This is a genomic window from Alcaligenes sp. RM2 (assembly GCF_052931795.1).
In genome coordinates this window covers 1-115006 of sequence record NZ_JBRFIO010000001.1, presented here as the reverse complement: position 1 = coordinate 115006, position 115006 = coordinate 1, and the positions used below count along the sequence as shown (strand labels likewise).

General features: G+C 56.5%; 103 protein-coding genes and 1 rRNA gene (1 of these 104 cut by a window edge). 44 read left to right on the top strand and 60 right to left on the bottom strand.

Annotation, left to right across the window (positions count from 1 at the left end):
• Positions 1–360: the 3' portion of a hypothetical protein gene (locus ACU6HM_RS00520; protein WP_446763230.1), read on the top strand. It extends 3 nt beyond the left edge of the window; 360 of the gene's 363 nt are visible here — the last part of the coding sequence; its start codon lies off the left edge, out of view; it ends in the stop codon at positions 358–360.
• A complete protein-coding gene (locus ACU6HM_RS00515) occupies positions 357–1616 on the top strand; it encodes an FKBP-type peptidyl-prolyl cis-trans isomerase N-terminal domain-containing protein (protein WP_446763229.1) in 1260 nt (419 codons plus the stop codon). Before ACU6HM_RS00520 ends, ACU6HM_RS00515 begins: the two co-directional genes overlap by 4 nt.
• 163 nt (positions 1617–1779) lie before the next feature.
• Here the strand turns inward: ACU6HM_RS00515 and ACU6HM_RS00510 are convergent, their stop codons facing one another.
• The 11 genes from ACU6HM_RS00510 to ACU6HM_RS00460 all read right to left on the bottom strand — a co-directional run bounded on the left by ACU6HM_RS00510 (position 1780) and on the right by ACU6HM_RS00460 (position 17053).
• Positions 1780–2532, bottom strand: coding sequence for an SDR family NAD(P)-dependent oxidoreductase (locus tag ACU6HM_RS00510; RefSeq protein WP_250755983.1), 753 nt, complete (start codon positions 2530–2532; stop codon positions 1780–1782).
• A 109-nt stretch (positions 2533–2641) separates the two neighbouring features.
• Positions 2642–3394 carry an SDR family NAD(P)-dependent oxidoreductase gene (locus ACU6HM_RS00505; protein ID WP_009459298.1) on the bottom strand — a complete coding sequence of 251 codons (753 nt, stop codon included), beginning with the start codon at positions 3392–3394 and terminating at the stop codon, positions 2642–2644.
• A 37-nt stretch (positions 3395–3431) separates the two neighbouring features.
• A complete protein-coding gene (locus tag ACU6HM_RS00500; RefSeq protein ID WP_446763228.1) occupies positions 3432–6182 on the bottom strand; it encodes a DUF3141 domain-containing protein in 2751 nt (916 codons plus the stop codon).
• 28 nt (positions 6183–6210) lie between these two features.
• Positions 6211–7395, bottom strand: coding sequence for an acetyl-CoA C-acetyltransferase (locus tag ACU6HM_RS00495; protein ID WP_324575428.1), 1185 nt, complete (start codon positions 7393–7395; stop codon positions 6211–6213).
• 70 nt (positions 7396–7465) lie between these two features.
• Positions 7466–8212 carry an acetoacetyl-CoA reductase gene (phbB, locus tag ACU6HM_RS00490; RefSeq protein ID WP_009459304.1) on the bottom strand — a complete coding sequence of 249 codons (747 nt, stop codon included), beginning with the start codon at positions 8210–8212 and terminating at the stop codon, positions 7466–7468.
• Between the two features lie 5 nt (positions 8213–8217).
• Complete coding sequence (locus ACU6HM_RS00485) at positions 8218–8658, bottom strand: phasin family protein (protein ID WP_235484280.1); 441 nt, start codon at positions 8656–8658, stop codon at positions 8218–8220.
• 54 nt (positions 8659–8712) lie between these two features.
• Complete coding sequence (locus tag ACU6HM_RS00480; RefSeq protein WP_021446932.1) at positions 8713–9837, bottom strand: ABC transporter permease; 1125 nt, start codon at positions 9835–9837, stop codon at positions 8713–8715.
• Position 9838: 1 nt separating this feature from the next.
• Positions 9839–12577 (bottom strand): ribosome-associated ATPase/putative transporter RbbA, encoded by a 2739-nt coding sequence (rbbA, locus tag ACU6HM_RS00475; RefSeq protein WP_021446933.1) that lies wholly within the window; start codon positions 12575–12577, stop codon positions 9839–9841.
• Positions 12578–12580: 3 nt separating this feature from the next.
• The gene (locus tag ACU6HM_RS00470) at positions 12581–13660 is read right to left on the bottom strand and encodes an HlyD family secretion protein (RefSeq protein WP_026484635.1); all 1080 of its coding nucleotides are present in this window, start codon (positions 13658–13660) and stop codon (positions 12581–12583) included.
• Positions 13657–15162 (bottom strand): efflux transporter outer membrane subunit, encoded by a 1506-nt coding sequence (locus tag ACU6HM_RS00465; protein ID WP_446763227.1) that lies wholly within the window; start codon positions 15160–15162, stop codon positions 13657–13659. The genes ACU6HM_RS00470 and ACU6HM_RS00465 overlap by 4 nt, the downstream gene beginning before the upstream one ends.
• Before the next feature lie 136 nt (positions 15163–15298).
• Positions 15299–17053 carry a PHA/PHB synthase family protein gene (locus ACU6HM_RS00460; protein WP_369327084.1) on the bottom strand — a complete coding sequence of 585 codons (1755 nt, stop codon included), beginning with the start codon at positions 17051–17053 and terminating at the stop codon, positions 15299–15301.
• A 463-nt stretch (positions 17054–17516) separates the two neighbouring features.
• On the opposite strand from ACU6HM_RS00460, the gene ACU6HM_RS00455 reads away from it, so the two are divergent.
• From ACU6HM_RS00455 to queC, 3 genes are all read left to right on the top strand, one after another.
• Positions 17517–18182: a TetR/AcrR family transcriptional regulator gene (locus ACU6HM_RS00455; protein WP_009459318.1), complete on the top strand. Its 666-nt coding sequence runs from the start codon at positions 17517–17519 to the stop codon at positions 18180–18182.
• A 250-nt stretch (positions 18183–18432) separates the two neighbouring features.
• Complete coding sequence (locus ACU6HM_RS00450) at positions 18433–19107, top strand: 7-cyano-7-deazaguanine/7-aminomethyl-7-deazaguanine transporter (protein ID WP_022983354.1); 675 nt, start codon at positions 18433–18435, stop codon at positions 19105–19107.
• The gene (gene queC / locus ACU6HM_RS00445; protein WP_369327085.1) at positions 19104–19817 is read left to right on the top strand and encodes a 7-cyano-7-deazaguanine synthase QueC; all 714 of its coding nucleotides are present in this window, start codon (positions 19104–19106) and stop codon (positions 19815–19817) included. The genes ACU6HM_RS00450 and queC overlap by 4 nt, the downstream gene beginning before the upstream one ends.
• A gap of 8 nt (positions 19818–19825) precedes the next feature.
• On the opposite strand, the gene ACU6HM_RS00440 is transcribed toward queC, so the two are convergent.
• The 3 genes from ACU6HM_RS00440 to serC form a co-directional block, all read right to left on the bottom strand.
• Positions 19826–20638, bottom strand: a complete 813-nt coding sequence (locus ACU6HM_RS00440; protein ID WP_369327086.1) for a DUF6216 family protein — start codon at positions 20636–20638, stop codon at positions 19826–19828.
• Between the two features lie 52 nt (positions 20639–20690).
• Complete coding sequence (gene glyA / locus ACU6HM_RS00435; RefSeq protein WP_021446937.1) at positions 20691–21980, bottom strand: serine hydroxymethyltransferase; 1290 nt, start codon at positions 21978–21980, stop codon at positions 20691–20693.
• Positions 21981–22053: 73 nt separating this feature from the next.
• On the bottom strand, positions 22054–23136 hold the full coding sequence (gene serC, locus ACU6HM_RS00430) for a 3-phosphoserine/phosphohydroxythreonine transaminase (protein WP_009459323.1): 1083 nt from the start codon (positions 23134–23136) through the stop codon (positions 22054–22056).
• Positions 23137–23261: 125 nt separating this feature from the next.
• Between serC and pdxR the strand changes: the two genes are divergently transcribed.
• On the top strand, positions 23262–24767 hold the full coding sequence (pdxR, locus tag ACU6HM_RS00425; protein ID WP_021446938.1) for a MocR-like pyridoxine biosynthesis transcription factor PdxR: 1506 nt from the start codon (positions 23262–23264) through the stop codon (positions 24765–24767).
• 11 nt (positions 24768–24778) lie between these two features.
• On the opposite strand, the gene ACU6HM_RS00420 is transcribed toward pdxR, so the two are convergent.
• Positions 24779–26074: a serine hydroxymethyltransferase gene (locus ACU6HM_RS00420; RefSeq protein WP_446763226.1), complete on the bottom strand. Its 1296-nt coding sequence runs from the start codon at positions 26072–26074 to the stop codon at positions 24779–24781.
• A gap of 665 nt (positions 26075–26739) precedes the next feature.
• Between ACU6HM_RS00420 and ACU6HM_RS00415 the strand changes: the two genes are divergently transcribed.
• The 5 genes from ACU6HM_RS00415 (at position 26740) to ACU6HM_RS00395 (ending at position 32440) form a co-directional block, all read left to right on the top strand.
• Positions 26740–27693 carry an AurF N-oxygenase family protein gene (locus ACU6HM_RS00415; protein ID WP_009459326.1) on the top strand — a complete coding sequence of 318 codons (954 nt, stop codon included), beginning with the start codon at positions 26740–26742 and terminating at the stop codon, positions 27691–27693.
• Positions 27690–28742 (top strand): 2Fe-2S iron-sulfur cluster-binding protein, encoded by a 1053-nt coding sequence (locus tag ACU6HM_RS00410; protein WP_446763225.1) that lies wholly within the window; start codon positions 27690–27692, stop codon positions 28740–28742. Before ACU6HM_RS00415 ends, ACU6HM_RS00410 begins: the two co-directional genes overlap by 4 nt.
• Positions 28743–28774: 32 nt before the next feature.
• Positions 28775–29497: a glutamine amidotransferase gene (locus ACU6HM_RS00405; protein WP_021446939.1), complete on the top strand. Its 723-nt coding sequence runs from the start codon at positions 28775–28777 to the stop codon at positions 29495–29497.
• Positions 29494–30363 carry a pyridoxine/pyridoxal/pyridoxamine kinase gene (gene pdxK / locus ACU6HM_RS00400; RefSeq protein WP_021446940.1) on the top strand — a complete coding sequence of 290 codons (870 nt, stop codon included), beginning with the start codon at positions 29494–29496 and terminating at the stop codon, positions 30361–30363. Before ACU6HM_RS00405 ends, pdxK begins: the two co-directional genes overlap by 4 nt.
• Before the next feature lie 85 nt (positions 30364–30448).
• Complete coding sequence (locus tag ACU6HM_RS00395; protein ID WP_009459329.1) at positions 30449–32440, top strand: BCCT family transporter; 1992 nt, start codon at positions 30449–30451, stop codon at positions 32438–32440.
• Here the strand turns inward: ACU6HM_RS00395 and soxR are convergent.
• Positions 32437–32913, bottom strand: coding sequence for a redox-sensitive transcriptional activator SoxR (soxR, locus tag ACU6HM_RS00390; protein ID WP_446763224.1), 477 nt, complete (start codon positions 32911–32913; stop codon positions 32437–32439). The two genes, ACU6HM_RS00395 and soxR, sit on opposite strands and share 4 nt — an antisense overlap.
• 281 nt (positions 32914–33194) lie before the next feature.
• On the opposite strand from soxR, the gene ACU6HM_RS00385 reads away from it, so the two are divergent.
• The 3 genes from ACU6HM_RS00385 to ACU6HM_RS00375 are packed head-to-tail and all read left to right on the top strand — an operon-like array spanning position 33195 to position 38811.
• Positions 33195–34268 (top strand): efflux RND transporter periplasmic adaptor subunit, encoded by a 1074-nt coding sequence (locus tag ACU6HM_RS00385; protein ID WP_446763223.1) that lies wholly within the window; start codon positions 33195–33197, stop codon positions 34266–34268.
• Positions 34265–37381, top strand: coding sequence for a MexW/MexI family multidrug efflux RND transporter permease subunit (locus ACU6HM_RS00380; RefSeq protein WP_446763222.1), 3117 nt, complete (start codon positions 34265–34267; stop codon positions 37379–37381). Before ACU6HM_RS00385 ends, ACU6HM_RS00380 begins: the two co-directional genes overlap by 4 nt.
• Positions 37378–38811, top strand: a complete 1434-nt coding sequence (locus ACU6HM_RS00375; RefSeq protein ID WP_254498913.1) for an efflux transporter outer membrane subunit — start codon at positions 37378–37380, stop codon at positions 38809–38811. The genes ACU6HM_RS00380 and ACU6HM_RS00375 overlap by 4 nt, the downstream gene beginning before the upstream one ends.
• A gap of 2 nt (positions 38812–38813) precedes the next feature.
• Here the strand turns inward: ACU6HM_RS00375 and ACU6HM_RS00370 are convergent, their stop codons facing one another.
• The 4 genes from ACU6HM_RS00370 to ACU6HM_RS00355 all read right to left on the bottom strand — a co-directional run bounded on the left by ACU6HM_RS00370 (position 38814) and on the right by ACU6HM_RS00355 (position 41875).
• Positions 38814–39242 (bottom strand): hypothetical protein, encoded by a 429-nt coding sequence (locus ACU6HM_RS00370; protein ID WP_021446941.1) that lies wholly within the window; start codon positions 39240–39242, stop codon positions 38814–38816.
• 170 nt (positions 39243–39412) lie between these two features.
• Positions 39413–40102 carry an ANTAR domain-containing response regulator gene (locus ACU6HM_RS00365; protein ID WP_009459347.1) on the bottom strand — a complete coding sequence of 230 codons (690 nt, stop codon included), beginning with the start codon at positions 40100–40102 and terminating at the stop codon, positions 39413–39415.
• 3 nt (positions 40103–40105) lie between these two features.
• Positions 40106–41281, bottom strand: a complete 1176-nt coding sequence (locus ACU6HM_RS00360; RefSeq protein WP_051359123.1) for a transporter substrate-binding domain-containing protein — start codon at positions 41279–41281, stop codon at positions 40106–40108.
• Positions 41282–41392: 111 nt separating this feature from the next.
• Entirely contained in the window at positions 41393–41875 is a 483-nt protein-coding gene (locus tag ACU6HM_RS00355; protein ID WP_250755995.1) for an AmiS/UreI family transporter, read from the bottom strand.
• Between the two features lie 677 nt (positions 41876–42552).
• On the opposite strand from ACU6HM_RS00355, the gene ACU6HM_RS00350 reads away from it, so the two are divergent.
• Complete coding sequence (locus ACU6HM_RS00350) at positions 42553–43413, top strand: DMT family transporter (protein ID WP_009459353.1); 861 nt, start codon at positions 42553–42555, stop codon at positions 43411–43413.
• Positions 43414–44505: 1092 nt separating this feature from the next.
• Here the strand turns inward: ACU6HM_RS00350 and ACU6HM_RS00345 are convergent.
• From ACU6HM_RS00345 to ACU6HM_RS00335, 3 genes are read right to left on the bottom strand one after another with little or no spacing between them, the layout of a single operon-like run.
• The gene (locus ACU6HM_RS00345; RefSeq protein ID WP_446763221.1) at positions 44506–45096 is read right to left on the bottom strand and encodes a c-type cytochrome; all 591 of its coding nucleotides are present in this window, start codon (positions 45094–45096) and stop codon (positions 44506–44508) included.
• Complete coding sequence (locus ACU6HM_RS00340) at positions 45093–45701, bottom strand: cbb3-type cytochrome c oxidase subunit II (protein ID WP_336971121.1); 609 nt, start codon at positions 45699–45701, stop codon at positions 45093–45095. Before ACU6HM_RS00340 ends, ACU6HM_RS00345 begins: the two co-directional genes overlap by 4 nt.
• A 4-nt stretch (positions 45702–45705) precedes the next feature.
• Positions 45706–47358, bottom strand: coding sequence for a cbb3-type cytochrome c oxidase subunit I (locus tag ACU6HM_RS00335; RefSeq protein WP_026484662.1), 1653 nt, complete (start codon positions 47356–47358; stop codon positions 45706–45708).
• A gap of 233 nt (positions 47359–47591) precedes the next feature.
• Between ACU6HM_RS00335 and ACU6HM_RS00330 the strand changes: the two genes are divergently transcribed.
• Entirely contained in the window at positions 47592–49019 is a 1428-nt protein-coding gene (locus ACU6HM_RS00330) for an aminotransferase-like domain-containing protein (protein ID WP_115634000.1), read from the top strand.
• Between the two features lie 116 nt (positions 49020–49135).
• Positions 49136–49561, top strand: coding sequence for a lipocalin-like domain-containing protein (locus ACU6HM_RS00325; protein ID WP_446763220.1), 426 nt, complete (start codon positions 49136–49138; stop codon positions 49559–49561).
• Between the two features lie 43 nt (positions 49562–49604).
• Here ACU6HM_RS00325 and ACU6HM_RS00320 read toward each other — a convergent pair whose 3' ends face one another.
• The gene (locus ACU6HM_RS00320; RefSeq protein ID WP_009459362.1) at positions 49605–50510 is read right to left on the bottom strand and encodes a LysR family transcriptional regulator; all 906 of its coding nucleotides are present in this window, start codon (positions 50508–50510) and stop codon (positions 49605–49607) included.
• Positions 50511–50628: 118 nt separating this feature from the next.
• On the opposite strand from ACU6HM_RS00320, the gene ACU6HM_RS00315 reads away from it, so the two are divergent.
• Both ACU6HM_RS00315 and murI read left to right on the top strand, forming a co-directional pair.
• On the top strand, positions 50629–51975 hold the full coding sequence (locus ACU6HM_RS00315; protein WP_009459363.1) for an aspartate aminotransferase family protein: 1347 nt from the start codon (positions 50629–50631) through the stop codon (positions 51973–51975).
• 163 nt (positions 51976–52138) lie between these two features.
• On the top strand, positions 52139–52975 hold the full coding sequence (gene murI, locus ACU6HM_RS00310) for a glutamate racemase (RefSeq protein ID WP_009459365.1): 837 nt from the start codon (positions 52139–52141) through the stop codon (positions 52973–52975).
• A 527-nt stretch (positions 52976–53502) separates the two neighbouring features.
• Here the strand turns inward: murI and ACU6HM_RS00305 are convergent.
• Positions 53503–53712 (bottom strand): hypothetical protein, encoded by a 210-nt coding sequence (locus ACU6HM_RS00305; RefSeq protein WP_446763219.1) that lies wholly within the window; start codon positions 53710–53712, stop codon positions 53503–53505.
• 215 nt (positions 53713–53927) lie between these two features.
• Between ACU6HM_RS00305 and ACU6HM_RS00300 the strand changes: the two genes are divergently transcribed.
• Genes ACU6HM_RS00300 through ACU6HM_RS00290 form a run of 3 tightly spaced genes read left to right on the top strand, consistent with a single transcriptional unit; the run spans position 53928 to position 58424 of the window.
• Positions 53928–56006 (top strand): LamG-like jellyroll fold domain-containing protein, encoded by a 2079-nt coding sequence (locus ACU6HM_RS00300; protein ID WP_022983355.1) that lies wholly within the window; start codon positions 53928–53930, stop codon positions 56004–56006.
• 21 nt (positions 56007–56027) lie between these two features.
• On the top strand, positions 56028–56225 hold the full coding sequence (locus tag ACU6HM_RS00295) for a hypothetical protein (protein ID WP_250756000.1): 198 nt from the start codon (positions 56028–56030) through the stop codon (positions 56223–56225).
• A gap of 21 nt (positions 56226–56246) precedes the next feature.
• Entirely contained in the window at positions 56247–58424 is a 2178-nt protein-coding gene (locus tag ACU6HM_RS00290; RefSeq protein ID WP_250756001.1) for a phosphocholine-specific phospholipase C, read from the top strand.
• A gap of 157 nt (positions 58425–58581) precedes the next feature.
• Here ACU6HM_RS00290 and ACU6HM_RS00285 read toward each other — a convergent pair whose 3' ends face one another.
• From ACU6HM_RS00285 to ACU6HM_RS00265, 5 genes are all read right to left on the bottom strand, one after another.
• Positions 58582–59058: a hypothetical protein gene (locus ACU6HM_RS00285; protein WP_009459371.1), complete on the bottom strand. Its 477-nt coding sequence runs from the start codon at positions 59056–59058 to the stop codon at positions 58582–58584.
• A gap of 24 nt (positions 59059–59082) precedes the next feature.
• Positions 59083–59631: a hypothetical protein gene (locus ACU6HM_RS00280; protein ID WP_446763218.1), complete on the bottom strand. Its 549-nt coding sequence runs from the start codon at positions 59629–59631 to the stop codon at positions 59083–59085.
• Between the two features lie 63 nt (positions 59632–59694).
• The gene (locus ACU6HM_RS00275) at positions 59695–60468 is read right to left on the bottom strand and encodes an OmpA family protein (protein ID WP_250756004.1); all 774 of its coding nucleotides are present in this window, start codon (positions 60466–60468) and stop codon (positions 59695–59697) included.
• A gap of 74 nt (positions 60469–60542) precedes the next feature.
• The gene (locus ACU6HM_RS00270) at positions 60543–66485 is read right to left on the bottom strand and encodes a YadA-like family protein (protein WP_446763217.1); all 5943 of its coding nucleotides are present in this window, start codon (positions 66483–66485) and stop codon (positions 60543–60545) included.
• On the bottom strand, positions 66482–67693 hold the full coding sequence (locus ACU6HM_RS00265) for an EAL domain-containing protein (protein WP_009459380.1): 1212 nt from the start codon (positions 67691–67693) through the stop codon (positions 66482–66484). Before ACU6HM_RS00265 ends, ACU6HM_RS00270 begins: the two co-directional genes overlap by 4 nt.
• 649 nt (positions 67694–68342) lie before the next feature.
• Between ACU6HM_RS00265 and ACU6HM_RS00260 the strand changes: the two genes are divergently transcribed.
• Complete coding sequence (locus tag ACU6HM_RS00260) at positions 68343–68906, top strand: recombinase family protein (RefSeq protein WP_128831655.1); 564 nt, start codon at positions 68343–68345, stop codon at positions 68904–68906.
• Between the two features lie 102 nt (positions 68907–69008).
• Here ACU6HM_RS00260 and gspF read toward each other — a convergent pair whose 3' ends face one another.
• The 11 genes from gspF to gspG are packed head-to-tail and all read right to left on the bottom strand — an operon-like array spanning position 69009 to position 78979.
• A complete protein-coding gene (gene gspF, locus ACU6HM_RS00255) occupies positions 69009–70211 on the bottom strand; it encodes a type II secretion system inner membrane protein GspF (RefSeq protein ID WP_021446947.1) in 1203 nt (400 codons plus the stop codon).
• A 14-nt stretch (positions 70212–70225) separates the two neighbouring features.
• A complete protein-coding gene (gene gspE / locus ACU6HM_RS00250; RefSeq protein WP_009459386.1) occupies positions 70226–71644 on the bottom strand; it encodes a type II secretion system ATPase GspE in 1419 nt (472 codons plus the stop codon).
• Entirely contained in the window at positions 71641–73953 is a 2313-nt protein-coding gene (gene gspD / locus ACU6HM_RS00245; protein ID WP_254498906.1) for a type II secretion system secretin GspD, read from the bottom strand. Before gspD ends, gspE begins: the two co-directional genes overlap by 4 nt.
• A gap of 13 nt (positions 73954–73966) precedes the next feature.
• Complete coding sequence (gspN, locus tag ACU6HM_RS00240) at positions 73967–74713, bottom strand: type II secretion system protein N (RefSeq protein WP_009460064.1); 747 nt, start codon at positions 74711–74713, stop codon at positions 73967–73969.
• Complete coding sequence (gene gspM / locus ACU6HM_RS00235; protein WP_021446949.1) at positions 74710–75261, bottom strand: type II secretion system protein GspM; 552 nt, start codon at positions 75259–75261, stop codon at positions 74710–74712. Before gspM ends, gspN begins: the two co-directional genes overlap by 4 nt.
• The gene (locus ACU6HM_RS00230; RefSeq protein WP_235484282.1) at positions 75258–76244 is read right to left on the bottom strand and encodes a GspL/Epsl periplasmic domain-containing protein; all 987 of its coding nucleotides are present in this window, start codon (positions 76242–76244) and stop codon (positions 75258–75260) included. The genes gspM and ACU6HM_RS00230 overlap by 4 nt, the downstream gene beginning before the upstream one ends.
• Positions 76228–77088, bottom strand: coding sequence for a type II secretion system minor pseudopilin GspK (gene gspK, locus ACU6HM_RS00225; RefSeq protein ID WP_336971104.1), 861 nt, complete (start codon positions 77086–77088; stop codon positions 76228–76230). Before gspK ends, ACU6HM_RS00230 begins: the two co-directional genes overlap by 17 nt.
• Positions 77085–77684 (bottom strand): PulJ/GspJ family protein, encoded by a 600-nt coding sequence (locus ACU6HM_RS00220; RefSeq protein WP_446763216.1) that lies wholly within the window; start codon positions 77682–77684, stop codon positions 77085–77087. Before ACU6HM_RS00220 ends, gspK begins: the two co-directional genes overlap by 4 nt.
• Positions 77681–78040, bottom strand: a complete 360-nt coding sequence (gspI, locus tag ACU6HM_RS00215; protein WP_336971101.1) for a type II secretion system minor pseudopilin GspI — start codon at positions 78038–78040, stop codon at positions 77681–77683. The genes ACU6HM_RS00220 and gspI overlap by 4 nt, the downstream gene beginning before the upstream one ends.
• Entirely contained in the window at positions 78037–78507 is a 471-nt protein-coding gene (locus ACU6HM_RS00210) for a prepilin-type N-terminal cleavage/methylation domain-containing protein (protein ID WP_009460076.1), read from the bottom strand. The genes gspI and ACU6HM_RS00210 overlap by 4 nt, the downstream gene beginning before the upstream one ends.
• Position 78508: 1 nt before the next feature.
• The gene (gene gspG / locus ACU6HM_RS00205; protein ID WP_021446951.1) at positions 78509–78979 is read right to left on the bottom strand and encodes a type II secretion system major pseudopilin GspG; all 471 of its coding nucleotides are present in this window, start codon (positions 78977–78979) and stop codon (positions 78509–78511) included.
• A gap of 127 nt (positions 78980–79106) precedes the next feature.
• Here gspG and ACU6HM_RS00200 point away from each other — a divergent pair, with 127 nt between their 5' ends.
• On the top strand, positions 79107–79547 hold the full coding sequence (locus ACU6HM_RS00200; RefSeq protein ID WP_009460079.1) for a hypothetical protein: 441 nt from the start codon (positions 79107–79109) through the stop codon (positions 79545–79547).
• 55 nt (positions 79548–79602) lie between these two features.
• Positions 79603–80736, top strand: a complete 1134-nt coding sequence (locus tag ACU6HM_RS00195; protein WP_009460080.1) for an HPP family protein — start codon at positions 79603–79605, stop codon at positions 80734–80736.
• A gap of 100 nt (positions 80737–80836) precedes the next feature.
• Here the strand turns inward: ACU6HM_RS00195 and hppD are convergent, their stop codons facing one another.
• The 3 genes from hppD to aspA all read right to left on the bottom strand — a co-directional run bounded on the left by hppD (position 80837) and on the right by aspA (position 84132).
• Positions 80837–81913 (bottom strand): 4-hydroxyphenylpyruvate dioxygenase, encoded by a 1077-nt coding sequence (hppD, locus tag ACU6HM_RS00190; RefSeq protein WP_369327095.1) that lies wholly within the window; start codon positions 81911–81913, stop codon positions 80837–80839.
• A 362-nt stretch (positions 81914–82275) separates the two neighbouring features.
• Positions 82276–82569 (bottom strand): hypothetical protein, encoded by a 294-nt coding sequence (locus tag ACU6HM_RS00185; RefSeq protein WP_439108644.1) that lies wholly within the window; start codon positions 82567–82569, stop codon positions 82276–82278.
• A 144-nt stretch (positions 82570–82713) separates the two neighbouring features.
• Positions 82714–84132, bottom strand: coding sequence for an aspartate ammonia-lyase (gene aspA / locus ACU6HM_RS00180; RefSeq protein WP_009460082.1), 1419 nt, complete (start codon positions 84130–84132; stop codon positions 82714–82716).
• A gap of 840 nt (positions 84133–84972) precedes the next feature.
• On the opposite strand from aspA, the gene ACU6HM_RS00175 reads away from it, so the two are divergent.
• From ACU6HM_RS00175 to ACU6HM_RS00150, 6 genes are all read left to right on the top strand, one after another.
• Positions 84973–85530, top strand: a complete 558-nt coding sequence (locus ACU6HM_RS00175; RefSeq protein WP_021446953.1) for a MarR family winged helix-turn-helix transcriptional regulator — start codon at positions 84973–84975, stop codon at positions 85528–85530.
• Between the two features lie 111 nt (positions 85531–85641).
• On the top strand, positions 85642–86244 hold the full coding sequence (locus tag ACU6HM_RS00170) for a DUF2946 family protein (RefSeq protein ID WP_446763215.1): 603 nt from the start codon (positions 85642–85644) through the stop codon (positions 86242–86244).
• Between the two features lie 20 nt (positions 86245–86264).
• Complete coding sequence (locus ACU6HM_RS00165; protein WP_009460085.1) at positions 86265–86855, top strand: NUDIX hydrolase; 591 nt, start codon at positions 86265–86267, stop codon at positions 86853–86855.
• A 2-nt stretch (positions 86856–86857) separates the two neighbouring features.
• Positions 86858–87586, top strand: coding sequence for a leucyl/phenylalanyl-tRNA--protein transferase (aat, locus tag ACU6HM_RS00160; RefSeq protein WP_446763214.1), 729 nt, complete (start codon positions 86858–86860; stop codon positions 87584–87586).
• 48 nt (positions 87587–87634) lie between these two features.
• Complete coding sequence (locus ACU6HM_RS00155; RefSeq protein WP_021446954.1) at positions 87635–88357, top strand: arginyltransferase; 723 nt, start codon at positions 87635–87637, stop codon at positions 88355–88357.
• Between the two features lie 21 nt (positions 88358–88378).
• Complete coding sequence (locus ACU6HM_RS00150; RefSeq protein ID WP_336971090.1) at positions 88379–89413, top strand: quinone-dependent dihydroorotate dehydrogenase; 1035 nt, start codon at positions 88379–88381, stop codon at positions 89411–89413.
• 134 nt (positions 89414–89547) lie between these two features.
• Here the strand turns inward: ACU6HM_RS00150 and phaP are convergent, their stop codons facing one another.
• The 4 genes from phaP to ACU6HM_RS00130 form a co-directional block, all read right to left on the bottom strand.
• Entirely contained in the window at positions 89548–90147 is a 600-nt protein-coding gene (gene phaP / locus ACU6HM_RS00145; protein WP_009460089.1) for a TIGR01841 family phasin, read from the bottom strand.
• A gap of 244 nt (positions 90148–90391) precedes the next feature.
• A complete protein-coding gene (locus tag ACU6HM_RS00140; RefSeq protein WP_009460091.1) occupies positions 90392–91141 on the bottom strand; it encodes an IclR family transcriptional regulator in 750 nt (249 codons plus the stop codon).
• Between the two features lie 121 nt (positions 91142–91262).
• Complete coding sequence (locus ACU6HM_RS00135) at positions 91263–92072, bottom strand: competence/damage-inducible protein A (protein ID WP_254498900.1); 810 nt, start codon at positions 92070–92072, stop codon at positions 91263–91265.
• The gene (locus ACU6HM_RS00130) at positions 92062–92880 is read right to left on the bottom strand and encodes an EI24 domain-containing protein (RefSeq protein ID WP_446763213.1); all 819 of its coding nucleotides are present in this window, start codon (positions 92878–92880) and stop codon (positions 92062–92064) included. The genes ACU6HM_RS00135 and ACU6HM_RS00130 overlap by 11 nt, the downstream gene beginning before the upstream one ends.
• A 73-nt stretch (positions 92881–92953) precedes the next feature.
• Between ACU6HM_RS00130 and ACU6HM_RS00125 the strand changes: the two genes are divergently transcribed.
• Positions 92954–93343 (top strand): thioredoxin family protein, encoded by a 390-nt coding sequence (locus ACU6HM_RS00125; protein ID WP_009460093.1) that lies wholly within the window; start codon positions 92954–92956, stop codon positions 93341–93343.
• On the opposite strand, the gene ACU6HM_RS00120 is transcribed toward ACU6HM_RS00125, so the two are convergent.
• The 3 genes from ACU6HM_RS00120 to ACU6HM_RS00110 all read right to left on the bottom strand — a co-directional run bounded on the left by ACU6HM_RS00120 (position 93323) and on the right by ACU6HM_RS00110 (position 95834).
• A complete protein-coding gene (locus tag ACU6HM_RS00120) occupies positions 93323–94699 on the bottom strand; it encodes a DEAD/DEAH box helicase (protein WP_031232711.1) in 1377 nt (458 codons plus the stop codon). The two genes, ACU6HM_RS00125 and ACU6HM_RS00120, sit on opposite strands and share 21 nt — an antisense overlap.
• A gap of 113 nt (positions 94700–94812) precedes the next feature.
• Positions 94813–95148, bottom strand: a complete 336-nt coding sequence (locus tag ACU6HM_RS00115; protein WP_009460095.1) for an AzlD domain-containing protein — start codon at positions 95146–95148, stop codon at positions 94813–94815.
• A complete protein-coding gene (locus ACU6HM_RS00110; RefSeq protein ID WP_009460096.1) occupies positions 95148–95834 on the bottom strand; it encodes an AzlC family ABC transporter permease in 687 nt (228 codons plus the stop codon). Before ACU6HM_RS00110 ends, ACU6HM_RS00115 begins: the two co-directional genes overlap by 1 nt.
• Before the next feature lie 285 nt (positions 95835–96119).
• On the opposite strand from ACU6HM_RS00110, the gene ACU6HM_RS00105 reads away from it, so the two are divergent.
• Complete coding sequence (locus ACU6HM_RS00105) at positions 96120–96332, top strand: zinc-finger domain-containing protein (RefSeq protein ID WP_021446957.1); 213 nt, start codon at positions 96120–96122, stop codon at positions 96330–96332.
• Positions 96333–96398: 66 nt separating this feature from the next.
• Positions 96399–97529: a YheT family hydrolase gene (locus ACU6HM_RS00100; protein ID WP_052159400.1), complete on the top strand. Its 1131-nt coding sequence runs from the start codon at positions 96399–96401 to the stop codon at positions 97527–97529.
• A gap of 28 nt (positions 97530–97557) precedes the next feature.
• Here the strand turns inward: ACU6HM_RS00100 and ACU6HM_RS00095 are convergent, their stop codons facing one another.
• From ACU6HM_RS00095 to ACU6HM_RS00080, 4 genes are all read right to left on the bottom strand, one after another.
• The gene (locus tag ACU6HM_RS00095; protein ID WP_446763212.1) at positions 97558–99051 is read right to left on the bottom strand and encodes a M48 family metalloprotease; all 1494 of its coding nucleotides are present in this window, start codon (positions 99049–99051) and stop codon (positions 97558–97560) included.
• A 17-nt stretch (positions 99052–99068) separates the two neighbouring features.
• Positions 99069–99923, bottom strand: a complete 855-nt coding sequence (locus ACU6HM_RS00090) for a cytochrome c oxidase assembly protein (protein ID WP_009460099.1) — start codon at positions 99921–99923, stop codon at positions 99069–99071.
• 33 nt (positions 99924–99956) lie between these two features.
• On the bottom strand, positions 99957–100292 hold the full coding sequence (locus ACU6HM_RS00085) for a hypothetical protein (RefSeq protein ID WP_003803097.1): 336 nt from the start codon (positions 100290–100292) through the stop codon (positions 99957–99959).
• Between the two features lie 340 nt (positions 100293–100632).
• Positions 100633–101082 (bottom strand): hypothetical protein, encoded by a 450-nt coding sequence (locus ACU6HM_RS00080; protein ID WP_021446960.1) that lies wholly within the window; start codon positions 101080–101082, stop codon positions 100633–100635.
• A gap of 126 nt (positions 101083–101208) precedes the next feature.
• Here ACU6HM_RS00080 and ACU6HM_RS00075 point away from each other — a divergent pair, with 126 nt between their 5' ends.
• The 6 genes from ACU6HM_RS00075 to ruvA all read left to right on the top strand — a co-directional run bounded on the left by ACU6HM_RS00075 (position 101209) and on the right by ruvA (position 106522).
• Entirely contained in the window at positions 101209–102369 is a 1161-nt protein-coding gene (locus tag ACU6HM_RS00075) for an FAD-dependent monooxygenase (RefSeq protein WP_446763211.1), read from the top strand.
• 96 nt (positions 102370–102465) lie between these two features.
• Complete coding sequence (gene dusB / locus ACU6HM_RS00070; RefSeq protein ID WP_021446962.1) at positions 102466–103461, top strand: tRNA dihydrouridine synthase DusB; 996 nt, start codon at positions 102466–102468, stop codon at positions 103459–103461.
• Positions 103462–103516: 55 nt separating this feature from the next.
• The gene (locus tag ACU6HM_RS00065; protein WP_003803089.1) at positions 103517–103756 is read left to right on the top strand and encodes a helix-turn-helix domain-containing protein; all 240 of its coding nucleotides are present in this window, start codon (positions 103517–103519) and stop codon (positions 103754–103756) included.
• Between the two features lie 26 nt (positions 103757–103782).
• Positions 103783–105375, top strand: a complete 1593-nt coding sequence (gene purH / locus ACU6HM_RS00060) for a bifunctional phosphoribosylaminoimidazolecarboxamide formyltransferase/IMP cyclohydrolase (RefSeq protein ID WP_250756017.1) — start codon at positions 103783–103785, stop codon at positions 105373–105375.
• A 1-nt stretch (position 105376) separates the two neighbouring features.
• A complete protein-coding gene (ruvC, locus tag ACU6HM_RS00055) occupies positions 105377–105922 on the top strand; it encodes a crossover junction endodeoxyribonuclease RuvC (protein WP_009459794.1) in 546 nt (181 codons plus the stop codon).
• Positions 105923–105940: 18 nt separating this feature from the next.
• Positions 105941–106522 carry a Holliday junction branch migration protein RuvA gene (ruvA, locus tag ACU6HM_RS00050; protein WP_009459792.1) on the top strand — a complete coding sequence of 194 codons (582 nt, stop codon included), beginning with the start codon at positions 105941–105943 and terminating at the stop codon, positions 106520–106522.
• Positions 106523–106594: 72 nt separating this feature from the next.
• Here ruvA and ACU6HM_RS00045 read toward each other — a convergent pair whose 3' ends face one another.
• A complete protein-coding gene (locus ACU6HM_RS00045; RefSeq protein WP_446763210.1) occupies positions 106595–107554 on the bottom strand; it encodes a threo-3-hydroxy-L-aspartate ammonia-lyase in 960 nt (319 codons plus the stop codon).
• Between the two features lie 201 nt (positions 107555–107755).
• On the opposite strand from ACU6HM_RS00045, the gene ruvB reads away from it, so the two are divergent.
• Positions 107756–108826, top strand: coding sequence for a Holliday junction branch migration DNA helicase RuvB (gene ruvB, locus ACU6HM_RS00040; RefSeq protein ID WP_003803078.1), 1071 nt, complete (start codon positions 107756–107758; stop codon positions 108824–108826).
• A 4-nt stretch (positions 108827–108830) separates the two neighbouring features.
• Here the strand turns inward: ruvB and ACU6HM_RS00035 are convergent, their stop codons facing one another.
• A complete protein-coding gene (locus ACU6HM_RS00035; protein ID WP_371476284.1) occupies positions 108831–109631 on the bottom strand; it encodes a hypothetical protein in 801 nt (266 codons plus the stop codon).
• Positions 109632–109718: 87 nt separating this feature from the next.
• Complete coding sequence (gene pyrC, locus ACU6HM_RS00030; protein ID WP_021446964.1) at positions 109719–110777, bottom strand: dihydroorotase; 1059 nt, start codon at positions 110775–110777, stop codon at positions 109719–109721.
• A 318-nt stretch (positions 110778–111095) separates the two neighbouring features.
• Here pyrC and ACU6HM_RS00025 point away from each other — a divergent pair, with 318 nt between their 5' ends.
• The 3 genes from ACU6HM_RS00025 to ACU6HM_RS00015 all read left to right on the top strand — a co-directional run bounded on the left by ACU6HM_RS00025 (position 111096) and on the right by ACU6HM_RS00015 (position 113524).
• Positions 111096–111374 (top strand): SWIB/MDM2 domain-containing protein, encoded by a 279-nt coding sequence (locus ACU6HM_RS00025; protein ID WP_009459783.1) that lies wholly within the window; start codon positions 111096–111098, stop codon positions 111372–111374.
• A gap of 107 nt (positions 111375–111481) precedes the next feature.
• Positions 111482–112927 carry a cryptochrome/photolyase family protein gene (locus ACU6HM_RS00020; RefSeq protein WP_336971069.1) on the top strand — a complete coding sequence of 482 codons (1446 nt, stop codon included), beginning with the start codon at positions 111482–111484 and terminating at the stop codon, positions 112925–112927.
• Positions 112928–112945: 18 nt separating this feature from the next.
• Positions 112946–113524, top strand: a complete 579-nt coding sequence (locus ACU6HM_RS00015) for a hypothetical protein (RefSeq protein ID WP_336971067.1) — start codon at positions 112946–112948, stop codon at positions 113522–113524.
• A 192-nt stretch (positions 113525–113716) separates the two neighbouring features.
• Here ACU6HM_RS00015 and ACU6HM_RS00010 read toward each other — a convergent pair whose 3' ends face one another.
• Both ACU6HM_RS00010 and rrf read right to left on the bottom strand, forming a co-directional pair.
• A complete protein-coding gene (locus ACU6HM_RS00010) occupies positions 113717–114082 on the bottom strand; it encodes a DUF4870 family protein (RefSeq protein ID WP_009459779.1) in 366 nt (121 codons plus the stop codon).
• 618 nt (positions 114083–114700) lie between these two features.
• Positions 114701–114813, bottom strand: a 5S ribosomal RNA gene (gene rrf / locus ACU6HM_RS00005).
• Positions 114814–115006: the final 193 nt, after the last annotated feature.

Below are 115006 nucleotides of genomic sequence, written 5' to 3'. Positions count from 1 at the left end.
CGATTCGCTGTTTCCGGCGCGGCCATTCTGGTCGCCTTTTTTCTTTCCGCTTGCCAAACTACCCCCTCGATTCGGCCCGCCCAGGAATCCACCGTGTCCAGCAAGGAAGACAAGTGCTTTCAAGAGTTCGCCGCGCTGAAAGAGCTGGACCCCGTTTCCTATGAAAAATATCGACAGCAGATGCAGACCATTGATGAAAACTTTGGCATTTACAAAGCCAATGAATCCCTGATTGATGAAAATGCGTCTGAAATCATGCTGACCGAAGTCAACAAAATGCTTTCCCTGGTTTGCATCCGGATCAATAACGCCGTCTATACCAATATGGTCGATCGCGTTCAATCCCTGAACAAGCTATGAAAAAGTACTTCAACGCCGCCCTGTGCTGCACCTTGCTGATTTTCTATGAAGCCTCTCACTCAGTTGGAACAGGACTACTGGACCGTCTGGCCCAGGAAAACATCATTGGCGATGGTCTTGCGCGCCCCCAACCCACCCCAAATCCCATACAACTAAACACAGCCCCCTCTTTCGCTATCGATTCTGATGAGGACAAAAGCCACACCTTGCTCCGGAACGAACTGCATCAAGCCAACACTCAGTTGATCACCTTGCAGCAGCGCCTGTCGGATACTGAAAACCTGAACAGCCAGCTACAACAGCAATTACAGCAGTTACAGGCAGAGCCGGATGGCTCTGTGGTCCTGGCGCCCATTGCTATCGATCAGGAGCAGAATCAAGCGCGGATCAAGGAATTAAGTCAGCGTCTGGAAGAGGAGCTGAACCAAAAGCATGCTTTGGCTTCAGAACTGGAAAGCCTGCAAAGAGACCGAAGCCTGGAGCTGTCTAATGGCCAGTCACAAAACAACCGGCTTGCCGCGAATGCGGCTGAAATCGCCACACTCAAGAAAGAAATTGATGGTCTGAAAGAAGCGAAACAGGATTTGCAGCACCGATTGGTCGCGCAGGCTCTTACTGCCAGCAAGGCCGACACTGCCGGGACGCCCAGGCGCATGATCGTAAATGATGCTGCCTCGCCGGATATCCGTCTTAGCTATGCCATCGGTGCCTGGTATGCGGACAGTGCGCCTCACGAGACGCAAAAGCTGGCCTCCATCGGCAAAACACTGGATTTGCAAGCCTTCTCACAAGGCTTCAGCGACAAGATCGATCAACGCCTGCAGCTGTCCTCCAGCATCATTTCTGTGGAGCTGGCCAACGTAGACAAGTTATTGGAGCAAGCCATGCTGTCCAAGAACGAAAAGCAAGCCAAGTCTGTTCTTGCTGCGGCTGGGGTAGAAAAAGGAGCAGTCACAATGCCTAATGGTGTGGTCTACAAAATCTTGAGCAAGGGGAAGGCTCCCATGGTCACCGCTAGCAGCGATATCTTGTTTGAGCTGGATGAAGAACTAGGAACGGGTGAAGTGTTGGCGGCCAGGGAAAGCAAAACCAGCCTGACCAGGGATCTACCGCCACTTTTCCAAGATATCGTCAAACAGCTGGGTATTGGTGGTTCTGCAAGAATCCACATTCCTATCACCGAAGCTCATGCCGACACAGGCGTGCCGCCCGGCTCGGTATCAATCACCACGATCAAGATTATTGGCGTGAAATAAGGCTGGAGTAGCGGTACCGACCCTTTTTACATCAAGGACCAAGGAGCAGGTATCGGGTATCGAGTATCGAGTATCGAGTATCGAGTATCGAGTATCGAGTATCAGTATATTTTGAGCACAGGATGGCGGCTCCAACACAAAAAAGAGCCGCCAAACCTGTCACTTAACGGGCGGTATAGCCTCCGTCCGCCACCAGACATGCTCCCGTCATGAAGCTGGCCCCCTGCGACAGCAGGAAGGCAATAGCATGGGCAATTTCGTCAGAATGGCCCAAACGTCCAATAGGATGCTGAGTCACCAGATCAGCCCGCGCCGCCTCGTCGTATTCCGACAGAATCGGCGTATCCACATAGCCGGGATGGATCGTATTGATGCGTATGCCTTTGGAGGAGTATTCCAGCGCTGCGGCTCGGCTCAACCCCACTACCCCATGTTTCGCCGCGTTATAGCCGGGCAAACGGGCATTGGACACCAGGCCCATGATGGACGACATATTCACAATCGCCCCACCACCCGCTGCCAAAATAGCCGGAATCTGATAGCGCAAGCCATAGGCTACGCCATTCAGATTGGTATCGATCAGGCGATGCCAATCATCCAGATCCATCTCCCCAACCGGCTTGGAGCCGCCCAGAATGCCTGCATTATTGACAGCAAAGTGCAAAGCGCCGAAATGCTCAATGGCACAATCCACCAAGGCTTTCACTTGCTCGTGCTTGGTCACATCGGCTACTTGGGCTACCGCCTTGCCACCCGCTTGTTCGATCTCCTTGACCACCTCCTCCAGGGCACTACGATTTCTACCGGACACCACCACAGACAAACCATTCGCAGCCAGCACACGTGCGGTTGCAGCGCCAATACCTGACGTTGCCCCCGTCACCAAAGCAGAGTGACCAGAGAATGAATACTTCATTGTGGAACTCCTTAAAAATAGGCCCCAGTAAAAGTGGGGCCCGGATTTTCGCTGGCTAATTTTGGATTGAAATACTGATTTTGTTCTCGCAGCGACGTGATCCCCCAACTCAAATAGAGGTGTAGCCCCCATCGGCCACCATGCAGGCGCCCGTCATGAAGCTGGCACCATCCGAAAGCAGGAAAGCAATGGCATGGGCGATTTCATCCGCATGACCCAAACGACCAATCGGGTGCTGGGCCACCAAAGCAGCGCGCGCGGCCTCATCAAAGCCCGACAGAATGGGGGTATCCACATAACCGGGGTGGATGGTATTGATGCGTATGCCTTTGGAGGAATACTCCAAAGCCGCAGAACGGCTCAGGCCGACGACTCCATGCTTGGCCGCGTTGTAGCCGGGCAATGTCGGATTGGCAACCAGGCCCATGATGGAAGACATATTCACAATGGCGCCGCCCCCTGCCGCCAAAATGGCGGGGATCTGATAGCGCAGGCCATAGGCTACGCCGTTCAGATTAATGTCGATCAGGCGACGCCAGCCATCCAGGTCCATTTCGCCAGCCGGGCCGGAATCCCCGCCCACACCGGCGTTATTGACGGCAAAGTGCAAGGCCCCGAAATGCTCAATGGCGCAGTCGACGGCTGCTTTCACTTGATCAGGCTGGGTGACGTCCGCCACATTGCCCACGGCCTTGCCACCGGCCTGCTCAATTTCCTTGACCACGGCCTGCACGGCATCAGCCTGTACGTCGGACACCACGACCGACAAGCCATTGGCCGCCAGCATACGGGCCGTGGCGGCACCAATGCCGGAGGCCGCACCCGTTACCAGAGCAGAGTGGCCGGAAAATGAATACTTCATGCTTGAAACTCCTTCAAAAATTCATTCACGCCAAATCTCAGGATTTGCGCTGACGATTCCTGGATGCCGTACCGCCGGTGCTGGCTGACTGGGATGCCGACGCTTTTGAAGGCGACTTGGCTGCAACGGATGAGGAGCCAGCTGCGAAAGCCGCTTTTTCAGCTGCTGCTTTAGCAGAGGCAGGAGCAGCTTTGCTGGGCGCAGCGGTTTTGGCTTCTACCTTTTCCACCAGCTTGGCTGCTGCCTCCCCGCCTTTAGCGGGAATGCCTGCTGCGGTTTGAGCTAACGGCTTTGCTGTCGACTTCACAGCCGGTTTCACTGGCTCTGCCACAGCCGGTTTTGCAGCTGCTTTAGCGGCTGGCTGCGTTTTACTTGCCGAGCTTGCTGTCTTTGATTTGGCTTGCGTCGCTTTAGAGGCTTGGGCACCGGTTTTCACTGGTGTTGCTGCCGTCGCCATCAAGGTCTGAGCGACAGATTTCACCGGCGCAGGAGCTGCAGCTTTCTCGGCCGCTGATGCTGGGGTCTTGGCTGCCGTCTTGGCCGCCGTGTTCACTACAGGCTTGGTGCTTGCCTCATCCGGTTTCCCTGCCTGCTCCTGCTGTTTGGCAGCTGACTCGAACAAACCCAACACTTCTTCAGACGCCTTGACCACCGCCTCGGGAGCGGCATCCTGCTCGTCTATAGCACTGATCAATTTCTTGATCAGGGATGCCACCAGACGGATTTCCTCGGGCGTCTGCTTGCTAAGCAAATGGGGAATCGCTTCCACGGCCTTATGACCGTGGTGCGCCAGCACCAGGGCCTGCTCGCGAATTGCAGCACGCATTTTTTCAATATCAAAATTGCCCGTGTCGTATTGCTCGCGCAAACGCATGGCGGCATGGTGATAACGCTCGTCCACGCTGTTGCGCTGCTTGGCAATATGGAACAAACCACGCAGTGCTGCTTCCAGCAAACCGCCTTCGTTCAACAAGCCATCCAGTCTGTGCATTTGCTGGCGTACAAAGGCCAGATGCTCGGGCGAACTGCCTGGATGGGGACGCGCCGGGATGGAATCGCCCGGTGCATGACCGGCCAGGGCCATCAGCAAAGGAGAGCCATAGACGGTGTCGAACCAGATCTGATAGATGCTGTCGCGACGATCACGGTAATTATTCAAGACCCGTTCCATAGCCTGGGAGAAATTCTCCTGCGCCTCCAGGAAGGGATTATCTTCATCCACAGTCTGACGCTGCTGTGCGATATTCTCGGCCCATTGGTGGATTGTTGCGGCCCAGGGGTGGGCGCTGGTCCAGGACTCGTAAGACAAGCGCATGGGATGCAATGCTTCCAGCAGCGCAGCGGTATAAGGCGTGGTCAACGCTTTTACCCAAGGCTGCAAGGTGCTCTTGTAAAAAGCCAGATTGATCTCCGACAGACGGGCAGCGGCAGCAAAGCGGCGATCAGATTCGGGATCAGGCTGCACAATCTCGGCAATTTCAGCCAGGCTGCTTTGACGCACCGACATCAGATAGGGGTCATCCAATAAGGTGTCGTCGTCAGGCGTTTCCTCGACAGTGGCCCGATAAATTCCGGCGGGCAACAGGTCAATTTGATCAATCGTGCTGGCAAATTTGCGGTGCTCTTTGCTGCCCACACTGCCCGACACGAAAATACCCAAGTGCCCGATACGATCATGGGTCGTGAACACAATGGTCTGGTCGTGACTGCGTACATCATCGTCGTCCAGATACAAGTCAGTAATCCAGCCCAGGGCCTGTGCAGGCGGCGTGATGTTGTCGCCAAAGGAACTGAACACCACAATGGGCGAGCGAATATTGCGCAGGTCGATACGGATGCCATCCGACGTCAATAACTGGGCTGTAGACAGCTTGTTGCCAATGAACAGGTTGTCCACGATGTACTGCATTTCCACATCATTCAGAAAGACATAACCGCCCCAGTACTTCTCGAAACCGATATAGCGCTCGGCCTCGGTGTCGGCCTTGGCGTACACGTTGTACTGCTTGGACCACAAGGTATTGGCCGGGTCCAGGTTCTCGAAATTCTTGACCAGCCACGCACCATCAAAACGGCCATTGCCCAGGTCACTGGTCATGGCGGTCAGCCAGCTACCGCCCAACAGTCCACCGGCATAGCGCATGGGGTTGCGACCGGCCCAATAGGACACGGGCGCACCGGCCAGAATCAAGGGGCCAAACAGCTCCGGCCAGACGGCGGCGGCCATCATGACCTGCCAGCCCGCCTGACAATTGCCGATCACCACCGGCTTGCCCTGACTTTCCGGATGCAGCTCAGCCGCCTTGCTGACAAAGGCAGCATGGGCACGCATCACGTCCTCGACGGTCTGACCGGGAACAGGGTCCGGTAAAAAGCCAACAAAGTAACAAGGGTGCCCGGCTTGCAGCGCAGCACCGATTTCACTGTCGGACTTGAAGCCACCGATCCCCGGCCCGTGCCCTGCCCTGGGGTCCACCACCAGGAAAGGACGTTTGCTGGGATCGGTAGGCTGATCTTCCGGTGCCAGAATGCGCACCATCAGATAGTTAACGGGTCGGGGAAGACTCAGGCCCGACATGACCAGTTCAGCCGGGAAGTTCAGCACATTGGGCACCTCAACCTTGCGTTGAGCCTGGTACTGATCCCCGACCTGACGCTCGATATCGGCATACAGAATGGCGCGCTGCCAGGCGTCCACCAGGTACGAGGAGACGGTCTGACCCAGGTTCCAGGGATTCATCATCCAGGAGGACCAGGCCGTGCTGTCGTCACGAGACTTATCTGTCATCATCTTCTCCCTTCCATCAGCTATCTGTTCAAGCGGCCTCAATGGCAATCGCTACGCCTTGACCACCGCCAATGCACAAGGTGGCCAGACCTTTCCGGGCACCACGGCGACGCATTTCATGAACCAAGGTCACCAGCACGCGCGCGCCGGAAGCACCAATGGGGTGACCCAAAGCGATGGCACCGCCATTGACGTTGACCTTGTCCATATCCCACTGCAAGTCTTTGGCCACCGCCAGCGATTGAGCGGCAAAGGCTTCGTTGGCTTCGATCAGGTCCAGTTGATCCAGTTCCCAACCCACCTTCTTCAAGACCTTGCGGCTGGCCGATACCGGGCCAATACCCATGATGGCCGGATCTACGCCCGTGCTGGCCCAGCCACGAATCCAGGCCAGAACGGGCAGGCCCAATTCCTTGGCTTTCTCTGCGCTGGCCAGCAAAAGTACGGCTGCACCGTCATTGATGGTGGACGCGTTCCCGGCGGTAACCGTGCCGTCTTTCTTGAAGGCAGGACGCAGCTTGGCCAAGGACTCCAGCGTGGTTTGGGCACGCGGCTGTTCGTCGGCCTCGACGCGCACAGGGTCGCCTTTACGCTGGGGTACGTCGATGGGGGTAATTTCGTCCTTGAAGCGTCCGGCTTGCATGGCGGCTACGGCTTTACGCTGGGACTCCACCGCAAAAGCATCTTGTTGTTCGCGGGTGATGCCATAACGCTCGGCCAGGTTTTCTGCCGTGATCCCCATGTGATAGTTATGAAAAGCGTCGGTCAAACCGTCACGCAACAAGGTGTCATCCATCATGGCGTGGCCCAGGCCCAAGCCGGTACGCGCCTTGTGTACAACAAAGGGAGCCAGGCTCATGCTTTCCTGACCACCGGCCAGCACCAGATCGGCATCGCCCAGGGCGATGGCCTGAGCCGCCAGATGCACCGCTTTCAAGCCTGAACCGCAAAGCTTGTTCAGGGACATGGAGGGAACTTCATAAGGCAGGCCAGCGTTCACCGCGGCCTGACGGGCCGGGTTCTGACCAGCGCCGGCGGTCAGAATCTGGCCCAGAATAACTTCATCAATCTGTTCGGCTGCAACGCCCGTACTCTGGAGCACGGCACGAATCAGTTGTGCGCTCAAATCGTGGGCGGGCACCGTAGACAGCCCCCCTTGAAAACGGCCGATGGGACTACGAGTCGCAGCAACAATGGCGATATCTTTGTGCATATCCATTCCTTTCATAAGTCGCAGGCCCGACAAGCGGGCCCATACAGGCAGCAGCCGAACCGGGTCGGACTTAATACATATGCTGGCCGCCATTCATGGCGACATTACTACCTGTCATAAATCCAGCTGCTTCGCTGGCAATAAAGGTGACCAGAGCGGCAATTTCCTCGGGCTTGCCCAGACGGCCGACTGGAATGCCCGCGATAATGCTGTTACGCACATCTTCAGGCACAGCCATGACCATTTTGGTGGCCAGATAACCAGGGGAAACTGTGTTCACGGTCACGCCCTTGCGCGCCACTTCCTGAGCCAAAGCCTTGGTGAAACCGTGCATCCCTGCCTTGGCGGCCGAGTAGTTGGTTTGACCGAACTGTCCCTTGCTGCCATTGATGGACGAGATATTGATCACTCGGCCCCAGGTACGCTCCAGCATGCCGTCAATAAAAGGCTTGGTCACGTTGAACACCGAGTCCAGATTGACGCGCAGCACATCGTCCCACTTGTCTTTGCTCAGCTTGCGGAACGTGCCATCGCGCGTAATACCGGCGTTATTGACCAGGATGTCGACTTGCAGACCGTCCTTCTCGATAGCTTGCGCCATTTGCTGGCACGATTCGAAATCGGCCACATCAACGTGATAGCCCTGAAACACATAACCTGCATCGGCCTGCTCTTTAAGCCAGACCTGGGCATCAGCCTCGCTGCGCGAGTGAGTCACCAGGACTTGATGGCCCGCATCATGCAGGGCACGGGCGATCTCTTGGCCCAGACCGCCCATACCACCTGTCACCAAGGCCGTGCGTTTAACCGTAGACATACCGCTTATGCTCCCTTTTTAGTGTCAGAGGCGCTGGCAGCGTTTGCCCAAGGTGCGCCCCACTGCTTGAAAATATCCATCATTGGCACGGCCGCACTGGTATTGCTGACCACCGCCATCACCGACTTCTGCCAGGCTTCCAGCGCTTCCTGCAAACCGGAGGTGAACTCGGTCTGGTTCTGAATCGCTAATTGATTGATGGTCTGGCTGTCGTTAACGCCGTGCTGGAACAAGCGCCAGAACGTGTCGGCGGGCAAGGTGGCCAAGGACTGCCAGTTAGCCGTTTGCAACAAGCCTTCAATCTCGGCCGTGGTCTGCTCCATGCTGCGCAAATTACTTTTCTGTACGGACTCCAGCCAGCGATGGCCGCCCTCCTGCAGCAGGCGCGTGATACGCAGTTGCAACTCAACATTGGCCTTGTACAGATCCAGGGGAAGTGTTTCCATGCTCATCGAAATCTCCTTAAAGGAAAAAAGTGCCCCCTGACGGGGCCCAGTCCATCAAGCCATCTGAGAGATGGTGTTACGAAAACGCCGCAGTGACAGAAGGAACAACGCCGTCCCGATCACCAGCAGGGCTAAAAAGGGTTGCCATACCGTTTCAATGCCAGCCCCCCGGAACAAGATGGCCTGCCCCAGGGACACGAAGTGTGTAGTGGGAGCCAGTTGCATCAGGTTCTGAACAATTTCAGGCATGCTTTCGCGGGGGGTACGTCCGCCCGAGAGCAGGTTCATGGGCAGCAAGGTCAACATCAACAAGAGGCCAAACTGGGGCATGCTGCGCGACAAGGTAGCCAGATAAATCCCCATGGAAGTCATGGCAAACAGACACAGAACGGCGCCGCACAGGAACAAGGGAATGGAACCTTCGATAGGCACGCCCAGCAGACCTCGCACCACAAAATTCAGCGAAGCCGCCGTCGCCACCAGAACCACCAGTCCCATGGCCGTGACCTTGGACGCCATGATCTCGCCCGGTGTGACCGGCATCACCAGCAAGTGTTCGATCGTGCCGTGCTCGCGCTCCCGGATCAGGGCGGCTCCGGTCAGAATGATGGACAGCATCGCCACCGAGTTGATGACCTCGGCAATACTGCCGAACCAGGCTTTTTCCAGTGTGGGGTTAAACCGCACCCGCAAGGCCAGATCTACCGGCAAGGTGTCAATGCTGCGATACCGCCGCACAAACTCGTTAACCTCGCCCATCACCACCTGCTGGATGTAGTTATTGCCGGTAAAGGCCTGACTCATGCGGGTGGCGTCAATGTTCAACTGCACTTCGGGGCTGCGTCCGGCCAGCACATCGCGCTGAAAGTTCGGTGGAATGTTCAGCACAAAGGTGAACTGCCCCGTATCCATGCCCGAGTCCATTTCCCCATACTCGATCATGTGCGGGTGGATGAATTCAGGCGGATAAAAAGCCGACGTAATGCGCGCTGACAAGGGGCTCTGGTCCTGGTCCACAATCGCGATGGGCGCATTGTTCAAGGTTTCGGGCTGCGCGGTCGCGGAGGTGTAAATCGAGACCGAAAACACGTACACAATGAGCAGCAGCATCATGGGGTCGCGCGCCAGACTCCACAGCTCCTTGCGGCCCAGCAACAGTACATTCTTGAGTTTTCTCATCTCACTTCTCCTGCTTTTTCAGCAGCATGACCGCCGCGCCCAACACCACCGGAATGGCCAGCAACAAGGCAAACAAGGCCCCGTGCAGATCCGAGAACGTCAGCGCTTTGTTAAATACCCCGCGACTGATGTTGAACATATGCGTAGCCGGATAAATCTCGCCCGCCCAACGGCTGATCCCTTCCATGGAGGACACCGGGTTCAGCAAACCGGACAATTGCGTGGCGGGTAGCATGGTGCCGATCATGGCAAAGAACATGGCCGCGATCTGACTTTTCGTCACGGTGGAAGCCACCAGCCCCATGCCGGTAGAAATCACGCAAAACATCAAGGTGGCCACGCTCAAGGTCAGGAAGCTGCCCTTGATGGGTACATCGAACACCGTGATGGCCAAGAGGCACATGCACAGAAAGTTGATCATCGCCAGGCCGATATAGGGAATTTGCTTGCCCAGCAAAAACTCCACGCGGGTGACCGGCGTGACGTACAGGTTGATGATGGAACCCAGTTCCTTTTCACGCACCACGGACAATGCCGTCAACATCGCAGGCAACATCAGCAGCAGCACCGGAATCACGGCAGGCACCATGGCCGGCAAGCTCTTGACGTCCGGGTTGTAGCGGTAACGGTCCTGAATACTGGCGGGCACGACCAAAGCCCCCGTCCCCAGACGCTCCTTGGCTTGGGTAATCAGCCATTGCTGATGCATGGCCTTCACGTAGCCTTGAATGGTCTCGGCACGGGTAGGCATGGAACCGTCCACCCAGGCGGCGATTTCCGGCTTGCTGCCGCGCAGCACATCACGTCCAAAACCGGGCGGAATTTCGATCGCCAGCGCAATCTTGCCGCGCCGCATTCTGTCGTCCAGATCCTGGTAATCCGTTAAGGGGGCCTGCTCCAGAAAATAGCGCGAGCCGGACAGGTTCAAAGCGTAGTTCTGGCTGATACTGGTCTGGTCGCGGTCCAGCACGGCGTAGCGCAAATCCTCTACGTCCAGCGTGATACCGAAACCCATCACAAACAGCAAAATCAGGGAACCGGCCAAGGCCAAAGTGGCTCGCACCGGATCACGACGCAGCTCCAGCGCTTCGCGCCAGGTGTAGCTCAGCAAACGCTGCAAGCTGAAGCGTTCGCGCTTTTCGCTATGAGCTTCGTTTGCCACCACCGCTTGTTCTGTCGCCGGTTCCACTTCAGGCTCGGGGCCACTGGCTTCCAGCAAATAACCAATAAAGGCTTCTTCCAGATCAGCGGCGCCGCGCTTTTTCACCAGGTTCGCAGGCGTATCGCTATCGAGCACTTTACCGGCATGCATCATGGACATGCGGTCGCAACGCTCGGCCTCGTTCATGAAGTGGGTGGAGATAAAAATCGTGACCTTGTCGCGGCGGGACAACTCAATCAGCAAACGCCAGAAATTGTCGCGAGCCACTGGGTCCACACCGGAAGTGGGTTCGTCCAGGATCAGCAGCTCTGGCTTATGCACCATGGCCACCGCCAAGGACAGGCGCTGGCGCATCCCCAAAGGAATGGCATCGGGCAAACGGTCCAGAATCTGGCCCAGCTCAAAACGCTCCACCATTTCCGCCACACGGCCTTCCACCTCGTCCTCAGGGACGTGGAACAACTGGGCGTGCAGCACCAGGTTTTGCCGGACCGTCAGCTCGCTGTACAGGGAAAAAGCCTGTGACATATAGCCCACACGACGGCGGGTATCGATGTCTTTGGGATCAACCTCGTGGCCAAACAACCAGGCCTGACCTTCGGAGGCAGGCAACAGCCCCGTCAGCATCTTCATGGTGGTGGATTTACCGCAGCCGTTCGAGCCCAGAAAGCCAAAAATTTCGCCACGACGTATCCGGAAGGACACATTGTCCACGGCGGTAAAGTCGCCAAAGCGAATCGTCAGCCCTTCGGCCTCAATGGCAATATCGTCGGCATCCACATCCAGTGGCGGGATTTCTACGGCCTTATGACCTTGACGCTTGTCCTCGGGCAAGAGGCGAATAAAGGCCTGCTCCAGACTCTTGCTTTCCGTGCGCTCCAGCAGTTCCTTGGGCGAACCTGTTGCCAGAATCTGGCCGTCGTCCATGGCAACCAGCCAATCAAAGCGCTGGGCCTCGTCCATATAAGCGGTGGCGACAATCACGCTCATGCCGGGACGTTCGATGCGAATACGCTCGATCAGATCCCAGAACTGCTTGCGGGCCAAAGGGTCCACGCCGGTGGTAGGCTCGTCCAGCAGCAGAAAGTCCGGGTCGTGAATCAATGCGCAGCACAGACCCAACTTTTGCTTCATACCGCCCGAAAGCTTGCCTGCAGGCCGTGTCAGAAAAGGATGCAGGCCCGTGCTGCGCGTCAAATCGTCAATTCGGCGACGGCGCTCGGCAGCATCGTGCCCGAACAATCGACCAAAAAACTGCAGGTTTTCTTCCACCGACAAGGTGGGATACAGGTTCTTGCCCAAGCCTTGAGGCATGTAGGCAATGCGCGGGCAAATCTGGTCGCGATGGCTTTTTTCCGCCATATCGCCACCCAGCACTTCAATACGGCCTTCCTGAATCACACGGGCGCCCGCCAGCAAGGACAGCAAGCTGGACTTGCCCACGCCGTCAGGACCAATCAGTCCGACCATGCAAGCGGCAGGCACATCCAGGCTTAAACGATCCAGTGCGAGCGTGTCGCCATAACGCTGGCTAAGTTCAACAACGCGAGCAACCGCCGCCGCTTGCTGCTTGGGCATGGTTTACTCCGTCAAGGTGGAAGTCAGCGACTCAGGCCAGCTGGCATTGGGGTCCAGCTTTACCCAGGCCACACCGGGCAAGCCGGTCTTGACTTGCTCCAGGTGCTTTTTCAACAGCTCGGGGGCAATCTGGGCCTTGACGCGGAACATCAGTTTTTGGCGCTCCGAGGCCGTTTCCACACTCTTGGGAGTGAACTGGGCAGAGCTGGCCACGAAGGACACAGTAGCTGGAACCGGGATGTCCGGAATGGCATCCAGCACCAGACGCACCTCGGTACCCAACGCCACCTTGCCGGCCACTTCGCTGGGCAGGAAGAAAGTCATGTACACATCGGACAGGTCCAGCACGTTCAGCACACGGCCACCCGCGCCCAGTACTTCACCGGGCTGGGCGACACGAAACTGCACGCGACCATCGCGGGGGCTGACCAGCTCACTGTCGCGCAAGTCAGCTTCGATACGGGCCACAGCCGCCTTGGCGGCTTCCACGGCAGATTGGGCACCGATCAGCTGAGCTTTGGCAGCATTAATGGCCGCTTCTGCGGCATTGGCCTGGGCCTTGGTAGCAGCTACCGCAGCCTGAGCACCACGCACGCGGGCACGGTCATCATCCAGTTCCTGCGCCGAAGCGGCACCTTCTTTGGACAAGGTGGTGGAACGCGCCAGACGACGTTGGGCTGCGTCCAGTTCCGACTCACGTTGACCAATCAAGGCTTTGGCAGCGATGGCATCGCTTTCACGCAAGGCCACTTGGGCCTGAGAGGCCGCCACATTGTTTTCAGCCTGACGCAACCCGGCCACAGCTTCGTCGCGTGCCGCTTCCAGACTGTCTTGCTGCATGATGGCCAGCACTTCGCCTTCTTTCACAAAATCGCCCTCGTGAGCGGCAATGCTTTGGATACGTCCGGCAAACTTGGTGGAGATATCAATCTCGGTCGCTTCAATACGGCCATTACCGCTGACAAAACCATCACCAGGACCGGTATTGGACATTTTCTGCCATGCCCACCACCCCAGGCCCAGAACCCCGGCAACGATTAGGACAGGAACAAGATTTTTTTTCAAAGAGGATTGTTTGCTCATAGCTGGCTCGAGGATGGATCCGAATTAGAGGAGTTATGGGTGTTGGTCAGGGGCTCGGAGGGGTCCAGCCCACCGCCCAAGGCGCTATACATGGCAATCTGGCTGGCTAGGAGCGCGCGGCGCGTTTGCACCACTTGCTGCTCCACATCCAGCAAGTCACGCTGCGCATCCAGCACTTCCAGATAGGCAGCCGAACCGTTGTCGTAACGCATCTGCGCCAGACGGGCGCGCTCGGTCTGGGCGCTGCGGGCGACCAGCTGAACTTCCAACTGCTGGCTTAACCAGTGGCGTGTCGACAAGGCGTCCGACACTTCACGAAAGGCGGTTTGAATAGCTTTCTCGTATTCCGCAATGCGCATGTCGCGACGCACATAGGAGGCGTCCAGATTCGCGCTGCGGCGGCCACCATCAAAGATGGGCAGGGAGATGGTCGGAGCAAACATCCAGGCCTTGCTGCCGGAATCAAACAAACCATCCAGCTCGGCGCTGGCGGTGCCGAAATTGCCGGTCAAGGCAAGGCGGGGGAAGAACGCGGCACGGGCAGCCCCAATATTGGCATTGGCGGCACGCAGCTTGTGCTCAGCCGCAATAATGTCGGGACGCCAGACCATCAGGTCCGAAGGCAAACCGGGCGACAGCTCGGCCAACATGATGTTTTCATTCAAAGGCGCACCGGTTGGAGACACGCCCGGATCGGCCCCCAGAAGCTGTTGCAAGGCATGTAATTGCACCGCACGTTGCTGTTCCAGCTGGGCCAGCATGGACTGAGCCTGCGTCAGCAAGGTTTGCACCTGGGTCACATCCAGCTTGGACGTTGCGCCAACTTCATAACGACGGGAGAAAATGCGGTAAGACTCCTGACGAGTCTCTACGCTTTTGCGGGCGATCTGCACGCGTTCGTCCAGCTCGCGCACCACAAGATAGTTATTGGCCACTTGCGAGACCAAAGCGACATGCACGGCTTGTCGGCCTGCCTCGGTAGCCAGCCAGCCTTGCAAGGCGGCATCTTCAAGGCTACGTACGCGTCCCCATAAATCCAGCTCCCAACTGGTCAAACCGACCTGGGCGCGGTAATCACCCCCTGTCACCGCCTGGCCGCTGGGGTTCATGTCCCCAGGCACACGCGAGCGAGCAGCTTGCCCCCCTACGGTAAATTCAGGAAAGCGTTCGCTGCGCTGCAAATTCAGCATGGCACGGGCTTCGTCCACCCGTAAAACAGCCACGCGCATATCGCGGTTATTTTCCAGCGCAGTCTCAATGAGCTTGCTCAGAACCGGGTCTTTAAAGTATTCACGCCAACCCAGATCACGCGCTCGCACCGCATTGGCCGGGCCTGCGGACAGGTCCGAGTAAGCCTGTGGAACGGGGGAAGCGGGCTGATCGTAATCGGGTGCCATCGAGGCACAACCCGCCAGGGTGACCAGCAAGGCAGCCAGCGCGAAATGAGGGCGACGCGCAGCGCTTCGGTGCTTGAGACTCAAATCGTAGGTCTGTGGGGCCATTGGAAAAAATGCCTAATGAGAAAAAGGGAACTGCCGTCAAGGCAAAACAGCACGTCAGCGATGGGCTTTGCGCCTATCGCCGACATCAAACAGAGCGACAAACTCACCATTTAGCGAGCTTGTATGAACTGACTGCTTACTTCACTAATACGTATTGACCGGGAGCCGGGCCGATTGGAGCGTAGCCCTGTTTGGCGGCACCCATTTGCGGTGGCTTCACCTCCGCTCCCGAGCGCACCTTGAGCCATTCCGTCCAGGCGGGCCACCAGGAGCCCTGATGCGAGGCGGCTTGTGCCTGCCAGTCGTCTACCAGAACAGGCGCAGTGCCTGCCGCGCGGGTCTGAATCTGATATTTGCGACGCGGATGGCCCGGTTCGCTGACAATCCCGGCGTTATGCCCACCTGTGGTCAAGACAAAGGTGATTTCGGCAGGCACCAGATAATGCAACTTGTAAACAGAGCGCCAGGGGGCAACGTGATCGGAAACAGTACCGACACAAAAAATAGGCAAATTAACTTGCGCAAGAGAAACGATACGGCCTTCAACCGGATAGCGGTTTTGACTTAAATCATTATTCAAATACATGCGGCGCAAATATTGCGAATGCATGGTGGCGGGCATACGCGTGGCGTCTGCATTCCAGGCCATTAAATCGTTCAAGGGGCGGCGTTCGCCCAATAAATATTTATTAACCATGGGCGCCCACAATAAATCAGCGGAGCGCAGCATTTGAAAAGCGGCTTCCATCTGATTGGCGCGCAAATAGCCCTCGTCGGCCATCTGAGCTTCCAGCAGGCTGACCTGACTTTCGTCAATGAACAGGGACAAATCGCCCGGCTCGGAAAAGTCGGTTTGGGCCGCAAAGAACGTCAGGGAGGCAAGCCTGTCGTCCCCATCGCGTGCCATGGCAGCCGCGGCAATCGCCAGCAAGGTGCCGCCCAGGCAATAACCGGTGGCGTGGATTTTCTGGCCGGGAACAATGGCGTTGACAGCATCCAGGCTGGCCTTCCAGCCCAGGCGAATGTAGTCGTCCATCCCGAAGGCATGATCTTCGGCAAGCGGGTTTTTCCAGGACAGGCAAAACACCGTGTGGCCTTGATCCACCAGGTATTTGATCAGGGAATTTTGTTCGGACAGATCCAGAATGTAGTACTTCATGATCCAGGCCGGAACGATCAGCACAGGCTCTGGATGGACCTGCTTGGTAGAAGGCGTGTACTGGATCAGTTCGACCAGCTCGTTACGTAGTACCACCTTGCCCGGCGTGGCCGCCACATCCTTGCCGACCACAAAATCTTCGGTGCCTACGGGCGGTTCACCCGCGAACTGGGCCTGCATATCCTGCTGCCAGTTCTCCAGGCCACGGCTGAAGTTATCCCCCTGTTCTGCAAGGGTTTTATCCCACACCAAGGGGTTGGTCCAGGCAAAGTTACTGGGGCTGAGCATGTTCAACCATTGCTCAACACCAAAGGCAATCAGTTTTTGATGATGAGGCTCCACACCGGCTACGCCTTCCGTGGCACTTTGCCACCACTGCTGCTGCGCCTGATAGGTTTGTCGCAGCAAATTAAAAGGCCAACGATCCCAGGCGGGGTCGGAAAAGCGGCGGTCGGTATAGGCAGGCGCTGCAGCTTGTTCTGAGGTTTGGGGAGACAACTGGGCTGATGCGGCCAGCTCCTCGCTCCATTCACGAAATAGCTGTTCCCACTGACGTTGCGCCAACTGACGCAACTGTTCTTGTTTGCCAGGGCTAAGGGCCAGATGACGCATCCAGTCCATCCAGGCAAGAAACTGCGATTCGGGGGAGATGGAACTCCAGATACGAGCCCAGGCGGCTCGTGCGGATGCGTCTAACTGTTCAGTCTGATCAAGGGACTGCCTGCTAACCATTGCCACTCCGCAAAAAGTACATACAAAAAACAGATACGACTGCTTAGTCTTTTTAACAATACACCAGTTTACATCTAAACTTTTTGTATGCAGGCCTTTTAATAAAGAGCCATAAAAAACCTTTGCGTTAGATCAAGTTCATGGCAGATAAAAAACGACCAGCCTCAACCACATTTGTTGTTATACCGTGCCTGTTATGGAATAGGGAAATAAAAACAAGTGGAAAAACAAATAAAGCCTCACTAAAAAAACTCAGGCTTTAAAAAACAAAGGCGATGCAATCCAGTGAAACAAGCGGTAACCCAGACTCATGGCACAACTATTATTTCCACAGCAATGTGACAAAACAAGCACAGCCCCTCGTCAAGCCCTCCAGCCGCAGCCAGGCTGGCTTGCCATCGGCCTGGGACAAGTGGCCTGATATACTGCAAGCCCCATATCTTGCCCATCCCCACAGGATGACATGACAGACACGCACCAAAATAAACCTTCTAAAAACGAAAGCACAAACAAGCGACGTTACCTACCGTCAGCTGAGCGCAAACGCGAAATCCTGAAAGCCGCTTTTGAAGAGTTTTCTCATCGGGGATTTCTGGGCACTTCGCTGGAGCGCATCGCCGCGCGCGCCGGGATCTCCAAGTCCGGCATCTACGCGCACTACAGCAGCAAAGATGAAGTGTTCGAGGACATGCTCCACAGCACTCTGCTGCCACCTGATGGCAATACCTTTGAGTTGTCCGATACCTCCGAGGCAGACACCCTGTCCTGTATCGTGGATGAGTACCTGCACCAGTTGTATGAACGCCTGTCCAACCCGGACGTGCAAGCCATGTTCAGGCTTTTGATGACAGAAAGTGGCCGCGTGCCGGATCTGGCTCATTACTGGGGCAAACAGCTCCTGAGCCAGAACTACACCGCCAATCAGGCGTTTTTTGAACTGGGCATACAGCGAGGTCTCATCCGCCCTGACGTCAGTCCCTCCGACTACATCCTGGCCGCCTCTCCCTCCCTGATGTGGCTGATGGTTTTGCTGGTTCTGGGACCACAGAACTCGCCCGTGCCCTTTGAAGAAGTACATCAGTTGCACAAGCGCTTGCTGATAGAGTGCCTGCAACCTGCATCGGCCTAAGGGCTGCTCATTAAGAACAAGCCAAACAAGTTCGTCTGCTTTGGCAAGCGGGCTTGTTTGAGCCTCTGCATGCCCCCTACCCCTTGGTTGTGCCATAAGCCTCATCAAGGCAGACGTATAAGCGCGTCTGATGCACACGCTACACTTGCGGGCAACAACCATTCCATCGAACCGCAACTGACCGTACAATAGTCGGTTGCAGTCCATTTTCAATGGGTTCCCTCACCCCATTCACCAAAAAGGTCCAGACATGACTCTGCCTACCGTGCCGTCTTCACGGCTGTCGTTCTACGTACGACTTCTGATTGCCTTTCACATTTTTATTGTGATTGCCAGCAATTATCTGGTTCAACTTCCTATTGAACTGTTCGGCTTCCATAGCACCTGGGGAGCCTTCAGCTTTCCCTTTGTTTTTCTGGCTACCGACCTGACCGTCCGCTTGATGGGCAAGTCCGAAGCGCGCCGCGTGATTACCCGCGCGATGTTTCCAGCCCTGATCGCCTCTTATGTGGTCTCGGTGCTTTTTAATGAAGGGCAGTTCAACGGCTTGCAAGCACTGGGCGAATTCAACAGCTTTGTGTTCCGTATTGCCTTGGCCAGCTTTGCCGCCTATGTATTAGGGCAACTGCTGGATGTACAGGTCTTTGATCGCATCCGTCGCGACTACAAACAATGGTGGCTTGCTCCAGCGGCCGCCTCGATCTTTGGGCAGGCACTGGATACCTTGGCCTTTTTCGGCATCGCTTTCTGGCACAGCAGCAATCCCTTCATGGCCGAACACTGGGGCGAGATCGCCGTCGTCGATTACGTCATCAAACTGGGCGTCAGCCTGCTGCTGTTTGTACCTATGTATGGCGTACTGCTCAACTCCCTGATCAGCACCATGAAGCGCCGCGCCCTGAGCACCGCACAGGTCAAAGCATGAAGCCACACACTCCCCGCCGCCGGGCCCTGGTTCTCTTTTCGGGCGGACAGGATTCAGCCACCTGTCTGGCCTGGGCTTTGGACCGCTTTGCCTTTGTAGAAACCGTGGGCTTTGACTACGGCCAGCGCAACCATGCGGAACTGCAGTGTCGACAGACACTAAGAGACAAGCTTTGCCAGCAGTTCCCGCACTGGGCAGAGCGCCTCGGGCAAGACCATGTGCTCGACGCTAGCGTCCTGGCTCAGATAGGCGGCAGCGCCATGACTGAATCCATGACGATTGCCATGCAGGAAGACGGTCTGCCCAATACCTTTGTGCCGGGTCGAAACCTGCTGTTCTTTACCCTGGCTGGCGCACTGGCCTACCGTCGGGGACTGGATACACTGGTTGGCGGCATGTCTGAAACCGATTATTCGGGCTACCCGGACTGCCGTGACAACACGCTGAAAGCACTGCAAGTGGCATTAAGCCTGGGGATCGAGCGCCCACTGACCGTGGAAACACCACTGATGTGGCTGGATAAAGCAGATACCTGGGAGCTGGCCCACCAGTTGGGCTCGGATGCTTTAGTGAAGCTGATTCAGAAAGACAGCCATACCTGCTACCAGAACGAGCGGGAAACCCTGCATGACTGGGGATATGGCTGCGGGCAATGCCCGGCTTGTGAGCTGCGGGCTAAGGGGTATGGAGATTGGAAGTTGAGGGGCTGATCGCCTCGCTACTTCTTGCAACGGCACGGGTGAAGAACACGATACACACGCCGTGCCGCATTGCAGGACTGCATTGCTCTGACTAAAAATATCAAAAAAGACAAAAGATAAATCAAGGCCGGAATTCCAAAATAACGCTGAGACTTCACCCCTGATTTCAAACTGGAGAAATAAGCTCCTGACTGAACAGAATTGCAAATATAGTCAATTTCATTCTGAAAGAGAGGCGTCTCTGACCTCCTTGTCTCCAGCGAACAATCCGCTATATTAAAAACCCATCGCTTACCATCCGGAGCAAGAAGCGATCTCATACCCTGCTCTCCCTGCCAAGCCCAAACCTCGCTTCCTTTAAACTTGACAATAGCCTCAGAGCCAAAAGACAAAATAGAAGCGGGAGCCACAAAAAGGCCAAGAAGAACAATAAAGACGAACAAAACTCCCATCTGAAAATAACCAGGATTTTTCACATCCTGCTCTGGCCAATTAACCCAATCCCCAGCTTTACCCAAAGTTCTCAAGGGGATAGCAACGCTATCTGCCCACTTAATCGCTTGGTGCGTATCCTTCACCGTACGAATTCCCTGCCCCCTAACCATTCCAAACATCACCTTGAAGCGCTCAACATCCAACGTATTTTTCCGTGTGGAGTCCAGATAAGAATCGTAAAATTCCTCTCGATGAAAGACAGTCCAAAGCTTATTGAAAAATATAAAATAAGCACGATTAAAGAAAAGAAAAAGAAAGCCAATAATAATAAAACTGAAAAATATAAAATTAGCAACAGAAGAGAAAGAGTAAAAAACAGAAGACATTAAATTCATAAAAAAAACCCAACCACCAAAGTGGCTGGGCTCCTATAAAAAATTAATCAAATCACAGCTGCGCTGGCTCCGTCTGCACCTGATACACCGGATAGCTTCGGCACAGGTTCACAATTTTTTCCCGAATCTCGTGCTTGACCTTATCTAAAGTGCCAGCCTCGTAGGCATCAAGCACATCACACAAGTAATGCGCCAGTTGCTCGCAGTCCTTCACCGTAAAGCCACGTGTCGTTACAGCCGGCGTTCCGATACGAATACCCGAGGTCACCATGGGCGAACGGGGATCATTGGGCACCGAATTCTTGTTCACGGTGATATAGGCATCTGCCAAGGCATCACTGGCCTCTTGCCCGGTGTAGGGCTTGGTCGACAAGTTGATCAGCATCATGTGGTTATCTGTCCCGCCTGACACGATGTTGTGACCACGCTGCATCAGTACCGCCGCCATGGCACGGGCATTACGCACCACGTTTTGCTGATAGGTACGGAATTCCGGCTGCAGAGCCTCTTTGAAAGCAATGGCTTTGGCCGCGATCAAGTGCATCAATGGGCCGCCTTGCACGCCGGGGAATACAGCGGAATTCAGACGTTTGTAGAAATCTTCGCTTTGCCCTTTAGCCATGATCACGCCACCACGTGGACCGCGCAGGGTTTTGTGCGTTGTGCTGGTGACTACATGGGCGTGTGGCAAGGGGCTGGGGTACTCACCCGCCGCCACCAGACCAGCTACGTGGGCCATATCCACCCAGAACCAGGCACCGACCTTGTCAGCAATCTGGCGCATACGCGCCCAATCCTTCACACGCGAATAGGCGGAGAAACCACCAATCAGCATTTTGGGCTTGGTCTCGATAGCAATGCGCTCCATTTCGTCGTAATCGATCAGCCCGGTTCGGGTATCAACTCCGTAAGGAACAATGTTGTAAAGACGCCCGGAAATGTTGATGGGGTTACCGTGGGTCAGGTGACCACCCTGAGCCAGGTTCATCCCCATCACCGTATCGCCCGGTTTGAGCAAAGCCAGGAATACTGCAGTGTTAGCCTGCGCTCCAGCATGAGGCTGTACGTTGGCGTAATCACAATCGAACACCGCTTTCAGACGCTCGATAGCCAGACGTTCGGCTACATCTACAAATTCACAACCGGCGTAGTAACGCTTGTCCGGGTAACCCTCGGCGTATTTGTTGGTAAACACGGAGTTCTGAACCTGCATAACCAAAGGGCTGGCGTAGTTTTCCGAGGCAATCAGTTCTACGTGATCTTCCTGACGGCTTTCTTCGCCCTGAATGGCCTGAGCCAATTCCTTGTCGAATTCAGCCAGGCTGAGTGTGTTGTCGTACATCGCTTTTCCTTAAAAAAATTTCTACCCACGTCGCGGCTACTTGCTTGGCCGCCTTGCAAAGCAGGCGCACGCCCTAACCGTGCGTGCGCTTGAACTCGCGCATGAACTCTCCCAGCGCCTGTACCGCATCCAAGGTGACGGCGTTGTAGATGCTGGCGCGCAAGCCCCCCGTTGACTGATGGCCCTTCAAGCCGTGAAAACCATTCTTTTGCGCTTCTTCAACAAATAAAATATCTAAATCAGTTTCAGCAATATGAAATGGAACATTATTGATGGATCGATAGTCAGGTAAAACATTGTTGATATAGAAACCATCACTGCCATCAATAATCTCATAGAGCAGCTGCGACTTTTTCTTATTTATTTTGTGCAATACTTCTATTCCACCAACACGCTCTATCCATTCCAGCATCAAACCCAGCACATACCAGGAAAAGGTTGAGGGCGTATTTAATAGCGATTGTTTTTTTGCTTGAATGGAAAAATCCAAAGCTTGTGGCGTATTTGCCAAAGGCCTGTCTAAAATAGCAGGATTAAGTAATACCAGCGTAACACCGGCAATTCCCATATTTTTCTGGGCCGAGGCATAAATCAAATCGTGAGCCGAGACATCAATCGGTTTTGACATCAAGCTGGAGCAAGCATCACATACCAAGGGAATAGGTGAAACAGGTGGTTTTGAAAATTGCAAGCCCTGTGCAGTTTCGTTCTCTGTGTAATGCAAGTACGCTGCATCCCGATTAATATTAGATTCATTAATCTCGGGAATACGATCAAATCCAGTTTCATAAGAACTGGCTACGATTTCGACATTCCCATATTGCTTGGCGGCATTAGCCGCCTGTTCCGACCATAAACCCGTATGTATATAGTCCGCTGTGTTTGCTTGATGAAGCAGGTTCATCGGTATTTGAGAAAACTGCAGGTACGACCCTCCTTGCAGGAGCAAGACGTGATAGTCCGTTGGCACGGCCAGAACACGACGCACAGCGGCGTCGGTACGATGGGCAAAATCCATGAAAGGCTGGGAACGATGGCTGATTTCCATCACGGACACCCCTGTGCCCGCAAAATCAAGCAGCTCATCACGTATTTGCAATAGAACATCCATTGGCAAGGCGCTGGGCCCTGCGCTGAAATTAAAGGGTCGGGACATACTTGCTGAGATCCTGTACAAACCTGAACGCCGGAACAGGCCCCCCTATTTCGGCAATGACAATCAAGTCTACGAGCACAATGGTCTGACTAGTCAGACCATTAATATTCTCTGGAGCAGACCGCATGACGCGTTCGTTTGAACTGGACACCTTGAAGATGCGTCTTAACGATGACGAACTTCAATCCCTGGATCTTCACCAACGCATTCAGCGTGCCTTGCGGGCGTTGATTCTGGATGGCGCGCTGGGTCCGGGGGTCAAGCTGCCTGCCACACGCTCGCTGGCCAAATCCTTGGGCATGGCCCGCGATACGGTTGAAAACGCCTATGTTCAACTGCATCGCGACGGCTTTATCGTGCGGCGCGAGGGCTCGGGCAGCTATGTTTCCGAGTCGGTCGGCACGGAGCTGCGCGGCAGTGCCTATCGCCGCATCAAAGCCCAGGATCTGAAACGCAGCGTAATGGAACCCGGTACGGGCTTGAGCCGTCGGGGTCGCGCCGTGTTTGAAAGTGGCGGCATTGCCGATCAACAGACCATCAAGGCCTTTGCCACTGGCCTGCCGGAAACCCGCAACTTCCCCACCGATGTGTGGGAACGCCTGCAGCGTCAGGCCATGAAAGACTATCGAGCCAACATCCTGCTGCATGGCGATCCGCAAGGCACCGAGTCCCTGCGTAAAGCGATTGCCGTGTACCTGAATCTGGAGCGTGGTGCGAAGGTCTCGGCCGATCAAATTTTGATTCTGAGCAGCACGCGCCAGGCCTTGTTCCTGTGCGCGCAATTACTGGTCGATGCTGGCAAACCCATTCTGGTTGAAAATCCTGGCTACTTCGGCGCCCGCAAAGCCTTTGAAGCGGCCGAGGCTCGTGTCGTACCGATTGGCGTGGACGAGCAAGGCTTGCGCACCGATCTGCTGAATGAAGATCGCAGCGGCGCGAACTGCATTTACGTGACACCCTCGCACCAGTACCCCACCGGGGCCACCATGTCCCTGGAACGTCGTCTGGAGCTCATACACTGGGCGGCTGAAAATGGCCGCTGGATTATGGAAGACGACTACGACAGTGAATTTCATTACGACGGCTTACCCACGGCGTGTGTGCAGGGTCTGGATAAATACCAACGCACAATCTACTTGGGCACCTTCAGCAAAACCCTGTATCCGGGCCTGCGCATGGGCTATATGGCCCTGCCACCCGAGCTGGTCAAACCCTTCACCCAGGCACGCAGCATCATGGATGGTCACACACCGCAAATCCTGCAGCTGACGCTGGCGCGTTTTATGGAGGACGGACATTACAACTCGCATATTCGCGCTATGCGCAAGCTGTATGCCGGGCGGCGGGAGATCATGCTGGAAGCCATCGAGCAGCACTTGCAAGGAATCGTTCGTGCGGCCCGACCTGAAGGCGGTTTGCAGATTCCCTGCTTTCTGGAGCCGGGCTGGTCAGAAGAACACACGCTGCGCCGCGCCTTGAGCGCTGGCGTTCAACTGCCGGGTTTGAGCCGTCTGTACATTGGTGAAGAAAAACAACAGGGCTGGCTGCTGGGCTATGCCTCCCTGACCGCCTACGAGATCGAGTCCGCCATGTTGCGTCTGGCCAACGCTCTGCGTCAGGGCAAAGGCTGAGCCGGGAAAAATCAGTACATCAAGGGGTATCGCCGGTTCAGGTCTGCGACCCCTTCCAAAATGGCATTCTCGGTGCGGGGATTGCGCGAACCACTGCGCACCCCGCCCAGCAAGGCCAGAATCATGTCGCCAATTTCCTTGAAATCATCTTCACCCAAACCGCGAGTCGTACAGGCGGCACTGCCGACCCGTACCCCCGAATAGGCGCCAGAGGCTTGCTCATACGGCACACGGTGTTTGCTCAAGCTAATGCCCAACTGAGCCAGAACCTGCTCAACCAAAGGCCCGCAAAGGCCCCAAGGGCGCAAATCCACCACACCAAAATGACAGTCTGTTCCCCCTGACACCACCGTCAGCCCACCTTCGGACAAGCGGCGACACAGGCTGCGCGCATTGATGATGACGGACTGGGCATAGGCCTTATAGGATGGGCTCATCGCTTCACCCAAAGCCACCGCCTTGGCGGCCAGAATGTTCAGCAAAGGTCCGCCTTGCAGCCCTGGATATACGGCCTGGCTCAAGCGCTCGGCCAGCTTGGGCTCATTGCTCAAGATAATCCCACCACGCGGTCCGCGTAAGGTGCCATGCGTGGAGAAGGTCGTGACATGGGCATGTTTGACGGGTGACTCCATCAGACCTGCCGCCACCAGCCCCGCGCCGTGGGCCAAATCCACCATCAAATAAGCGTTGATCTCGTTGGCAATATTCCTGAACTCGGCAAAATTTGGCGTACGTGAATAGGACGAACCTCCGGCAATGATCAACCGCGGCCGTTCCTTGTGGGCCAGGGCACGAACCTCGTCCATGTCGACCCATTGCGTCTGACGATCCACTCCGTACGAGCAGGTCTGAAACCAGCGTCCGGACACATTGAAATGCGAACCGTGGCTAAGGTGCCCGCCCGCACTTTGATCCAGCGCCAGAATCGTGTCGCCCGGCGAGAGCAAGGCCAGGTACACCGCCAGATTGGCCTGGCTGCCCGAGTGCGCCTGCACATTGGCGTAAGAGGCCCCAAAAACCGACTTGGCCCGCTCGATAGCCAGATCTTCGGTTTGATCGGCTTGTTCGCACCCGCCGTAAATCCGTTGCCCAGGATAACCTTGCGCCTGCTTGTTGCTGAGCAAGGAGCCCTGCACGTCCAAAACGGAGCGGCTCAGGTAATTCTCGGAAGCGATCAGCTCAATGGTGTGTTGTTGACGACGCCGTTCGGCTTCGATGATGTCCCAAAGATTGCGATCACTTTGCTGTAGAAATTGCGAACCCGCCAGAGGCTGGTGGGGGGTGTCGCCACCGGCAAGACTCTTCATGGGAGTTCCTGTTTAGAGATTGGCCACGATAGGGTCGTGGCTCATTGCCCGATACCAGGCAAAAGTGCTGCCCTGGACGCACGAACTCCAAGGGCGAAAGATAAACATCCTATTCTGTTTATCGATCTATAAAACAGTCCATTAAAAATTAACACACCAGACCACTTTTAATTATTGTTATTTGAATAAAAATTCAAAGCATAAAGAATTAAAAACCCTCTGAAACACAGAGAGAACGCCAATCCCGATCATCCTGGTCAAGAATTAAAACAAGATTCAAATTTTTATCATTAAGTGGTCTGTCAAATGATCTTGAAATGGTCTGTCATTTATTGTCATAGGATCATTAGAATGCAGCCAACGAATACTCAACGCCCGTACTTCTAAACGTTCAAGCAGATTATCACCTTTTTCAATCTGTACACGATAAACACATCCCCAGTTTTCCCACGACTACAGGAAACGCCATTGCTTTAACGGCAGTTCAACCACGCTGATCCCCACGGCTCAAGAAACCCGGCAACGGGATTTTTTTGGGCCTTGTCCATAAGAATCGGCAAATCCTTTTAAGCCTGCGAATTTCCATTTGGAAATAAAGATAGGTGGAGTAAAGAAACGACCTGTTCATTTCGAACAGATCGCAATCAACAGCAAGGAAGTTTGAAATGACAATCAAAAGCTACGAAACTGATGACGCCGTACGGAATATGCTGCAAAAGCTGTCTGTACTTTGGAAAAACCGGGCTGCCGTGAATCAGGAACTGCCGGACTACAACAATCTGGCTTTCGATCCCAACAAGGCCGATTTCAGTGAATGCCTGCTGCCTTTTCGCGGGCATCAGGCATGGCTGGAAGCTCCTGAAGAATTGAAATCGCAGTGCTTGTCCTACGCCTGGGGCATTTACAACCTGAAGACCATTTACGTTGAGTGCAACGTGGTCACGCCTTCTTGCGAAGACATCATCAAGACCCCGCCCCCAAGCGCCAACCGCAATCTGCTGCAAGACGTGATGTCCCAGGCCTTGCTGGACGAGGCCCTGCACACTCGCATGTCCATCATGGCCTGCAACTACATCTACTCCATGCGTGGTCTGACGCCCCTGGATTTCACCAATTTCAACCTGGTGCAGTGGCGCAATGACATCCTGAGCCAATGCGGTTCCGAATCCGAGCGTCGTCTGACCCGCTTTGCCATTGCCTGCGCGTCCGAGACCCTGATTACCGACTACCTGAAGACCATGGCCGAGGACAAGAGCATCCAGACCGTGTGCCATGAAGTTACCCGCACCCATGCCATGGACGAGTGGAGCCACTCCAGCGTGTTCAGCTTTGTTGCGTCGGACATCATTCACGGACTGAGCCAGAAAGAGCGCGAGCATATGCGCGCCGTTATTTTGCGCACCGTAGAAATGTTCGCCAACAATGAAATGGGCGCTTGGGAAAAAGTCTTCTCCATGGTGAACTTCCCCAATGCTCGCGACATCTTGCACGACACCGGCGACTCCAACGAAATTGGTGTGTACACCGGCTCGGTAGAAAGCCTGATCGAACGCATTGGCCTGAACAGCAAGTCCGGCAAGGCTCCTGCCGAGGCCGAACAACAGGAGGCGCTGCAATGACAGCCATGATTCAGGCGCGCTGCGAGACCGTTCGCCCCGAGGCCGGAAACGTCAAAGTGTTTACCTTGCGGGTGCAGGGCGGCCATTTTGATTTTCTGCAAGCCTTGCAGGCAGGCAAGCACGTCGCCCTGAGCTACCCCGATACCGGCGGCACCATTCAACAGCGTATGTATTCGATCACTCGTATGGCCGATCCAGACCTGATTGAAATTGCCGTGAAAGGGTCGGGGCGCAATAGTGTTTCCGATCACTTGCACGCCACCTTGCGCGAGGGCATGAGTGTGCCCCTGCAATATGTGGCGGGTGAAATCTCGGTGCACTCCATTGTGGGTTACCAGCGTATCGCCATGATTGCAGGCGGCATTGGCATTACCCTGCCCATTGCCTTGCTGCGTGAATTGGCGACGCGAGCCCAGGACGGCTTGCCTGTACCACAAGTACATTTGCTGCTCAGTATTGCCCGTATTGCCGACATTCCTTTCCTGCACGAGCTGCTGCAGCTGGACCTGGGCACCAGCTGGTTCACGCTGACCGTGTTTGTCACGCAGGAAAAGATTCGCGAAAGCGCTCATTTCAAAGTGGGTCGCCCCTCTTTTGAAAATATGGAGCAGTTAAAAGACCCACAGGCCGTCGTGATTTGCGGCAGCCACGGTTTTGCCCAGGCCTTGCGCGAATACACCCTTCAGGCTCACCCCATCTCGCACATGTTGATCGAGGCTTTTTCCCCGCCCGCCAGTTCCGGCGTGGAAATCCTGCCTGAAGCAGACAGCGCGCCCTTGCAAATCAATGTACGCAGCACCGGGCAAACGCTCTCGCCTGAACCGGGCAGCAGCTTGCTGGAAATGCTGGAGGCCGCCGATGTGCCTATTCGTAGTCAATGCCGCTCGGGTATTTGCGGCGCGTGCCGGGTACAGATTTCGGAGGGCGAGTACCGCTCTGAACCGGATTTTTGCCTGAGCGACCAGGACAAGGCCCAGGGCCATGCACTGGCATGTTGCACCTTCCCCTTATCGGGTGCCATTAATGTAGACATCGGTACCACGAGCTGACATCCTTACCATCTGGATTGAAAGAACCTCTTATGAAGAAAGTCATCGCACTGCGTCATATCCATTTTGAAGACTTGGGCACACTGGAGCCTGTTCTGATCGAACAGGGCTACCAAGTTCAATACATTGACCCTTCCGTCGAGTCACTGCGTCACGTGGGTGAACAGGACGCTGACCTGCTGGTTGTATTGGGCGGGCCAATCGGCGCCTACGACGAAAAGATTTACCCCTTCCTGTCTGATGAGCTGGAACTGATCAACAAGTTCTTGCTGGCAGGCAAACCTTTGCTGGGCATTTGCCTGGGCGCACAACTGATTGCGCGCGCCCTGGGTGCCAATGTCTACCCCCTGGGTGTGAAAGAAATCGGTTTCTCTCCGTTGAAACTGAGCGAAGCGGGCAAAGAATCGCCCCTGGCCGCCGTTAGCGGCATTCCCGTCCTGCACTGGCATGGGGATCAGTTCGATATTCCAGACGGAGCCATTCACCTGGCCAGCACGGACGTAGGCCCCAATCAGGCCTTCTCCTTCGGAACCCAAGTACTGGGCCTGCAATTTCACCTGGAAGCCGACACCAGCAAACTGGAACGCTGGCTGGTTGGTCATGCCAACGAACTGGGACAAGCTGATATCGATCCGCAAATGCTGCGTCTGGAAGCCATGGCGGTACAAAAACGCCTGCACGCCGCTGCCGCTACGGTCCTGACCAGCTGGCTCAGCCAACTTAAACAGGCCAGTTCCGCTGATTGCGCTGCATGAACACTGCTGCTGTAACGTTCGTCGATCGTGAACGACATCCCTACCATGTGGATGTCGTTTCGATTCAGTCGCAAGTCGTCTACGGTCGGGTGGGCAACAATGTTGCCGGCCCGACTTTGCGTAGACACGGCTTTAAAGTGGCCGCCGTTCCCACCGTGTTGCTCAGCAACAACCCGCAATACCCCACGGTGCACGGCGGCGCTGTCCCCGATGAATGGCTGGAAGGCTTTCTGAATGATCTGGTCTTGCGCGGTGCGCTGGACAAGGTACGCGCTGTCCTGATCGGTTATCTGGGCAGCGCCAACCAGGCCGTCATCATTGCACGCTGGTTAAAAGCGTTGCTGCAAGAGCACCCTGACACTCTGGTGATAGTGGACCCGGTCATGGGTGATCTGGATGTAGGCGTCTACGTAGACCCGGCACTGATCCCCGCCTATCACGAAACCTTGCTGCCGCTGGCCACGGGCCTGACCCCCAATAATTACGAGCTGTCCTTGCTGTCCCAACAGCCTTGCGACACCATCCAGGGCAGTTCCAGCGCCGCGCACGCCTTGCTAAATGGCCGGACCGAATGGGTCATTGCCACCAGTGCCGCCCCCGACTCCTGGCAGGATGGTCAGATCAAATTATTGATGTCTCGCAAGGAGCCGCGTGCCGACACCCTGCTTAGCCATCCGCGCGTGGATTGTGCCGCCAAAGGTACCGGAGACCTGTTTGCCTCCACCTTGCTGGCCCATCTTATTTTGGGTGCAGACCTGCATTCTGCGGTGCATACGGCCAGTGCCAGTGTGCTGCATCAATTGGAGTTGACCCGCCAGGCCGGACATCAGGAATTAATTTTGCCAATAGATCCTTTCCGAGCCTGAGCAAATATTTCCTAATCTAACAAACCTTTCAACCGGCAGTCGTTCTCGTTAAGCTGTGCCCTCTTAGTTACAAACGGAGCATGACATGGGGCTGCCTTTTAAAAGCACGCTACATCCACGGGTGTTCTGGGGATCTACCTTTATCGTCCTGGTCTTTTTGCTGATCGGGATTATTTTCCCTAAAGACGCCGCACTTATTTTTGAGCAGTTACAAAACTGGGTCATCAAAAGTTTCGGCTGGTTCTATATCCTGGCTGTGGCCCTGTTTTTCTTTGCCGTCGTCTATCTGGCATTAAGCCGCTACGGCAATTTGAAATTAGGGCCGGACGACTCGGAGCCTGATTACCCCTATCTCACCTGGATGGCGATGCTATTTGCTGCCGGTATGGGGATTGGCCTGATGTTCTTTGCTGTGGCCGAGCCACTGCAACACTTCTCGGCCCCGCCCTCGGGCCTGGCCAGCACAGTGGAAGCCGCCCATCAGGCGCAGATCATCACCTTCTTTCACTGGGGCGTTCACGCCTGGGCCGTCTATGCGGTCGTTGGCTTGTCGCTGGCCTACTTCTGCTTTCGCTACAACCTGCCTTTAACCATCCGCTCGGGCCTGTATCCCTTATTTGGCAAGCGTATTGAAGGCTGGATTGGCGATAGCGTGGATATTTTTGCCGTGTGCGGCACGCTATTTGGTATTGCTACCTCCATGGGTTTGGGCGTACTTCAAATCAATGCCGGTCTGGAGCATTTATTTGGCTGGCCGCAGGAAACCTGGCTGCAAATTGTCCTGATTGTGGTGGTTACCTCACTGGCTACCTTATCTGTTGTCAGTGGACTGGATGTTGGCATTCGCCGCCTGTCCGAACTGAATTTGCTGGTTGCCATTGCCTTGATGCTGTTTGTGCTCGCCGTGGGCCCCACAGCCTTTTTGATGAATGCTTTTGTACAGAATATCGGCGGTTATCTCGATAACTTCTTTGCACGCTCATTTAGTACACAAGCATTCCGCGGGCAAAGCTGGATGAAAGCCTGGACCCTGTTTTACTGGGCCTGGTGGATCGCGTGGTCGCCCTTTGTCGGCATGTTCATCGCCCGCATCTCGCGTGGCCGCACCGTACGTGAATTCGTACTGGGCGTCTTGCTGGTGCCCACCGTCTTCACCTTCTTCTGGATGACCGTTTTTGGCAACACCGCCATCTTCCTGGATATGGGTGTGGCGGCAGGCCAACTAGCCCAGGATGCTGCCGCGAATGCATCCGTGGCCCTGTTCGAGTTCCTGGAATACCTGCCTTGGTCCAATGTAACCTCGACTTTGGCAATTATCCTGGTAGCCATTTTCTTTGTGACCTCGGCCGACTCGGGCTCTTTGGTTATCGATACCCTGGCCGCCGGTGGGGTGGAAGATGCTCCAGTCTGGCAACGCATTTACTGGTGCGCGCTGGAAGGCACCGCTGCCTCCCTGCTCTTGCTGGCCGGTGGTCTGACAGCCTTGCAAACCGTCACGCTGGTCAGCGCCCTGCCCTTTGCCATCATCATGTTCTTGTTGATCCTGGGGCTGTTCAAAGGCATGAAGGCAGATATGTCACGATTGCGTCGTCAAGGCCCCATGTCCGGCCCGGCTCCCGGCTCGGAAGTGTCCTGGCGTCGACGCCTCTCGACGATCCTGCACACGCCCAACCAACGCGATGCCCGGCGCTTCATGGGTGAAACCGTGGTTCCCGCTTTGCAGGCCGTGGCCGACGAGCTGGGCAAACGCAATCTGAATGTCAGCCTGGAGACCAGCGAGCAGGATACGGCCCAACTGACCATTCAGGCCGACAACCAGCGTAACTTTGTCTATGGCGTCGAGTTGCGCGCTCGTCGGGTTGCCAGCTTTACCGCGGCAGCAGCACGCAACGAACAGGCTCGCCCTCAAGAATGGCAAGTGCGTACTGTCTTTGCCGATGGCAGTCGGGGTTATGACTTGATGGGCCTGTCCTCCAGTCAGGTCATTAACGACATCCTGAACCACTTCGAGCGCTATCAGTCCCTGGTCACTTCCGAAGCCACCGCGCTGTACGCGCAGTCGCCCGACCCGAGCTAAGCCTCTGTTCCGGTCTCCAGTTTTCTTTCCAGAATCTGGGGACCGGGCCCTTGCTGGCCCAGAATATCGGCCGGATTACGCAAGGGACACTCACTCATGGACAAGCACCCACAGCCAATACAGTGGGTCAGCTCATCGCGCAGTCGCGTCAACTGCTCAATACGATCATTCAAACTGGCCTGCCAACGGCTGGACATGGCTCGCCATTGCTTGCTCGATGGCTTGCTGCCCGGTGGCAAACCACGCAAGGCCTCGTGGATTTCCTCCAGAGGAATCCCGGTACGCTGCGCTACTTTGATGATCGCAATGTAGCGTAAAACCACCGAATCAAAACGACGCTGGTTCCCGCTATTACGGGTACTGGCAATCAAGCCCTTGGCTTCATAAAAATGCACGGTCGAGACAGGGACACCACTGCGTTTGGCCACTTCCCCCACCGTCAAGGCACGACTGAAATCCAATGTTTTTGCCATCTTGATACCCCTTGACCTCAAGTTAACTTGAGGTTTTATAGTCCAGGTACCTAATTAAGGCAAGCCATGTTGGCTGCCTCTTTGTTGTCACAGGAACCTGCCATGCCTCCCCTCATTTGGATTCTGTTTGCCGGACCTCTGTCATGGTTACGGCAAGCCCAGCTTGTGTCAGCCACCTACTTCAAACCCGAAGACTGGTCGCAAAGTGATCAGCGATTCGGCTGGACTCTTCCCAACAAACAGCCTTTGTGGCCCTCTTCCCTGACAGGAGGGTCGGCAGCATGAGTTCGCGTCGTACTTGGATCATGATTCCCGTTCTGGCCGGCGTATTGGCCATAGGCTGGCGTTTGCTGCCAGCCTCGCAAGAAGCTCAAGCAGGGGGAGCCTATCCGCCTGCCGTCGTCGAACTATCCAGCGTCGAGTCCCAGACCGCTCCTCGTCTTTTGCATGCCGTCGGTGCACTGGAAGCCTGGCAGCAAGTGCTGCTCAGTGCAGAGACCAGCGGCCGTATTCGCAAGATTGATTTCACCTCCGGACAGCAAGTCAAGGCAGGCCAGCCACTGGTTTTGCTCAATGACGAACTGGAACAAGCCAGCGTGCGCCGCGAGCAGGCACAGGTCAAACAGGCCGCCATTCAGCTCACCCGTGTACGCAAGCTGAAGGAACAGCAAGCCGCTACCCAGGAGCAGTTGGATCAAGCCCAGGCCGATCACGCTGTGGCCCAGGCCCAACTGCAATATCAACGCGCTGAACTGGCCTTGAAACAGATTGCCGCCCCCTTCTCGGGTCGCATCGGTATCACCAGCTTGCATCAGGGCCACTACTTGCAACCCGGCCAAGCCATCGCCAGCCTGGTCGATGACAGTCAACTGCGTGTGAACCTGACCGTGCCAGAGCAAAGCCTGCCGGATCTGAAGGTGGGCCAGACACTGCACGTACAGGTGGACGCCTGGCCGGGCGAGAACTTCCAGGCTGAAATCAGCGCCATCGATCCCTTGATTGGTGATTCGCGCACCATACGCCTGCAAGCGCTGCTGCCCAACCCCGACAATCGCCTGAAAGCGGGGATGTACGCCCGTGCTCAATTGAAGCGCCCCGCCGAAGCGCCCGTCCTGACCGTGCCCGAAACCGCATTGACCTACACCGCCTACGGCCAGACCGTGTTTGTGGCCTCCCCCACGGATCAGGGTCTGTGGCAGGTCAAGCGCGTGGCCGTACAAACTGGCGAGCAATGGGATGAGCGTGTCGAAATCATTGATGGCTTGAAAGAAGGCGACAAGGTTGTGAGCGCCGGCCAGATCAAGATTCAGGACGGCTCCACAGTACAAACCGCCAAGGACAAGGAGCCCGTATGAACACCACCTCCCGTCCCGGCTTTACCGACTTGTTCGTTCGTCGGCCGGTACTTGCCCTGGTGGTCAGCGCCTTGCTCCTGATGTTGGGGCTGTTCTCTTTGGACAAGCTGCCCATCCGGCAGTATCCCCTGCTGGAGAACTCCACCATCACGATTACCACCGAGTACCCCGGCGCCTCTGCACAACTGATGCAAGGCTTTGTCACCCAGCCCATCGCCCAGGCTCTGGCCTCGGTGGAAGGGGTGGATTACCTGTCTTCCAACTCCGTGCAAAGCCGCAGTGTCGTGACCCTGCGCATGGAGCTGAACCGCGACTCTACCCAGGCCCTGACCGAAGTCATGAGCAAGGTCAGCCAGGTGCGCTACCGCCTGCCTGAAGGCGCCTATGACCCGGTTGTGGAACGTTCCTCCGGGGACTCCACTGCGGTGGCCTATGTAGGCTTTTCCACGACGTCAATCTCCATCCCGGAACTGAATGACTATCTGTCCCGCGTAGTGGAGCCTATGTTCTCCACGATTGATGGCGTGGCGAAAATCCAGACCTTTGGTGGTCAAAAACTGGCCATGCGACTGTGGCTGGACTCGGACCGCATGGCGGGCTATGAACTGACAGCTGCCGATATTGCCCAGGCTGTGCGTGCCAACAACTATCAGGCCGCCCCCGGCATGGTCAAAGGCCAGCATGTCTTGAGCAATATTCAGCTCAATTCGGACCTGACCAGCGTGGCCGAATTTCAGGACCTGATCGTGCGCGAAGACGGCACCTCTCTGGTTAGACTGCGCGACGTAGGCAAGGTAGAGCTGGGAGCAGCAGCGACGGAAACCAGCGCCCTGATGGATGGCCTGCCCGCGATTCACCTGGGCTTGTTCCCCACTCCCGGCGGCAACCCCTTGCGGATTGTGGAAGGCATTCGTGATCGCCTCCCAGCCATTGAGGCCACCTTGCCTCCCGGCGTGGAAGTGGCCCTGGCTTTTGAAACCGCCCGCTTCATCCAGGCCTCGATTGATGAGGTGCTCAAGACCCTTACCGAAGCCATGATTATCGTGGTGCTGGTGATTTATCTGTGTCTGGGTTCTTTCCGCAGCGTGCTGATTCCGCTGGCTACCATTCCCTTGTCCATGTTGGGAGCAGCCGCCTTGATGCTGGCCTTTGGTTTCAGCATCAATTTGCTGACCTTGCTGGCCATGGTGCTGGCTATCGGACTGGTAGTGGACGATGCGATTGTTGTGGTTGAAAACGTACACCGTCACATTGCCGCCGGACGCTCACCCGTGGTGGCGGCTTTATTGGGCGCACGTGAAGTGGCCGGCCCAGTGATCGCCATGACCCTGACCCTGGCCGCCGTCTATGCCCCGATTGGGCTGATGGGTGGCCTGACTGGAGCACTGTTCAAAGAGTTTGCCCTGACGCTGGCCGGTGCCGTGCTGGTATCCGGGGTCGTGGCCTTGACCTTGTCCCCAGTGATGAGTTCCTTGCTACTGCCCTCACAGCAAGATGAAGGTCGCATGGCGCACCTGGCAGAGAGTTTCTTTGGTGGTCTGTCGGCCCGCTACGGTCGATTGCTGGCCCGCTCCTTGCGCCATCGCTGGATCACGGGCGCCATGGCCTTGCTGGTCTTTATCAGCCTGCCCGTGCTCTATCAAATGACGCACAGTGAGCTGGCTCCCATTGAAGATCAGGCCAGCGTGCTGACAGCCGTGAAAGCTCCGCAAAATGCCAACCTGGCCTATGCCGAGCGCGACGGCAAGCTGCTGGATGACACGTATCGTGAAGTGGCCGAAACCGAAAGCACCTGGTTGATTGTGGGGACAGACGGCCCGGCTGCCAGCTTTGGCGGGATCAACCTGAAGGACTGGAGCAAGCGCGAGCGCGATGCCAGCGCCGTACAGGGTGAGCTGCAAGGACGTGTCAGCGCGATTCCCGGCAGCAGTATCTTCGCCTTCCAGCTTGCCCCCTTGCCCGGTTCCAGCGGCGGTCTGCCGGTTCAACTGGTACTGCGCAGCCCCGGCGACTACCGCACGGTGTACGACACGATGGAGTGGGTCAAACAGCAAGCCCGTGAAAGCGGATTGTTCGTCGTGGTAGACAGCGATCTGGACTACAACAAGCCCGTTTCCCGCGTGGAAATTGACCGCAGCAAAGCGGCCAGCATGGGTATTAGTCTGCGAGATATTGCTGATTCCCTGGCCGTGCTGGTGGGCGAGAATTACCTGAACCGCTTTTCGCTGGATGGTCGCTCGTATGACGTGATTCCACAAAGCCAGCGTGAACTGCGCCTGACAGCTCAAGCACTGACACGTCAGTTTGTACGCAGCGCCAATGGCGAGCTGGTGCCTTTGTCGGCCATGGTCCAAATCCACAGCGAAGTGGAACCCAACAGCCTGCGCCAATTCAACCAGCAAAACTCGGCCACGCTGCAAGCCATTCCAGCACCGGGCGTCACGTTGGGTCAAGCGGTGGGCTATCTGGACGACATCGCCCGTCAATTGCCCGCAGGATTCACGCATGACTGGCAATCGGAGTCGCGCCAATTCACCCAGGAAAGTCAGTCTCTGGTGTGGGCCTTCCTGGCTGCGCTGGTGGTGATTTATCTGGTGCTGGCCGCGCAGTACGAAAGCCTGGTGGACCCCATCATCATTCTGGTGACGGTGCCCTTGTCCCTGTGCGGTGCCCTGCTGCCTTTGGCCCTGGGATTTGGCACGCTCAACATCTACACCCAGATAGGTCTGTTAACGCTGGTCGGCCTGATCAGCAAGCACGGCATTCTGATGGTGGAGTTTGCCAATGAACTGCAATTCAAAGAGGGCCTGAAAAAGCCCGAAGCCATCTTGCAAGCCGCCCGCATTCGTTTGCGCCCTGTGCTGATGACAACCGGGGCCATGGTCTTTGGTCTGGTGCCTCTGCTGTTTGCCTCCGGTGCGGGTGCTAACAGCCGCTTTGGCCTGGGTGTGGTGCTGGTCTCGGGCATGTTGATCGGCACAGTATTCACCCTGTTTATCTTGCCGACTTTGTATACCTTGCTGGCGCGTGATCACGCCCATCAAGCAGACACCCCGCGGGCGCGCGATCTGGCGCAAGCCCTGCGCCCTTCGACTGGAGAACACTCATCATGACGCCACAACTATCAAACAGGCTAGCGCCTGTGGCGCGTGCTCTGCGACTGGTGATCCCCAGCCTGATCCTGAGCGGTTGCGCTGTGGGGCTGGACACCTCCATTCCCACCGCTCCAAGCTTGGCCGACACCAACTGGAACAGCCAGTTCGCTCAAGCCACCGAGCAACGCGAAAACTGGTGGACCTTGCTGCAAGACCCGCAACTGAACGCCTTGATTGCCAAGGCCCTGGACCACAACCTGGATATTGCCCAGGCACAGGCCCGCTGGCGGGCCTCCCGCGCCCTGATCGACGAGCGCCAACACGACCGTCTACCCGCCATCACGGCCCACGCCAGCTACAACCGTAGCGGTTCACAATTTGCCGCGCCCGATGGCTCCATTGATCACGGTATTACCGAGAACTGGCGCCTTGGCATGCAGGCCACTTGGGAGATCGATGTGTTCGGTCGTCTGGAGCAACTGGCCCGTTCTGCGCAGGCTCGCAGCGAGGCCAGTGCAGACCAACTTGATCTGACTCGCCAGGCTATCGCGGCTGAACTGGCACGCCAATACGTGCAAGCCCAAGGTTTGCAACGGCAACTGGCTCTGGCTGAGGATGACGTACGCAGCTGGGAGCATACACTCAGGCTGGTGCAGGCTGGCGTTTCGCTGGGTCGGGAATTGCCGGAGAATCTGGACAATGCCCAGGCTGGTCTTGAGCGCGCCAAAACCCTGGTGCCCCAACTGCGCAGCGACCTGGAGCTGGCTCGTTTGCGCATCCAGGTGCTAAGCGGCGGGCAAGCCGGGAGCATTGATACGCCGTTGCCCAGTGCCAAGGCACCCTTGGCCGCTTCCTTGCCGTTAGGTGATGTGAACGCCATGCTGTTCAACCGGCCTGACGTACGCGCCGCCCGGCAGGAAATCCTGGCCAGCTCGCACGAAGTGGCCGCCGCCACCGCCGAGCTGTACCCCCGCCTGGATCTGGCTGGCTTTATTGGCTTTTTTGCCTTGCGAGGTAGCGACCTGGGCCATGCTGCCCGTGCCTTTGATGTTTCACCTGCCATGCAATGGCCTGCCCTGCGCCTGGGCCATGCCAAAGCGCGCTTGCGTGGCATGGAGGCGGTGGCCGATGAATCACGTCTGCACTATCAACAAGTGCTATTGCAAGCTCAGGAAGAAATTCAGGGCTCTTTGCAACGGCTGACTCAACATCAGGAAAGCCTGCTTAGCCTGACTCGAGCGGCGTCACATCTGGAAAATGCCCATGAGCGTGCCTTGACGCGTTATGAGGTGGGAGCCGGTGCCTATCAGCAAGTGCTGGAAAATCAGCGCAGCCTGAACCAGACCCGGCAAGAACTGGCGATTGCCGAAACCGGCTCGTACCTGAATGTAATTGCCTTGTATCAGGCCTTGGGTTGGGGAGTGGCGACACCAAGCTCCACTGAGTAACTTCAAGCTTGATCGGATTGGGGGTGGTCTGTCTCGAAGATAGGCCGCCCCTTTTCTATTTGTGCATCCGTCTGTTGCAAAAACTCGGATAGATTCGCAATCTTGCTTTGCATTAGCCGATCCAGCAGCTTTCCGCCAAACCACAACAAGGCGCAGCAGAAAAACGTAATCGGCAATACATACCAACGCAGCCAGACCGATGCATCCAGCAACCAGCCAAGCGCGGTAAAAATCACCACTAAAGTGCAGGCAATCCAATTATTGCGCTTGGCCTTGAGCAAGAATTTCCTCAAATCCAGGTGGCCACGGTTCAGAGTCTCTAATTGCTCGTGAAGCTGATCACGGTCTTTTTGCAGTTGCACCCAGGCAGCGCGCTGCTCTGATGTCACCGCAAGGGCAGACCGGGGCTGTTCATATTCCTGATGGCTCATTATCTCTACGCTGGGGCAGCGGCGTACTCTAGAAAATCGCTATTGTAGGAGGAATGAAAACGGGTAGTGTTTCTGCCTTTTTCTCTTTACCAAGCAAGCCTATGCCTACCACTTCAATCACGCGCCTGCTCTAGCCAGCCACCGCAGCTCAGCCTGGCCAAAACACCTGGCTAGTTCCCCCGCAAGGACGAACCTTTTTGCCCCAGGGACAGCACTTCACTGGCATTCACAATGGCAATCGAAATATCCTCAATCGTGCTGCGCTTGTTCATGGCCTGCTCACGAATCAAATCGTAGGCCTGGTCCTCGGACACCTGATGGGTACGCATCAAGATCGTCTTTGCTTGCGCCACATGCCGCTGCCCCATCAGTTTGGTTTGCAGCTTGCTGATCAGCCGACGTTGCTGGCGCAGTTCTTTATGGTATTTACGCGCCAGCACCACGGTGGACAACAAGCCAAAAGAGCGTATGGGCGAAGGCAGGATCGCCTGAATATTCAAATCCAGTACGGCCGACACGATCGTGGGGTTTTCATAATTGACCACGGCAATAATCGTGGGTGCTTCCTCCTCGCAGACCCAATCCAGGCGCAGGTGCAAAAGATCAGGCTGCACGGCCAGAAAGACCAGATCCGTTCCTGAAGGCAGGTTTTGCGTGGGTGGCCAGATCGTCTGGACCGAACACCCGATACGCTGCAGTTGCTGGGTCAGCAAGCGGCCATCGCTATCGTCCGGATGCATGACCACCATCGTCAATTGCCGCAGTTCCTTGAGCTGCGGCGAGGTGGCATGCGGAAAACGATTCCGCACTCGCAAAGGCTTGTTTGCCGGCTCATCACCGTAGGAAGAGGAGTTGGCCACGCTTTATGTCTCCAAAGTATCCAGCTTGGCAGTCCAGTCGCCCAAGGAATGGGTAACCAGATACGGGTCGGGCGAGACCGGGCGCGTTGCCTGGCGCACAATCGCAAATTCGCCGTCGGCATTGATGCGGCCAATCCGTGGATAAAGCCAAGTATGGTGATTATTGGGATCGATCTTGATCCGCCCCTGAGGCGCATCCAGTTCACTGCCCAGCAGGTAGGGCAGCAGATCTCCGATCGCATCACTGGCGGATTGTCGATACGCATTGGCGAACAAATGCATCTGTGAATAGGCAGCTTCCCAGCACAGATTAGGGTGGCAGTCGGCCCCAAAGCGCTTGCGCAAACTGGCCAGACAACGCGCATTGACTTCCGACTCGATGGACTGAAAATACGGTGCAGCGGTGAAGTGTCCACAGGCAATTTCCGCGCCCATCTGGGCAATCTCGGCTTCGGAGGTCGTCAAACTGGCAATGGGCATGGTTTGCGGATTAAAGCCCGCATTGGCATAAGCGCGATACAGATTGGCAGTGGAGTCCCCCACCACGGTGGAGAAAATAAAGTCCGGCTGCTTCTGGCGTATGTCTTCCATGATCAGGCTGTAATCGCTCTCGCTGGCATCCAATGGCAGATAGTGTTCGCCCAGCACGTTGCTATCGGGATGCTGCATGACCAGCTCGCGCATGATGCGATTGGACTCATAGGGGTAGATATAGTCCGAGCCAATCATGTAGACCCGCGCGCCAAAATTGCTGGTCATGAAATGCGCCAGCTGCACACTGTTCTGATTGGGCGCCGCGCCGGTATAGATCACATTGCCCGAAAACTCGAAACCTTCGTACAGGGTGGGATAGAACAGCAGCTTGTTCCACTTCTCCACAATCGGGATCACGGCCTTGCGGCTGCTGGACATATAACAGCCAAAGATCACATTGACGCGGTCCTGCACAATCAACCGCTCGGCCTGTTCAGCGTAGCAAGCGGGCCTGGACGCCGGGTCGTAGCACACCGCCACCAGTTCACGCCCCAGCAGGCCACCGGCCTCGTTGATTTCCTCAATCGCCAGTTTGGTGCCCTGCCATTGCGACTGACCAATGGTAGAGGTCATGCCGGTTGCGGAATAAAGAACGCCGACGCGTACGGGTTCGTTGTGAGCCAAAGTCCATCTCCTGTCTAGCATGGTAGGGGCGCAGGTCGACGGACCTGCCGGTAAACACTACGAGCGAGCATCAGGTTACTCCAAAAAACTGCATTACTCTGGCTCCCCACCACGCTTGCACTCCTATGAAAACTACCAGGCATCCATCATGATCAGGGTGCCGGGCAACCAGCAGGTCAAGGCCCCGATCAGGACGGTATACGCAGGCAAGATACGCAAGGATCGTCCCAGTCCCAAGGCCAGGAAAAACAGAAACCACAGGCTGGACCACAAGAGCCACATGGCGATCAAACGCGGATCGCTGACAGAACCGGCAAAGGCCAGTGCGCTGATGGCAACAAACAGGCAATACCAGCCAAAACCCACTCCTTTCAGCCCATACCACTGCACCACAGCCAGATACAGATAGGTGAAGGCAAACAGCAGCCCACCAGCAACGGCAAAGTAATCCGCCATTTGCTCGCCGCGCTGCAAGCCCAGCAAATTGATGAACAGGGCCAACAGCCCCACCAGCAAGTTAAAGGGGGCCAGGTCCCGACTTTCAATACGTCCAGTCAAACCCACGCCATTCACAATCAGCACAGCCCCAATAAAGAAAAGCGCAACACCCAACATGGCATAAGCCTCCAAAACAAGGTGACGATTCCGGCCTGGCTGGCGTCAGATATTGCTGACGCTGCGTGAGCTCTGTGTATCGCGATGGCATCGTGCCGCGAAGCAGGATTCCAGATAGTTCGCAACCTAACTACGAGGTCGGATTTATTTCAGGCAAACAAAAAGGCCCAGACCGGTTCAAGCATTGAACCGGTCTGGGCCTTTTTGCCCGGCATCGGCGCTGGCAGCATTGGCAGCGGATGTCGTGTCTATTCGGAAATGTCGCAGCGATCTGAAATCGCGATCGGTGCAATTCTTACATAGCCTGCTCTATCGTCTGTACTAGCGATTACCCTAGCGGCTGACTATTGGCGTCCTAAATATATTTTGTGCTACAGTATTTCATCGATTTAACGATCTGATTCTTATTTCATGAACCGCCCCGCATCCTCTTTGCCAAGCGCTCTGCCCCTGTCGCGGGCCGCGTCGCTGCGGGCGGGCTCCCCTCCATCTGTCTTGCTGTTGACTGTCGTCGCCCCAGGCGTCGTCAATCAAGCCGCTGTCGTGTCCGACGTCGTCGTCGACACTCGCGTCTACAGCGTCTGCTCCTAAGACCTCTTTTTCTTTTCCTGCGCCATTGATGCGCCTGGAATGTCTTTGCAGACAAACCTAATTTATTTAGACAGATAAAGAACATCATGATTTCTTCTTCTCGCGCCCAAGCGGGTGCTATTGCCTTGTTCGTACTGCTTTGGGGCAGCGCGGGTATTTTCACGCGTATCGGTTTGGATCATGGCTCGGTTATGGCCATGCTGATCCTGCGTTTTGCCATCGCCCTACCTATGGTGATCATGCTGGGGCACTTCAATGGCGGCTGGCTGCCGCCCAAAGGGCAACGTCTGCTGCCAGCTATCAGCGGTTTGCTGATGATCGGGCTGTATTCGTTTTTCTATTTTGAAACCCTGGCTCAAGGGATCACACCGGGTCTGCTGGCGACGATCCTGGGTGTGCAGCCAATTCTGACCTTGGCTTTGACCGAGCGGCGTTTTTCTTTGAGCCGTGTGGCCGGTTTGGCACTATCGCTGACAGGACTGATTCTGGTGGTGTATCAAAGCCTGATTGTCAGCCGTTTGTCCGTGATGGGTCTGGTATTTGCAATTGCTGCTTTGTTGAGCATCACTGTGGGGACCATTGTTCAAAAGCGTCAGCCCGTGGGGGCTTTGCAAGGAATGCCTTTGCAGTATTCCTTGTCTCTGGGCTTGTTTATTCTTGCGTCCCTGGGTTTGGGACAAGAAATCCGCTGGGAGAACACATTGGGCTTTTGGGGACCGGTGGTCTGGCTTGGTCTGGTGATTTCCGTACTGGCCCAGTTACTGCTGTATCGCATGATTCGCAGCGGGAATCTGGTCAATGTCACTAGCCTGTTTTATCTGGTTCCTGTGGTGACGGCGGGATTGGATTTCCTGATTCTGGGGAATACCTTGGCAGCTCGCGCAGGGCTGGGACTGGTGGCTATCTTGGCGGGTCTGTGGCTGACATTACGGAAGAAGGCGGCGTAAGTCTGCTTTTTATAAGTGGGGTTTCACGGAGAGTTAAATCGGTCTTTGAATGATGAGATCGGTCTCCGTGAAGCCACCACTTGGGTCCCTCTGCAGGGATTGGGCTGAGCACTTGCCGGTGCTGCGCACCGGTGCCCTAGTCAGGAGATAGCTACGGGCGCATCCTGAACTCGCGGGGTGGTTCGTCCCCCGGACGAACCACAAGCGCCCCGCTCAAACAGCAGGATGCTTGCCCCCCTACGCTATCTCCTGCCCGCGGCAAGTACTCTGATCCGCCCAATCCCTGCAGAGGGACCCAAGTGGTTCACAGTGATACATATCCACGATTCAAGTCGGTTTGCTTCCCAAATCCAGGCACGGCATGGACAGATCTCAATGCCTAGATCTTTATTCTTAAGCGGCAACCCTCAAAGCGCCCTTCTAAAAACTACTGATTTACGAGCTCTCGCTACAGATCGATACCTGTCATCAGCGTGTGAATACTGCAGGCATGCTAATTATCATTGCTGAATACTTTTGGGCTTTTTCAACTGGCCGCACTCCGCCCAATCGCAGTAGCCCTTCAACTCATCACAACAACTCGGCCAACCACAAGCCCTGGCCCCACCAAGCACCAAACCCAAAAACACTAGACAGCCCCCCGTCCGCGCTACAACCAGCACTTCCTTCCGCCACAAATCGGTTTTTTATATTTCTCCGTTGTGAGCCGCTTGGGGGCCGGGTCCAGGGGGGCGATTCAGACTGCTTGCCGCAGGCGGTTCTGATATCCGGGATGCAAGCCCTGTGCTGTTTGAGCCCGACGCTTGTGATTGGTCCGGGGGACCAATCACCGGGCGAGTTCACAGGGCGCCCGGATATCAGAATCGACAAGGGTACCGATGCGCAGCATCGGCAAGTAGTCAAGCCCGCCCCCCTGGACCCGGCCCCCAAGCGGCGTCCCCACACCGAGACACCCAACAAAAAAAAACCGACATCTCCAACCCTGGGGTCGGGCGAGATATCGGTTCAAAAGCCGGGGGCCTGTTCCCGGCGTACTACCGTTTCAAAACGTGCTTCTAATTATTAATTCCAGAAGAACTCATCGCAGCCACCTCAATGCGCCGCAATCCACTCCAACAGTTCCTTCTCCCCTTGCCAAGGCTGACTACGATCCCCACTGGCAGCCCGCTCCTGGGCAACAAACTCGGGGGTAATGGCATCCTCCTCATTCCCCCACTCATGGCGAATAAAGCTCAACACAGCCGCCAGCTCCGCATCACTGAACTGCTCTGCAAATGCAGGCATCGCCCCCTGATATTCCTGACCTTTCACCGTGATAGCTCCCGTAACCCCTTGCAGCACCAATTGCGCCAGTACCTTGGGGTCACCCTTCACCCACTCTGAGTCCGCCAAAGGCGGGAACACCCCTGGCAAACCTTGCCCCGTCGCCTGATGACACGCCACACAGGCATTGGCATACAACTGCTTACCATCCGCAGATGCACTGCCAGGCGCAGGAGCCAGAACCGCCAAAGGACGCTGATCCCCCAAATGCGGAGAGCTGTTGGGCTGAGCCGAGACGATGTAATACACCGCCCAGGCCAGCAAGGCCAAAATCACCAGAATCACTACGCGCGGAACCGGGTTGTACTGCTCGTGAGGATCTGCATTCTCGCTTTGACGACTTTGCACAGGGCGACTCATTCCTCACCTCCCACGGCATCCGCACTCAAGATCGGATACACATGCTTGAGCGACTGCAAATACACCACCAGATCCAAAGCCTCCGGACGAGCCACCACCACCTTGCCTTCCGGTGCCACACCTGGCGGCAGGCTCACCACACGCTCATCAGGCTGTACCTGATCCGGGTCTTTGGCCTCGAACAAGAAACGATAGGGAGGCATATTGCTGCCCGGCGAGTAAGCGCGCGGGTCGTACAAGTGCCCCAAATGCCAATCCTGACTAGGCTGACGCACACCAATATTGAACAGATCCGGCCCGGTACGCATGGTGCCCAGCAAAGGCGGATCGTCGTAGTGATAATCCCCTGCCACCGAAGCGCGCCCCCAACCACGGCTGGCATCCGCCACACCCGCGCCCGTTGTACTGGGCTGCTGCGTGTGACAAGTAATGCAGCCATTGCCCCGATACACCGCCCGACCGCGTATTTCCTGACTGCTATAAGGCAACAAACCTTCCGGGGCAGGCTCGTCTTTCAGCTGCAGAAACGGCACCACAATCATGGCCGCCGTTGCCAGAGACAAGGTCACCATGGACCCGATAATCAACTTCAGTTCGTTTTCCATGTCCTTAAACCTCCAGCTCAGCGGTACGGCGCACTGCAGCCGAGCGGGACTCGGTCAAGGCAAACGCACCCGACTTCACAATCATCAGCAGTACGTGCAGGGCAAAGACCAGATGGCCCAGCGTCATCATGGCGCCGCCAATAGAACGGCCTTGCAACCAGGGCATGGTGACTGCCACCGACTCCATAAAACCACGGGCAGGATCCAGCAAGGCCAAACCTTGCAGCACGCCACCAATGCTGAGCGTGATCATGTACACGGCAAAGCCAGCCACCACCAGCCAGAAGTGCCAGGAGATCAAGGCAGGACGGGGCCAGGCCGTGTTCAGAATGCGAGGCAAGGCAAAGTACACTCCACCGAAAATCACCATGGTCACAAAGCCGTACATACCCAGATGAGCATGAGCCACCGTGAAGTGCGTGAAGTGCGTAATGGAGTTCAGCGAACGCAAGGCTTCAGCAGAACCTTGCAGGGACGCAACGGTGTACATCATGGCGCCAAAGACGATGAAACGCAGAACGGGCGAATGGCGCAGCGCACTGAAATGGCCTTTCAGCGTCAAGTGCTGGTTAGCCGAGAAGGCCAGCACCGGAATCACCATCATCACGCTTTGCACGATGGACAAGGTAATCAGCCATTCAGGGATAGGACCACCAATCAAATGGTGCGCACCGACCTGTCCGTAGAAGAATGCCAAGGTCCAGAAACCCAGCAGCGACAAGTTGTAGGAGCGCACAGGGCGTCCAATGACTTTGGGCAGGAAGTAGTAAATAGCGGCAATCGACATGGGGGTATAGAACAAGCCCAGCACGTTATGCCCGAACCACCAGTTCATGGTGGCTTGCTCCACCCCAAAGTGCACGCCAGGAACCTTGGCGACCAGATACAGAATGGGGAACCAGAACAGCGCCGCGCCGATGTACCACACCGACACGTACAAGTGCTTGACCTTGCGTTGCGAGAGCATCAAGGCCAGCGGCATGCCGATCATCATGCCGCCAAAGGCGAACAGCACACCGATTTGCCAGGGGATTTCCAACCACTCCAAACCCGCATTCAAGCCAATGGCCAAAGCACCAATCCCCGCCACCAGCGCAGCATTCCAGACCAGACCGCCCACCATCACCAAACGGCCACCCAGCAAAGGGGTTTGCAGCAAGCGCGGCAACATCCAGATTGTTAGCCCCAACAAGCCCATGGGTGCCCAGCCATATGCCACGCCATTCAGGTGAATCGTGCGCAGACGGCCAAAGCTCAACCAGGAAACGTCACCCAGGAACTCGGGCCAGTGCAGTTTCAAGGAGCTGATCAGACCCGCAAACGAGGCCACCACCAGCCAGACTACCGCACAGACAATCAGTAAGAACGCAGGCATGGAACTGGAACGGTCGGCCTGTTCACGCGCCGCCATTTCAAGCGCGCTGGTTTGCTGACCATGGTTCTCTGCAATATGGTCGGCCGCCGCCAGGCTTAGCGCCTGCCGTTGGGCAGCATCGGCCGAGGGCTCTTCGGGCTGGCCGATTTCGCCCTTGTGAAAAATAGTGCGCGCACCACTGACGTCAGCATCGAACAGGCCCTTGCGCAAGGACCAGATAAAGGCAAAAAGCCCGGCAATCGACAGGATGAATGCGGCAAGCAAAAGCGCCGTCGGGTTCATGGTATTCCTCTGATTAGATAGGCCCGCAGCCCACACGGGCACGGACGAAAACACCCGGCAAGGCTACCTGTCGGCACAGAGCATTCCAAGAATCAGTTAAAGCTTAAAAAACCCTATCAGTTGTCCTGAAAGCCCCGCAAATTGCCGTTTGCTTGTGCTTGAAGACATACCCATCAGATAATAAAAAAACTACATTTATTGAAATTACCGTATCAGATGGAGCACAGAAGGACATGAAACTGTACGAGACGCTGGCCAAGGAACTGGCCCAGGCCATTCTTGACGGCACAGTTGCCGCAGGCGAGCGCATGCCCTCTGTGCGTCAATTGATGGATAAGCACAAGATCAGTGCCTCGACGATTTTCCAGGCGTATTACCGACTGGAAGCACAAGGCTTGATCAAGGCGCGTCCTCGTTCGGGCTACTACGTCTGCTCCAGCCTGGCGCCTCATACCTTGGAGGCGGACACGGCCTCCCAGCCACCGCTGCAAGCGACCAGCGTTAACAATAGCGACCTGATCATGGCGATCCTGCAATCCAGTTCAGAGCGCTCCGTAGCGCCTTTAGGCTCCGCTTTCCCCAGCCCTGTGCTCTTTCCTCTGGAACGCTTGGGCCGCTTCTTGTCTGCCAGTCTGAAACAGCAAGATCCCTGGGCCAGCGTGGACGATCTGACCCAAGGCCACGCTCCCCTGCGTCGCCAGATTGCCTTGCGCTATCTGGCTCAAGGCATGGCCATCAATGCCAACGATATTGTGATTACCAACGGAGCTCTGGAAGCGCTGAACCTATGTCTTGCAGCGGTAACTCAACCGGGTGACATCGTGCTGGTGGAATCGCCCACCTTTTATGCCGCGCTGCAATCGCTGGAACGCATGAAGCTGCAAGCCCTGGAAGTGCCCACCCACCCGCGTGAAGGCATTGATCTGGAAGCGCTGGAACACGCGATCAAGCATCACGCCCCCAAAGCCTGCTGGCTGATGACCAACTTCCAGAACCCGCTGGGCAGCCTGATGCCCGATGCCAAAAAAGCCCAATTGGTCGAGCTGCTGGCCCGCTATGAAATCCCCTTGATCGAGGACGATGTTTACGGCGAACTGTACTTCGACACGGAGCGCCCCCGTCCCGCCAAAGCCTTTGACCGTCAGGGGCTGGTGATGCACTGCTCCTCTTTTTCCAAAACCCTGGCACCCGGCTATCGCATCGGCTGGGCTGTGCCGGGACGCTATATACGTGAAGTCGCCCAAGCCAAACTGACTACTACCCTGACGTCCCCCGTGCCCACCCAACTGGCCCTGGCCAGCTACCTGGAAAAAGGTGCGTACGAGCAACACCTGCGCCGTTTACGCACTCAACTAAAAAGCCAGTATGCGCAGTTCTCCAAAGCCTTGGGACGCTACTTCCCCGCAGGAACTCGGGCAACCCGCCCCGAGGGCGGCTACTTCCTGTGGGTAGAGCTGGAAAAAAGTGTGCAGACCTTAGAACTGCATCGCCAGGCCCTGTCACAAGGCATCAGTCTGGCACCAGGCTCCATCTTTTCAACTACCCAGAATTACAGCCATTGCCTACGTCTTAACTTTGGCCATCCGTGGACAGAACACAGCGATCACGCACTGGAAATACTGGGTAATTTATGCCGACCATTGCCACTTAAAAAGTCATGAAGCGTAGGGCCTGACGATAGAAAATAAGAATAGGCAAGTCATTGAATAACAAACGAAAAGACAGCATGATGGCTTAGTTACATAACGCAACAACACTGTCTATTCAGGAGTTTTTGATGGCCCATACCTTACGTAGCAAGCTGATCGGTGTCTGGCAATTGGTGTCCTTTGATTTTGTCCCGGAAGATGGCTCGCCCAATTACCCGGGGTTTGGGCCAAATCCCATTGGGCAATTGACGTACACAGAAACAGGCTATGTGACAGCGCAACTAGGTAGCAAAGACAGAACGGAGCGAGACAGCAGCCAAACGCTACTAGACAAATACTTGGCCTACGCAGGAACATTTGCGGTCGATGAAACCTCTCAGTGTGTTACCCACTTTGTAGATATGTCCCTATCTCCCAATTGGCTCGGTATTCCCCAACCGCGGTTGGCACGTCTTACCCAGGATGAGCTCGAACTGACGACAGGCACGCCCATCACCGTCGCAGGCAAGCTGGGCACAGGCACCCTTCTGTGGCATCGTGCCAAGCCTATCTGACCGCTTGGGGACACCACCCCACGGCCAGCTTATGCTGGCCGTTTCAGTTTTGAGTCTCACTATCTAACAGGCCCAGAAAATAATCCACAATCGCGTGTGCGCGCCTGTCCTTACGCATGGCCAAGGACAAGGGAATCGTGAACTGACGCTGCTGCGGGTCCACCGCAATCATCTGGCCCTTCTCTACCCAGCGAGCCGCCACGTGCTCGGGCAAGAAACCGATGTATTCCCCCGTCAAAATCAAAAAGGCGATCCCTTCCCGGTCACTGGCCGTGGCAACACAATTCAGATCCTGGTGTTGTCCGATCGCCTCCAGGCTCATGCGATAAGCAGGCGCAATGGCTGCAGCCCGGCGCAAGACTTCCTGAGACACTGTCCCTTCTTGCGCCGCGGCAAACAAAGGATGTTCCCAGGAGCAATACAGAAAATAAGGTTCGGCATAAAGCGTGCGATACTCCAGCCCGCTCAAGGCATTGGTTTCAGGCAACACACCCATATGCAAGCGACCGTCCAGTAAACCACGCTCAATCTCACCCGGCGTACTCATGCTGATATGGACGCGCACCGCCTCACTGTTTTGCCGCAAGGCACGCAAGGCCGAGGTGATGTGCATATGAGGCTGCGAGATCAGGCTATTCATCAAGCCTATATTCAAGTCCCCCCGCAAACTGGAATGCAGCTGGTTCACCTCACTGCGGAAATTCTCCACCGCAGCCATCAAGGTTTCACTGGCCCGCAGTACCTGTCGCCCTTCTTCCGTCAAGGCAAAACCCGCCCGGCCACGCTGACACAGCCGGATTCCACCCAAACGTTTTTCCAGATCGCTCATATGCAAGCTGATGGCCGAACGTGTAATGCCCAGCACGCCTTCCGCAGCCGAAAAGCTGCCCACTTGCGCTACCGTTCTGAACACACGCAGCAGACGCAAATCAAAATCGGAAACCTGCAAGAGTCCTTTGAGTTGCATATAGGTGAGTAAAAAAATAAGTGAAGTTGAATAAAAACGTATTTTACTCAACAACTTAGCTGCCTACACTGGGGGTATTCACCGCCTTGAGGAGACCACCATGAACTCACCCTACTTTGCGCCACAGCAGATTGCCAGTGAACTCAATCTTCAATCCCACTGGATGCCCTTTACCGCGAACCGACACTTCCAGCAGGACCCGCGCCTTGTCGTCAAAGCCGAAGGCAACTGGCTGTACGATCAGGATGGCCGCCAGATTTTTGACAGCCTGTCCGGGCTTTGGACTTGTGGTGCCGGACATGCTCGCCATGAAATCCAGGCCGCCGTGCATCGTCAACTCGGGCAACTGGACTACTCTCCCGCCTTTCAGTTTGGACACCCCGCTGCTTTTCAGCTGGCCGACAAGCTGACCCAGCACACCCCTGACGGTCTGGATCATGTTTTCTTCACGAACTCCGGTTCTGAATGTACCGACACGGTCGTCAAGATGGTGCGGGCGTACTGGCGTATTAAAGGCCAGGCGACCAAAACCCGTCTGATTGGCCGTGCTCGTGGCTACCACGGCGTGAACGTGGCCGGCACCAGCCTGGGAGGCATAGGCGGTAACCGCAAGATGTTCGGGCAACTGATGGATGCCGACCACCTGCCCCACGTACTGCAAGCAGACTGCGCCTTCACGCGCGGCCAGCCCGAAACAGGGGGCCTTGCCCTGGCCGACGAACTGCTGAAACTGATCGAATTGCACGACGCCAGTACCATCGCCGCCGTTTTTGTCGAACCCGTCTCCGGATCGGCAGGCGTACTGGTGCCACCTACCGGCTACCTGCAACGCCTGCGCCAGATTTGCGATCAGCACAACATTTTGCTGGTCTTTGATGAGGTCATCACCGGCCTGGGCCGCCTGGGAACCTATACCGGGGCCGAATACTTTGGCGTCACCCCCGACATCATGACCATGGCCAAGCAGTTGACCAACGGTGCCATCCCCATGGGCGCGGTCGTTGCCAGCAAGGAAATCTACCAAACCTTCATGGGCCAGGACTTGCCACTGCACGCCGTGGAATTCAGCCACGGGCACACCTACTCTGCCCACCCCGTCGCCTGCGCCGCTGGACTGGCTGCCCTGGAGTTGCTGGAACAGGACAATCTGCTGCAACGCTCCGCTGAACTGGCTCCGCATTTTGAACAAGCCCTGCACCAGTTGCGCGACAGCCCGAATGTCATCGACATCCGCAACTGCGGCCTGGCGGGTGCCATCCAGCTCGCCCCACGGAATGGCGACCCCGCCATCCGCCCCTTTGAAGCGGGACTGCAACTTTGGAAACAGGGCTTTTACGTACGCTTTGGTGGCGACACCCTCCAATTTGGCCCCACCTTTACCTCTACCCCCGAGCAACTCAACTCGCTCTTCGATGCGGTGGGAGGCGTCCTGAAGAACCTGGCTTGAACGCAGCAACAGGGCGGTCATGGAAAGACCGCCCCACACACCAACCAAGACCTGGAACAGGGCCTAAAGGAGACAGCCGCTGTAAACCAGGCTGAAGCCACTGCTCCAAACACGACAAAAGCGCCATAATAGAATTTTTGCCCCACAAGCATCGTTCAGCGCCATGAGTCCATCCCGCCCCGCCGTTTTTGCACAAGCCCCTATTGGCGTGTTTGATTCGGGCGTCGGCGGATTGTCCATCTGGCGTGCCCTGCGCCAATCCCTGCCCAACGAGCATTTGCTCTACCTGGCCGATTCCCGATACGCTCCCTACGGAGACCGATCCCCCAAATGGATTGTGGAGCGTACCCTGCAAATGACTCAATTGCTGGTAGACCAAGGCTGCAAGGCACTGGTCATCGCCTGCAACACCGCCACACTGGTAGCCGCCCCCGCCCTGCGCTCCAGGCTTTCCATCCCCATCATCGCCATCGAACCCGCCATAAAACCGGCTGCCGCCCTGAGCCGTAGCCGTAGCGTCGCCCTGATGGCCACCAGCCGCACCCTGGACAGCGGCGGCCTGCAAAACCTGATTGACCGCTATGCCAGCGACGTGGAAGTCATACGCATTCCCTGTCCAGGGCTGGCCGACCGGGTCGAGGCCCTGCAACTGTCAGGCCCGGAAATCGAAGCAGAACTCAAAGAACGATTGGCCCCCGCCCTGCAAAGCCAGGCCGATACCCTGGTCCTGGGCTGCACACACTACCCCTTTTTACGTCCCACAATCGAAGCCATCAGCGGCTCGCGCTTCCATATTCTGGAACCGTCCTTTGCCGTCGCCGCCCAAGTGCACCGTCGCCTGGAGCAGGCCAACTGCCTGAACACACAAGCCCAAGCAGGCAACAGCGCCTTCATCAGCAGCGCCCCCGTGGACCAAGCCCAAAAAGTCATCCAAGCCCTGACAGGACTGAGCGAACCCACCATGCTGGCATTCCCCATACATTCGCCAAGCGCGCTGTAGAAATTGTTCATCCTCAATCTCTCGATGTTTCCAGCAAGAGCCGCTTGAGTTGGCTGCTCTAGCTAGCTGACCACTATCTTTAGCGGCCCAACGGCCCCCCCTCCGTTCACCATCTCCACTCGCCTCGACTCTGGGTTCGAACTGACGGGGTGACATGACGCCCTCCCCCCGGACGGTTTTAAAGTCAGCCCGAACAACGATCCTGCCCCATCACAACTCAAACCAGCACTCCACCCAAACAACGATTCCCGACCTCACTCTCGAAGCCATTGAGAGCTGCTCGGGGTGCCGGCACAGGGGCGCGGGGCGAGTCAGACCACTTGCCGCAGGCGGAGTGACGATCGGGGATGCGAGCAGCCTGCTGCTTGAGCCCGACGCTTGTGGTTTGTCCGGGGGACAAACCACCGGGCGAGTTCAGGCTGCGCCCCGATTGTCACTCTGCCAAGGGCACCGACGCGCAGCGTCGGCAAGTGGTCCGCCCCGCGCCCCTGTGCCGGCACCCCGAGCAGCGCCCTACGAAGAATGCCTCAGGCCCCCCACTCTGCAGCAACCAACGCCCCCAAGCCTGCTCCACCTTCAAGCTCAGCAAACAACAACAACAACAACAACAACAACAACAACAACAACAACAACAACAACAACAACAACTTTGAGCCTAAAGCATAAAAAACGCCTAAAACCCCGCCAAACCACGCCACCGTAACAAACCATCCATCAAGCCGCCATATGCCTGCCAAGCCGCAGCCAGCCAGCCCTTGAGCCCCACTGCTCCCACCCCCGTCCATCCCTTCACATAAAACACAATCCAATCATCGGCGGATTTGCTGATCCGTTCACAGGGCAGTCATACGCCCTTCCTACACTGCCCGCAGTCCTGATCCGATGCCAACTGAGCAGCCCACCCCCACGCCCAGTCTGGCCTCTCTTTTCACTTTTCTACACGAGTGGCTGTATGACCTTCTCTCCCCGTCTTCCCAAGTCCCCGGCATTGCAGCGCATGCAGCAAGCCGGGCTTACTCTGTCCATGGCCTTGCTGCTAAGTGCTTGTAGTGGTGGCTCCGGCGGCAATGATGGCTCCACCAGTCCTGGCGTGGACCCGGAACCCCCTACCGTTGAACCCGGCGACAAACCCCAGGCCCTGGGTGGCAAAAAAGCACTGATCGTCACCATCGACGGCTTGAGCTACGAAGCCTTGTTGCAAGCCCGTCAGGCCGGCCAGCACCCCGCCCTGAAATCACTGACCATCGCCCCCGCACAAACCGGCGGCTATGTCGGCACCAGCAGCGAACAACGCACCCTGCCCGTCCCTGGCTGGGCCTCCCTGATCACCGGCGTTTGGGCAGACCAGCACGGCCTGCGTGGCGTAGGCACTGCCGCCCCCACACTGAGCGCCCCCACCCTGCTAGCCCTGGCTGACAAGCAGCCCCAGGCCGCCATGGCCCTGAGCGCCGCCGACTACCGCAAGCTGCTAGGTGAAGACCTGCAGGCCGGACGCATCCTCGAAGCAGCCAACTGTACCGACTCCGACAGCTGTGTCAGCGAGCAAACCGAAAAATACCTGCAGCAAGGCAAATCCCTGATCCTGGCCCAAATCCAGGCTCCCGCCCGTGCTGCCTCCGAGGGTGGCATGGGTGGCCAGGCCTACCAGCAAGCCGTGCAAGCCTCGCTGGCCTCAGTGGACAAACTGTTTGCCCTGATCGAAAAACGCAAGCAGGCAGACGCTTCGGAAGACTGGTTGGTCATTCTGACCACCAGCTATGGTCTGGACGAATTTGGCGGCACCACTGGCTCGCAATTCAACCGCAACAAGACCAGCTTCATCGCCACCAACAAGACACTGGCCTCCTTGCCAGCCGTTGACAGCGCCGTGACCAGCACGACGGACATGAACACCCTGGCGGCCGTTATCGACATTGCCCCCACTGTGCTGTCCCACCTGGGCATCCAAAGCGAACAGTACCGCTTCCGTGGCTCCCCACTGCAAGCTGAAACTCGTGTGCGCAACGTGTCCTTCAGCAAACCCGCCGACAAGAACATGGTGGACCTGAAATGGGTACTGGATGGTGACGCCTCGCAGGAAATCCAGGTCATGCGCGACGGCAAGCTGATCGCTACCCTGCCTGCCGGCACAACCCAGTACTCCGACCCATTGCCAGTATCGGAAAATGCTCAGACTTACTCGCTGATCTATTCGATAAGTTCAGGCAAGGCCGCATCCACCATCAAGGCTGAAGTCGGGTACCAACCCCCTCCCAAGCTGGCCGACACGCTGAAAAATGGGTTGCGCAGCTACTACACCTTCAGCTCACAACCTTTTACCGATGCTAAGGGCGGGAGCAGCCTGCAAACATCCAGCCCTAGCGTCCCGAGCGGTGAACTTATTGCTGCTGACTTCCTGGATCCCTCCCAGCCTAAAGGGGGCTTGCGCCTGGTCGGTAGCAAAGCCGATGCCAATGGAAACCGGGGTTATCGCCTGTCCTTGAGCCGCGAGTTGCTGGGCACAGGTGGTGTGCAAAAACTGACCATCGGTTTCTGGTTCCGAACCCCCGACAACTGTCACGGCTATGGCGCTCCCATCATGGCCAACAAGAACTACGACTCCGGTAACACTCCCGGCTTTGCACTGGGCCTGTTCAACGCCAATGGTTGTGACGTCCGCTTTAACACCGGTTATGGGGGCGGTCGCAATGAAAGTCAGGGTTACAACGTCACACCCGACCAATGGGCCTACATAGCCGTCGTGATTGACAAGTCCAAAGGCATCATGCGTGGGCACGTATTCGATACCAAAAAAGGGGCGCAGTTCGGGTCTGTAGCCTTGGAGGCCCGCACAATCGCCGCATTGGGCGGAACCGGCACCAGCGAACTGGGGCTGAACGAAGACGTTACCGGCCAGTACTACAAACGCTGGGGTCGCAGCGACATCAATATGGACTTTGGCGAACTGGCCATCTGGGATCGTGACCTGAGCACGGACGAGCTGACCAGTATTTACGAATCGCGCAAACCCTTGTCCAGCCTCCAACCCTGATAGCACAACCAAGGAATTCTCATGAATCTAACGAGCACCTCATTTACTGTTGAGCGCATAAAACGCGCATCCGTACTGCTGATGTTCTGCGGCCTGCTGGCTGCTTGCGGCGGCGGTAACGACACAGGCAACTCGAACAGCTCCGGCTCTACCGAAGAACCTGCTGAGCCGGGCAAACCTAACCCAGAACCTGCGCCGCAACTCAAATGCGCCCCTTGATTGATTAAGAGATTAAGCACAATGACTTCACGCCGCACATTCCTACGCAACATGACGGGAGCCAGCCTGGCAGCCGGTTCTCTGGCCGCCTTTCCTCCCAGTATCCGCAAAGCGCTGGCCATCCCCGCCAACAACAAGACGGGCACCATCAAGGATGTAGAACACATTGTGGTTCTGATGCAAGAGAACCGCTCCTTTGACCACTACTTCGGCACCCTGAAAGGCGTGCGTGGATTTGGAGACCGTTTCACAATCCCAATGCCCAATGGGCGCAACGTCTGGCAGCAAAATGTCAGCTCGACCGAAACCGTGATGCCCTATCATCTGGACGCCACCAAAGGCAATGCCCAGCGCGTTAACGGCACACCGCACTCCTGGTCGGACGGCCAGGCTGCCTGGGACCACGGCCGCATGGACTTCTGGCCCAAGCACAAGAATCGTCACTCCATGGGCTACTACCGCGAAGCCGAATTGCCCTTCCAATTCGCGATGGCGAACGCCTTCACCATCTGCGATGCCTACCACTGCTCCATGCACACCGGCACGAACTCCAACCGCATGTTCCTATGGACCGGCACAAACGGTCCGACCGGCACAGGCGAGTGTACCGTCAACAATGCGTGGGACAGCCTGTGGCCCTCGATCTTTGGCGGCTACACCTGGAAAACTTATCCCGAACGCCTGGAAGAAGCCGGTATCAGTTGGAAGGTGTACCAGAACCTGCCTGACAACTTCACCGATAACCCCTTGGCTGGCTTTATCCAGTACCGACTTGCCGCTGAAAAATCGGGCAAACCCACCAATGACCCGTACGAACCATCTGACGACGTCGGTAATCCTCTATTCAAAGGCATTGCCAACACCATGCCCGACGGCGGATTTCTGGAACAAATCCGCAAGGATGTCGAGTCCGGCACCTTGCCACAAATCTCCTGGGTGGTGGCCCCAGCCAACTACTCTGAACACCCTGGCCCTTCAAGCCCCGTGCAAGGCGCTTGGTACACCCAAGAGCTGCTTGATGCACTGACAGCCAATCCCGAGGTCTGGAGCAAGACCGTATTGCTGGTCAACTTTGACGAGAACGATGGCTTCTTTGACCACATTCCCTCCCCTTCAGCCCCATCGATTGACCCTGTCACTGGCAAACCTGCTGGCAAGACCTCGCTGAGCGAAGAAGAAATCGCGTTTGAATACTACAACTACCCCAGTCCCAAAGGTCTGGCCGGCCAGCCTCCACGCGATGGCAAAGTATTCGGCCCCGGCGTGCGCGTGCCCATGTACGTAATCTCCCCCTGGAGCCGTGGCGGTTGGGTGAACTCGCAAGTGTTTGATCACACATCCGTCATCCGCTTCATGGAAGAGCGCTTCGGTGTGATGGAGCCCAATATCAGCCCCTACCGCCGTGCCGTGTGTGGTGACCTGACCTCGGCCTTCAACTTTGCCAGCCCGAACGACGAGCCACTGCCTACCTTGAACGGCCGTCGCAACCGTCAAGAGGCTGATGCCATTCGCAACGCTCAGGAACGTCTGGCTCAAGTACCTCAGCCCGTGGACAACCAGCGCATTCCCGTGCAGCAAACCGGTGTACGCCCATCGCGTGCCCTGCCCTACGAGCTGCACGTCAGCGCCCGTTGTGACAGCGAAAAAGGCGTACAACTGCTGTTCTCCAACACAGGTAAAGCCGCCGCTGTTTTCCACGTCTACGACAAGCTGAACCTGGACCGTATCCCGCGCCGCTACATGGTCGCTCCCGACCAGATTCTGGACGATGTCTGGGACGTGCAGGCGAACAATCTGGGGCACTACGACCTGTGGGTATTGGGCCCGAATGGTTTCCACCGCCACTTCCGTGGTGATGTCAGCGTATTGAGCCAGCCCGACACCGCCCGTCCAGAAATCCGCGTTTGTTACGAAGTGACCAAAGGTGATGTTTATCTGGAAATGATGAACGGTGGCCAGTCGGCCTGCACCTTCACCATCCAGTCCATGGCTTACCGTGAGGATGGCCCATGGGAAGTGACCGTGGAACCGGGCAAGCAAGCCAAGCAATCCTGGGTTCTGAAATCCAGCGGTCACTGGTACGACTTTGTGGTGCGCAGCAACAGCGACCCAAGCTACTACCGTCGTTTCGCTGGCCGCGTGGAATTTGGCGAGCACGGTGTCAGCGATCCGGCTCTGGGCATTCCGGCTTACCTGTAAGACTTAAACGCTGTGCATCTATAGTTCTCTATCGTCTGACTATGTGTGCGTGCGCACCACGCACACGTTTTGCCCCGATGCCTTTGCTTGGCATCGGGGCTTTTTTTTGTAGTGACTGGTGTGAAGCGGCAACTAAAAGCCCGCGGATCCAGCAAACTTAGCGGGTTAAGCGCGACCGAAGACCCAGGCCTAGGTAGTGCCTTCTACGTTGCCGCTTTCTTTTCGTCGCCACTCTTTCCTCTTTGACCTGGACCGATATCCGGGCGCTGCCCAACTCCACAACCGCGCGCAAAACAGCAGAGTAAGCAGTACGGGCAGGCAAGCAAACGTCAGCCCCTGCATACATAGCACGCTCACTGGACAGGGGGGACTCATCGGCCAGAAACAGGAGGGCGACATTATCCAGCTGCCGCATCGCGGAAATAACGGCGTACACATCAAACGCGCTCTCGCCCTCCCCGTCAATAATCAGAATGCGCTGGCGCTTTCCGAAAGTGGCAAGGTCTGTAGGACTGGTTGCTACCGTCGTGCACACCCCGGAGCCGGCCAAATAATCATGCAGGGCCAGCATATCGCCCACACGCGATGATGCAGGCTGTGCAATCAGGAGAAAAACCACATCAAAATCATACATAGGGCGCGATACGCAGTCCTGTTATCACCGACCACCCTGCATCAATTTAATAATGGCCTGTGTATGCTGGGCGTTCTGGGTTCCGATCAGCAAACGCCCATCGGAAATCGTTTCACTGATACGGGCCACGCTTACCAACTGCCCTTGCACACTTAACAACAGATAGTGGCCTCGTGCCTGAGCCGTGACACTGCGCAGTTTGCTAATGCCGTTCTGGTTCATCTCCAGTAGCAAAAACGTACCTTGATCCTGAGTGCTCACAGGGGTGACGCGGTGCAGATCGGATTGCGTCAAAACAGGCTGGGGCAGCGCATACAGCGAGGTTCCCCCCACATCCACGGCCACCAAGGGCGCTTCTGCTTTCTCTTGCGCCAAATGCAGGGTAATGACAGTTGGAGCTTGAGTACGAGAGGCCGTCGGCGCTGCCGTGCTGGCATTGTTCGAACCACCCGCGCCTTGCATGACAGGCGGTGCTGGATCTACAGGTTCGGAAATATGACGAGGCATGGTTTGCTGACAAGCAGCCAGGCCACCAGCCAGAATCAACACTGCTAATTTGTGCAGAATATTCATTGTTTTCTCGATCACGGCACACACCCGGCCAAGACGGGTGCGTGCCTGGTTGCCGCATCCAACTTAGCGTTGGCCTTGAACTTCGATATCGACCCGACGATTCGGTGCCAGGCAGGCAATCAAATCACTGCGATTGGGCTGATCACACTGCACAAGGGGGCGGTCCTGACCAAAGCCTTGCGTCACAATTGCGGCGGCTGGAATGCCCTGGGCGGACAAGGCCTGTCGTACCGTCTGGGCACGTTGCTGCGACAAGCGCTGATTCGATGCCGCACTTCCAATCCGATCCGTATGGCCGGAAACCGTCACCCGTTCGATGTCGGACATTTGCTTGAGCTGGCCGGCAATATCACGAATCGTGCTCAGACCTGCGCTGGTCAAGGTCGCACTGCCAAACGCAAAGGCCACGTCCCCGGAAAGCGAGAACGGCTGAATGGTTGCGGTTTTCGGTGCCGCATCCAGAACAGAAGCACATTCACCAGGCTTCCAGTAAAAGCTGCGACCCAGCTTGTCCTGATCAAACAGCACCTTGAACTGACAAGTCTTGATGCCCTGTGCCGTGTTGAAGTGAAACAGGTAATCCCACTCGCGAACCTTGAAGCCTTCAGCAAAGTGCGGGCGACCCAGCAGGTCATACAGCTGATCGCGAGTCACGCCTTCCCGGACCTGACGCAGATTGTCGATATTCGGGTAAGAGCCCGTGTGAAAAGTTGCTTTATCCACTTCCGGAAACACCGGATTTTCCGTGTGGCCCTCCGAGTCCACCTGACTCAAGGTTCCGCAACCAGCAAGCACCAGGCTGCCCAGCAAAGCAGCCCCAAACCAATTTTTCTTCATGATCTGAATTCCTTCAAAAGTGTGTGCTGTGCATCGGCGCCAATGCGCCGATGCACCATAGAGTCAGGGCCGACTTACCATTGATAACCAATACCCACGGCACCACCGTAATCACCGCGCGAGGTGGTATTGCCCGAGAGCTTGTAAACCCACTTACCGTTATCGGTAATACCGGAGAAACCAATGGCCATACCGGACTCTCCACGCCAGGTACCGCCGGCCATGGACATCATGTGCTTGCCCGGCAAGTAAGCCTGAGGCAGAGACGCTGTTGCCATCGCGGCCGCCACACCTGCACTTAAGCGGTTATCCAGACGATTGATATCGTGGCGAATATTGTTGATCTGGCCTTGCAGATTGCCCGCCACCTGATTCAACTGGCTTACGTTGACCGCATCGGTGTCATTCACGCCCGCCGCCACATTAGTGATGTGCTTGCCGGACATATTGATGCCGTTCTCGTTAATGATCGGGCCACCGTTATTGATCTGAATTTCATCGGCCTGAACATTCACTGCCGTAATGGAATTGACCTTCAGATCCTGGGATACCGACACCTTGATATCAGCGCCAACGGTCTGGCCTGCATCATTGACCCGGTCCGTCTTGGAGATAACGATGTTGTCCCCTTCAACAAAGCCCACCGTGTTGCCATTATGGATAGGCGTGCCGTCACCGGAGCCATTATTGCCACCACCTGTGGAGCCGGAACCATTGCCGTTGGAACCACCGGTATTGCCGCCTTCCTTGCCATCCGTCGGTGCTTCAACATTCCAGTGCATGCTGTCCAGAACATCTTTCAAGGAGGAGTGCTGGCCACCGTTGTAGGCAAACGAGCCGTTTCCATCCAGACCAATGAAGGACTCGATAGGCTGGAGCTGACCATAATTGACGGCATCGGTCGGATTGCGACCGGCGGCAACATTGGTGATGCGCATATCACCTGCGTTGATGCCAGCCAGGGTGATACTCGGGCCATTATTGATGGTCAGGCCGGTGTTACCCAGGTGTACGTCGTTTCCTACCGCAACCCCTGCGTTGTTGATGACGGTATCGCCGGTCTTCAGGCTGCCATCTGCTCCCAGATCAATGTCCTTGTTCAGCTTGACTTCAACCTGTCCGGAATCATCGGTGCCAGTCTGCTCAACCGTGACATTCTTGTCACCGACAAAGGCAACCTGGCCGTTCGGGCCAATATTGGCGCTATTGCCATCCGCATCGGTCACATTCCAGCCAGCGCTGGCAACGTCATTGACTTGCTTGAGCTGATCTTCGGTCGCCGCCTGACCGCTGGTGTAGTTGTCCGGATCCCAAGTCAGATTGGTCAGTCCGCCGATTCGGCCGGTATCACCATTGATCGTGACCGGGTTTGCTCCGCCCACCACGACCTGCGTGCTGCCGATAGCCGTGCTGTTACCGGCCGCATCTGCCACCGTGATCGAACCTGCGCCTACGGTAGTCGTGTCACCGGCGGCATTGCTGACCGTGGTGCCTGCCGCAGTCGTGGAGGTCTTGTTACCTGCCCCATCATCCACAGTCAGACCGTCGTTGTTCACGACCGTGTTTCCTGTCTTCAGGCTACCGTCTGCGCCCAGATCAATATCCTTGTTCAGGTTGAAGGCCAGGTCCGTGCCATCACGAGAAATGTTGATGTTGCCGTCCGTGTTACTGAAGTCCACCGAGGCGCCAGGCTTCACGTTTTCAGTAGCACCACCATTCGCGCTGATGTTCCAGCCTGCGTTGGCAACCTCTGAAACTTCTTTCAGCTGCGATACGTTCACCGCATCGGTGTCATCCGTACCTTCGGCAAGATTGGTGATCTTCTTGCCGTTCATATTGATGCCGGCATCGTTAATCACCGGACCACCGTTATTGATGGTGATGCTGTTCAGGTCCGTCAGATCCTTGGCCATGACCAGGTTCAGCTTGTTGCCGTCACTATCAACACGCAGGTTCGTACCCGTGGACTCTGCGCCCTCGGCCAGTTCACCCGAGATAGTCAACGGTGTGTTGTCACCCAGCGTTTTGGCAATCGCGTCGCCGGTATTGCCGGCAAAGCTCAAGCCATCAGCCTGGGTGGCGATCTCGCTGCCCTTGTAGATAACATCACCACCGCTTTGGACAACAAAGTTGTCACCCAGGTGGGTTTCGCCCGTAACAGTCAGATTGTTGGTCGTGACGCTGTCGCCATTAACGATCGTGTCACCTACTGTGACGCTGTTACCGTTGATCACGGTATCGCCTACAGTGATGCTATTACCCACAGTCAGATCATCGGCCAGATTGAAAGCCAGATCGGTGCCATCGCGCGTCACGGTGATGTTGCCGTCGTCATTGCTGAAGTCCACCGATGCTCCGGGTTTGACGTTCTCGGCGGCACCACCATTGGCACTGATGTTCCAGCCTGCGTTGGCAACCTCTTCAACATCCTTCAACTGCGACACGTTCACCGCATCGGTGTCGTCTGTCCCTTTGGCTAGATTGGTGATTTTCTTGCCGTTCATATTGATGCCGGCACCGTTGATCACCGGACCACCGTTATTGATGGTGATGCTATTCAGATCCGTCAGGTTCTGAGCCATGACCAGGTTCAGCTTGTTGCCGTCACTATCAACACGCAGGTTGGCACCCGTGGACTCTGCTCCCTCGGCCAGTTCGCCGGAGATGGTCAGCGGTGTGTCGTCACTCAGCGTCTTGGCAATGGTGCTGCCTGTGTTGCCCGCAAAGCTCAAGCCATCAGCCTGGGTGGCAATTTCGTTGCCCTTGTAGATAACATCCCCGGTGTTTTGGACAACAAAGCTGTCACCCAAATGGGTTTCGCCCGTAACAGTCAGATTGTTAGTCGTGACGCTGTCACCGTTGATCACGGTATCGCCTACAGTGATGCTATTACCCACAGTCAGATCATCGGCCAGATTGAAAGCCAGATCGGTGCCATCACGCGAGATAACGATGTTGTCGTCATCATTGCTGAAGTCTACCGAACCACCCGGCTTCACGTTCTCAGCCATGGCACCATTGGCACTCACATTCCAACCTTGAGCCGCGTACTTGATCGCATCGTGCACCGTGTTTTCACCGGTATCTCCGATATTGCTCATGCTCAGGTTGCCATTAGAGGCCAGCGTGGCATTGCCACCCAAAATGTTTTTCGTGGTGTTAGCTACATTGCCCAGCACCGAATTCGTGGCATACAACTGGCTGCCATTGATCGCATCTGTGCTGCTGGCGCTGATCCGGCCCGCGGCCACATTCGTCACTGTGCGTTTTTCCTGCTCCGTACCCACGCTGACGGTAGCAACAGGACGATCTCCGGCAAAGTTGCCGTAGTTCAGCCCGTTCAAAGAAGCATTCAAGGTGCCAACCGCGCCTGCTGTTTCTGCACCATCACCCAGCGCTACCGAGCGTGCATTGAGCGCCTTTGAACCCTGTCCAATAGCGACAGCACGATCGGCCGTGCTGCGGGAGCCGTCACCCAGCGCGATTGCCTGACGCTCAAGCGCCCAAGCGTCACGGCCTTGTGCAATCGATGCCTCGCCAAAGGCATGTGCACCCTTGCCCTGTGCCTGTGCAAAATCAGCGGTGGCCTGAGCTTCGCGACCTACCGCAATGCTGCTATTGAACTGGGCAATGGAGTCCGTACCCAGCGCAATGGAGTCGCGGTTCTTGTCCTGATTTTCGACATCAGGATTAGACTGGCCGGAGCGAGCGTTAGTACCCATTGCAATACCGCGTGCCGCAAAGGCTTTGGCATCCGTACCGCTGGCCTGGGAATCACCGGCAGCCGCCCGTGATCGGGTGCCAAACGCCATAGCGTCATTAGCCGTTGCCGTCGCATTGCTACCCTGAGCGATGCCGCGAGCCGCATTCACCACCGAGTTTTTACCGATCACAATCCCTTCCACGGCTGTAGAACTGGATTCTGTACCGATCACAATCGAGTTCTCGACCGAGGGACCGTTTGCCTGGCGATCTGTGTAGGAATCCCGGCCAATGACGATGGAGTTCTTGTCACGGCTGACAACGTGCGTACCGATTGCCACGCCGCTCTCGTCCCGCGCTTCGGATTGGGAGTTACCGATAGTCGTGGAATTCAGCCCCAAGCCTTTGATGTTGTGTCCCAGCACAACAGATGACGCTCCCTCTGCCCCTGCCATATGTCCAATAGCAACCGAGTCCTTTTCCTTGGCAGTTGCATCAGGGCCGATGGCAATCGAGTCGATGGCTGTTGCAGCAGCACCGTTATTGTTCTTGTTGCCCTTGTCGACACCACCATCATTAACGCTGAAGTAACGAGGTTTGCTATCGGCAATCTGCTGGCCCCAGTCCTCGCCAACCTTCTCGGCCAGCTTTTCATAATCCACAGTCGCACCCAGCGTCACCTGATCAACAGCCGACTGCAACTGGCGCACGTTCACTGCATCGGTCTCATTGGCACCGTCTTCCACGTTCACAATACGACGTGTGAACTCACTGCCCGACTGGCTGCTACCAACGGAAACGGCACTGCCATTGAAGCCTCTATTGGTGAACTTGCTCAAGCCAGACACATCGTTTTGCGCGGCATGAGAGTTCAACCCCAGGGCTACGAAATTGCTGTCAGCATGAGCATTAGGGCCAATGGCAGTACCCGTTCCCAATGCCGTTGTCTGACGACCCATCGCGACCCCGGTATTACCGGCAATCGCCTTGTACCCAATCGCCACGCCTTCTGTTTCAGCGCCGGAGTCCTCACCAATACCGATCGCACGGTTTGATGACAGCCCCCGATTCGCATTCTTGCCCAGGCTGACATTGCTATCGCCTATGACATTCAGGCCGGCATCTCGGCCAATCGCCACGTTTTCGTTGCCATCCACGCCATTGCCGGTGCCATCACCCAGCGCCACATTGAACTGACCTTTGACGTTCTGACCACTGGCCTGACCGATGGCAATATTGTGCGAACGATCACCCGGCAGATGATTGCCAGTGGCCTGGCCTGCGCCATTACCGATAGAGATATTGTTTTCTGCATCAGCCTGAGCACCTAAACCCAAGGCGATCCCGTTAGCCCCACTGGCCTGTGCCTGCATACCCAAGGCAAGCGCATTATTTCCACTTGCCGCTGCTTCGCGGCCTACCGCAACGCTGGCCAAACCGCTGCTCCGACTATCCTTTCCAATGGCAATGGCTGCCTCCGGTTTGGGTCGACTGTCTGCGCTGGCGACACTGGCACCGTCACCCAATGCAATCGCGCTGTCGGCGTCGGCCAGCGCACCTTGTCCTGCAGCAATACTGCGATCCCCCTCTGCCTTGGACTCAGGGCCAATTGCAATGGATTCTTCACCATTCGCCTCGGAATCAGGCAGCTCCGAGTTCGCACGGAAATACTTCACGCCAGGATTGGTTTCATCCACTCCCAAGGCAATCAGACGATCGTTAACAGTCACCAACCCTGTTTCAGTAGCGCCAATTCGAGTGTCATGTGCAGCGATGGCGGTTTCGTTGCCCGCAATTCGACTGTCATGGGCCATGATGGCCGTTTCATTGTCCGTAATGCGAGTCCCATGATCCGTCAGAGTGGACTCATTGCTCGTGACCCGCCCTTCCAGCCCATCAATCTTGCCGGTATTGGTCTGCACCTCAGCGGACGTAGCATTGAGCTGCGCCTGGGTCGCCACAGACTCACCACCCACCGTAATCTGATCGGCACTCAAGGCGCCGGAGATCATCAGGCTACTCAACCCCACGATGCTGCCACCACCACCCGTAAACCGAATGGTGCCGCCTGGGCTGGTGAAGTCAATGAGGTTGCTCTGACCGTCGCCTGGAATCTCGACTGCCGCCCAGGCATTGCTCATCGCCAATGCGCTTGCTGTCAACAAGGCGAGCCATCCCATGCGTGCGGAAAAAGACGCACGCTTTCCTCCTTTGACGCACGAGGAACTGCGCTTGCCTTTGGCTTTCTTGTGCTCAGAAACGGCAACAAATGTTCCCGTTTGCTCATTCCAGATGGTTTTATAGACGTGATTCATCTCTGTTCCTGATCCTTTAAGGAATACGTGTTGAGTGCTACGTTGATGTGTGTGGGGCTGAAACTGTCTCGAACGCACAAAGGCTCCGCCCCCTCCCGGGGGGGCAGGACGCAGGGGGGGTCTATGTAGTAGCCTTGGACGGCGTGCACGCCGGCATCGACGCTCAACTGGAAATCCAGGGCAGTCTCAATTCCTTCGGCGATGACGTATTGGCTGATGCCATGCGAGGCATGAACCCAAGAATGAAGGGCAGCAAGGCCGTCCCTGTCCCGTGCCTGATGCACCAGGGATTTATCAAGTTTTAAGACCTGGGGTCGGATCTGCCGAGCCAGATCCAAGGTATTGAATCCGGTCCCAATATCATCAATGGCAACTTTGCAGCCCAGGCCGCGCAAGGTGCGCAGCAGGCTAATGGCGGCTTCCTGATCAAAGACAGAAGCCGTTTCGGTAATTTCCAGGGTCAAACGGCTGGCCAGCTGTGGCGCACCACGCAGCACCGCAATCAGCAGCCGCCACCACGGCCCCTGTTGCAAAGACAAGGGGGAAATATTGCAGGCAAGATGAACATCCGGATCACGCTCCAGCACCTGTACCACCGACCACAGAACGCTGGCATCCAGGCGTTCGGTCACATGCAAGCGCTCTATGGCCTGAACAACCGGCGCACAAGAAACGGACTGAGTACTGTTCTGCGCATCATCCCAGCGCAACAGCACTTCGTAATACAGAACCTGCTCGCGATCCTGCACAAAGACCACAGGCTGAAATGACAGGGCAACCTTCTCGTCCCGCATATCTGCAAAGAAACGAGTCGCCAAAGCCATGTCGCGCCGAGTCTGCTCGCAAACAGGAGGCTCAAGCTCGGAGAAGGCAATGGTGCTGGCCAGAGACTGCAATTGAGACAGGCAAACCGGACGGTCGCCCGATGCTTCAACCCAAGCCGGAACAACATTGACCAGGATGCGGTCCGAGCCGCAGCGAACGGGCTCGTAGCACAGCGCCGCTTTGACTCGTTCCAGAAACAGGTCCTTGTCAAGCTGGGTGGGCAGACGACAATTCGTCAAACCAATCAACACCACTTGATCAAGCACCAGGATGTCGCTGCGTGCTATGCCGTAGGGACGCAGGCGCGCCGAAATGGCGGACAAAAAGGCTTGCTGGAACAGGCGCGCATCATAGGCCTGGGCAAGCGTTGCCAGTCTTCGCAAGCCTAAAAGCAAATAGCTGCTTGAAGGAGTAACTTGCTGCAACCAGCAGGACAATGACTCTAGCGACTGGACGCCCATTACGCGCCCCGCTTCGCCGGTTGGCACTCTGGACGCTGTGTGTGAATCAGCGTCTGGCTTTCCACCTGACAGCGGTCAAAAAGCCTCCTTTATGTCAACATCGATTCCATAACAAATAGACACGTTTGTACGTGAAAATTACGCTGAAAAGGATCATTTCGATGCGCTATTCGGTTGGGACTAAAAGGAGGCTTCTTGTCAAAATCGCAAGCCTATTTACGCCTTTTCTTAACCATTGTTGACGCTTGCCTATGGCTGGCTGCAACGTTCTTCAGAAAGTGCATCGGTCAGACCTGCTTCGTGTTGACACACATGTGGCCGCCGCTAACACTTAATCAGTATCTGCATCTGAAACACAGCGTTAATAAAAAATTACGTAATAGTTTTTATTGCAGTACGAGCTACCTCAATCGCCGTTTACGTGGCAGCAGGTTTGCATGCGGTTAGTAAAACTTGACATCGCGTGGCCAACATTCCACTGGACCATCTTGGGTTTACTAACATCGATTGCACTGAGATGTGGTCGAGTGGGAGGGGGGAGGCTGCGCTTTGCGCTAGGAAGATGGGTACTATGAGTAAGAAATATGGATATGCACGCGTTTCAACACAGGATCAAAACCTGGACCTACAGATCGCGGCTTTACAAAAGGTGAATTGTGATCATATCTATACGGATAGAGGGATATCAGGGGCTAAAGCAACACGTCCAGGATTGAATCATCTGCAGCGAAAACTGAAATCGGGTGACACGCTTATTGTCTGGCGTCTGGATAGGCTGGGCCGATCACTACGCTATTTGGTCGACACGATCGATCGTTTAGGCAAAGAGAATATCCATTTCATTTCCTTGACGGAAAATATAGACACGACAACATCGGGTGGTAGATTGCTGTTTCATATGATGGCCGCCCTGGCTGAGTTTGAACGCTCGCTGATTAGCGAACGCACTCGCGCAGGAATGGCAGCAGCGCGTGCCAATGGCAGGCCACTAGGCAGACGCCCTGCCTTATCACCCGCCCAACACAAAGAAGCACTTATTGCGCTGACCAATCAAGTTCCGCTGGACATCGTTGCCAAAAAATATGACGTGCATCCCAGGACAATCCGCCGCATCAAGGCCACGGCCTCGACATAGCTGGCTCAACGCAAGTGACTTAAGTATTAGTCAGCATTGCCGCCAGACAACTAGGTGGCGGCAATGATCTGTAGAGGAACAGGGCAAGCACCCTACCGCCTTTTACTGCACCAGCTGATTCATCTCGATAATTGGCAGCATCACTGCCAGAACAATCAACAGCACCAAACCGCCCATCAGCAAAATCATCAAAGGTTCCAGCAAGGCGGTCATGGTCAGGGCTTTGCGCTCCAGCTCGGTTGATAAGGTCGTCGCAGCCCGATCCAGCATGGGCGCCAGCTCACCGGTTTTTTCACCGCTGGCAATCAGTTGGACTAACAGCGGCGGGAACAAGGCACTACGCTGCAAGGCGGTCGCCAAAGGCAGACCCTCACGCACATGGATGGCGGCCTGATTCACGGCACCGCGCAAGGCCAGATTGGACACAGTACGCCCGGCCGCTTCCAATGCCGTTAGCAAGGCCACATTGCTGCCAGCCAGAATAGCTAACGTGGCAGCGAAGCGAGCGGTATCCACGCCCAGCAAGTAGCCTCCCAGAACAGGCACGCTTAACAGACGCCGATGAAAGGCCAGCTTCAAGGCCGGCTGTCGCAGCAAAAAAGCCACCAGGCCAGCCGCCAGCAAGAGCACAACAAATAACACCAGGCCCCATTCACGCAGCAAATCACTGGCGCTGATCATGACCCGAGTCAGCATGGGCAGTTGCTGTTTGGCTTGGGTGAAAGCACCGACCACTTGCGGGACGACGTAGCTCAGCAAAAACACCACCATCGCCACGGAAATCAGGCTGACGATGGCTGGGTAGATAAAAGCCGTCAGCACCTTGCCGCGCAAGGCTCCACTGTCCTCAATGAAACTCGCCAGACGGTCCAGCACTTGTTCCAGCTCGCCAGACTGCTCCCCTGCCCGCACCAATGCTCGGTAGATCTCAGGGAAGTCGCGCGGATGATTCGCCAAGGCTTCACTCAAGCTTTGTCCTGCCCGAATATCCGCACGCAGGGCTGCCAGCAATTGCACCAAAGGCCGACGAGTCGCCTGCTCAATCACCACGCCCAGGCTGGCCTCCAGAGACAAGCCCGCCGCCACCAGACTGGCTAACTGTCGGGTCAGCCAGGATAACTCGGTACGACGCAGGCCCGCACTGCGAGCACGGGCAGCGGCTCGGCTACGGCCCGCCTTCAGGGAAACTGTCAGCAGACCCCGGGACAGTAATTGCTGACGCGCCAGCCGTTCGCTCTCGGCCTCCAGCACACCCCGCTCGCTGCGTCCGGCCTGGTCCACCGCCTCATAATGATAAGTACCCATGCTCTTTCGCCCCCTTATAACTCGCGCGTGACGCGCAATACTTCTTCAGGGGTACTGATGCCCTGCTCTACCCAACGCTGGGCATCCTCGCGCAAACTACGCATACCCGATTCACGCGCGGCCTGACGCAAGGCAGGTTCGGCTCCGGCAGCATTCAACAAGTGCTGGGCACGTTCATCGATGCGATACAGCTCGTGAATCCCGGTACGGCCTTGATAACCCGTGTGAGCGCAATGCTCGCAACCAGCAGGACTGGCCCGATACTGCCCGTGCTCGGCAGGCTGACGACAATGTCGGCACAGCTTGCGTATCAGCCGCTGGGCCAGCACGCCACGCAAGGTAGACGCCAGCAAAAAAGGCTCCACACCCATATCGACCAAGCGAGTCGCGGCGGACACGGCATCGTTGGTGTGCAAGGTGGCCAGCACCAGGTGACCTGTCAAAGAAGCCTGCACCGCAATCTGCGCGGTTTCCAGATCCCGAATTTCCCCGATCATGATGATGTCCGGGTCCTGTCGCAATATGGCACGCAAGGCACGTGCAAAGCTCAACTCAATACGGGGATTGACCTGCGTCTGGCCTACGCCGGGCAAGTCATATTCAATCGGATCTTCCACCGTCAGCACATTGCTGCGGGCTGTATCGACACGGCCCAGAGCGGCATACAAGGTGGTGGTTTTACCGCTGCCGGTAGGCCCGGTAACCAGCACAATGCCGTGTGGTTGATGAATCAGCTCATCGAGCTGAGCCAGGATGTCCGGGGCCATGCCCAGACGCTCCAGCTCCAGTTGCCCGGCTGACTTGTCCAGCAAACGCATCACGGCACGTTCGCCATGTCCGGTAGGCAGAATCGAGACACGCAGGTCCAAGGCCCTGCCCCCCACTTTCAGGGCAATACGGCCATCTTGGGGCAGGCGTTTTTCGGCAATATCCAGGCTGGCCATAATCTTGATGCGGGACACCAAAGCACCATGCAAGGCTCGACGCGGGCTGACGATATCGCGCAAACGGCCGTCCACCCGGTAACGCACGACCGAATGGGTTTCATAAGGCTCCAGGTGTATATCACTGGCACCGTCCCGCACCGCCTGGGTGAACAAGGCGTTGATCATGCGGATGACCGGCGCATCGTCCTGATTTTCCAGCAAGTCGGTGACAGCGGGCAGTTCCTGCATCAGGCGATCCAGGTCCACCTCATTGGCAGCCGCATCCACCACGCTGGCGGCATCGTCGCCCTGTGCGTAACTGGCATCAATCAGGGTATCCAGCTCCGCATCCGGAACTTGCCGCTCGTCCAGCTCGGGATAGCGTCGCCGCAATTCCACCAAGGCCCAATCCGGTGTACGCTCGCTAATCACCAGCGTGCCCACGCCTTGCTGCTGCGTCAGCACCGCACGGTGCTGACGTGCCCAGGAGTACGGCAGGCGGGTCATAGCGTCTCTCGCAGGTCCACGGCTCCGGACGAGCCTGCGGCCTGTGGCAACACCATGTGTCCCGCATCCGGGTGGAACCAGGTGGAGCGATCGGGCAAGCCTGTCTGCACGGCACGCATGTAGTTGTAGCGGTCCAAAGACAGGCTTTGGCTATCTTGGGCATTACGCACAATATGAGGGCGCAGGAACACCATCAAATTGGTTTTGGTACGCTTGCGTTTCTCGTATTTGAAGAGGTTGCCCACCAACGGAATATCGCCCAGCAAGGGAACCGATTGCTGACCATCCTCAATCGAGTCTTCCAATAAGCCGCCCAGCACAATAATCTGCCCATCATCGACCAGAACATTGGTACTAAGCGCACGTTTACGCGTGACAGGCGCGCTGGGCGATACCGACGTAGTAGGGTCCAGGCTGCTGACCTCCTGGTACAGAGCCATCTTGACGGTCCCACCTTCGGAAATCTGCGGACGCACTTTCAGGGTCAGGCCCACATCCTCGCGCTGAATGGTCTGAAAGGGATTACTGGCCCCATCACCCGTGGTCGTGTACTGCCCCGTCACAAAGGGCACGGTACGGCCCACCATGATGCTGGCTTCTTCGTTATCGAGCGTCATCAGGTTGGGTGTGGACAGAATATTGATGCCGCCCTGGCGCTCCATCGCCCGGGCCAGGACGCCCAGATTGACAATCTGCTGGCCCAGCACGTTCACCGTGCCTTTGACCACGCCCAGACTTAAACCCGCCGCCAAAGAATCCAGCGTGGTCACCCCGGCCTTGTTAATCCCGCTGCCGCCCAGATTGGCGCCCCCGACAAAACCTGAACCTCCATCGGCAATATTGCCACCGCCTGTCATCCACTGGATGCCAAACTCGGCCGCATTCTCCGCATTCACCTCCACAATCAGGCTCTCGACCAGCACTTGAGCGCGACGTTGATCCAGTTGATCGATCACTTCACGCAAGCTGCGGTAAACCGGATCAGGGGCCGAAATGATCAGCGTATTCGTGGATGGATCAGCCTGCACAGTGGCACCGCCAGCGCTAAAGGCCACGGTGCCGCTAGCATTGTTTGCGGCGCTCAAACCCATCTCGGCCTGAGGCTGCTGCTTGGCGGTGGCCGACGTGTCCATGGCTTTGGCACCGCCGGTGGTGCTGGCGTTGGCGGCGGGTGCCAGGCTATTGCTGTTCGCCTGTTGATTCCCGGTACTCGCGTTCCCCGAAGGCGCTTGCCCAGTCAAGGCCCCCCGCAGCACTTCAGCCAGCTGCACCGCCTGAGCATTGCGCAGATAGACCACATGCAAATTGCCTTTATTGCTTTCCGGGCTGTCAATACGCCGGATCAGGTCACGGGCCAGATCCAGCCGGGCCGGACTGCCTGCCCGCACCAGAACCGAGTTGCTGCGCGGGTCGGCCACCACCGTAATGCGCTGCGCCACATCGTTGCCGGGCGTATCGAGCATTTGCGAGGCCAGGGCTGCCACATCCAGGGCCACGCCGTAGTCAATCGGGATAATGTCCGTGTTCAAGCCTGCGGGGGTATCGATCCCCGCAATGACCTGAGCGATGCGGTCCAGATTGTCACCGTAATCGGTCACCACCAGCGTGTTGTTGGACGGGTAGGCATTGATGGGATTATTGGGCGAAATCATCGGCCGCAGCACCGGAACCAAGGCGGTCGCATTTTCATAACGCAAGGTAAACACCCTCGTTTCCAGCTCGCCGCTGCCACTGGCCCCGGTACCGGCCGCCCGCACTGCACCGCCCTGCTGGCGCGCTTCAGCTTCAGGGACCACCCGACTGACCTTGCCACTACGCAACACGGCAAACCCTTGCATGCGCAGGGCAGACAACAGCATCTCGTAGGCGGTACGGGCATCGACCGGTACTTCGGACACCAAAGTCAGCTGTCCTTTTACGCGAGGGTCCACGATGAAGTTCTGGCCGGTAAAACGGGCCAAGGCAGCTACAACCCCATCCAGCTCGGCATCCACAAAATTCAGTGTGATGTCGTTGCCTTGCGGGAACTCGGCCGGATCGGGCAAGTCGATCGGAGCAGCACTGCCCCCGACACGCTGCGGGACCCGACGCGTCACAGCCGGAGGCGACGTATTGCTATTGGCAAAGCGCGGGTCAGCCTGAGTGCTACGAACAGGCGTCTTGCCTACCGAGGCAAAAAACGAAGAAGGATCGGGGCCGGGTTCAGGCTTCTGACCATTGCTCGCACAGGCGCTCAACAGCACGGCTGCACCCAGGCTTAAAAGGAAGCGAGGCCGCAGCCCATGAGGTCGTTTAGTCAAGGTACTCATAGTCAAAATATCGTTATTCCTGCTTGCTAGTCGTTGTGGCTATTTGCCATTGGGTCACACCCTGACGCTGAGGCCCCAAGGCCTCCAGTAACTCTTTGAATCGTTGATCGTCGGCTTGTTTGGCTTGGGCGCGTCCTTCAAACAGCCCACCATCCGGCCCCCACTGACCTTGACCTGCCAAGGTCAAATCCCCCGCCAAGGTACGCAGGCTTAACTGCACGCCCTGACCCTTGCGGCTGACTGCCAATTGGTAATCACCCAGCTCGGCCTGGGCTGCCAGCGCGGAGCGTGCATTACGCCAATCCAGTTCCAGCAACGGCCCGGTTTCAGCGGCCAGAGCCTGACTGGGCCAGCGCAGCTGCAATTGCCCTTGCGGTTGCACGGTCTGCAACAAAGGATGTAAACGTCCTAACAGCGCGGCGGGAGCGGTCAGGCTTTGGCCCGAAATACGCCAACCTTGCAGGCTGGCCTGCAGGCGCACAGGCTGATCCAACCAGCCATGGCTCAACTCCATTTGCGGCCAGGGTGCCAAACGCCAACGCCAGCTGACAGGACCAGGAACGGTGCGGGCCAACAGACCCGAACCCACTACCAGCAAGCCTTGACCGGAGGCCAGGCTGCCATGGGCGGTTTCCAGCCGTAGCGGCAACTGCTCGGGCTGCCAGGCCAGCATCATGCGGGCAGGCAGAAAGGGCACGGCGGCCAGCAGCAGAGACAGCGCCAGCAAAACCCACCCCATGATCTTGGTCAGCTTTTTCATGAAGGCTCTCCTGCACGCAGCACAATGCGGCCATCCAGCAGACCGGCGCGTTCACGGCTATCGACCACAGAGCGACTCATGCTGACTTCCTGCACGGCAAAGCCCAGCACGCGAGGGGCGTGCATCAGCCAATCTATCAAGGCAGGAGCGGCCACGGCCTGGCAGACCAGAACACGTTGCTCGGCCTGTGACTGCTCTGTCTGACACTGGGTACCCAAGGTCTGCAAGCTGCGCTGCAACGCCTTGTCTTGCCCTTGTCCATCCACAGGCGCGACCAGCTCTTTATCCAGAACCTGAATTTGCGACAGCACGGTTTGCAGTTGCGCCATCTCGTATTGCAGACGAGGCAGCTCCTGTTTTGCCAAGGCCAGATCACGAATGGCAGGACGTAAGAGCAACAACCACAGAAACATCAAAACCAGCAAAGCGCCCAATACCGACAAGGCCAATTGATCCCGACGGCCCAAGGCTTGCCAGTACTGTCTTGCCAGGGCGAGCTTGCTTTGTACGGTCAGCCATACAGGCTGGAGTGCGGTGAATTTGCTCATTGCGGCGCCCCCTGCTGGCTGGCTGCTTGCGCTGCTTTGCTGAAACCAATTTCCCATTGGCGGGCAGACTCGCCCTGCTTCCACTCCAGATCCGATTCAGCCGGCAAAGGCTGCGCGGCCAGTTCGCTAGCCAGCGTCAAATGCAATTGCTGATCTTTGAAACTCAATGCCCGCACCTGTCCTTGCAAAGCAGGCCACTGCACGGCGCTGGCCATCAATAAACGATCAAAGGGAGCCGAGGCCGGGCTTTTCTCGGTCAGCAAACCATCACGATGCTGTCTGGCCTGCGTCAAGGGCGCGACGATAACGGGCAGGTGTGGCAAGGCTTGCCGAACCGCCTGCTCCATCTGGGTCTGTACCTGTTTCATCTGGGATCGCAACGATTGCGCCTGCTGCTGCAAGACCAAGGTCCAGCTCAAGATGGCGGCCAAAGTCCACCACAGGCTTTGTCGTAGCACGCTGTTTCCGCCACTGGCGGCCATCTCCGGCATCAGCAAGGAGCAGGCGGGTACGGTCAAGGTTTGGCCCTGGCCCTGCCTGTCTTGCTCATGGCCATCGGACCAGGCATAAACCCCGCTCAACGGCAGTCCCAACTGACGCGCCTGCTCCCCCAAAGCCAGCAAAGGCTGGCGCTCCGTCCAGGCCAATTGACTCATCCCGGACGGCCCCGGTGCCGAACAGGCCACCCACACCTGTTCGATAGGACTCAAGCACATAGGCTCGACCGCACTACTCGCCACAGCCTGCCGCCGCGAGGCGCTGACCGAGGGAATACGCGCTTCCGTCACCGTCGCCATCCCTGCAGGCAGGACCAGTTCCAAAGAGCGGGCCAGGCCCTTGAACTCCTGCACCTCTCCCCGCCCACGGCGCAATACCCTGGCGCGCTTGTCCCGCAGCACAAAGTCCACCGGCTGATCCAGCCTTGGCGGAGAGTCCAAATAAATACGCAGCACTTTGCTCATCACTTCAACGAATCCAGACAATCCGGCTGCGGTCCGCGGCCCTGTTGATCAGGGCCTGGGTCGCCACCCGGCTATGGTCAAGTCGTAACTCGCCACTTAATAAAAACCATTCACTGCGCACGCTCAGCGTTTGCCCCTTCAGCGCCTCCTGACGTTGGAGGCGGGCCTGCACATCGGCCTGATCCCGAAACCACTGGCCCCGGTCGCGCTGCTCCAAGAGGCCACGCCATTCCACCAGGCTGACGGAAGGCTGCACTGCCGCCAGCACCTGGGCACTGGCGGTATTCACATTCACGGATTTGGCTTGCGGCAAATAGCTCAGATATGGCTCCAGTTGCTTGGCCTGTTGCTCTGCATTGGGAAAGAAGTCCTGCAAATGAGAGGGCCAAGGCGCTTGCCCGGCCTGTGCCCGCTCCAATCGCTGGGCCAGCTCCAAAGCCAAAGAGGGTTCCTGCTGCACATTGCCCAGCAATTGTTCCAATGCCTGTACATAGCGGGCCTGAATGCGACCATCGCGCAGCAATAAAGCCAGATTGAATTTGCCCTGCTCATCCTGGATATAGCCGGAGAAGTAAGCCGCACGGGTCTTGTCCGGAGTCTCTATCTTCAGCTCGCTCAGGGCCTGTGCCCACAGTCCACCTTTGTGCGTCACAGCCGAGCGCTGCGAGTCCAGACGCAAGACCAGCACAGCCCAATCCAGCGCACCGCGCAGCAACCAGTTGGCCTGCATGTAATCGCGCTCGCTGGCCAACTGGGTTGCCAGCCCACTTTGACGCTGGACGATGCCCATGGTGGCAATGGACACCGCCATCACGACCACCAGCGCATTGATCACCGCCATGCCTTGTTGAGATGCCCGATTCATAGCAGCATCACCACTTTGCGATACGGGTGCTCCTGCCCTTCCAACTGCACTGTCAGTTCTATGCCTGTAGCGGCTGCCCTGGCTTGATCGGGCCACGGCCAGCTTTGCCAGCCACGCGCCGGAATCCAGATACGCAAGTTCCAGGCGGTGACCTGCTCCAGCACATCTTGCAAAGGGCCCAACTCGGGCAAGGGGTAAACCGTTCCTGCCTGGGCAATAGCCCGTTGCAACACGCCTTGCTGCAAACGCCATTGAATCTGCTGGGTTCCCGCTCCGGCTTCGGCGCGACGTTCAATCATCAGGATGGCCGGGCCTTCGCCCTTGGCTTGCCAGCGAATACTGGCTGGCAATACCGCCATCGCCCCCGTCGGATCCGCGGGACCTGGTGCGGTGGGCAGATGCAACTCCAGATCCCGGCCCATTTGGGACAAGACATTGAACAAGGCCTGGGTCTGGCGCGCCTGTCGGCCAAGCTGCTCATCCGCGTGCAAGACCGCATCCAGGCCACGCCAGGACATCAGGCTGATCAAGGCCATGATGGTCAGGGCAACCAACATTTCCACCAAAGTGAAGCCTTCCTGGCTCGCGTCTGTCATGGCAAGGACGCCAAGGTCGCGTGCAACTCGGCCAGCACGGGGCCTTGGGGCAAGAAAGCTTGTACCGTTACCTGACGAAAGAAGCGATTGGCCGTGGCCTGCACGGTTTGCTTGCACTGCAAGTTCAAGGCCCCCTGACGACAAGGCACAACGGTTTCACCCGGATCGGGAAACAGGCGGCGCAGCCGCATCTCGGCCACCACACCATCGGCTGCCAACAGAGCCAGGCTGCGTTCATGCATGGCCTGGCTACCAGAGGCGCTAAGGCCCAGTGCGCGCAATCCGGCGGTCAAGGCCACCGAGACGATCGCCAGCGCAATCAATACTTCAATCAAACTCATGCCACGCTCTGTCATGACTGCACATCAAAACGGCCCGTCGGGTCGCTGCGTAAATGCAGGACCTCGTGACCATCATCCAGCTCCAGCTGACGCGGCGCGGACAACCATTCATTCACAAAAACCCACGGTCCCGCCGGCTCCAGGCGCACACGCACTGATTCCAAAGTCCAGGATCGTTGGGGAAACAATTGGGCAAAACGGGCCTGATCGCGCAGCCAGCCCGGAGTGGGGCTGGCACCATCCGTAGCGTCCGGGATCAAGCTGAAGCGATAGCCCTGCTGATCCGCACTCCAGGCGACGCTACGCCCGCTTTCACGCACATAGCTTTGCAGCTCGGCCAGACGCAGAGCCAGTTGACGGGCTTCTCGCTGTATTCCGTGATCCCGGTCCAGCACCAGCACGCTTAAACCCGCGCTGCTGACAATGCCCACGATCAGCAAGACCACCAGGGTCTCGATCAAGGAAAAGCCCCGCTGAGCCACATCAGTCCCAATTGCCTATATCGGCATCACTGCCCGACCCACCGGCCTGCCCATCCGCCCCCAGCGAGAACACATCAATCTCGCCATGAACGCCGGGTTGCAGATACTGGTACGGATTGCCCCAAGGGTCGTTGGGCAGGCGGTCCATATAAGGACGCCAGTTGCGTGGCTCGGGAGGCTGGGTGGGACGCTGGTGCAGTGCCGCCAGACCTTGAGCGGTACTGGGGTAACGGCCGTTATCCAGGCGGTACAGCTTCAGGGCCTGTGTCAGGGCAGCAATGTCCTGACGAGCGGCGACGGCACGTGCCTGATCGGGACGGTCCATCAGACTGGGGACGACCAGGGCGGCCATAATGCCCATGATGACCACCACCACCATGACCTCAATCAGAGAAAAACCTTGTTGAGCGCGGGACTGAACAGAGCCGGCCAAACGGCGTGCCGGACGGCGAGATAAAGTAGATCGAGACATGAAGGAAATAAGCTACCCAAAAAAACCCAAGCTCTTGTCATACGGGCTTCATGCAGCACACGCACACTAAGAGCCCTTAAGACAGCCATCTCGGCCGTCTGCCAAAGCACTATGCGATGCAGTCTAAATGGGTATTATTTCCGCCATATTTCCGTCACATCTTTGGTTGCGTCTGTGTCAGGCCGGTATCGCTCTGGCCCTGATCAATTTGCTGATCAACCTGTTCCTGCCCTCGGATGGGACCATTGCGCCGGTACTGGAAGAAGACCACCGCGAACAGATCAGCACGCAGCAAATTGCGCAGTGGTTTGGAGGCAGCACCGCGCTGCCCGAGTTGCGTTTGCATGGCATGATCGTAAGCGGCCAGTCGGGGGCAGCCCTGCTCAGCATCAATCAACAGCCGGTACGTGCGTATCGCCCTGGCCAGGAGCTGGCACCGGGTGTGCTGCTGGATTCGCTGCAACGCGAACACATTGTGATTACGGTAGATGCCGTGCCTCAACAAATCGCCACCGAGCGCAAAGGCCCCGCCATCATTCCCGGTATCCAGCAAGGGGCTAAGCCCTGAATTGAAGAGTTAGCAGTATGATTTAAAGCTGTCTTTCTTCTTCACCCTGGTGGGTATGCCTGCTTTACTTCGTCACTGGTTTGACAGCCTGCGCCCCAAGTCGCTGGCCATTGCACGCCCTGAAATGCTGCGTGCCACGCTAGGCGCCACGCTTAGCGTGTTGTTGGTTTCCTCTCTTAGCCTGTACCTGTCGGATTTTGCACATACGCATCATTGGTTGGTGGCGTCCCTGGCTGCCAGCGCCTTGCTGATTTTTCTGGTGCCAAGCAGCCCGTTGGCACAGCCCTGGAACATATTGCTGGGCAATCTGGTGGGCGCACTCACAGGCATTACCTGCGCGGTGCTGCTCCCTCATCCGATTGCTGCCATTACGATGGCCGTCTGCGTTGCCATGCCCATCATGCTGGCCCTGCGCTGCGTGCATCCGCCCAGTCTGGCAATGGCGGTCTTTCCCGCTCTGAATGGTATTCAGAACTACGACTTCGTCCTGTTTCCGGTGCTGTTTGACTCCTGCGTGCTGATCCTTCTGGGCATGCTGTACAACCGCCTGACCGGTGTGGCTTATCCGCCGGTACATAAACCCGCAACACGTCCGGCCGCCACACCAGCCCGCTTTACGGACCAGGATTACGATGCGGCTTTAAGCCACTACAACCAGACTCTGAACATCAGCCACGATGATCTGGAAAAGCTGGTCAGCTATGTGCACCAGTCTGCCTTCCGACGCAATCTGGGCACACGCCGCTGCTCCACCCTGATGAATGATGCGCCTCTGTCCTGCCTGGTCAGTACGCCCTTGCAGCAGGCCTGGGACATGATGCGCGAGCGCAAGATCAAGGCCTTGCCCGTGCTGGATCAGAACAAGCACGTGATTGGTATCCTGGCCCTGTCGGACTTCTTGCAACGCGCCGGACTGGATCAGCCGGATAATCTGCGCCAGCGACTCAAGCGCTTCTTGAGCCCCCGACAGCGTGCAGCCCCCACAGTAGCCGAGATCATGACTGCGCCTGCCGTTACCGCCAACGCAAACTGGTCGGTGGCAGAGCTGATTCCCTTGTTCAGCCAGGGCCGCCACCGTCACATGCCTGTGGTCAATGACCATAAAGAGTTGGTAGGCATGATTACCCAATCTGACCTGATGCTGGAGCTGTTCAGAATCCTGCAGCCACCACGCGGCAAGCAGGACTGAATATATAGATTCAGCCCAAAAAAAAATCCCCACTGTTTGCCATCGCCAAACAGTGGGGACAGATCAGCACCCGTGCGTCCAGCACAGGCGCAGAACCTTGTTACTCGGCCTGCAAGACACCACGGCGCAACTGATCGCGCTCGATGGATTCAAACAAGGCCTTGAAGTTGCCTTCACCAAAACCATCATCGCCCTTGCGCTGAATGAACTCGAAGAACACGGGGCCCATCAAGGTTTCAGAGAAAATCTGCAGCAAGAGACGGCGGTGGCCACCTTCCGATGTGCCGTCCAGCAAAATGCCACGGCTTTGCAGTTCTGCGGTGGGTTCACCGTGTGCAGGCAGGCGGCCTTCCAGCATCTCGTAATAGGTTTGTGGCGGTGCGGTCATAAAGCGCATGCCCATGGCCTTGAGCTTGTCCCAGGAGGCGATCAGATCGTCGGTCAGGAAAGCCACGTGCTGAATGCCTTCACCATTGAACTGCATCAGGAATTCTTCGATCTGGCCCGAGCCCTTGGCAGATTCCTCGTTCAGGGGAATGCGGATTTTGCCATCGGGGGCGGTCATGGCCTTGGACGTCAGGCCGGTATATTCACCCTTGATGTCGAAGTAGCGAATCTCACGGAAGTTGAACAGGTGCTCATAGAACTGGGCCCAGTAAGCCATGCGGCCGCGATACACGTTATGGGTCAGGTGATCGATTTCTTTCAGGCCCGCGCCCACGGGATGACGATCCACGCCGTCCAGGTAAACGAAATCAATATCGTAGATGGAGTTGCCTTCACCAAAACGGTCGATCAGGTACAGAGGGGCACCACCAATACCCTTGATGGCAGGCAGACGCAGTTCCATCGGTCCGGTAGGAATCTCGACAGGCTGGGCACCCAGTTCCAGCGCGCGCTCGTAGGCCTTTTGCGCATCGCGCACGCGGAACGCCATGCCGCAGGCCGAAGGGCCATGCTCGGCGGCGAAGTAAGCCGCGTGGCTCTTGGGCTCTTCATTCAGGATCAGGTTGATCTCGCCCTGGCGATACAGGGACACTTTCTTGGAGCGGTGTACCGCCACTTTGGTGAACCCCATCATCTCGAAGACAGGTTCCATCACACCAGGCTGGGGAGCGGCAAATTCGATGAACTCAAAGCCCATCAGGCCCATTGGATTTTCAAACAAGTCAGTCATAGCAGACTCCAGTTGCAATCAGGTAATCAAAGATGGCGTAAAAACGCCTTGAAACTTGGGCTCAAGCCTTGCAGGGGGGCGCGCAGGATACCCCACGCACACTGCGTGCCAAGTGATCACCAAACAACAATTGAAATCCCAGAAACTTCACAGGCTCTGCTCCAGTGGGCGGGAAGCCGAAATGCATTCCCATCGCCGACATTTATTATCAGGTAAACAGGCCTTTTTTCGATATAGAGCATTACCCTAGAGGCTTCAACCACCTGCTCTAGCGCGCCAGCAGCTGTGGCACGGACGAGACCAGCATGGCAATGCCGGACAGGGGCAGCAGACTTAAAACAATGGCCCGAAACGTGCTTTGGCTAATGCCCACATACAGGCGCGCGCCCGCCAGCACAGGGATCAGCACAGCCAGCATCATCAGTCCTATAGACTGGCAACAGGATCTGCCAATAAGAGGTACGCCGCCGGGTGAAGGCGGCAATCATCTGCCCTGTCCAGGCACCGCATACCGCCAGCACCGCAGCCAGTTGAGGCTCCAGAAACCAGGCCCAGCAGGACATGGCCACCATGCCAAAGGCAAAGCCCGACAAACCCTGCACAAAACCCGCCACAATGGCGCCAACAGCCACCGCCCAGTAAACCGATTCCATCATCCCCCGCTGCTCCTTGCCTGTAGACAAGCGACAGTATCTCTCTTTACGAATCGAGCGGACAGAAAAAAGCCCCCACAATGGAGGCTTCCCAAACTGTTACCGGCGTCGGCCAAGACTGGCCAATCAGGCCTGGTTCAGATTGGTTCAGGCTGGGTCAGCAGCACGCAGATCACGAGGTTGGATCAGCGATTCGGCACGCAACACGTCATTCAGGGTCTCGGCATCCATCAAACCACGCTTGAGAACCACGTCACGAATATTGGTACCTGTCTGGAAGGCTTCGGCGGCAACCGAGGTAGCAGCTTTGTAACCGATGAACGGGTTCAAGGCGGTGACCAGGGAAATGGAACGCTCGATATTGCTTTCCAGGCATTCACGGTTGGCAGTGATACCTACCACGCAGAACTGGGTCAGCGTGTCGCAAGCATTGCTCAACAAAGCCATGCTACGCAACAGGGAGTGAATAATCACAGGCTCAAACGCGTTCAGCTGCAACTGACCGGCTTCAGCAGCCATGGTCACGGTCATGTCGGCACCAATCACTTCAAAGGCAACCTGGTTGACCACTTCAGGGATCACGGGGTTGACTTTACCGGGCATGATGGACGAACCAGCTTGCACGGCGGGCAGACAAATTTCACCCATACCAGCACGAGGGCCACTGGAGAGCAGACGCAAGTCGTTGGACAGCTTGGACAGCTTGACGGCAGCGCGCTTCAACACACCCGACAGGTGCAGGAAACCGCCGCAATCCTGAGTGGCTTCGATCAAATCGTCAGAGACACGCAGTTGAACACCGGATAGATCGGACAAGGCAGCCACAGCCAGCTGAGCATACTCAGGGTGAGCCGTAATGCCGGTACCAATAGCCGTACCGCCCAGATTCACGTCACACATCAGCTTGCGCGATTCTTTCAGACGCACGATGTCTTCGTTGATCATGGTGGCAAAGGCGTTGAACTCCTGACCCAGGGTCATGGGCACAGCATCTTGCAACTGAGTGCGGCCAATCTTCATGTACGAGGAGAATTCCTCGGACTTTTTCAGGAAGGCGTCGCGCAGACGTTCCATGGCGGCAAACAGCGGGTCCAGCGAACGGTAGGCAGCCAGGTGCAAAGCCGTTGGATAGACATCGTTGGTGCTTTGGGCCATGTTCACATCTTCATTGGGGTGAAGATACTGGTACTCGCCGCGCTTGTGCCCCATATGTTCCAAGGCCAGGTTACAAATAACCTCGTTGGCATTCATATTGGTCGAGGTACCTGCGCCGCCCTGAATCATGTCTACCACAAAATGCTCATGGCACTTGCCCGCTTGTACGGCCTGACATGCAGCCACAATGGCGTCGTGCTTATCCTGCTCCAGCAAACCCAGTTTGAAATTGGCCTGAGCAGCTGCCTGCTTGACCAGCGCCAGAGCATTAATCAGTTCCGGGTAAGTTGAAATAGGCGTACCGGTAATGTGGAAATTCTCCTTGGCACGCAAGGTATGAACACCATAATAGACTTCATCGGGGACTTGGCGGTCTCCCAGCAAATCATGTTCGATACGGAACTGACTCATAATTCCTTCGTTTCCTTAATAACGATAGCAAGACTTTTTTGATACGCCTCATACTCAATCCCGGACTACAAACGGAACAAAGCCCTACCATTTCTTGCGAACTTGGCAGGGGCTCGGGGACATGCTGGCAAATACCGCTAATAAGCTTTGGATAATGCTTGTATCCAATTCCGGAAAGCAAAGGCCCGTAAAAAACGGGCCTCTATTGCAATCCGCCAAGCGGGGTGAATGATCCAACCGCCTTTTTTGAAGGCATCGTCGAGCTCGGGAAGCGCTTTGAACATTGTAAACGCCGAGCGCTCACATGCACGTCGTTTTGCGGTTTTTCTTGAGTTGGGCCGCCTTGTCTTCCTGACTGACAGTTGAAAACTCGCTTAATTTAGCGGTGTATCTCCGATATAGCTCGCTCATCATGTCTGTAACAAGAGTCTGGCGCTTTGGACACGAGCGTTGCGCGCTTGCATCATTTTGATGCGTTCAAGCCATAAGACTCACAGCACAGGATCAAAAATCATCCCATGCTGCCCGGATAGGAAGTCCGGAAACCTTGCAGTTTGAGAAAAAAAGGAAGGCAAAAGAGTATACACAGGCTTTACGACTATTCTGTAAACCCATAGCCGCTTATACTGAAAAAAATTGACCTTATTTTACTAAATGAAAATTCCTAATCAATAAAAGATGTTTAAATCAGTAAAAATGGAATTAAAAAATAAGATAAATTTCCACATTAAAAGTAGCGGCTCAGTAATAAAAGAAAGCAAACCCGTTTTTATTGGGTTTTATTGATTCTTTCTAAATAACTACTGCTCTTTGCCGCGCACTCCTTAACGGCACAGCACTATGAAATTACTCGATCTGAAATATCAAACTATCCTGAGCGAATCCCAACGCCAGGCCCACCCTAAAACCGAGGATATCGAACTGTGTTTACGCGTTCTGTCGCTGGCCTCCAGCATTAATCGCGCTTCCAGCTCTGTTCTGAACGAATTTGGTCTGTCCGAAGGACGTCTGGTTCTGCTGTTCTTGCTTAGCCGCCAACCCTCTGGCCTGAGCCCCGCGCTATTGGCAGAACAAGCTGGCGTGACCCGCGCCACCATCACCGGCCTGCTCGACGGGCTGGAACAGCAGCAATTGCTGGTACGCCAGAACAATACCTCGGACCGCCGCGTGCTCACTGTTAAACTCACCGAGGCCGGACAAGAGTTGTGCGAGCACCTGCTGCCCTATTACATCGAGTGGCTATCGGGCGTATTTAGTCATGTGCCCCAAGACGTGCGCGAACGCTTGTCCAATTTGTTATCCAAAGCCCTGCAAGGCAACGACACACCGGAAATCAAAGTTGAAAAGCCTCTTTCGCACACCATCCCCGGAACCATGCAGCGCAGTTATATGGCTTAAGACACAAACTCGCCTTGCCCCAGGGTCGACCTTGTCGTCGGCCCTACACCGTCAAGGGTGGCAACCGTATCGGTGCCACCCTTTGTTTTCGTCCCTGCAAGGCTGAAACTTATGGATGCTGCTGTTATGGATGCCATGAAAAAATGGCCCAATGTACCCGCTGTCAGCGGGTATATCTCTTTGGATCAGTCTGGTCATTGGCGTCATCACCCGGCTGGCGATGCTAACCAGCACCCAGGGAAAGTGGGCGAGCGCATTGCCCACCAGGGTTTGTTGGCATTTTTCAACCGCAATTATCAGGCGGATGAACAAGGCCGCTGGTTTATCCAGAATGGTCCGCAACGTGTTTATGTCCGTCTGGACGCGGCCCCACTGATTGTTTCCCTGGCCCAGGATCAAGCCCATTTGCAAGACCATACTGGCCGACCTGTTGAAACTATTCAGGCCTGGTACATCAGCGCTGAGGGCAAGCTCTATTTGCGCAGCTCCGCAGGCCCGGCCTTGTTGGCGGGCCGTGATGTTCCTGCCATGCTGGAACAGTTACGCACAGACCAACACGGCCTGGAGAGTCTGGATCTGGAGCAAGCCCAGCGCAGCGAAGGCTGGTCCTTGCCCGCTTACCCACAAGCCTGTTCCCTGACAGTCTGGTCGTCCTGCGTGTCGCCCGCCGAGGAATTGGCGTATATTGTTTTGCCAGAGCCCGATCCCATTTGAACCGCCATCACAGAATCTGCATGACCCAGCCATCCGCCTCTTTCTATTTCCCCGCCCCACGCACGCAAAACTTCTGCAATCAATGTGGCAGCAAATTGACACGCCTGGTGCCCCCGGACGATAACCGCATGCGTGATGTCTGCGAAAATTGCGGCGCGGTGCACTACCAGAATCCCCGCAATGTGGTCGGTATTGTGCCCATGTGGAAGGACGATCAGGTCTTGCTGTGCCGTCGCGCTATCGAGCCGCGCTACAACACCTGGACCTTGCCCGCCGGTTTCATGGAGCTGGGCGAAACGCTGGGGCAAGGCGCCTTGCGTGAAATGGGCGAGGAAGCGGGTGCGCAAGTCGAACCCGGCCCGCTCTTTACCGTTATCAGCGTACCTTACGCTGAACAAGTTCACGTGTACTACTTGGCCAAAGTCATCAGCGACGTGCTGGACCCCGGTCCGGAGTCCCTGGAAGCCCGCTTCTTCCACCTGGACGACATCCCTTGGGACAACCTGGCTTTTCGCACCGTAACCGCCACCCTGGAGCGTTACGTCGAAGACCACAAGGCAGGCCGCTTCCAGATTCACGAATTTGATATCGCCCCCCGCGACCACGGCTGATCATGTCGCTTGTATGGGTCGCTCCTGATCAGGCCCTGCCCAGCCCTGAACACGCCAGCCCCGAAGGGCTGGTGGCTGCCGGTCTGGATTTAAGCGTTCCACGCCTCCTGGAAGCCTATAGCCAGGGCATGTTTCCCTGGTACAGCCCTGGCGACCCGGTTCTGTGGTGGTCTCCTGATCCGCGCATGGTGCTGGAGGTCGATCAATTCAAGATTTCCCGCTCCCTGGGCAAAAAACTGCGCCAGATTGCACGGCAGCAAGATCAGGACGACGCCCCTGTCCGTGTCACCTGCGATCTGGCCTTTGAGCAAGTTATAGGCCAATGCGCCGCCCAACGTAGTGCGACCGGCACCTGGATCAGCCCGGATATTGAGCAGGTCTATACAGATTTGCACCACAGTGGCTACGCCCACAGCGTAGAAACCTGGATGGGCAGCAAGCTGGTCGGCGGTTTGTATGGGGTGAATCTGGGCCGCTTTTTCTTTGGCGAATCCATGTTTGCCTTGCAAACCGATGCCAGCAAGATCGCCCTGGCCCATCTGGTGGAGTTCCTGAAGTTCGCGGGCATCCCGTATATAGACTGCCAGCAAGAGACATCGCATCTGGCCAGTCTGGGTGCCAGCCCCATCCCCCGGAAAGACTTTATGGCTGCCCTGGCCTGGGCCAAAGATCAACCCAGCCCGGTCTGGCCGCGCGGGGCGTTGCAACTAGGCCTGCCCCCAACTTGCTAGGCTGGCGCGAGCATCCCATAATGGCTCTATCACGCTTGGCAGAGTCGCATGAATTATCCCAAAGCACCCAGTCCCCAAACGCTGCAATTCTATTCCACGGCCAGCTATCGTTGCAGTTACCTGCCAGAACAACAGGCACGCTCGCTGGTTGCCGCTCCTGCTCACCTGATTAACGACACGGTTTACTCCAAGCTGGTCCAGCAAGGCTTTCGACGCAGCGGCACCTTCACCTATCGCCCCTATTGCGACCAGTGCCGCGCTTGCCTGCCCCTGCGTTGTGACACCCTGCATTTTCAGCCTGACCGTGCCCAGCGCCGTGCCAAAAAACGCCACGGCAATCTGGTCGTACAAGACCTGCCCCTGCACTGGAATGCCGAACACTACGAGCTGTACCGCCGTTACCAGGCCAGTCGCCACCCCGGCGCCGGCATGGACGAGGACGACCAGTCCCAGTACGCCCAGTTTCTGCTGGCCAGCCATGTCACTTCGCGCCTGCTGGAGTTTCGTGAACCCGACGGTACCTTGAAAATTGTGGCCGTCATCGACGTGCTGCAAGACGGGCTTTCCGCTGTCTATACCTTTTTTGATCCCGACGACACCGGCAGTCTGGGCACCTACGCCGTGCTCTGGCAGTTGGACTATTGCCGTCAACAATCCCTGCCCTGGCTCTATTTAGGCTACTGGATCGAAGAAAGCCGTAAAATGGCCTACAAAACCCGCTTTCGCCCCTACCAGCTCCTGATGAAAGGTCGTTGGGAATGGCTGGCTTAACGTCCTCTTTTATCGATCCCCATGTCTGCCCTATTCAGCCTTTATCCCTTGGCTCGCCGGGTGCTGTTCAGTCTGGATGCTGAACACGCTCACGAACTGACTCTGAAATCCCTGCATTGCGCCCACCAAACTCCTATTTTGGGCAGTTTGCTGAAAGACCTGCCCAGCAAGCCTCTGGAACTGATGGGTTTGAAGCTGCGCAATCCTGTGGGTCTGGCCGCAGGCCTGGATAAGAATGGCGCGCATATTGATGCCCTGGGCGCACTGGGCTTTGGTTTTGTCGAAGTTGGCACAGTGACCCCGAAAGCGCAGCCCGGCAATCCCAAACCACGCCTGTTCCGCTTGCCTGAAGCCAATAGCCTGATCAATCGCTTTGGCTTTAACAACCACGGCCTGGATACCTTTATTGAAAATGTGCGCAAAAGCCAGTTCCGCTCGCAAGGCGGCATTTTGGGTCTGAACATTGGCAAGAACGCGACTACCCCCATTGAGCAGGCTGATCAGGACTATCTGACGTGTCTGCGTGCGGTCTACCCCCACGCCGATTACGTCACTGTGAATATCTCCTCACCCAACACGCAAAACCTGCGTGCCTTGCAGGCTCAGGATGAACTGGCTCGTCTGCTCGGTTCCTTGCAAGCGCTACGTACGGAATTGGCACAAGAGCACCAACGCTACGTGCCCATTGTGGTGAAAATCGCTCCTGACCTGGATCAATCACAAATTGATGCCATTGCGGACACGGTTCCATCGCAAGGTCTGGACGGCATTATTGCCACCAATACCACCTTGTCGCGCGATGCCGTACAGGGTTTGCGCCACGGCCAGGAGCAAGGCGGTTTGTCCGGTCCACCAGTGCACGAATTATCCTTGAACGTCATTCGTCGTCTGCGCGAGCAACTAGGCCCCGACTTCCCTATTATTGGTGTTGGCGGTATTGAATCTGGCCGTCAGGCTCAGGAAAAGATCCAGGCCGGAGCCCAGGCGGTACAGCTGTATACCGGCTTGATTTACAAAGGCCCGGCCCTGATTTCCGAGTGCATTCGCGCCCTGTAAAACGCATCGTGCCCGCGTAACGCGGGCACTAGCACCCTGAAGCACGTTCACTATTGGCACTGCACGCAAGAAAAAAGCCAGCTCAATGAGCTGGCTTTTTCTTTAGCGCCTGATTAAATCAGACAAGCAAAAACTTACTTCTTGCTGGTAGCAGCAGTCGCAGCAGCGGCAGCGGCTTCAACCGTTTTGTTGCTGGCTTCGGTGACTTGAGCAGCAGCTTTCAGGCTGGCGTTGGTGGCAGCCTGGATGTTGCTTTCAGCAGCATCAGCAGCTTGGCGAGCAGCCTTGACAACGGTTTCAGCAGCGTTGGAAGCCGTGGCGAAGGAAGACTTCAGCAAAGCAACAGCGCTTTCGGTACCGGTAGGCGCATTTTTGGCCAGCTGGTCGATAGCGTCAGCGGCGTGCTGTTGACCTTGAGCCAGTTGAGCTTCAGCGATACGCGACAGGTTCAGTTGCAGATCGGAGAAGATGTCGTAAACGCTTTTGCCGTATTCCAGAGCCTGGGCAGCATTAGGCTTGGCCACGCTTTGCGACAGGGCCACAACGTCTTGCACGTCTTTGGCGTTGATAACTTGCTGGGATTGGCCAGCCGCTTGTTCCAGCGAGCTGCGCAGCAGATTCAGGTTCAGACCAACCAGTTTTTCAAAGCCTTGCAGCAATTGACCTTGAGCAGCGAACAGGTTGTTCAAAGTAGCTTGTTGGGATTCCAGTACGTTTTGTGGAATAGCACTCATGATGTTTTCCTTGGAGATACGTGGCCTGGGTCAAGCCAGCGTGAAATTAGTGTCAGTGTTACTAGACAAGGGTCTGAAGAAGGCCCGGCCCATTCGCAACTACGCAAGGCAAACCTTCTATGTTGCACCGCAACAATTCAACTTTAAGCGCTATCCAAAACAAAGTCAACGTAATTTGTTGCGCTGCAACAAAACCGTCATGGACTTGTAATCAAGACTGGAAAAACAACACTAAAACACAGACTTAACGCTGTTTGTCGTATCCCAGCGTTTCGGAAATTTTAGCGGCGGTATTCAGCAAAACGGGAATCCAGTCGTCGTGCAAACGCTCGGCCGGAGCAGATAAAGACAGACCGGCCAAAAGCTTGCCGGTGTCGTCATACACACCAGCCGCAATACAGCGCACACCCATCTCCAGCTCCTCGTTATCGCGGGCATAGCCCAGACGACGAACTTGCGCCAATTCGCGCTCCAGCAATTCCAGTTGAGTAATGCTGTTACGGGTAGCACCGGCCAAGCCGGTACGCATGACGTAGGCCCGCACCTGACGCGGTTCCCAGGAAGCCAGAAACAGCTTGCCGGTCGAGGTCAAATGCAAAGGTGCATGGCCACCAATGGCGCGCACCACCTGCATACCCGAGCTCTCGCTCCAGGAACGTTCCACATAGACAATCTCATCGCCCTGCTGCAAGGACAGATTCACCGTTTGTCCGGTGTACTTGTGCAGCTCGCGCATGGGGCCCAGGGAAGCCGCACGCACATTCAGACGGCCTTTAACCAGGGAGCCCAGCTCCAGCAAACGCATGCCCAGTCGGTATAAACCGCTGTCCACGCGCTCCACATAACGCCCCACTACCAGATCGTTCAGGATACGGTGAGTGGTTGAGGTATGCAGGCCAGTTGCAGCCGCCAGATTCTTCAATGCCACTGGCTCAGATTGCTTGGCCAGTTCGTCCAATAGAATCATGGCGCGTTCCAGAACCTGGATCGACATCTGACCACCATTGTTTGACGACGCGCCTGAGGGCGTAAAGGAATTTGTTGTCATTATTAGGAGAATTATGATGCAACGCAACAAATTCCATAATATGAAATGGTCGCGCGCTTGGCAAGCGCTATTTTAGCGCAGGGCTCAAGCTCCCACCCAAGTCCAGCACCTGCTGGCGCAAATAGGCCAAGGCCTCTGCCGCTGGCTCCGGCTCCCCTTTAACGCCCAGATCAATATGTGGCTGTCCGCCCGCTTCCCCCACGCTGGGCAGGCTAAACGCTTTCACACCTGGCCAATTTAGCTCTACATGCTCCATGGCCGGCGTAATACGCGACTCTGGCAAGTTAAAGGCCAGGAAAGAGTGTTCGACTCGATGAGCCAGATGGTGCAGTTCCCGATAGCGAGTATCCAGCGTCCACTCCATCATGGGCCAGGCCATCACAGGAAAACCCGGCATGAAGGTGTGATTGTGAATGAAAAAACCGGGAATCTTGTTGTAGACGTTGGGCACAATTTCGGCACCCACCGGGAACACACCCATCTGCAGGCGCTGCTGGTTCTCGGGCAAGGACATATCCGCACTACCCACGCCATTACGCTCATTTTCAGCACAGCGCTCAGCAATCAAGGCTGCGGCCTCGGGATGCAGCCTCAGCTCCACACCCAAAGCCTTGGCCGCCGCCTGGCGGGTTTGATCATCCGGTGTCGCACCAATCCCACCACAGCAAAACACAATATCCGGCGTCGCAAAACTGCGCTCCAGGGTGGCGGCAATCGTATCCAGGTCATCAGGGATGATCTGGGCGCCTCCCAGCTGCAAGCCCCTGGCCCCCAGCAGCTCGATCAGTTTTGAAAAGTGTTTATCGTAGCGACGTCCCGACAGGATTTCGTCGCCAATAATAATCAGACGAATAATGGCTTGATCCTTAGTTGTCATGGTCAATAAGCGTAGTAGAAGCCGCTGCTGCCTCGTGCTGGCGCAGGCGACGAAGGTTTTCCAAAGAGAAGTGGGCAAACACCAGAGCCGAGAACACAGGCAAGACCAGCCAGGCCGGTGGAATCAGGTTCAAAAGGGCAAAGATCAGACCGATCAACCAGTACTGGCTATTCAGACGGGACCACAGATATTTGCGCTCTTGCACATTCGCGTGCTCAACCAGGGAATCCACCCGCAACATGCGCGTCAGGGCAAAAACCCACCACAGCACGGGCAAAATCAGCGCAAAAGGAGGAAAAATCCATAACGGCAAGGTGACCAGCCAACCCACTACAAACAAGGTTCCCACCCACACCGCGTTCCAGACGCTGTAGACCGTGGCATTGTGGCCTTGCTTGATCAGATCGGGATAGTCTTTCTGCTGCAAATGGCCCAGGACCAAAGGCATGACCAGCACAGCGGCAATAATCAGGCCCAACACACCGGCCAGAGGCAACAAAATGCCTAAAGCCAACAAGGGCGCCAGATACACTTTCAGCGAGAACAGGCCCAAGCCCACCAACCACTGATCCATGGATTCAAAGGCATTCCAGCCCCCCAGCAGCTCCAGCAACCAGGTCTGAATAGGGGTCCACAATAGCCAGCTCAGTAAAATCAGGCCCACAAACATGATCAGGAAAGGCATGACCAGGGCCACCAGCATGCGTGGCTGAAATTGCGACACCAAAGAACGCTTGAAGGCGATGGAGATGCTGGCCCAACCGCCAGCAGGGCCCGATCGCGATGGGGCAGACGAAGATACGGACATACTGCTCCTGCTAAGCAAAATCGATTACCCGAGTATCATAGACACAGTCGCTTCTTTTTGTCTGTATGAAATTATGGCCTTGTTCAACGCCCAACACGATCTGACCGCCCTGGCGGCCCACCTGCAAGCCGAACCCGATGCTTTGTTGATTGCCTGTTTCTGCGCCGAATGGTGCAAAACCTGTCAGCAGTATCAACCCGCTTTTGAGGCTTTGGCCACACAGTTTCCCCAGGCTTGCCTGATCTGGATTGATATTGAAGAGCAGCCCGAGCTAGTGGGCGATGAAGATATTGAAGATTTCCCCACGCTGCTGATCCAGAACGAAAATGGGACCGTTTTCTACGGTCCCATGCTGCCTCATATCGAACATCTGGAGCGTCTGGTGCACAGCATCTCCGAACGCAGCCCGGTCGTTGATGCCGGGCCTGGGGATTTGCGCGCCTTAGTAGCGGCCGCCGCCTAACAGCACACCCACCGAACGCTTGCGCGTTGTATTGGAAGGAGTCGTCACCGCTGGCTTGGGCGCAGCAGCGGTCGATGGCTCGTAAGGCTTGAGGAAAAATTCATCCACGGGTGGCGTGTTCGACTGATACGAACGACGCTCGCCACGCTCGTGACGGTTGGAACCGGAACGGGACGAGGAGGCAGCCGCTGGCAGATCCAGCTTCAGACGTGGCACAGACGTGCCAATCAGCTTCTCAATTTCTTGCAGCAAATGCTCTTCATCAGGAGCCATCAGGGCAATGGCTTCACCCGAGGCGCCAGCACGACCAGTACGGCCAATACGGTGCACGTAGTCTTCAGCGTTGTACGGCAAGTCCACGTTGATCACGCAAGGCATACCGGCCACGTCCAGACCGCGGGCGGCCACATCAGTTGCTACCAACACATCCACACTGCCGCTCTTGAAGGCGTCCAGTACCTTCATGCGCTCCAGCTGGCTTTTATTGCCGTGGATGGATTCCGCCTTGATGCCTTCACGCTCCAGATAGCGGGCCAGTTGACCAGCACCAATCTTGGTATTGGAAAAGACGATAGTCTGGGTCAGCTTCTTGGTCTTGATCAGATGCGCCACGGCACGACGCTTCTCGTCCGCCGACATGGGGTACACCACCTGGGTGACTGTCGATGCGGTCGCGTTACGGGCAGCCACTTCGATCTCGACCGGATCATTCAGGAAGTTGCGGGCCAGCTTGCGGATTTCCTTGCTGAACGTCGCCGAGAACAACAGGCCCTGACGATTCTTGGGCAGCAAGGACACAATACGGTCCAGATCGGGCAGGAAGCCCATATCCAGCATGCGATCAGCTTCATCCAGCACCAGAATGCTGACCTGGCTCAAGTTGATCGTGCGCTGATCAATGTGATCAAGCAGACGACCTGGGGTGGCGATGACAATTTCAACACCACGGCGCAGGGCTTCTTTTTGCGGACCAATATCCACACCACCGAACACCACCGTCGAGCGCAAGGGGACCGATTTGCTGTAGAGCGCAATGCTCTCGGCCACCTGGTCGGCCAGCTCGCGTGTTGGTGTCAACACCAAAGCCCGCACCGGGTGGCGGGCGGGCGAAGCGCTGGTCGTGGCGTGCGCCATCAGACGATTCAGGATAGGCAAGGAAAAGGCTGCCGTCTTACCTGTACCCGTCTGGGCTGCCCCCATGACATCACGGCCGGCCAGCACCACGGGAATCGCCTCGGCCTGAATAGGCGTAGGCTTGGAATATCCCGCCTCGGTAACGGCGCTTAATATTCCAGGGTGCAGACCGAAATCAGCAAACGTAAGGTCATTGGGGGTCGAAGGAGTTTTATCTGTCATGTACGCAAAAAGTCGGCTTGCCACCAGTGGCAAGCATTTGTAACAATCCTATTTTAACTTATGCCCGCCTGCCTCACAGCAGTCACGGGCATGTCAGTACTCGGGTCAGGATTTTATGGCATCACGGCACGTATCAGCCAGAACGCCACCATCCCGGCCACGATTACCCAAACAGCGTTACGGGTACGGATGAACACCAGCACAGCCACCAGGCTGGCCAGAGCTTTAATATCCAATCGGGGGGTGTCGCCGTAAGCCCAAGGCAAAAGTTCCGGGATAATGATTGCTGCCAGAGCAGCTACCGGAGCAAAGCGCAAGGCGCGCCGCATACGTTCGGTCAGGGGCAGCAAATCACCAAACATGAAATAGCCGGAGCGGGTGAGCAAGCTGCACAACACCAACAGGGCGATTGCACCCAAAACGTACCAATCATACTGCCAATCGCTCATCACCGTGCATCCCTATGCCGTTGCAGTTGTTCTGCCGCCACGCCAGCCAGCACTCCGCCAAGCACCGCTGCCACCAGCCCTAAACGCAGGGGCAGCGCCTGTCCGACCCATGCAATCACGCTGGCCGTAATCAAACAGGCCCACATGGCACGGTTGTTGACCAAGGGAATCAGGAGCGCCAGCAGGGCCAGAATGGCCGCAAACTCCAGCGACCAGGAAGGCGGCACATAGGCACTGAGCACAATGCCTGACAAGGAGGCAATCTGCCAGCTTAGCCAACCAGGCAGGATGATTCCCAGGTAATACCAAAGATGCTCGCGAGAGCCGCGCTCTTTGGAGTCGCCATACTTGGACATGAACAGCACAAACACCATGTCACTGGTGATATAGCCCAGGCCCAGGCGTTTCTTCCAGCTCAGATGACGAAAAAAAGGCTGCAAGGCCGCTCCAAAAATAATGAAGCGAATATTGACGATGAACCCGGCAGTGAAAATCAACCACAAGGGCGCGTGGGACTCGATCAGCGGCAAGGCCGTCAGCTGGGCCGAGCCCGCATACACAAACAAGGTCATCAAGGTGGCTTCAAACCCGCTCAAGCCGGACTTGACCATGGCCACGCCCGTTACAAAGCCCCAGACCACAGTGGCAATCAAGGCGGGAATGAAGTCGATGAAACCGGCGCGCATGTGTACACGATCCTGTGCACTAGGCAACAAGGCCGATAATCTTGTGATGGCTGACACGCCGTCTCCTGAGATGTGCTGCCCGCAAGCTGTAAACAGCGGCGGCAGCTTTGCTTATGATTTTTCTTATTCTAGAAGCAAAACCGAGGCACGAACATCTTGCTCTGTTGATAAGGTCAAGAAAAAACAGGCCGGGTCTTGCTACAATCGCTAGTCTACGCACGTAAAGTTCGGCACCGCCGTTGCGTGCACGGTATTCTTACCTCTCTCATTGTTATCAGGAACCTTATGAGCGCCGCTATCGAACCTAAAAAAGCAGATCACGAACTGATTATGGTCGGAGCCGACGATCTGCCCGTGCACTGCCCCCGTCCAGGTGGCACACTGTGGAACATGCACCCCCGCGTGTATATCGATATCAGCAAGACCGGCGAAGCCGCTTGCCCTTACTGTGGTGCCCGCTACCGCCTGAAAGAAGGCGAGAAAGTTCACGGTCATTAATTTCTGAATCTGGCTTCGTTGGACCCCACTGCTCCCCCCTCTGGCAATGCGATAGAGCCGGGCCCTGTGCCCGGAGCTGACGCGCAACCCTGGCGTCATGCCGATACGGTTGCCCGTCTGGATGCCAGCGCCTGCCCCCTGCCCGCCTGGTTGCCTGGCGGACACATACAGACCATTCATGGGGCATTTTTTGCCCGCCATCACCATATCGCCTTTGTCCGTCAAAGGATTGATACACCCGATGGCGACTTCCTGGACCTGGACTGGACCGGGCCTGGTCTGTTTGCCGACAAGCTGGCCAACGGTGCCACCGCCCAACCCGACGCCCACTTATCCCGCACCGCCGCCCGTCGCTGGATGCAGCCCCAGGATTGGGACAGCCTGCCCAGCACGGCCGATACCCATGCCCTGGTTCTGTTTCATGGGCTGGAAGGCAGCAGCCGCAGCCATTACATCCAGGCAATCGCCCAGTACTTCCGCGCCCGTGGCTGGATTGTGGTGGTCGCTCATTTCCGGGGCTGCTCGGGCTTCCCGAATCGCATGGCACGCGCCTATTACTCGGGTGACTCGGAAGAAATCAGCTTTATCCTGAATACGGTTCGAGGCCATCTGCCCAATGTGCGCTGGCACGTAGCCGGCACCTCGCTGGGCGGCAATGCCATGCTCAAATATTTGGGGGAAGCGGGTGATGAAGTGTCCTGGTTGCAGGCATGTGCATCCATTTCGGTACCACTGGATCTGGTCGCTTGCGGCCGCTACCTGTCCGAATCCCGAATGGGCCGCTGGTTTTACTCGCCCTATTTTCTGAAAAGCATGCGCAGCAAGCTGCAGGACAAGGCTCACCGTTTTCCAGGCATGGTCGATACTGCCCGCTTGAATCAGGCCCGCACCATACGCGACTTCGACGACATTTATACCGCGCCCATGCACGGCTTCAGCCATGCGCTGGATTACTGGACGCGCGCATCCAGCAAGCCTTTGCTGCGCAATATCAAAATTCCTACGCTGGTTTTGAATGCTCGCAACGATCCTTTCGTGCCGCACACCAGTTTGCCGACCATTCAGGACTGCTCGGACTCCATCCTGCTGCATCAACCTGCCGAAGGCGGGCACGTCGGTTTCATCACGGGCAGCATCCCCGGCAATATGGGTTGGTTACCCGCAAGACTGGCCCGCTTCTTTGAAACCAATAGCTAAGATCGGCTAAAGCGGGCCTGCGGGCTCATCAGGAGCGGAAACGCTCCAGCAAGATACGCTCACTTTCCACACGTTCACGCAATTGACGAATCTGCGTATCCAGCTCGGATTGCTGATAGAAGTCCTGGGTCAAATTGCGGGCCTGCTGCAATTGCTCCACAGCGGTAGGCAGAGCCCCCACTAATTGATAGTACTCAGCCATGGCACGTCGGGCCTTTACACCGTCGCCCAAACGATCATAGGTTTGTGCCAGCAACTGATGCAGCTGGGGTTCATCAGGCCATTGCTTGATACGCTCCATCAAGAAAGCCTGCGCCTGATCGTTTTGCCCCAATTGCTGCAAAACCTGCACATAAGCCAAAGCCACGCCTTGGCTCTTGGGCCAACGCTGCCAGGCCTGCTTGGCCAAATTCAAAGCACCTTGCACATCTCGATCGGCAATCGCAATGCGTATACCCAGGGTATCCAGCTCCGGAGCCTGGAATTTGCCCCGTCCCCGCGCTTCGGTCAGATGCGCACGAGCCTGTTCATAATCCTGACGGCCTTGCGCAATATAGGCCAGACCGTATTGCGCCGCAGAGCGCTCCAGATCACTTTGTGACTGGTTCGTGCTTTGCAGCGCCTGCTCCAGAACACGCAAGGACTGCCCACCCCCAGCCTGCATCACCATCAACTTCGCACGGATATACCAGAACGAAGGGGTGTCCTGATAATTACTGGCTGGCAGACCGCGCACCCGGTTACTGATGTCCGATTCACGCTGCTGAGACATGGGGTGAGTGCTGGCGTACTCATTGGCTGTCGCGCGCTCATTCAGACGCGAAGCCGCGGCCAGACGCTGAAACATCTGCACCATGCCTTGTGGCTCATAACCAGCCTTGAGCAGCATCTCGAAACCGACGCGGTCAGCTTCTTGCTCGGCCTGACGAGAAAAACCCAGCTGCCTATCCACGGCCGCTGCTTGTCCGAAAGCAGCCGCCCCCATAGCCAGATCACCACTGCCCGCCAGGGCCCCCAACAAGGCTCCGGCCAGAGCAGCAATCAGCAAATGGTTGCTTTGCGCACTTTGGGTAATACCGCGAGCCACGTGACGTTGCGCTACGTGGGCAATTTCGTGAGCCAGCACCGAGGCCAATTCGGACTCGGACTGTGAAGCCGTGAACAGCCCGCTATGAATACCGATATAGCCACCGGGCAAGGCGAAGGCGTTGATGCTGCTATCACGCAGGGCAAATACCGTCACTGGCTGCGCCATGGCAGGACCGTACTGGGCCAGCTTGCGGCCCATATCCGTCAAATACTGATTGATATCCGGGTCCGAGACATAGTCGGGTGAACGCCTGCCCTGCTCCATGATGGCATTGCCCAAAGTCCGCTCCAAAGCCGGAGACAACTCGGCACCCGAAGCTGCTCCCATTGAAGGGATGCCCACAGGCTGCGCCTGCACAGGCAACACTGAACCGAAAGCCAGCGACAAAGCCAGGCATAGAGAAAGCGCGGAACGGGCGGGTTTAAACTGCATGGATACTCCCGACAAAATCAATTGGCCCTGACCATCATAGCGCTTGTCCGCTTGCGAGATTCTGGCAAACGGTGACGCGCTGACAGGCGCATCAAGGTGCCCAAGGCATACAAAAGGCCAAACACTTCAACCAGACCGGCCAGCACCCACATAATCAGGCCACCCATGACCTGATCAGCCAGCGCATCCATACCCGGAATGGCACGACCGCATAAATCGAAAATCGGATAAAGGTCGTATTCAGTAAATGTGATGATGGCGCCCACAATCATCTGTGGCACCATCGTAATAACCGGCGAAAGTATACGCCCACCCACCGACAGCCGGGCCGGTGGTGAAGGCCGACGATCCAGAATCAGGTTCCAGTACATGATCCCGCTGATGACCACAGACCAGTTCATCAAACGGTACAAACGCCAGTCCAGCATGGAATAGAACTGCACCGTAGGCAGCATCCAGATCAGGACCAGGAAAACAAACAGAAAGGCGACCAGTATCGGGTTGGTCAGGACAGCCTGAACACGTCGGCCACTGGGTCGGCGCAACCATTGAGCCAAAGCCCGCCGCCAGCTCAACGGCAGCCCCGCACGCAAGGTTTGACCGGGATAGGCACCCATCAGGAACAAGGGGCCCAGATGATGCAAGATCAAATGCTGGGCCCGATGGATGAAGAACATGCGCTCGGCGTAATAGTCCAGGCGCGTGTGCAAGGAAAGGTAGAGGAGAATCAGGCCAATCCAGAAGAAGGACTGGCGCAAAAGATTGGGGCGGTGTACTTGCCGCCCCCGGACGTACAAAGCGATGACCAGCAAGAAGGTCAAAAGCAGAACAGGAGAAAACTCCCAAGGTGTCAGCCAGTCGAGCAAGGACATAGCAGCGCCATCCGCAACAAATCCAGTTGCGGTTTAGTTTATAGCAATACGCTCCCGCCCTGCCCACTTCACATTCAGCACACCGGGATAATCCCGAATCAGTCGGGCACGCTGCATCAGTTCTGCACGCAGCTCAGGCGGGCAAGTCAAGGTCACGCACGCCGTATCGTGCGTATCGGAATGGTCTACCTGCACATTGGCCACGCGGATGCCCGCGGTATTCAGGTCCGAGTAAATACGACGCCGGATCTGGGCCAGATCGCCACGAGGGCAGACAACCGTCAAACGGGAGACGGACAAAGGGGCACGAGCACGCAGGGCAGAAGCCTGGATGCCGGCACGGCGCAAAAAGAGATCGAAAATACGCATACATTCCCCCTATTGCACATTAAAGTTGCAACACATCAGGATTCAGAAAGCCAAGGGCTTTCCAGAGAATGAAATGGCGGGGAATTTGAGGCAGCAGAACAGCCGCCTGAGACACCACGCCCTGAAATTTCCAGGACGCGGCAAGCTGTGAAGGAATCAGCGGGCCTGAACGCGCCTGGACATAGATAGGTCGAACATAGATCGACTAGCACTGTCGCCGGGGTCGGGATTCACCACACAGCTCCTATAAAACTAAAGAACCCGTATTGTAACGTGCGCAAGCCCTCGCCACAAGGGCAGGCCTGTGAAAAACCTTTACTTTACAAGGCACTTGATGTGTTTAATACACAGACAGATCCAGCCAGCCCATATAACGATAAAAGGCCATGATGATATGTACCAGCCAGAACAGGCTGATATTGGCAAAGGCAACCGTCGAGACCACCGCTGTCAGGACGCTGGGCCAGCCATGCTGATTGTGTTGCTCGCTTTGGGGGTTGTAGAGCGCGTCAAATTTTTCGGGGCTACGCAGCGCCAGAATCACGGCCTCGATAATCCCGGCACTGACCGGCAAGATCAGCAAATTGGGGAATAACGAATCCAGCCCCTGCTGAAACATCAGCGTTCCCAGAATGGCCAGGCTGGTAAACATCAAAGGGACATACCAAAAACGTCTGCCCAGATAGCGGTGCTGTGCGCCCACCACACCTAATAGAAGAGACAGCCACGCAGCGGTGACTTTATGGCGAAAAGGTTTGGTCTGTTCAAATGACAAAGTCTGCTGAGACATGCAGGGCATCCAATCCGGGCTTGTGCTGCCAGCCATTGCGCACAGCTGTCATTTGCTTAAAGCCAATTTGACAGCCACCTTCCCGTACAATACCTGAATTACTTCCTTGCCGTCATGAGGTCCCCCATGAATGCCACCGACTACGACATCGCCATTTGTGGCGCCGGTCCCGTAGGCGCATCTTTGGCGCTAATGCTGGCTGCCCAGCACCCAAGCCCGTCACGCATTGCCGTTCTGGGGAAAAACTTCAATCTGGCCAGTACCGAACATGCCCAGGGCGATCCACGCACCCTGGCCCTCAATCACGGCAGCCGTCGCCTGATTCTGAATCAGCTCAAAGCCTGGCCCGAGCGCGCCGCCCTGATGCGCACCGTGCATGTTTCCCAAAAAGGACGTCTGGGCCGTTGTCTGATTCAAGCCGACGAACTGGGTGTACCTGACCTTGGCGCCGTGGTTCATTACGATGATTTGCTCTGGGCCCTGCATGCCCGGCTCCGGGACAGCGGCGTCACGCTGCTGCCCGCTCAGGAGGCCCGTACCCACTCCGCCCCCAAACAGATTCTGGTCGACCACGATGCGGGTCAAGCCACAGCCTTGATTGCCGTACAGTGTGATGGCGTCCGCCCTACCGGCGTGCGACGCGATTATGGTCAACATGCCTTGTTGACGACGGTGCGCGCCAGCCAGCCTCAAACCGGCTGGGCCTACGAGCGCTTCACCGAGCACGGCCCCTTTGCAGCTCTGCCCCACCCTGACGCTCCCGATCTATATGCCATCGTCTGGTGCAATAGCCCGGAATGCAGCCAATCCTTGGCCGAGCTGCCTGTTCAAGAGTTCCAGGCCGCCATGCTGCAAGCCTTTGGAGAGCGCCTGGGACATCTGGAGCTGGTGTCCAAGCGTCACATCTTCCCGCTTGCCTTTCATGCTGGCCCCAGTCGCTTGTCCGAACGCCTGCTGGCAGTAGGCAATGCCGCCCAGACCTTGCACCCGGTTGCCGGTCAGGGTCTGAACCTGGGCTTGCGTGATGTCGCACAATTGTCACAGTGTCTGGCCGCCTGGCAAGCCGATTGCAGCCAGAACCCCGATCCCTTTTTGGCTCGTTACGCTCGTCTGCGCCGCCCGGATCGCTGGTTGACTGCCGCAATCACCGATACCTTGCCGCGTCTGTTCGCCACCAGGAATCCATTGATCCAGCATGCATGTGGTCTGGGACTGTTGGCCATGGACACCCTGCCCTTCGCCCGTCAGCCATTTGCCCGACAGCTGCTGCAAGGAATGCGCGCCTAGGCCCACCTGCGTTACAGGCCCCGATGCGGGGCCACCCCTTATTCTTCTTGTAAGTCCTTGCCCACGAACCCGTGTCGCAGGGTTAAAATCTTCCCCATGCGTATCGGCCCCTGGACCCTTCCTAACCCTATTTTCATTGCCCCCATGGCTGGAGTAACAGACAGACCTTACCGTCGTCTGTGCAAGACGCTGGGCGCCGGTTATGCCGTCTCGGAGATGGCCGCCAGCAACAAGCGCTTGTGGGACAGCGTGAAAACATCACGACGTCTGAATCACGAGGGTGAAGCGGATCCGGTCGCTGTACAGATTGCCGGTTCAGACCCTGAAATGATGGCCGAAGCCGCTGTGTTCAATATCAGCAAAGGCGCTCGCATCATTGATATCAATATGGGTTGTCCGGCCAAAAAAGTGTGTAACGTGGCCTCGGGTTCCGCCCTCTTGCGTGACGAGCCACGCATCATTGAAATCCTTGAACACGTTGTCAAGGCATGTACTCCCTACCAGGTTCCGGTTACACTCAAGACCCGCACCGGCTGGGATGCGCAATCGCGCAATGCTGTTCGTATTGCCCGCTTGGCCGAAGATATCGGCATCGCCGCTTTGACCCTGCATGGCCGCACCCGCTGCGACTTCTACCAGGGTCACGCCGAATACGACACCATACGCGAAGTCAAAAACAGCCTCTCTATTCCGGTCATCGCCAATGGGGATATCGATAGTCCCGAAAAGGCAAAATTCGTACTAGAGTACACCGGAGCGGATGCCGTCATGATCGGTCGAGCCGCGCAAGGACGACCTTGGATTTTCCGGGAAATCCTGCATTACCTCGAACATGGCGAACATCGTGCAGCCCCCACCTTCGGCGAACTGCGCGATTGCATGATCGAACACCTGCAAGACCATTACGCTTTCTATGGGCAGCACACTGGAGTACGTACTGCCCGCAAGCATATAGGCTGGTATTTGTCGGATATGCCGGACTCCCGACACTGGCTGGACCAGATTAATCGTATCGAAAACTGTGCAGATCAATTAGAAGCCATTACTCACTGGTTTCAAGAATGCGACCTGGACCAGCCCTACCTGCAATAACAGACAGCTGTGTGGCTCTTTTGTATTTAAGTACTACGTATACCTTCAGAAAAAAATGTCAACGACCAACCCACTAGAACAGTCCGTACGTGAACGCCTCGAACGCTACTTCGCCGATCTGGGCGAATCCGAGCCACGCGATCTGTTGTCGATGGTCATCTCCTGCGTGGAACGGCCTGTCCTGCAAGTTGCCCTGGAGAAATCCGCGGGCAACCAATCCAAGGCCGCAGAAATGCTGGGCATCACGCGTAGTACTTTGCGCAAGAAGCTCAGTGCCCACAATCTGCAACCCTGATTCCTAACTCTCACGTCTCACCTTCCATGAAAATCCAGACAGCTCTTCTCTCTGTCTCCGACAAAACCGGTATTGTCGAATTTGCCCAAGCACTCGCCCAACGCGGAGTGCAGCTTTTATCCACTGGTGGCACCGCCAAGCTGCTGGCCCAAGCTGGCCTGACAGTTACCGAAGTGGCCCAGCACACCGGTTCGCCAGAAATTCTGGATGGCCGTGTCAAAACACTGCATCCAAAAATTCACGGTGGCCTGCTGGCGCGTCGCGACAGCGCCGAACATTTGAAGACTCTGGAAGAGCACGGCATTGACCGTATCGATCTGCTGGTCGTCAACCTCTACCCTTTCCGTGAAACCATTGCCAAGCCGGGTTGCACCTTTGCCGATGCGGTAGAGAACATTGATATTGGTGGCCCCGCCATGTTACGCGCTGCTGCCAAGAACCACGGCACGCCTGAAGGCGGCGCCTGTGTGGTGATTGACCCTGTCGATTACGAACGCGTACTGGCTGATATGGATGGCCCTGCTGGTCACCCTTCTTACGGCCTGCGTCTGGAACTGGCCGCCAAGGTTTACGCCCACACCGCCGCTTACGACGGTGCTATTGCGGCTTACCTCACCAGCCTGGCTCAGGCCGAGCCTGCCCAGGACAGCGCCCCCGAAGTGAACACCTGGCCCAATGTGCTGACCATTCAGCTCAAACAGGAACAGACTCTACGCTACGGCGAGAACCCGCATCAAAGCGCGGCTTTCTACACAGACGGCACCATTGGCGAAGGTCTGCTGGGTCGCTACAAGCAGCTACAGGGCAAGGAACTGTCCTACAACAATATTGCTGACGCCGATGCCGCGTGGGAATGTGTCCGCAGCTTTGACGCGGGCGCTTGCGTCATCGTCAAGCACGCCAATCCTTGCGGTGTCGCTCTGGGCGAAACCGCCGAGGAATCCTATCGCAAAGCGTTCCAGACTGACCCAACGTCGGCCTTTGGCGGCATTATTGCCTTCAACCGTGAAGTGGACGAAGCCGCTGCCCAGGCGATCAGCAGCCAGTTTGTAGAAGTGCTGCTGGCACCTTCCTACACGCAAGGTGCTCTGGACGTGTTTGCCGCGAAAAAGAACGTGCGCGTGCTGAGCATTCAGCCCGGTCAGGCTCACAACGCTTTCGACGTGAAACGTGTCGGCGGCGGCTGGTTGGTGCAAACGCCCGACACCTTCCGCGACAACACCGAAGCCTTCAAGGTCGTGACACAAGTACAGCCCACCGCCCAGCAAATGCAAGACATGCTGTTTGCCTGGAACGTGGCCAAGTACGTGAAATCCAACGCCATTGTGTTCTGCGGTCAGGGCATGACCCTGGGTGTGGGCGCTGGTCAGATGAGCCGTGTGGACTCTGCCCGCATCGCCTCCATCAAGGCTGAAAACGCTGGCTTGACCCTGCAGGGTTCGGCTGTTGCGTCCGACGCTTTCTTCCCCTTCCGTGATGGTCTGGATGTAGTTGCCGAAGCAGGCGCCACCTGCGTGATTCAACCCGGCGGCAGCGTGCGTGATGACGAAGTCATTGCCGCCGCCAACGAGCGTGGTATTGCCATGGTCTTGACCGGCACACGCCACTTCCGTCACTAATATGCGAATCCTGGGCATAGACCCTGGCTTGCGTCGCACTGGTTTCGGAGTGATCGACGCCCAGGGGCCCAGCTTGCGCTATGTGGCCAGCGGGACCATCGTGGTCCCGCCTGATCTGCCTCTGGCAGAGCGGCTAAAGCTGATTCTGACTCATATCACTGAAGTGATTGAGCAAAGCAAGCCCGATACCTCTGCCATCGAAAAAGTCTTTGTAAACAGCAACCCTGCCTCCACCCTTTTGCTGGGGCAGGCACGGGGCGCCGCTTTGTGTGCGCTGGCCGTAGGCGGGCTGGATGTACATGAATACACAGCGTTGCAGATCAAGAAAACCGTCACCGGCAGTGGCCATGCTGCCAAAGAACAAATCCAGCTGATGGTCCAGCGGCTCTTGCAGCTGAACGGCCTGCCCGCACCGGACTCGGCCGATGCCCTGGCCTGCGCCATCAGTCATGCTCATCACAGCAGTGTGGTGGGCGGCCTGCAAAAAGGCGGAGCCATCACCACCGGGCCGCGCCGTCGCATTCGCGCTGGCCGGATCTTGGGTTAACTCTCCAGAAGGAACGTCATGATAGGTCGCATCCGGGGTACCTTGATCGAAAAACAACCACCTACCATCTGTGTGGATGTGGGTGGGGTCGGTTATGAAATCGATGTCCCCATGAGTACGCTCTACCAAATGCCAGAGCTGGGCGCACAGGTCAATCTGTTCACCCATCTGGCTATTCGTGAAGATGCTCACGTGCTGTTTGGCTTTTCCAGCCTGAACGAGCGCAGCACTTTCAAGGCACTGATCAAAGTTACGGGCATTGGTGCCCGCACCGCCCTGTCCTTGCTCTCGGGCATGAGTGCAGAAGAACTGGCTGATGCCATTACGCGCCAGGAAACGTCCCGTCTGGTCAAGATTCCGGGCATAGGCAAGAAAACAGCCGAGCGTCTTTTACTGGAACTGCGTGGCAAGCTGGGTGCAGACCTGGGCAGCGGCGGTACAGTCAGCGCCGCTCCCAATAGCCGGGATGATGTGCTGCACGCTTTGGAAGCATTGGGCTACTCCAACAAGGAAGCCAGTGTTGCTGTCAAAGCCTTGCCAGATGATATTGATGTGTCAGAAGGGATCAAGCAAGCGCTGAAATCGCTGTCACGCGCTTGAGACGACACTGCTATGTATAAAAAATCGGGCCGTTCATATGAACGGCCCGATTTTTAAAAACTATTCCATTTATCAAGCGAGCAGACGCCCCAAGGCGGATACATCCACATTCCCGCCACTGATGAGTACGCCAACCTTGCGGCCTTGCAAATCACCCTGACGCATTACCGCCGCGGCACCCAAGCAACCTGTAGGCTCCACAACCATCTTCATGCGTTCCGCAAAGAAACGCATGGCCTGAACCAGCTCGGTATCAGGCACCGTCAAAATATCTGTGACCATGCTGCGAATCAGCTCAAACGTCATGGGCGCCAAAGCTTGGGTCAGCGCCCCATCAGCAATCGATGCAGGCGGAGCAATCTTGACGATCTCCCCACTACGCAGGGACTGCTGGGCATCATCCCCAGCCTGCGGCTCAACACCAAAGACTTCACAAGCCGGTGCCATAGCCTTGGCGGCCAGCAAACAGCCCGACAGCAAGCCACCGCCCCCTAATGGAACATAGAACTGCTGCAAGTCCGGCACTTCCTGAAGCAGCTCCAGTGCCGCCGTTCCCTGCCCCGCGATCACATCAGGATGCGCAAAGGGAGGAATCAAGGTCAGCCCTTCACGCTCGACCAGCTCTTGTGCAATTTGGGCACGATCTTGGGTCAAGCGATCGCACTCGATCACTTTGGCACCGTAGCCACGCGTTGCGGCCAATTTGGCAGCCGGAGCATCCGAATTCATGATGATGGTGGCCGGTATCCCCAAGAGCTTGGCCGACAGGGCTACAGCTTGCGCATGATTGCCCGAGGAAAAAGCGACGACCCCTGCTTTTTTCTGCTGCTCGTTCAACTGCGCCAGCGCATTGAAGCCACCGCGAAACTTGAAAGCACCAATACGCTGAAAGTTCTCGCACTTGAAGTAGACTTCGCCATTCAGGCGCTCGTTCAAGGTTGCGGAAGTCAAGACCGGTGTGCGGTGTGCCACAGGCGCCAAGCGTTCAGCGGCGGCTACAACATCAGCAAAATCAGGTAATTCCAGGGACATGGCTAAAATCTCGATTAAAAACTCCAACCCACATTATGCGCGATGCCATGCGAAGCAGCCTAGCGCTGGCCGGACAAATCCAGCCTGGCTGCTACGGATGACCGATTTGCCCGCGCACTCCATGAACACTGCCATGTGCCCTGATACTCAGGCGGTGGGTGCTTGGTGTACCATACTGTATATTCAATCAGCGTAGTCATCATGGCCATACATTCCGATTCGCTCTCCAGCCTGCCTTCTGAACAGCGCATCATTACGCCCAAACCCTTGTCACCCAACGAAGAGTCCATCGAACGCGCCTTGCGACCCAAGATGCTGGAGGACTATGTCGGGCAAGCTCGGGCGCGCGAACAACTGGAAATCTTTATTGCGGCTGCTCGCCAACGCCAGGAAGCGCTGGACCACGTCTTGCTGTTTGGCCCTCCCGGTTTGGGTAAAACCACGCTGGCCCACATCATTGCCCATGAAATGGGCGTGAACCTGCGCCAGACTTCCGGCCCCGTGCTGGAGCGCCCCGGTGATCTGGCCGCCTTGCTGACAAACCTGGAACCTAACGACGTCCTGTTTATTGACGAGATCCATCGCCTGTCTCCCGTCGTCGAAGAAATTCTGTATCCGGCACTGGAAGACTTTCAAATTGACATTCTTATTGGCGAAGGCCCGGCAGCGCGCAGCGTCAAACTGGATTTGCAGCCCTTCACCCTGGTCGGTGCCACGACTCGTGCCGGCATGTTGACTAACCCCTTGCGTGACCGTTTTGGCATTGTGTCCCGTCTGGAGTTTTATGACGTCAAAGACCTGACGCATATCGTGGCGCGCAGTGCCGGGCTACTGAATGTCAGCACGACGGATGAAGGCACCTACGAAATTGCCCGCCGCTCGCGTGGCACCCCGCGTATTGCCAACCGACTTCTGCGCCGAGTACGCGATTACGCCGAAGTCAAAACCGGCGGCATCATCCATACCGAATGCGCACAAGCCGCCCTGTCCATGCTGGAAGTGGACCCACAAGGCCTGGATTTGATGGACAGAAAATTGCTGGAGGCCATCGTGCATAAATTCGACGGTGGCCCGGTTGGGGTAGACAGCCTGGCGGCAGCCATTGGTGAAGAACGCGACACGATCGAAGATGTGATCGAACCCTATCTGATCCAGCATGGTTTTTTGCAACGCACCCCAAGAGGCCGCATTGCTACCCTGAACACCTGGCGTCACCTGGGGCTCACGCCGCCACGCAACACACAGGGTCAGGATCTGTTCGACGCAGAATAAGCGCTTAGCCCCGGCGAGCCCAGGGGCGGAACACCAACAGCAAGGTAATCGCAATCGACACGGCGGCAGCCAGCAGCAAGGCTGTCAGCCAGTGTAAATGCGTGAAGGTCAACGCCAGCGTGGTGCAAAACCCCGCCAGACTGCCTGTTCCCCACAAGGCCGAACGCAAAGTCGCGACCAAGCTGGCTGCCCCCAAGGTTTGGTGAATGGTCACGGCGACCACGGTGTAGCCAATGGGGAAAGCCATGATCAGCCCCGACAAGCTCGGCCCCAGCAAAGAGCTGCTGGTGGTCACGATAGCAACCAGAAGTCCTGCCAAAGCCCCTCTGAATATCAGCAAGCCCCAACCCGCTTTTGCTTTGCTGGTCCCTTTCATGCCGGCCAGACGACGCGACACGCGCAAACTGAACGCAGTCACAGCAATAAACAAAGCCAGCCCCAACACAGGTTGCACGGGCATGAAGGACAAGAGCAAGGCGGCCACCGCCCAACCAGCAACCGCACACAATAAGGTGCGCCAAGGCGACAAAGTGGGAGCACAAAGAATGATGAGCAGCAAAAACAGCTGAGTCGCACTAAGCGAATACACGGCATAGGTTGCCGCCTGCTGCACATAATCGGCGGGGAACTGCTGGGACAGAAAATAGAAGCCGGGGCCCAACACCATGGGCAAACCCGCCAGAGCACCACCAATCAATGGGCCAAATGCGCTCACTGACCACGACACCAGAACAACAACCAAAGCGGTGGCGGCCATGCGGACTGCCAAAGCAGACCACGCCACATCAAGAAAAGCAGTTTCCACGACGGTATCTCGCGGTGAAACCAGTTGTCCAGAGCAGCCTGACTCAGCGCTAGTAAAGACGCTGGAGCCAGGCGGCTTCTGTCATCCTTAGCTCACCACACTCCAGTCCAGGGCTTGACCGGCAGCCAGAGGAATCAATGGCTCACCGGCCATCTCCACAGACTCGGGGATCGTGAACTGGCTGCGCTGCAAGGTCATTGTTCCTTCATTGACGGGCAGGCCGTAGAAAGCAGGGCCATTCAAGCTGGCAAAGGCTTCCAGGCGATCCAGACGGCCAGCCTTGTCAAAAGCCGATGCGTACAGCTCCATCGCGTGCAGTGCGGTATAACAGCCCGCACAGCCACAACTTTGTTCTTTGCGGCTACGCGAGTGTGGTGCACTGTCTGTACCCAGGAAGAAACGATTGCTGTCGCTGGTGGCAGCATCAACCAGGGCCTGGCGATGCTTCTCGCGCTTCAAGACAGGCAAACAGTACCAGTGTGGCTGCAAACCGCCTTGGAACAAAGCATTACGGTTATAGAGCAAGTGATGGGCGGTGATGGTTGCGGCAACCGGGCCTTCCGCCTGGCTCACATAGGCAGCGCCCTCTGCCGTGGTCAGGTGCTCAAACACCACTTTCAGTTCGGGGAAGGCCTTGCGCATGGGGATCATCACACGCTCGATGAATACGGCTTCCCGGTCGAACAAGTCGATGCTGGGGTCTGTGACCTCTCCGTGCATCAGCAAAGGCATACCCGATTCCTGCATCTGGGCCAGCACCTTGGAACAGTTCTTCAACAAATCTGTCACGCCCGCGTCGGAGTTGGTGGTGGCACCGGCAGGATACAGCTTGACGCCATGCACAACTCCGCTTTCCTTGGCGCGGATAATTTCCTCTGGCTGAGTATTGTCGGTCAGGTACAAGGTCATCAAAGGCTCAAACTTGCCAGCGTACTCAGTTTTGGCCAAAGCGGCCAGGATACGCTCGCGGTAGGCCAGAGCCTGTGCCGTTGCGGTAACGGGCGGCGTCAGGTTGGGCATGACGATAGCCCGGTCAAATTGTGCCGCGGTATGGCCCAAGACCGATTCCAACACAGCGCCATCGCGCAGGTGCAAATGCCAATCATCAGGACGACGAATGACCAGGGTATCCACAGTAGGGCTCATATCTTTACTCAATATCAAACAAAGGCCCGTGCTTTGAACCGTCAATAAAGCAACAGGTGCCAAAATTGCCTTTCAGCAGGCCGAATCCATCATTATGCTACAGCTACCTGTGCTGCGCATGATTGGCACAGGAATCCCGAACCCAAATCCATAGTGCGTTGCAGCAGCCTGTAAACACTGGAAAATCTGCTTACAGACCCGCAAAGCTCTTGCTCACAAAGGGCTTGGACGTATAGGGAGTATCACGGTATGCTGACAGACAAGTCGTGCCCTAGCGCATAACCCGCCCCTTCAACTCGTTTCTCAGGAGTTCCGTTCATGGCCAGCACTGAAAAAAAGCCTGCTACCCGCAAACCCAATGCAGCCTTCATGAAACCACTCACTCCTAGCCCAACACTGGCTGCGGTGATTGGCTCTGGCGCGCTGCCGCGTACTGAAGTTACGAAGAAAATCTGGGAATACATCAAGAAACACGATCTCCAGGATCCCAAGAACCGCCGCAACATCAATGCCGACGCCAAGCTGCGCCCCTTGTTCGGCAAGGACCAGGTCTCCATGTTTGAACTGACCAAGCTGGTCAGCGCTCACCTGAAATAAGCACGGGGTGCCCAGGCACCTCTGGCAATATCGGGCCGCGCCGCTGAGCTTTCAGCCGCGGCCCTTTTTTCATTTGGCGGCATCAAGTCCGCTGCTTTCTCGTATTCATGTCGATTTCATTCTCTACCCCACCCGCTCAAATCCCACGCGCCTTGTGCTGGCTACGCCGTGATCTACGTTTGCACGATCATGCTGCCTTGCACCATGCCTTGAAAAGTGGTCTGCCTGTAGCCTGTGTGTTTGTCTTTGACAGCACCATCCTGCAATCCTTACCCGCCAATGATGTCCGACTGGCTTTTATCTACGACAGCCTGCTACAGGTTCAGGAGCAACTGCGTCAAAATGGCAGTGAACTGATCACCGTTTATGGGGACCCCGTACAGAAAATTCCAGAATTGGCGTTCAGCCTGAATGCAAGAACCGTCTATACAAACGAGGACTACGAGCCTGCGGCCATCACGCGGGATCGGGCTGTCAGCCATGCTCTATCCTCACAAGGCATGGAACTGCAGTTGTTCAAGGACCAGGTGATCTTTGCGCAGGATGAAATCCTGACCCAACAGAAACAGCCCTACACGGTTTTTACGCCCTACAAGCGCAATTGGCTGGCGCGTATCCAATCTGAAAATGTGCAAGCATACGACTGCTCGCAAGGCCAATGGGCCGCGCTGCCCGAGCAATCCTTGCCTGGTTTGGAGCAATTGGGCTTTCAAGACGAGTCTCGCGCAAAACTGCTGAACCCCGCCGGTTGGCAAGGCGCCCAAACCTTGCTGGAAGAATTCGAACCCAGAATCCACGCTTACCAGGAGCGCCGAGACTTTCCAGCCAAACGAGGGGTGTCCTATCTGGCTCCCCATCTGCGCTTTGGAACCCTCTCTATCCGCCAAGCGGTATCTTTAGCTTGGCCCAGCGACTCCGAGGGCGCAGCAACATGGCTTAGCGAATTGATCTGGCGAGAGTTCTATCAGCAGTTCCTGTGGCATCACCCTGAAACGGCGACAGAGAGCTTCAAGCCCGCCTACAAGGATCTGCCCTTCCCTAATCGCGAAGACTGGTTCCAGGCCTGGAAAGAAGGCCGGACTGGCTACCCGATTGTGGATGCCGCCATGCGTCAACTGAACCAGTCAGGCTATATGCACAACCGGCTACGCATGATCAGCGCGTCCTTTCTGGTGAAAGACTTGCTGATAGACTGGCGTTGGGGTGAGCAATTTTTTGCTCAGAAGCTGCTTGATTACGATATGGCTTCCAATGTGGGAGGCTGGCAATGGGCCGCCTCTACCGGATGCGATGCGCAGCCTTACTTTCGCATCTTTAATCCCATTACCCAATCGCGTAAATTTGATCCTGATGGGCAATTCATACGACGCTATGTCCCCGAGCTGGCTTCCCTGGACAAGCAGGCCGTGCATGCCCCCTGGCAGGCCAAGCAGCTTCCTATCGAATTCAGGCTGGGACAGGATTACCCGGCCCCCATCGTGGATCACGACACACAACGGCATCTTGCTTTGGCGCTATTCAAGCAAGCAGGAGAGCAAGAGCAAACGGATTGAAATACCTTAAGGATATTTATGTCAGACAGCTCCCGACCACCACCTCCAGCCAGTACCCCGGTATTACTGCAAAACCTGCAAACCGCTCATCCTCAAGCACAAGTGGCTATCCTTGATTTCGGCTCCGATCACGCTGAAATAAGCATGGCTCATAAGGGTGTCCCTGTTCATACCGAGCACTTCCCGGAACTTAGTGGCGTCCAGCTCTTGGCAAGCTGTTTCGCAGACTCCAGCTCGCGCGCAGCGCAGTTGGAACATGCTATCGAGGTCGTGGAAGACGCGATCATGCCAGCCAGCCTGGATCTGCGTCAGTTCATGGTGTTTGCCGCTGGGGAGTTTGCTGAAGAGCTTGGCGTCTGGCTCACAGATGCCCAAGGCAGCGAGCAGCACACTCTTAATCGGGACATGATTGACGACCTGTTCACCCTGTATGCAGCAGCCAGCCAAGGAGCGGTCAGCCTGAAAATGATCAACGCGGGCTCTTTGGAAAATATCCATCAGCTGGTCAATAATCAAAACTTGGGTATTTATCTCTTGCTGCTGCGTGAGTGCCTGCATCATATGCATGTCGAACAGATCCACCTGCTGGCCCCTTAAAGTCTTCCTCAACAGGGATAAGCGAAACGCACCGACCAAGGACCTGAACCGGGGTGTATAGCCAAGCAGATGCTGGCCAAGTCTGAGCAAGCCCAAGCAAAGCAACAACAAATAAAAAAAAGGTGCTCATCTGAGCACCTTTTAAATATTTCTTTCTGGGCTACGCCAGAACACTACTGAAATGGGGTCGCGTTAATAGTCGTGGCCCAGAGCCTGACCACCTGCCAAGGCCAACCAGCCTTTAATCAGACGGTGGATGATCCATACCATGGCTACCAGAGCGGTTACCCAACCAATAAAGATGGTCGTCAGCAAAGCGCTCAACACCACCCACAACAGTCCCCACCAGAAAGTCTTGATGACCCAATCCAGATGGCTGGCATAAATAGTGCCCGATGCATCACCGCGTTTGACGTAAGCCAGAATCACAGCTGCTACAGCTGCAGCACCGAAGATACCTGCACTGATCATAGCCAAAGAAAACAAGCCATAGCAGATGTGCGTAATCTTGCGCAGCGACAAGCCTGGTTCAAGCTCGGGGCTAATGGGCTGATTCATTCGGTTCTCCTGAAACAAGCATTAACAATAACTATACCGAACTATTTTACCCATACTTTGAGCATTAACCGTATGACAGTGGCAGAGCTACCACCATCCAGGCAGAAGAAGCGGCGTGTGAAACGCCGCTTCTATGATCCAGTCACGTTCTATGCAGTTACCGAAGAAACAAACGCTATGCGGGCCACTCATAGAACAGGCACCGCGCATGCCGATTAGAGTCACTACCCCTGGCAATCGGCAGCATAAACAGAAGCAGCAGCAGAAAAAGAAGAAGAAGAGGTGGCCTGTCGCCACGTCTCAACAACAGACAGTCAGCACAGCAAGAGTAGAACGACCGACCACCCTGCAGGTAAGCAGCAACGGATTGAACGTCAATCCTTGGGTGCCGGGACAGAATGCCATGACCGACCTGCTAGGCTTAGGCCAATCGGCGTCGGTAAGAACAGGGAATACACGCAGCCCGGAACGGGCCAGGAGGGGTGGCGGTACGCCTGAACCGGGCGGTCCAGGGTCAGGCCTTCGAGCAATCCGAGACAGACCGGTAGCCTGCGCTTTTGTCGCCGCATAAAACAAAACCCCCGCAAGGGATGCTTGCGGGGGTTTTGAGGAATAAGAGCTTGACGATGACCTACTTTCACAGACGTCCGTCCACTATCATCGGCGCAAAGGCGTTTCACAGTCCTGTTCGGGATGGGAAGGTGTGGGACCACCTTGCTATGGTCGTCAAGCGTAACTGGTTGCCGAGTCGTCTTTTAAGGGACGCCCCAGCCAATTGGAAGAAGCACACCGCTAGCGATCAGTACGGATCAGCTAGCAGCGGTTACGAAGGTGTCAAGCGCGGGTTGCGCTGCACTTCAATATTACGTTCTGTGGTCAACAACTTAACTCACTACAACCTCAAGGGTTATAGGATCAAGCCAC

Bases quoted from the DNA above. Each gene is read 5' to 3' on its own strand.
- queC (WP_369327085.1), top strand. From the start codon at position 19,104: ATGAAGCCACACACTCCCCGCCGCCGGGCCCTGGTTCTCTTTTCGGGC.
- ACU6HM_RS00510 (WP_250755983.1), bottom strand. From the start codon at position 2,532: ATGAAGTATTCATTCTCTGGTCACTCTGCTTTGGTGACGGGGGCAACG.
- ACU6HM_RS00170 (WP_446763215.1), top strand. From the start codon at position 85,642: ATGGATGCTGCTGTTATGGATGCCATGAAAAAATGGCCCAATGTACCC.
- gspE (WP_009459386.1), bottom strand. From the start codon at position 71,644: ATGACCCGCCTGCCGTACTCCTGGGCACGTCAGCACCGTGCGGTGCTG.
- ACU6HM_RS00375 (WP_254498913.1), top strand. From the start codon at position 37,378: ATGACGCCACAACTATCAAACAGGCTAGCGCCTGTGGCGCGTGCTCTG.
- ACU6HM_RS00020 (WP_336971069.1), top strand. From the start codon at position 111,482: ATGTCGATTTCATTCTCTACCCCACCCGCTCAAATCCCACGCGCCTTG.
- gspF (WP_021446947.1), bottom strand. From the start codon at position 70,211: ATGGGTACTTATCATTATGAGGCGGTGGACCAGGCCGGACGCAGCGAG.
- ruvB (WP_003803078.1), top strand. From the start codon at position 107,756: ATGGCCATACATTCCGATTCGCTCTCCAGCCTGCCTTCTGAACAGCGC.
- ACU6HM_RS00480 (WP_021446932.1), bottom strand. From the start codon at position 9,837: ATGAGAAAACTCAAGAATGTACTGTTGCTGGGCCGCAAGGAGCTGTGG.
- ACU6HM_RS00085 (WP_003803097.1), bottom strand. From the start codon at position 100,292: ATGCGTATTTTCGATCTCTTTTTGCGCCGTGCCGGCATCCAGGCTTCT.
- gspN (WP_009460064.1), bottom strand. From the start codon at position 74,713: ATGAAAAAGCTGACCAAGATCATGGGGTGGGTTTTGCTGGCGCTGTCT.
- ACU6HM_RS00095 (WP_446763212.1), bottom strand. From the start codon at position 99,051: ATGCAGTTTAAACCCGCCCGTTCCGCGCTTTCTCTATGCCTGGCTTTG.
- aat (WP_446763214.1), top strand. From the start codon at position 86,858: ATGTCGCTTGTATGGGTCGCTCCTGATCAGGCCCTGCCCAGCCCTGAA.
- ACU6HM_RS00185 (WP_439108644.1), bottom strand. From the start codon at position 82,569: ATGATGGAATCGGTTTACTGGGCGGTGGCTGTTGGCGCCATTGTGGCG.
- ACU6HM_RS00410 (WP_446763225.1), top strand. From the start codon at position 27,690: ATGACAGCCATGATTCAGGCGCGCTGCGAGACCGTTCGCCCCGAGGCC.
- ACU6HM_RS00075 (WP_446763211.1), top strand. From the start codon at position 101,209: ATGAATGCCACCGACTACGACATCGCCATTTGTGGCGCCGGTCCCGTA.
- pdxK (WP_021446940.1), top strand. From the start codon at position 29,494: ATGAACACTGCTGCTGTAACGTTCGTCGATCGTGAACGACATCCCTAC.
- ACU6HM_RS00125 (WP_009460093.1), top strand. From the start codon at position 92,954: ATGGCCTTGTTCAACGCCCAACACGATCTGACCGCCCTGGCGGCCCAC.
- ACU6HM_RS00150 (WP_336971090.1), top strand. From the start codon at position 88,379: ATGTCTGCCCTATTCAGCCTTTATCCCTTGGCTCGCCGGGTGCTGTTC.
- dusB (WP_021446962.1), top strand. From the start codon at position 102,466: ATGCGTATCGGCCCCTGGACCCTTCCTAACCCTATTTTCATTGCCCCC.
- ACU6HM_RS00405 (WP_021446939.1), top strand. From the start codon at position 28,775: ATGAAGAAAGTCATCGCACTGCGTCATATCCATTTTGAAGACTTGGGC.
- ACU6HM_RS00110 (WP_009460096.1), bottom strand. From the start codon at position 95,834: ATGCGCGCCGGTTTCATCGACTTCATTCCCGCCTTGATTGCCACTGTG.
- ACU6HM_RS00155 (WP_021446954.1), top strand. From the start codon at position 87,635: ATGAATTATCCCAAAGCACCCAGTCCCCAAACGCTGCAATTCTATTCC.
- gspG (WP_021446951.1), bottom strand. From the start codon at position 78,979: ATGTCTCGATCTACTTTATCTCGCCGTCCGGCACGCCGTTTGGCCGGC.
- hppD (WP_369327095.1), bottom strand. From the start codon at position 81,913: ATGACTGACTTGTTTGAAAATCCAATGGGCCTGATGGGCTTTGAGTTC.
- murI (WP_009459365.1), top strand. From the start codon at position 52,139: ATGAGTCCATCCCGCCCCGCCGTTTTTGCACAAGCCCCTATTGGCGTG.
- gspM (WP_021446949.1), bottom strand. From the start codon at position 75,261: ATGAGCAAATTCACCGCACTCCAGCCTGTATGGCTGACCGTACAAAGC.
- gspI (WP_336971101.1), bottom strand. From the start codon at position 78,040: ATGACAGAGCGTGGCATGAGTTTGATTGAAGTATTGATTGCGCTGGCG.
- ACU6HM_RS00140 (WP_009460091.1), bottom strand. From the start codon at position 91,141: ATGTCGATCCAGGTTCTGGAACGCGCCATGATTCTATTGGACGAACTG.
- ACU6HM_RS00470 (WP_026484635.1), bottom strand. From the start codon at position 13,660: ATGAGCAAACAATCCTCTTTGAAAAAAAATCTTGTTCCTGTCCTAATC.
- ACU6HM_RS00495 (WP_324575428.1), bottom strand. From the start codon at position 7,395: ATGCACAAAGATATCGCCATTGTTGCTGCGACTCGTAGTCCCATCGGC.
- ACU6HM_RS00285 (WP_009459371.1), bottom strand. From the start codon at position 59,058: ATGTATGATTTTGATGTGGTTTTTCTCCTGATTGCACAGCCTGCATCA.
- ACU6HM_RS00350 (WP_009459353.1), top strand. From the start codon at position 42,553: ATGATTTCTTCTTCTCGCGCCCAAGCGGGTGCTATTGCCTTGTTCGTA.
- ACU6HM_RS00440 (WP_369327086.1), bottom strand. From the start codon at position 20,638: ATGAATTTAATGTCTTCTGTTTTTTACTCTTTCTCTTCTGTTGCTAAT.
- ACU6HM_RS00370 (WP_021446941.1), bottom strand. From the start codon at position 39,242: ATGAGCCATCAGGAATATGAACAGCCCCGGTCTGCCCTTGCGGTGACA.
- ACU6HM_RS00090 (WP_009460099.1), bottom strand. From the start codon at position 99,923: ATGTCCTTGCTCGACTGGCTGACACCTTGGGAGTTTTCTCCTGTTCTG.
- ACU6HM_RS00115 (WP_009460095.1), bottom strand. From the start codon at position 95,148: ATGAGCGATTGGCAGTATGATTGGTACGTTTTGGGTGCAATCGCCCTG.
- ACU6HM_RS00165 (WP_009460085.1), top strand. From the start codon at position 86,265: ATGACCCAGCCATCCGCCTCTTTCTATTTCCCCGCCCCACGCACGCAA.
- ACU6HM_RS00360 (WP_051359123.1), bottom strand. From the start codon at position 41,281: ATGCTAGACAGGAGATGGACTTTGGCTCACAACGAACCCGTACGCGTC.
- ACU6HM_RS00420 (WP_446763226.1), bottom strand. From the start codon at position 26,074: ATGAAGAGTCTTGCCGGTGGCGACACCCCCCACCAGCCTCTGGCGGGT.
- aspA (WP_009460082.1), bottom strand. From the start codon at position 84,132: ATGAGTCAGTTCCGTATCGAACATGATTTGCTGGGAGACCGCCAAGTC.
- ACU6HM_RS00355 (WP_250755995.1), bottom strand. From the start codon at position 41,875: ATGTTGGGTGTTGCGCTTTTCTTTATTGGGGCTGTGCTGATTGTGAAT.
- soxR (WP_446763224.1), bottom strand. From the start codon at position 32,913: ATGGCAAAAACATTGGATTTCAGTCGTGCCTTGACGGTGGGGGAAGTG.
- ACU6HM_RS00120 (WP_031232711.1), bottom strand. From the start codon at position 94,699: ATGACAGATAAAACTCCTTCGACCCCCAATGACCTTACGTTTGCTGAT.
- pdxR (WP_021446938.1), top strand. From the start codon at position 23,262: ATGACGCGTTCGTTTGAACTGGACACCTTGAAGATGCGTCTTAACGAT.
- ACU6HM_RS00455 (WP_009459318.1), top strand. From the start codon at position 17,517: ATGACAGACACGCACCAAAATAAACCTTCTAAAAACGAAAGCACAAAC.
- ACU6HM_RS00460 (WP_369327084.1), bottom strand. From the start codon at position 17,053: ATGGTTAGCAGGCAGTCCCTTGATCAGACTGAACAGTTAGACGCATCC.
- ACU6HM_RS00275 (WP_250756004.1), bottom strand. From the start codon at position 60,468: ATGAAGAAAAATTGGTTTGGGGCTGCTTTGCTGGGCAGCCTGGTGCTT.
- ACU6HM_RS00065 (WP_003803089.1), top strand. From the start codon at position 103,517: ATGTCAACGACCAACCCACTAGAACAGTCCGTACGTGAACGCCTCGAA.
- ACU6HM_RS00315 (WP_009459363.1), top strand. From the start codon at position 50,629: ATGAACTCACCCTACTTTGCGCCACAGCAGATTGCCAGTGAACTCAAT.
- ACU6HM_RS00045 (WP_446763210.1), bottom strand. From the start codon at position 107,554: ATGTCCCTGGAATTACCTGATTTTGCTGATGTTGTAGCCGCCGCTGAA.
- ACU6HM_RS00385 (WP_446763223.1), top strand. From the start codon at position 33,195: ATGAGTTCGCGTCGTACTTGGATCATGATTCCCGTTCTGGCCGGCGTA.
- ruvC (WP_009459794.1), top strand. From the start codon at position 105,377: ATGCGAATCCTGGGCATAGACCCTGGCTTGCGTCGCACTGGTTTCGGA.
- ACU6HM_RS00175 (WP_021446953.1), top strand. From the start codon at position 84,973: ATGAAATTACTCGATCTGAAATATCAAACTATCCTGAGCGAATCCCAA.
- phbB (WP_009459304.1), bottom strand. From the start codon at position 8,212: ATGTCTACGGTTAAACGCACGGCCTTGGTGACAGGTGGTATGGGCGGT.
- ACU6HM_RS00395 (WP_009459329.1), top strand. From the start codon at position 30,449: ATGGGGCTGCCTTTTAAAAGCACGCTACATCCACGGGTGTTCTGGGGA.
- ACU6HM_RS00295 (WP_250756000.1), top strand. From the start codon at position 56,028: ATGAATCTAACGAGCACCTCATTTACTGTTGAGCGCATAAAACGCGCA.
- rbbA (WP_021446933.1), bottom strand. From the start codon at position 12,577: ATGCCCAAGCAGCAAGCGGCGGCGGTTGCTCGCGTTGTTGAACTTAGC.
- ACU6HM_RS00340 (WP_336971121.1), bottom strand. From the start codon at position 45,701: ATGGAAAACGAACTGAAGTTGATTATCGGGTCCATGGTGACCTTGTCT.
- ACU6HM_RS00280 (WP_446763218.1), bottom strand. From the start codon at position 59,631: ATGAATATTCTGCACAAATTAGCAGTGTTGATTCTGGCTGGTGGCCTG.
- gspK (WP_336971104.1), bottom strand. From the start codon at position 77,088: ATGAATCGGGCATCTCAACAAGGCATGGCGGTGATCAATGCGCTGGTG.
- pyrC (WP_021446964.1), bottom strand. From the start codon at position 110,777: ATGAGCCCTACTGTGGATACCCTGGTCATTCGTCGTCCTGATGATTGG.
- ACU6HM_RS00300 (WP_022983355.1), top strand. From the start codon at position 53,928: ATGACCTTCTCTCCCCGTCTTCCCAAGTCCCCGGCATTGCAGCGCATG.
- ACU6HM_RS00025 (WP_009459783.1), top strand. From the start codon at position 111,096: ATGGCCAGCACTGAAAAAAAGCCTGCTACCCGCAAACCCAATGCAGCC.
- ACU6HM_RS00130 (WP_446763213.1), bottom strand. From the start codon at position 92,880: ATGTCCGTATCTTCGTCTGCCCCATCGCGATCGGGCCCTGCTGGCGGT.
- ACU6HM_RS00270 (WP_446763217.1), bottom strand. From the start codon at position 66,485: ATGAATCACGTCTATAAAACCATCTGGAATGAGCAAACGGGAACATTT.
- phaP (WP_009460089.1), bottom strand. From the start codon at position 90,147: ATGAGTGCTATTCCACAAAACGTACTGGAATCCCAACAAGCTACTTTG.
- ACU6HM_RS00010 (WP_009459779.1), bottom strand. From the start codon at position 114,082: ATGAATCAGCCCATTAGCCCCGAGCTTGAACCAGGCTTGTCGCTGCGC.
- ACU6HM_RS00290 (WP_250756001.1), top strand. From the start codon at position 56,247: ATGACTTCACGCCGCACATTCCTACGCAACATGACGGGAGCCAGCCTG.
- ACU6HM_RS00325 (WP_446763220.1), top strand. From the start codon at position 49,136: ATGGCCCATACCTTACGTAGCAAGCTGATCGGTGTCTGGCAATTGGTG.
- ACU6HM_RS00220 (WP_446763216.1), bottom strand. From the start codon at position 77,684: ATGACAGACGCGAGCCAGGAAGGCTTCACTTTGGTGGAAATGTTGGTT.
- ACU6HM_RS00345 (WP_446763221.1), bottom strand. From the start codon at position 45,096: ATGAGTCGCCCTGTGCAAAGTCGTCAAAGCGAGAATGCAGATCCTCAC.
- ACU6HM_RS00330 (WP_115634000.1), top strand. From the start codon at position 47,592: ATGAAACTGTACGAGACGCTGGCCAAGGAACTGGCCCAGGCCATTCTT.
- ACU6HM_RS00500 (WP_446763228.1), bottom strand. From the start codon at position 6,182: ATGACAGATAAGTCTCGTGACGACAGCACGGCCTGGTCCTCCTGGATG.
- gspD (WP_254498906.1), bottom strand. From the start codon at position 73,953: ATGAGTACCTTGACTAAACGACCTCATGGGCTGCGGCCTCGCTTCCTT.
- ACU6HM_RS00195 (WP_009460080.1), top strand. From the start codon at position 79,603: ATGCCTGCTTTACTTCGTCACTGGTTTGACAGCCTGCGCCCCAAGTCG.
- ACU6HM_RS00515 (WP_446763229.1), top strand. From the start codon at position 357: ATGAAAAAGTACTTCAACGCCGCCCTGTGCTGCACCTTGCTGATTTTC.
- serC (WP_009459323.1), bottom strand. From the start codon at position 23,136: ATGTCCCGACCCTTTAATTTCAGCGCAGGGCCCAGCGCCTTGCCAATG.
- ACU6HM_RS00080 (WP_021446960.1), bottom strand. From the start codon at position 101,082: ATGTCTCAGCAGACTTTGTCATTTGAACAGACCAAACCTTTTCGCCAT.
- glyA (WP_021446937.1), bottom strand. From the start codon at position 21,980: ATGTACGACAACACACTCAGCCTGGCTGAATTCGACAAGGAATTGGCT.
- ACU6HM_RS00105 (WP_021446957.1), top strand. From the start codon at position 96,120: ATGAGCGCCGCTATCGAACCTAAAAAAGCAGATCACGAACTGATTATG.
- ACU6HM_RS00415 (WP_009459326.1), top strand. From the start codon at position 26,740: ATGACAATCAAAAGCTACGAAACTGATGACGCCGTACGGAATATGCTG.
- ACU6HM_RS00450 (WP_022983354.1), top strand. From the start codon at position 18,433: ATGACTCTGCCTACCGTGCCGTCTTCACGGCTGTCGTTCTACGTACGA.
- ACU6HM_RS00260 (WP_128831655.1), top strand. From the start codon at position 68,343: ATGAGTAAGAAATATGGATATGCACGCGTTTCAACACAGGATCAAAAC.
- ACU6HM_RS00380 (WP_446763222.1), top strand. From the start codon at position 34,265: ATGAACACCACCTCCCGTCCCGGCTTTACCGACTTGTTCGTTCGTCGG.
- ACU6HM_RS00465 (WP_446763227.1), bottom strand. From the start codon at position 15,162: ATGGCCCCACAGACCTACGATTTGAGTCTCAAGCACCGAAGCGCTGCG.
- ACU6HM_RS00485 (WP_235484280.1), bottom strand. From the start codon at position 8,658: ATGGAAACACTTCCCCTGGATCTGTACAAGGCCAATGTTGAGTTGCAA.
- ACU6HM_RS00200 (WP_009460079.1), top strand. From the start codon at position 79,107: ATGGGTATTATTTCCGCCATATTTCCGTCACATCTTTGGTTGCGTCTG.
- ACU6HM_RS00015 (WP_336971067.1), top strand. From the start codon at position 112,946: ATGTCAGACAGCTCCCGACCACCACCTCCAGCCAGTACCCCGGTATTA.
- purH (WP_250756017.1), top strand. From the start codon at position 103,783: ATGAAAATCCAGACAGCTCTTCTCTCTGTCTCCGACAAAACCGGTATT.
- ACU6HM_RS00135 (WP_254498900.1), bottom strand. From the start codon at position 92,072: ATGACAACTAAGGATCAAGCCATTATTCGTCTGATTATTATTGGCGAC.
- ACU6HM_RS00505 (WP_009459298.1), bottom strand. From the start codon at position 3,394: ATGAAGTATTCATTTTCCGGCCACTCTGCTCTGGTAACGGGTGCGGCC.
- ruvA (WP_009459792.1), top strand. From the start codon at position 105,941: ATGATAGGTCGCATCCGGGGTACCTTGATCGAAAAACAACCACCTACC.
- ACU6HM_RS00335 (WP_026484662.1), bottom strand. From the start codon at position 47,358: ATGAACCCGACGGCGCTTTTGCTTGCCGCATTCATCCTGTCGATTGCC.